Source organism: Bradyrhizobium sp. JR3.5, from assembly GCF_054057015.1.
Window position 1 is genome coordinate 2,111,379 of record NZ_JBSRYV010000002.1, and the last position, 113,508, is coordinate 2,224,886.

Genomic DNA, 113,508 nt, shown 5'->3' on the forward strand with positions numbered 1-113,508 from the left:
GCCGGTTCAGTTCCTGATCCTCGCTCGAATTCCTGCCGCGACGGGCGCGAACGACAAATACGCATCCGATCAGAACAATCGCGAACAGCGCGTAGAGCCACCATTCCATACATCGATCTCAAATGAACGCTCGCGGATACGAGCGGAAAAGGTCATCGTTCAGGCTTGCCGGGACGCACCGGCCTTGGCGCATAAAAGGGGTTAACCAGGCAGGTTGCCGGATTGCCCGCAGCGCCGGCCTGGCACTCCTTCATCGACATGAAGATACAATCCATTCGGTCGCCGACCAGTTCCCCGTAGACACGCATGCAGACGGGATAGCGAGGATCATACATTTGTGCCGATGCCGGCTTCGTCATGCAAAGCGCGCCCAGCGCGAACAGCAGCGCTCCAAGCAACCTCACGTCGAGTCTCCTGCTATTGCCGTGAAACACATTGTCTTGCCGACAGGACTATCCCGCGCAATTTAGCCTTGGGGCTGGAGCGGGCGAAGGGAATCGAACCCTCGTATGCAGCTTGGGAAGCTGCCGTTCTACCATTGAACTACGCCCGCGATCTCAATTGCTTGAGGTCGCCCCTGCGGGTACGACCGGCGGACCATAGCCCGGGCCGAGGCAGAGGATCAAGCGTGCATTGACACCGATCGCCGCGCCGCCACCTGCTACCAGCCCATCCTCACAAGCACGTCATTGATCACAAAGGGCGTCGCGGCGGATGCGTCGCAGCTTCCGCCGCGTGTATAGATGCAGGCATCGCTGAAGCCGACGCGGGCACAGCTTTGCCGTGAAAAATCCGCCGGTAGATCGCCTGCGGCCTCGGGCCGCGCAAGGATGCGGTTGAAGGCCGGCTTGGTCGCCCGCAGCAGCAGCGGCGGCAGGATCAGCTCGGCGAGCGGATCGGCGGGCTGCAGCGCATAGAGCGGCACCGGGCCGACCAATCGTTCCCGCCCCGGCAACTGCTGGAAGCGAACGTCGTAAAGCGCAAGGCCGCACATCTGCGGATCGCTGCGCAGCTCAGCCGCGAGCCGCGCAGCACCGACGCCGCGCGTCCAGTACTCGCGCATATCTTCGCTGGCGCCGGCCAGCGCTACTGACAACAGCGCCCAGCCGCCGAGGACGATCGGGAGTGCGCAGCGGCGCCACTTGGCTTTCGCACGCAGCCATTGTATCCAATCGGCCGATCCCAGCGCCGCAACAATGGTGAACAGCACCACAGACAGGAAGATGAAGCGGTATTCCTTGTGCGCAATCAGGCTGTGGAAGGCGAGGTTGACCAGCGCCACGGTCGCGAGCAACGGTGCGTGCCGCCAGCCGCGCCAGATCGCAGCAAGCGGGAGCAGGATCGCCACAGACCAGACGGTCATGAAGTCGATCAGATAGGCCGACGGCGGCGACACGCCGAATTCGATGGCGCGATCGTGGACAAGGTTTTCCCTGATGTTGGCGATCAGCCAGGCGAACGGCACGCTGCCATGCGCCAGGTCGATCGCGGCGGCGAGCAGCAGCGCAACGAGCCCGCCGGCGACCAGCGGAACCAGATTTCGCCAGCGTGCCCAGCACGCCCCGAGGGCCAGCACGGCGATGGCCGGCGCAAATTGGAAGCGGCAGACAAAGGCGAAGGCGAGCAAGGCACCGCCAATCGCGAGACGCCGCTGTGACGGATCATCGGTGACCAGCAGCGCCGCCGGAACGAGGAGCGCTGTCGCCAGCGGCTCGCCCAATGTGTGTGGCGCGAGCATGATCAATTCGAACCAGACCGTGGCCGCGAAGGCCGTGACGACGGCATGGGTTCGCGAGACCCGCGCGCCAAGGAACCAGGCGCTGACCACGATCGACAGCGACGCGCATGCGGCGATCAGACGCGGCACCAGGAACGCACCCGCGCCACCAGGCACAATCGCATCGCCGAGGGCAACCGGCCCGGCCATCAATGTCGGCAGGAACCAGCCGCGAATGCCGTCGCGCCATTCCCATGTCAAGATGCCGTCATGGCCGAGCATCCGCCACGCCGGCTCGAGATACTGAAAGGTCTCGTCGGGATAGATCACGTTGGGCCAGACGGCGGCCGCAAGGCGCAACACCAACGCCAGCAGCAGCAACGCGAAGAGCGGGTGAACACGCCCGCTCGCGCGCCCGGCCATGCCTGCGCTGCCGGGCGCGGCTTCGGCGCTCGTGCTCGTCATCGTTCCGCCGATCGTTTTTTCGAGCAGCATGCCGGCGACCAGATAGCGGGCAAAGCCTTTAAGATGCGTGACCGGAGGCTCGTCGGGCCGCACAGTCCAGCTGTGACATGCTTAACCGAACGTCAAGATTCCAGATGCGGGCGAGATGCGGCCCCCCGGGAGATCGAGGCGATCGTGGGGTACCGCCGCGATCATGCGTGGCGGCAATGGTGATCTTGCCGGCGTTGCGCCGCCGCGGCCGCACGCCTAAATCTGGGGTATGACCCGGACCACACTGTTGCAGCGCGATCGCATCACGGTGAACGAGTTTCGCTGCACGGCGGAGCCCGGCGACAAACCGTTCGTCGAGCAGTTCGCCTGCCACTCAGTGTCCTATGTGCGCAGCGGCAGCTTCGGCTGCCATTGCCGCGGCCGCTTCCATGAGCTGGTGGCAGGCTCGATCCTGGTCGGCCATCCCGGCGATGAATACACCTGCACGCACGACCATGTGGTCGGCGACGAATGCCTGTCGTTCTTCCTGGACCCGGAGCTGGTCGAGACGATCGGCGACCGCACCTCGGTCTGGCAGGTCGGCTCGGTGCCGCCGCTGCCCGAATTGATGGTGATCGGAGAACTCGCCCAAACGGCGGCAGCTGGCAACAGCGACGTCGGGATCGACGAGATCGGCCACCTCCTCGCCAGCCGTCTTGTCGAGCTGGTGTCGGACCGCAAGGCAAAGCCCCTCACCGCCGGCCTGCGCGACCGCCGCCGCGCCGTTGAAGCGGCGCTGTGGATCGACGCCAATTCACACGATCAGATCGACCTCGACGATGCCGCGGAGCAGGCCGGCCTGAGCACCTTCCATTTCCTGCGGCTGTTTTCCGCGGTGCTCGGCGTGACCCCGCATCAATATCTCGTGCGCTCGCGGCTACGCCATGCGGCGCGACGGCTGGTGGATGACGACAGCCCGGTCACCGACATCGCCTATGACGTCGGCTTCGGCGATCTCTCCAATTTCGTGCGCAGCTTCCACCGCGCCGCCGGTGCCTCGCCGCTGAAGTTCCGCCAGGCCTCCCGCGGCGACCGCAAGATTCTCCAAGAACGCCTTGCGCTGCAATAGCTAGGTTCTTCCGGTCCGCGCGTCCATCGACGCGCCCAGCGACTGGAGACCCCATGATGTACGACCACATCGGATTGCGCGTCGCCGACCTCGACGCCAGCGTGCGCTTCTACACCGCGGTGCTGGCGCCGCTCGGCTTCGTGCTCTGCTCACGCGACGACAGCGGCGCGGGCTTCGGCCCCAAGGGCGAACCGGCGCTCTGGCTGCATCTGCACAAGGGCAAGACCCAGGGCGGCGCGCACATCGCGTTCCCGCGCCCCGAGCCACGACGCGATCAAGAAATTCCACACCGAGGGCCTGAACGCCGGCGGCAAGGACAACGGCGCGGCGGGCCATCGCAAGGACTACAGCCCGACCTACTACGCGGCATTCCTGCTCGACCCCGACGGCAACAATGTCGAGGCGGTGTCGACCTAAGTCTCAATCGTCATCCTGATCAAAGGACCACATTCCATGGCTTCAATTCACAAGGACATCCCGATCGACGCGCCGGCCGATCATGTCTGGGACGCACTGCGCGATTTCGGCGCGCTGCATACCCGGCTGGTGCCGGGCTTCGTCACCGACACGCAACTCGCCGGCGACGTCCGCACCGTCACCTTCGCCAACGGCACTGTGGCGCATGAGACGCTGGTCGATTGCGACGACAAGCGACAACGGCTGGTCTATGCGATCACCAGCGAGCGGGTGAAACAGCACTCCGCCTCGGTGCAGGTGTTTGCCGAAGGCGACGCGCGCTGCCGGGTGGTGTGGATCGCCGATGTGCTGCCGCACGAGATCGCGCCCTACATGGACGCCCAGATGGATCTTGGCGCGGCAGCGATGCAGGCCGCACAGGCCCGGTCGGCCCGGGACAAGAACGCGGCGTGACCCGCTAGGTCATGCGACTGGCCGCGCATTTCGAACTATGACCGTCACCCTGAGGAGGCCGCGAAGCGGCCGTCTCGAAGGGCGACAGCCTCGCTGTTGCTACGAGCGCACGCCGAAACACCGGGCCGTCGATCCTTCGAGACGCGCTGCGCGCTCCTCAGGATGACGGGTCTAATAGCCTATGACAGCACCGGTTGCGCCTCGGCGACCGGTGCAGATCGGCCCCAGCGCGTCAGGATCACGCTGAGACAGGAGAGCACGCCGAGCACGCCCATCGAAGCGGCGGCGAGTGCGAAGAAATCTTGCGCACTCGCCTCATGGGTCGACAGCCACCAGCCGCCCGTGCCGATGAAGATCAGCCGCGCGGTCTGCGCCAGCACCGGACCCAGCACTTTCGCAGCACCCTGCGAGGAGAAATACATCGACATTGCGAGGCCGATGAAAGCGTACATCGGCGCGGCGGTCGAGAGGTACTGATGGCTGGTCGCCCGGACATGCGGATCATTGGTGAACAGGTTGACCCAGAGGTCGGGGAAGACGGCGATGAAGCTGCCGACCACGCCGACCGAGAGGAACGACAGCGTGCCCGCGGTCCAGGCAATGCGCCGCGCCCGCGCGACGCGTTCGGCGCCAACGGCCATGCCGATCATCGGCACCGAGGCGATACCGACCGCGAACGCGACCGAGGTCAGCATGAATTCGAGCCGCGCGCCGATGCCGTAGCCGGCGAGCACCGCGGTGCCGAACTGCGCCAGCATGTGGGTGAAGATCGAGATCGTCAAAACCGATTGCAACGGCGAGAAGCAGGAGACCGCGCCGACCCTGAGGATGTCGATGAACATCGCCCATTGCACGCGCAACCCCTTAAGTTTCGGCTTCACGCGGGGCGCGGCCCGAGAACAGGTACCAGCCCATCACGCTGATGCTGATCGAATAGGCGATCAGCGAACCCGCCGCGACGCCGCGCATGCCGAATTGCGGCACCGGCCCGAGGCCGAGGCCGAGCGTGCCGCCGAGAATGATCTGCCAGACCGCCGAGGACAGGATCATGGTCGACGGCAGCTTCATGTTGCCGGTGCCGCGCAGGATGCCGGCCATCGTGTTCATCAGCCAGGGCAGGATCGCGCCGCCGAAGAAGATCTGCGAATAGGCGATCGCCTGCGCCAGCACATTGCCGCGGCCGCCGAGCAATTCGAGCAGGCGCGGACCGAAGGTCAGCATGCCCAGCATGAAGGTGGCACCGAACGTCAATCCGATCAGCAGCGCATGCATTGCAAGCGTCGAAGCGCGCTCGATCTCGCCGGCACCGAGCGCGCGCGCGATCGCGGATGCGACGCCGCCGCCCATCGCACCACCGGACATCGTCATGGTCAGGATCACGCAGGGAAACACCAGGGCCATCGCCGCGAGCGATTCGACGCCGAGCCGGCCGATATAGGAGGTCTCCGCGATCACCACGCAGGTGCCGGCGGAGAGCGCGATCACGTTCGGCCACGCCAGCCACAACAGCGTGCGCAAAATCGGCCCGTCGAGCAGCGCGTTGCGCGCCGGCCTGGTCACCGGCGGCGGCAGCGGCCGTTCTTGTTCGTCGACAGGTATTTCGGCGAGGCCGAGGTCGGACATTTCTACTCCCGCGCGCAGTCTGGGAGCCGCGCCATGGTGTTTCCCTACCATGGCGAACGCGGATTCCACGTGCGCGGGACGCAAGGGGGGCCTGCGTGATTGCAGGTGAACCTCTGACCTAGCCGACCGACCAGACGAACGGCGCGCCGGCGGCGCCATTCGGCCTCAGATGCACCGGAATATGCCGTCCGCAGCCGGCTGCCAGCCCTTCGAACAAGCCTGTCAGAACGCTGGCGCAGGCCGGGTGATAATCGGCCACATCGGCCATCAGCTTCCAGCCCTGCTGGCGGATCTCGAACTGACCCTCGGACTCGCTGATGTCAGCGACATCATCCTGCGACTCGAAGAGCACGCGCAGGAATGCGGCAAATTCCGCGGCGCGGCCACGACGGCCACCGAGCGCCTGCGCGACCTCGTCGTAATACTGCATGCCAATCAGCTTGCCGGTGAGACGCAGCAGATAGCTTGCATCCTCGGGGCCGAACACCTGCACGATGACAGGCGCGGCCGTCTTCACATATTCCATCGCGTAGTTGCGATAGGCCTTTTCCAGCCGCGGTTTCGGCCAGCTGTCGACCGGCAATGCCGGCGCGGTTCTGGAATCGAACAGCGGCGCCTCGAGGTGGCGCGCGAACACCAGGCGCTGGTCGAGTTCGAGCGGATGATCGTATTCAAAGTAATAGCCCTCGAGTCCGTCCTGGCCGTCGACGCTCTGCTTGGTGCAGACGAAGCCGAGCCTGAGATCGCCAAGCGCGACACCGTTGTTGGCGTGCCAGCCGCGCAGCATCGCGCGCGAGACCTCGCCGGGCACGCCGCAGATCGCCGTGCCCTTCCAGATCCAGCGCGGCGGCGGATAGCGGATCCAGGCCTTGCGGTCGGACTCGTACATGTATTCGACATGCACGCCGCCGATCCAGTTGGAGAGATAGTGATATTGCGCGGCCGCGACCGCCGGCGGCAGGCCGTCGAGGCCGAGCTTCTTCAAGCCGGGCAGGAAGCGCTCCTGCTGCTGGCGGCGAAATACGCGGAAGACGAATTCGGCGGCGTCGGCGGTGCCGCGGCGCGTGACCACGGTGAGGATCAGCCCGGTGAAGAAGGCGTGATAGAGATCGGCGACGCTGCGCCACTTCCGCCACTGCGCTTCCTGCTGCGCTGAATCTGTTGCGGCGCTCATGTTCACTCCCGGTTTGTTGTTTGCTGGACTGTGTCATCGCCGAAGAGACAGCGCAACCAACACACACACTGTCATCGCCCGACTCGATCGGGCGATCCAGTATTCCAGAGACGGGCGTTGTCTATTGAGAGGCCGCGGCGCACTGGATTCCCCGCTTTCGCGGGGAATGACGGCGGAGAAATTCCGCTACACGCGAAAATGCTTGGAGAGCTTCAGGCCCTGCGCCTGGTAGTTCGAGCCGATGCGCTGGCCATAGAGCGCGTCGGGGCGTTCGAGCATGCGTTCATAGACGAGGCGGCCGACGATCTGGCCATGCTCGAGAATGAACGGCACCTCGCGCGAGCGCACTTCCAGCACGGCGCGCGCGCCCTTGCCGCCGGCGCCGGCATAGCCGAAGCCGGGATCGAAGAAGCCGGCATAGTGGACGCGGAATTCGCCGACCAGCGGATCGAACGGCACCATCTCTGCGGCGTAGTCCGGCGGCACCTGCACGGCCTCTTTCGACGCCAGGATGTAGAACTCGCCGGGATCGAGGATGAGGCTGCCATCGGGCCGCGCCTTGATCGGCTCCCAGAATTCTTCGACCGAATAGCCGCCGCGGCGATCGACATCGACCACGCCGGTGTGGCGCTTGGCGCGATAACCGACGAAGCCGCCCGAGTTCTCGCCGGAGAGATCGACCGAGAGCGCAACGCCATGGGTGAGATCGGCATTGTCGGCATCGACCAGCCGCTCGGCGGCATGCAGCGCATCGAGCTCGTCGGCGGTCAAGGTCGCCTCGCCGATCCGGAAGCGGACCTGGCTGAGCCGCGAGCCCTCGCGCAGCAACACGGGAAACGTCTTCGGGCTGATCTCGGCGTAGAGCGGGCCGTGATAGCCGGCGCCAATCATGTCGAAGCGGCGGGTGCCGTCGGCGATCACGCGGGTGAAGACGTCGAGCCGTCCGGTCGAGCTCTTCGGGTTGGCCGCGGCGACGATCTCCGGCGGCAGCGCCAGGCTTTCCAGCAGCGGGACGATGTAGACGCAATTGGTCTCCAGAACCGCACCGTCGGAGAGATCGATCTCGTGCAGCTTCAGCTGGTCGATCCGCTCCGCGACGGTGGCATCGGGTCCCGGCAGGAAGCTGGCGCGAACCCGGTAGGCGATGTCGCCGAGGCGAAGATCGAGGCTTGCCGGCTGGATCTGACTCTCGACGAAGTCGTAGGCGGGCAGAATGAGGCCGGCCTCCGCCATCTCCGCGATCATGCGGTCGGGCAGGATTCCGTTGGATTCATCTTCCAGCGTGAACGACACGTCGCGGTCCCTCGGCGATCCCTCGAGATGGCCCAAAATCATACTCTGAGCGGCCACCAAGCCCCAAATTATGGGCTTTTACGGGTTATCCGATGACCGTCTTGACGGAAAGGGCGCGAGGGAATATCAGCTGCACTTATCCCGTGGTGATTTGAGCCGGCCGGCTTGCAGCCACGTTAAATAAGTCGCTAAACAGGCCGGGGACAGTGTGATCCCGGCTTGGGGAGGTAGCTCCAGGCCGGTTTTTTTGTGGCCATTTTCCAGGGGAAAGGGCCACTTCGGAGGTCACATGTCTGAATCCAAGTCTTCTGAGCCCAAGTCTACTGCCCACCTTCGTTCCGAAACCCGCCTCGTCCATGGCGGCACGCTCCGCTCGCAATTCGGGGAGACGTCGGAGGGGCTGTTTCTCACCCAGGGCTACGTCTACGACACCGCCGAGCAATGCGAGGCGCGCTTCAAGGGCCAGGATCCCGGCTTCATCTATTCGCGCTATTCCAATCCGACCATTGCGGTGTTCGAGCGCCGCATGATCGAGCTCGAGGGCGCGGAAGCCGCGCGCTCGACCGCGACCGGCATGGCCGCGGTAACGACCGCGATCCTCGCACCGCTGAAGGCCGGCGATCACGTGGTGGCGTCGAAGGCCCTGTTCGGCTCCTGCCTCTACGTGGTGCAGGACCTGTTGCCGCGCTACGGCATCGAGACGACGCTGGTCGACGGCCTCGATCTCGACCAGTGGCAGCGCGCATTGCGGCCCAACACCAAGACCTTCTTCCTGGAGAGCCCGACCAATCCGACGCTCGACGTGCTCGACATCGGCGCGATCGCAGAGATCGCGCATAGCGGCGGCGCCCGGCTGATCGTCGACAATGTGTTCGCGACGCCGATCTGGCAGAGCCCGCTGTCGCTCGGCGCCGACGTCGTGGTCTATTCCGCGACCAAGCATATCGACGGCCAGGGCCGCTGCCTCGGCGGCGTCATCCTGTCGTCGGAGGCCTTCATCGCCGAGCACATCCATAATTTCATGCGCCAGACCGGCCCGTCGCTGTCGCCGTTCAACGCCTGGGTGCTGCTGAAGGGGCTCGAGACGCTCGGCATCCGCGTCCGCGCGCAGACCGAAAACGCGGCGAAGATCGCCGAGGCGCTGGCGAAGCATCCGAAGATCACGCGGCTGGTCTATCCCGGCCGCCCCGATCATCCGCAGGCCGAAACGGTGAAGAAGCAGATGGGCGCCGGTTCGACGCTGGTCGGCTTCGAGGTCAAGGACGGCAAGGCCGGCGCCTTCCGTTGCCTCAACGCGCTGAAGATCTCGCGCATCTCCAACAATCTCGGCGATGCCAAGAGTCTGGTGACGCATCCCGCGACCACGACGCATCAGCGCCTGGCGCCGGAGGCCCGCGCCGAGCTCGGCATCAGCGAAGGTTTTATTCGCTTCTCGGCCGGGCTCGAGCATCCTGACGACCTGATCGAGGATCTTGAGCGCGCGCTGGAGCAGGTTTGAGGCAGAGTTAGAACGCATCATGGCCGGGCTTGAACCCGGCCATGATGGCTTCTCGCAAGTGAGACCTAACGCGGGATGAGTTTTGGTTGAATCGGCTTGGCGCGGTCTCGGTTCACCTCTCCCCGTTGGGGAGAGGCCGGATTGCGAAGCAATCCGGGTGAGGGCTCTTGCTCTCTCGATAGACCGTAACCCCTCACCCGATTTGCTGCGCAAATCGACCTCTCCCAAGGGAGAGGTGAACTTTCGACGCTGTTCCAGCCTAACCTAATCTCATCATGCTCTAGGTCGCCGCCGTCGTGACGCCACCGTCGACCACGATGGTCTGGCCGGTCATGAAGGTCGAGGCATCGGAGGCGAGATAGGCCACCGCGCCCGCGATCTCGTCGGGCTCGCCGATACGGCGGAGCGGCGTCGATGCGGTGCGGCGCTTCAGATTGTCCGGATCCTCCCACAGCGCGCGGGCGAAATCGGTCTTCACCAGGCCCGGCGCCACGCAATTGACCCGCACGCCCTTCGGGCCCCATTCGCCGGCGAGGCTGCGGCACAGCGCAAAGTCCGCCGCCTTGGAGATGCCGTAGGCGCCGATCACGGTCGAGCCGCGCAGGCCGCCGATCGAGGAGATGATGACGACCGAGCCCTTGCCACGTTCGGCCATCTGCGGGATCGCCAGCGCGGAAAGCCAAATGTTGCTCTTGACGTTGGAGCCCATGATCTTGTCGAAGGCCTCGTCCGTGATGTCGAGCAGCGGGCCGTAATAGGGATTCACTGCGGCGTTGCAGACCAGGATGTCGATCTTGCTGTAGTGCTTGATCGTGCCGGAGATCAGTCCCTCGACTTCCGCCCGGCGCGCGATATTGCAGGGGATGACAAGCGCGTCACCGCCCGCCTTCTTGATGCCGTCGGCGACTTCCTGGCAGGCATCCGCCTTGCGCGAGGAGATCACGACCTTGGCGCCGAGTTTTGCCAGCAGCTCCGCCGAGGAGCGGCCGATGCCGCGGCTCGAGCCGGTGACGACCGCGACCTGGCCGGTGAGATCGAACGGGGTGTTCTTCATTGTTGTTGCCTCCCGGATGCGCCGTCATTCCGGGGCGCGACGCAGTCGCGAACCCGGAATGACATGTGTGGGCTCAGGCCAACAGCCCGCCGCCCTCGCTAACGCGACGGAGGTGGTAGTCGGTATCGCCGAGCGTGTTCTCGATCATGGTGAGCCGCTTGAAGTAGTGGCCGATCTTGGCCTCCATGGTCATGCCGATGCCGCCATGAAGCTGGATCGACTGCTGGCCGACGAACTTCAAGGACTTGCCGACCTGCACCTTGGCGGCCGCGACCGCGGACGAACGCTCCTTGGCATCGCTGAAGTCCGACGCCATGGTCGCGAACATCGACATGCTGCGGGCCTGCTCCAGCGCGACGAACATGTCGGCGGCGCGGTGCTGCAGGCTCTGGAACGAGCCGATCGCAACGCCGAACTGCTTGCGGGTCTTGATGTACTCGACGGTCTCCTTCAGCGACTCGTCCATCGCGCCGACGGCTTCCGCGCACAGCGCAATGCGGGCTTCGTCCGCGACGCGCTCGATCAGGGGCAGGCCATTCTCGGGATCGCCGATCGCGGCATCCGCGCCGACCTCGACATTGGTGAAGGTGATGTCGGCCGCGTGCAGGCCATCCTGCGTGGGATAGCCCTTCCTGGTGACGCCCTTGGCATCCGCCGGAACCAGGAACACGCCGATGCCAGACTTGTCGCGCTGGCCGCCCTTGGTGCGCGCGGTCACGATCAAGGTGTCGGCGTTCTCGCCGTTGAGCACGACGAACTTCTCGCCGTCGATCACCCAGCCGTCACCCTTCTTCTTGGCCGTGGTCACGACGTCGAAGAGGTCGTAGCGCGAGTTCTTCTCGAGCTGCGCGAAGCCGAAGGTCTTGCTGCCGTCGATGATGCCGGGAATGTGCTTGGCCTTCTGCTCGGCCGAGCCGCCATGACGCAGGAAGCCGCCGGCGACCACGACGGTGGCGAGGTAGGGTTCGACCACCAGCGCCTTGCCGAGCGCTTCCATCACGATCATGGTCTCGACCGCGCCGGCGCCGAAGCCGCCGTCGGTCTCCGCGAAAGGCAGACCAAGCAGGCCCTGCTCGGCGAGCTTGCCCCAGAGCGCTTTGCTCCAGCCGCCCTTCTCCTTCATGTACTTCTTGCGTGCATCGAAGTCGTAGGCATCCGCCAGCAACCCGTCGACGCTTTCCTTGAGAAGCCGCTGCTCCTCGGACAGATCAAAATCCATCTTACCATCTCTCCAAAATCACGCGGGCGCCTGCCCTGATCTCCACTCGTCATCCCCGCGAATGCGGGGATCCAGCAATCGCCGGCAGTCGTCGTCTGCCATGACCGCCGCGGCGTACTGGGTCCCCCGCACGAGGCGGGGGACGACAGCTCAATGTGCGGCTTAAAGCCCCAGCACCGCCTTGCTGATGATGTTGCGCTGGATCTCGTTGGAGCCGCCGTAGATCGAAACCTTGCGGTTGTTGAAGTAGCTCGGCGCGATCTGGGCGGTCCAATCCATGCTCTCGTTCGAGCCGGCATCGCCGTGCTCGTCGTAGGGCGCGGCGAACGGACCGATGATCTCCATCAGGAGCTCGGTGGTGGTCTGCTGGATTTCCGAGCCCTTGATCTTGAGCACCGAGGACGCCGGATTGGGCTTGCCCTTGCCGTGCTTGCCTTCGTCGGCAACGACGCGAAGCTGGGTGAGCTCGAGCGCCTTCAACTCGATCTCGCAGGCCGTGAGCTTCTCGCGGAACGCCGGATCCTCGATGACAGGACGGCCGCCGGACTCGACCTTGGAGGCCAGCGCGCGGATGCGGCGCAGCCGCTCCTTCGAGACGCCAACCCGGGCGATGCCGGTGCGCTCATTGCCGAGCAGGAATTTTGCGTAATCCCAGCCCTTGTTCTCCTCGCCGATCAGGTTCTCGTAGGGAACCTCGACGTCGTCGAAGAACACTTCGTTGACCTCGTGGCCGCCGTCGATGGTCTGGATCGGGCGCACGGTGACGCCCTTCGACTTCATGCTGAACACGATGAAGGAGATGCCCATCTGCTTCTTCGCGTTGTTGTCGGTGCGGCAGAGACAGAAGATCATGTCGGCGTGCTGGGCGAGCGTGGTCCAGGTCTTCTGGCCATTGATGATCCACTTGTCGCCACGGCGCTCGGCCTTGGTCTTCAGCGACGCAAGGTCCGAACCCGAGCCCGGCTCCGAGAAGCCCTGGCACCACCAGTCGTCGACATTGGCGATGCGCGGCAGATATTCCTTCTTCTGCTTCTCGTTGCCGAAGGTGTAGATGACCGGGCCGACCATGCTGACGCCGAAGGCGAGCGGCTGCGGCGCCGGATAGGACTGCAGCTCTTCGTTGAAGATGTAGTGCTGCACGGTGCTCCAGCCGGTGCCGCCATATTCCTTCGGCCAGTGGGTGACGCCCCAGCCCTTCTTGTTGAGGATGCGCCACCAGGTGACCATCTCGTCCTTCGACAGATGGCGGCCTTCCTGCAGCTTGCGCCGGGTCTCCGGCGGCACGTTGTTCTTGAAGAACTCCCGTACCTCCTCGCGAAACGCTATCTCTTCCTTGGTGAAAGCGAGATCCATCGGATCCTCCTTTTGAAGTTCAACTGCTTCTTTCCTGGTCGTCCCGGCGAAGGCCGGGACCATAACCACCGGCCATCGGAATTGGCAAAGCCGGCTGCCGCTTGTGCCTCTTGCATAGGCCGCAGCGTATCGGTCCCGGCTTTCGCCGGGACGACGGATTCATTGCACCATATCGTCCATCATGAGCGCGATCCTGATGCGGTTTGTTGTGGTTTGGATGGAGATGTCTTGGGCTGCTGCTGGCGCAATTCGTGACGCGACAGCTTGCCGACCGGGGTGCGCGGCAGCTCGTCGACGAACTCGACCGCCGCCGGCAATTCATGCTTGCCGACCTTGCCGGCGAGGAATGCGCGCAGCTCGTCCACCGAGAACACTTTCTCGCCGTCGCGCAGCTTGATGAAGGCCTTTGCCGCCTCGCCGCGGTAGTCGTCGGGAATGCCGATCACGATCACTTCCTGCACGGCGGGATGCGTGTAGATCGCCTGCTCGATCATCTGCGGATAGACGTTGAAGCCGCCGGAGATGATCATGTCCTTCTTGCGGTCGACCAGATAGAAATAGCCGTCGGCATCCATGTAGCCGATGTCGCCGGTCAGGAAGCGGTCGCCGGCAAAGGCCTCCGCGGTCTCCGCCGGCCTGTTCCAGTAACCTTTGGTGACGTTCGGGCCGCGGATGCGGATTTCGCCGACCTCGCCGACCGGCATCACCTTGGTGGAATCCTCCAGCGACACCACGTCCATCTCGATGCCGGGCAGCATCAGCCCGATCGAGCCCGGCTTCTCCGGCCCCTCCTTGGGGTGGCCGGTGCCGGGCGAGCAGGTCTCGGTCATGCCCCAGCCGCTCTTCAGCTTCATGCCGACGCGGCGCTCGAAGATCTTTGCGACCTCGACCGGCAGCGGCGCGCCGCCGGAGCCGGCGACCACCAGCGAGGACAGATCGCGCTTGTCGAGGTCGGGCAGCGAGGCGATCGCGATCCACATCGTCGGCACGCCGGGAAACACCGTCGCGCGCTTGACCTCGATGTCGCGCATCACGGCCTCGACGTCGAAGCGCTGATGCAACGAGATCAGATGGCCGCGCCGGATCGCCGACAGCAGCACGACGGTCAGCGCATAGATATGAAACAGCGGCAGCACGCAGATCACGCGCTCGACCGCGTTGCGTTCGAGCCCGCCCCGGCTTGCCCCAGACATCGTAGATCGACACCGCCGCGGTGAGATTGCCGTGGCTGAGCATCGCCCCCTTGGGCAGGCCGGTGGTGCCGCCGGTATATTGCAGCAGCGCGACGTCCTCGACGTCGACCGCAGGCCATTGCGACGGCTTGACTGCACCGTCGATGAACTGGCGGTGCGTGATAACAGCTGGATTGTCCGGCAACGCGGTCTGCGGCGTGCCGACCTTGCCCCAATGATCATCCTCGCAAACGATCAGGCGGTCGAGCAGCCCCTTGGCGAGGAATTTCAGCGCCGTCGGCAACAGCGCCGACAGGTTGCTGGTGACCAGCACCCGCGCGCCTGAATCGGAGAGCTTGTGCGACAACGCGATCTCGCCGTCGAGCGGCGACAGATGCACGACGCGGGCTCCGGCCTTCAGCGCACCGAAGAAGTTGATCGGATGGTCCGGCGAGTTGCCGAGAAACAGCGCGACCGAGGTGCCCTTGCCGTAACCGGCCCGCATGAAGGCGGCAGCCGCGGTCTCGACCAGCGCCTCAAGCTCGCTGTAGCTGATCTGCCGGTCGCGGAATTCAAGCACCGGGCGCGCGCCGAACTCAGCGGCGGCATTCGAGAGCAGGTCCGGCAGCGTGCCGCGCGTGATCTCGTCGCTCCACTGCACGCCCTTGGGATAATATTGTTCGCCGGGATAGGTCATGGAAACGTTCAACACCTGTTAGGTGGGCATCGGCGTGTGGGCTCCCCTCCCCCTTGTGGGGAGGGGTTGGGGAAGGGGGTTCACGCGGGCAATGCCGATGCGGCCACCCCTCTCCCTAACCCTCTCCCACAAGGGGAGAGGGAACCCGAACACCGAGCCAGTAGCGCCAAGAAAGATCACGCCGCCTTCGACGCGGCGGCGAGCGAGGCGAAGGTCTTGCCTTCGTCCGCGAGCTTCTTCAGCAGCGGCGCCGGCTCGAGCGAAGGATCGTTGGTCTCCTTGGCGTAGAAGGCCAGACGATCGGCGATGTGCTTGAGGCCCACGGTGTCGGCCCAGAACATCGGGCCGCCGCGATAGATCGGCCAGCCATAGCCATAGAGCCAGACCACGTCGATGTCCGACGGCCGCGCCGCGATACCCTCGGCGAGGATCTTCGCGCCTTCGTTGATCATCGGGTACATCATGCGCTCGAGGATCTCGTCGTCGCTGACGACGCGCTTCTTGCGGCCGAGGCGCGCCAGCGTCTCGTCGATCAGCTTCTCGACCTCCGGATCGGGCAGCGCCGCGCGCGAGCCCTGCTCATACTTGTAGTAGCCCTTGCCGGTCTTCTGGCCGAAACGGCCGGCTTCGCACAGCGCGTCCGCGATCTCCGACTTGATGCCGCGATCCTTGCGCGAGCGCCAGCCGATATCGAGACCGGCGAGATCGCCCATCGCGAACGGGCCCATCGGCATGCCGAACTTGGTGACAACAGCGTCAACCTGCTGCGGCAGCGCGCCTTCGAACAGCAGCTTCTCGGACTGCTTGCCGCGCTGCGCCAGCATGCGGTTGCCGACGAAGCCGTCGCAGACACCGACCACCGCCGGCACCTTGGCGATCTTGCGCGCGATCGAGACGGCGGTGACCAGCGCATCCGGCGCGGTCTTGTCGGCGCGCACGATCTCGCACAGCTTCATGACGTTGGCCGGCGAGAAGAAGTGCATGCCGAGCACGTCCTGCGGACGCTTGGTCGATTGCGCGATCTCGTCGATGTTGAGGTAGGAGGTGTTGGAGGCCAGCACCGCGCCCGGCTTGGCGTACTGATCGAGCTTGCCGAACACTTCCTTCTTGACCGCCATGGTCTCGAACACCGCCTCGATCACCAGATCGGCGTCACCGATGTTCTCGATGCCGACGACGCCGTTGATCAGCGCCATGCGCTTGGCGGGCGCGTCCGCCGGGATGCCACCGCGCGCGGCGGTCGCCTCGTAGTTCTTCTGCATGATGCCCATGCCGCGCTTGAGTTGCTCCTCGCCGGTCTCGATCAGGGTGACCGGGATGCCGGCATTGGCGAACGACATCGCGATGCCGCCGCCCATGGTGCCGGCGCCGAGGATGGCGACGCGCGCCACGTTGCGGCCCTTGGTGCCCTCGGGAACACCGGAGATCTTGGCGGCTTCGCGCTCGGCGAAGAACGCGTAGCGCTGCGCCTTGGACTGGTCGCCGTTCATCAGCTTGAGGAAGCCCTCGCGCTCCTTCTTCAGGCCCTCATCGAACGGCAGGTCGATCGCGGCACCGACGGCGTCGGCAGCAGCGAACGGCGCCTCGAGGCCGCGCGACTTCTTGGTCAGCGCAGCGACCGCATTGGTGAAGATCGAACGGTCGGCCTTGGCCGCGGCGAGCTTGCTGTCGTCATCGCGCAGCTTGCGCAGCGGACGCTTCTCGGCGACCACCTTGCGCGCAAATGCCTCACCGCCCGACGCCGGCCCCTCGACGATCTCGTCGATCAGGCCGGCCTTCAGCGCGGCATCCGCGCCGATCGGATCACCGCCGACGATCATCTTGACCGCGAGCTCGGGACCGACCGCGCGCGGCAGGCGCTGGGTGCCGCCGGCGCCCGGCAGCAGGCCGAGCTTCACCTCGGGCAGACCGAGCTTGGCGTCCTTGGTGGCGACGCGATAGTGGCAGGCCAGCGCAACCTCGAGGCCACCGCCGAGCGCGGTGCCGTGGATCGCGGCAACGATCGGCTTCGGCGAGCTCTCCATCAGGCTCAGCACTTCGGCGAGGCCGGGCGGCTTCGGCGGCTTGCCGAATTCGGTGATGTCGGCGCCGGCGATGAAGGTGCGGCCGGCGCAGGTCAGCACGATACCCTGGACCTGCGCGTCATCGATGGCGCTCTTGACGCAATCGAAGATGCCGCCGCGCACGGCAGCGCTCAGCGCGTTCACGGGCGGACTGTTAACCGTGACGACGGCAATGTTGTCATGACGTTCGAGCTTGACGACTTCACTCACCGGGACTCTCCCTGGATGCTTGTTCTTGAACTTGTGTTGAGTAGCTGCACGACTTGCGTCGAGCCGCTACGATTAGACCAATTTCGCACTGCGAAATTTAATTCCACATCTTGACACGGAGGGTTATTTTGAAGCACGAGCCTTGTCAACGAGCATGACAAGGGCAGGGAATGAAGCGCGCCAGCAAGAAAGCAGCGACCGATCGCAATTTCGTCGTCGCGCTTTCCCGCGGACTGGATGTCCTGCGTGCATTTCAACCCAATGACGGGCTGCTCGGCAATCAGGAGATTGCGGCCCGCACCAAGTTACCGAAACCAACCATTTCCCGGCTGACCTACACGCTGACCAAGCTGGGATACCTTACACCTGTACCAAAATTCGAAAAGTATCAGCTCGCGCCGTCGGCGATGGCGCTCGGCTACGCCGCGCTCGCCAATCTCGGCGTTCGGCATTTGTCCGAGCCGTATCGAGAAGAAGTGATGCGCGCGACCGGCGGCGCAGTTGCTGTCGGCGGCCGCGACCGTCACAGCATGATCTATTTCGGCCAGAGCCGGAACGGCCTGGCGCTCGGCGTGCAGCTCGACGTCGGCTCGCGGGTACCGATCGCGACCACCGCGATGGGCCGTGCCTATATTTGGGCATTGCCACCCGAAGAACGTGCGGCTCTACTACGCGAGCTGCGGGATCACTATGGCAGCCGCTGGGCCAAGATCCGCGACGGCATCGAGCGCTCCGGCGAGACGGTGGCGAAGCACGGCTTCACCCTGTCCACCGGCGACTGGCAGAACGACGTCGCCGCAGCCGGCGTTGCATTGAAATTGAACGACGGAACCGGTCCTTACGCCTTCAATTGCGGCGCGCCGGCATTCCGCTTCACGGAAGATAGATTACTCAACGACATTGGACCTCGCCTTGTCGCGATGGTAAGGAACATCGAGCAGGCGCTCGGTGGAATGGCGCCGCAATCCAAAAAAGAACAAAGCAAAAAGTCTAGAGCAGGAGGGAAAGTTGCACGTTTGGCCGAGGGGAATCAGATAGCCTCCATCGCGTCCGGCGAAATCCATCGCAGGGCCGCTCGCACCGCTCAGAGATGGCGGGCGAGACGAGATGACGCAGGCACAGCTCGCGCAGGGGAATGATCCCCTGCTCGCGGTTCGCGACGTCAGCGTCGTGTTCGGCGGCATCATTGCACTGAATGGCGTGTCGTTCGACATGCGCCATGGGCAGATCCTCGGCCTGATCGGACCGAACGGCGCCGGCAAGACGACGCTGTTCAATTGCCTGTCGCGGCTCTACCAGCCCTCGTCCGGCGATATCCTGATGGAAGGCAAGAGCATCCTGTCGCGGCCGCCGCACCGGATCGCCGAGATCGGCATCGGCCGCACGTTCCAGAACGTCGCGCTGTTTCCCAATCTGTCCGTGATCGACAATGTGCGCGTCGGCGCGCATGCGCGCACCTCGAGCGACATCGTCAGCGACTCGCTGCGCCTCGCCTGGGTCCGCCGCGGCGAGAGCGACATGAACAAGAAGGTGCACGACATCCTCGGCTATCTCGATCTCGAGGACGTCGCCCACACCGTGGTCTCGGGACTTCCGTTCGGCACCCAGAAGCGCGTCGAACTGGCACGCGCCCTGGCGGCGGATCCGAAGATCCTGCTGCTCGACGAGCCGGCCGGCGGCCTCAATCACGAGGAAGTCTATGTGCTCGGCGATTTGATCCGCAAAATCCGCGATGACCGTAAAATTACGGTGTTGCTGGTCGAGCATCACATGGGTCTCGTGATGTCGATCGCCGACCACGTCGTCGCGCTCAATTTCGGCCGCAAGCTGGCCGAAGGCACGCCGGCCCAGGTCCAGGCCGACCCCGACGTCATCAAGGCCTATCTGGGGAGCAAGGACCAATGACAGCGATGCTCAACGTCAAGGACCTGCGCGCCTATTACGGTCAGGTCCAGGCCCTGCACGGCCTCAGTTTCTCGCTCAACGAGGGTTCGTTGACCACCCTGCTCGGAGCCAACGGCGCCGGCAAGACCACCACGCTGCGGGCGATCTGCAACATGGTGCGTTCGACCGGCGCGATCGAGTTCGAGGGCAAGCCGATCGGCACACGTTCGACCGAGAATGTGGTCCGCCTCGGCATCGCCCATGTGCCACAGGGCCGCGGCACCTTCACCAACATGACGGTGGAGGAAAATCTGCAGCTCGGCGCCATCAGCCGTTCCGACAAGAACGCCATCGGCTCCGACATCGAGCGGATGTACGAGCATTTCCCGGTGCTGAAGCAGCGCTATACCCAGCAGGCCGGCACGCTGTCGGGCGGCGAGCAGCAGATGCTCGCGGTGGCGCGCGCGCTGATGCTGCGGCCGCGCCTGATGCTGCTCGACGAGCCGTCATTCGGCCTTGCGCCGCTGATCGTGCGCGACCTGTTCCGCATCCTCGGCAAGATCAATCGCGAGGAAAAAGTGACTATCCTAGTGGTCGAGCAGAACGCGCAGCTCGCGCTCGAGCTCGCCGACCAGGCCTATGTGATCGAAACCGGACGGATCGTGATGTCGGGCAATGCCAAGGACATCGCGAACAACGAAGACGTCCGCAAATCCTATCTCGGCTACTGAGGAGCTGGCACAATGGAGCTTTTTGCCAACCAGGTCCTGGCCGGCATCGCCACGGGCGCGATCTATGCCTGCATGGCGCTCGCGGTCGTGATGATCTACCAGGCCATCGACCATCTGAATTTCGCCCAGGGCGAAATGGCGATGTTCTCGACCTTCGTGTCCTGGCAGCTGATGCAATGGGGTGTGCCATATTGGGGCGCCTTCGTGCTCACCGTCGCGTTTTCATTTGCCGCCGGCATCGTCATCGAGCGGTTGCTGTTCAAGCCGCTGGCCAAGGCCCCGATCCTGACCAATGTCGCCGGCTTCATCGCGCTGTATGCGATCATCAACTCGGTCGCCGGCCTGATCTGGGACTTCACCATCAAGCAGTATCCGACGCCGTTCGGCTCCTCGCCGTTCCTCGGCAGCCAGCTGATCTCGACCCACCAGGCCGGCATGATCGGCATCACGCTGCTGATGCTGCTGCTGCTGTTCTTCTTCTTCCGCTTCACCCGGGTCGGCCTTGCGATGCGGGCGGCCGCCTCGCTGCCTGAATCGGCCCGCCTGGTCGGCATCAACACCTCCTGGATGATCGCGCTGGGCTGGGGCATGGCGTCCGCGATCGGCTCGATCGCCGGCATGATGATCGCGCCGGTGGTGTTCCTCGAGCCGAACATGATGCTCGGCGTGCTGATCTACGGATTTGCCGCAGCCGTGCTCGGCGGCCTGACCTCGCCGTTCGGCGCCGTGATGGGCGGCTTCCTGGTCGGCATCTTCGAGAACCTCGTCGGCACCTACATCCCCGGCGTCGGCAATGAGCTGAAACTTCCGATCGCGCTCGCGCTGATCATCGTCGTCCTGGTCGTTAAACCGGCAGGCCTGTTCGGCCGCGCCATCGTCAAGCGAGTTTGATCATGAGCGCCGCTGAAGACATCGTCACAGAAGCCCCCGCCGTCGAGGCTGTGCCCAAGCGTGCCATGACGCTGGGCTACGGCACCTCGCTCGTCGTGCTTGCCGCGCTGATCCTGATCCCGCTGTTCGTGAAGAACTTCATCATCTTCCAGATGACGATGCTTCTGATCTACGCGCTTGCGGTGATGGCGCTCAACATCCTGACCGGCGGAAGCGGCCAGTTCTCGCTCGGGCAGAGCGCGTTCTACGCCGTCGGCGCCTATACGTCGGCGATCCTGATGGAGCATGCGGGCATGAACTATGCCCTGACGCTGCCGGTCGCCGGCATCGTCTGCTTCGGCTTCGGCTTCCTGTTCGGCCAGCCGGCGCTGCGGCTATCCGGCGTCTATCTGGCGCTCGCGACCTTCGCGCTCGCCACCGCAATGCCGCAGTTGCTCAAGCTCGGCTATTTCGAGCACTGGACCGGCGGCGTGCAGGGCCTCGTCGTCACCAAGCCGGATGCCCCGTTCGGGCTGCCGATGTCGCAGGATATGTGGCTTTATTACTTCACCCTGGCGGTCGGGATCGCGATCTACATCGCCTCGGTAAACCTTTTGCGCTCGCGCTCCGGCCGCGCCTTCATGGCGATCCGCGACAACGAGATCGCGGCCTCCGCGATGGGCGTCGACGTCGCGCTGTACAAGACGCTGGCGTTCGGCGTCTCGGCCGGCATCACCGGCGTTGCCGGCGGTCTCGGCGCCATCGCGGTGCAGTTCGTGGCGCCCGACGGCTACACCATCCAGCTCGCGATCTCGCTGTTCCTCGGCATGGTGGTCGGTGGCGTCGGCTGGCTGCCCGGCTCGATCGTAGGCTCCGCCTTCATCATCTTCGTGCCGAACATCGCCGAAGGCATCTCGAAGGGCCTTTCGGGTGCGGTGTTCGGCGTGCTGCTATTCCTCGTCATCTTCCTCGTGCCGCACGGCGCCAGGCAGGTTGCGATCGTTGCCCAGCAACTGGCCGCAAAGCTCAAGAAGAACTAAGAATCTTTAGAACCAAACCAGGAGACATTATGCTTTCTACCGTTCGGATCGCCGCGATTTCCGCGGCGATCGTCGCTGTTGCCGCGACGTCCACTGCCGCATTCGCCCAAAAGAAATACGACACCGGCGCAAGCGATACCGAGATCAAGGTCGGCAACATCATCCCCTATTCGGGACCGGCCTCTGCCTACGGCGTGATCGGCAAGACCGAAGAAGCCTACTTCAAGATGATCAACGACCGCGGCGGCATCAACGGCCGCAAGGTCAATTTCGTCAGCTATGACGACGCCTACTCGCCGCCGAAAGCGGTCGAGCAGGTGCGCAAGCTGGTCGAGAGCGACGAAGTGCTGCTGGTCTTCAACCCGCTCGGCACGCCGTCCAACACCGCGATCCAGAAATACCTGAATTCCAAGAAAATCCCGCAGCTGTTCGTCGCCACCGGCGCCACCAAGTGGAACGATCCGAAGAACTTCCCGTGGACCATGGGCTGGCAGCCGAGCTACCAGAGCGAAGCGCAGATCTATGCCAAGTGGCTGATGAAGGAGAAGCCCGACGCCAAGGTCGCGATCCTCTATCAGAACGACGACTTCGGCAAAGACTACCTCAAGGGCACCAAGGACGGTTTCGGCGCCAAGGCGGCCTCCAGCATCATCATGGAGGAGAGCTATGAGGTGTCCGAGCCGTCGATCGACGGCCACATCGTCAAGATCAAGGCCGCCAATCCGGACGTGCTGCTGATCTACACCACGCCGAAGTTCGGCGCGCAGACCATCAAGAAGACCGCCGAGCTCGGCTGGAAGCCGCTGCAGATCATCACCAACGTGTCGGCCTCGGTCGGCAGCGTGATGCAGCCGGCCGGCTTCGACAACGCCCAGGGCGTGCTGTCGGCGGCCTATGCCAAGGACGGCGCCGACTCGCAGTGGAACAACGACCCCGGCATGAAGAAGTGGTCCGAATTTCTCGACAAGTACATGCCGGGCGCCGACAAGACCGACGGCGGCTAATGTCTACGGCTATGGCGCCGCGCAGACGCTCGCCAAGGTGCTGGAAATGTGCGGCGACGACCTCACCCGCGCCAACGTCATGAAGCAGGCGGCGAGCCTGAAGGACTTTACGCCGGACACCCTGCTGCCCGGCGTCAAGATCAACACCTCGGCCACCGACTTCGCCCCGATCGCCCAGCTGCAGATGCAGCGCTTCAAGGGTCAGAAGTGGGAACTGTTCGGTGACATCATTTCCGGCGACGTCCCCTCTGAGTGACGTTGCACTGCGGGAATAAAACAACAGCCTCCGCGATAACAGTCGCGGGGGCTTTTTGTTGACGCCCCGCGCCGATCGTATTGAATACTCGAAACTAAAGAACCCGAGGTGGGGAAACCATGACTGCCGCACGTCCGTCCCTGACGGCGCTCTTGTCCGCATTGGCTCTGCTCCTGACGAGCTGCAATGTCGCGCTGGCGCAGAAGAAGTACGACACCGGGGCCAGCGACACCGAGATCAAGATCGGCAACATCATGCCCTACAGCGGTCCCGCCTCGGCCTATGGGGTGATCGGCAGGACCGAGGCGGCCTACTTCAAGATGATCAACCAGGCCGGCGGCATCCACCGCCGCAAGATCACCTTCATCTCCTACGACGACGGCTACTCGCCGCCCAAGACGGTGGAGCAGGCGCGCAAGCTGGTCGAGGACGACGAGGTGCTGCTGCTGTTCGGCTCGGTCGGCACCGCAGGCAACGCTGCGATCCGGAAATACATGAACGAGAAGCAGGTGCCGCAGCTGTTCATCGCCTCCGGCGCCTCCAAGTGGAACGACCCCAAGAACTATCCCTGGACCATGGGCTGGCAGCCGTCCTACCAGGACGAGGCGCGGGTCTACGCAAAATACATCATGAAGCACAAGGCAGACGCCAAGGTTGCCGTGCTTTACCAGAACGACGATTTCGGCAAGGACTACCTCAAGGGCCTGAAGGACGCCTTCGGCGACAAGGCCTCGATGATCGTCGCCGAAGAGGCTTACGAGACGTCGGAGCCTGCGATCGACAATCACATCGTCAAGCTGAAAGCCGCCGGCGCCGACACCTTCATCAGCATCACGTCACCGAAATTCGCGGCGCAGGCGATCAAGAAGGCCGCCGAAATCGCCTGGACGCCCTTGCAGTTCGTCGCGAATGTCTCAGCCTCGGTCGGCGGCGTCATGCAGCCGGCCGGCTTCGAGAACTCGCAGGGCATCCTGTCGGCGTCCTATCTCAAGGACGGCGCCGATCCGCAATGGGACAAGGATCCCGGCATGGAGAAATTCCTTGCCTTCCTCAAGAAGGATTATCCCGACGCCAACAAGCTCGACGGCGCCACCTCCTTCGGCTACGCCGCCGCACAGACCATGGTGCAGGTGCTGGAGAGGTGCGGTGACGACCTCACCCGCGCCAACATCATGAAGCAGGCCGCGAGCCTGAAGGATTATGTCCCCGGCACGCTGCTGCCGGGCATCAGCATCAACACCTCGGCCACCGACTTCGCGCCGATCAAGCAGTTGCAGCTGATGCGCTTCAAGGGCGAGAAGTGGGAGCTGTTCGGCGACATCATCTCGAGCGGACTCAGCAACTAGGACGACGCACGATCACCATGCAAACGCTTCGCGTGTGTTGCGGAGCGTTTGTGCGGCACCGGCTTTCCTCGCAACGCGTTCGACTAAATGACGCCCTCCGCGGCAGCGCCGCGGGGGGCTTTCTGTTGCTGGCACCTGACGAAAGGTATTCAATGCCGCGAGGAGCCGCAAAGTGCTTCCACTCCAAAAATCGTGACACATTCACCGTGATCCAAGGGAGATCAAAATGCCTGCTATCCGTTTGCGGTTGGGGGCCTTTTCGGCTGCCGTCGCATTGCTCGCAGCGACCACGAGTCCCTCCGTCGCGCAGAAGAAATACGACATCGGTGCCTCCGACAGCGAAATCAAGATCGGCAACATCATGCCCTACAGCGGAGCGGCTTCCGCCTATGGCGTGATCGGCAAGACCGAGGAGGCCTATTTCCGCAAGATCAATGCCGAGGGTGGCATCAACGGCCGCAAGATCACCTTCATCAGCTATGACGACGCCTACACACCACCGAAGACCGTCGAGCAGGCGCGCAAGCTCGTCGAGAGCGACGAGGTGCTGCTGATCTTCAATTCGCTCGGCACGCCGCCGAACTCGGCGATCCAGAAGTACATGAACCAGAAGAAGGTGCCGCAACTGTTCGTCGCCACCGGCGCCACCAAGTGGAACGACCCGAGGGAATTTCCCTGGACGATGGGCTGGCAGCCCAACTACCAGAGCGAGTCCATCATCTACGCAAAGTACATCCTGAAGAACAAGCCGGACGCCAAGATCGCGGTGCTCTACCAGAACGACGATTACGGCAAGGACTATCTGAAGGGCTTCAAGGACGGGCTCGGCGCCAAGGCCGCATCGATGATCGTCGCCGAGGACAGCTACGAGGTGACGGAGCCGACCATCGACTCCCACATCGTCAGGCTCAAGGCCTCCGGCGCCGACGTGTTCTTCAACATCACGACTCCGAAATTCGCGGCGCAGGCGATCAAGAAGAACGCCGAACTCAACTGGCATCCGCTGCATTTCCTCAACAACGTCTCCGGATCGATCGGCAGCGTGATCAAGCCCGCCGGCTTCGAGAACGCCCAGGACATCATCTCGTCGCAATATTTCAAGGACCCGACCGACCCGCAGTGGAAGACCGACAAGGCAATGATCGCCTGGAACGAGTTCCTCGATAAATACTATCCGGAAGCGAACCGCGCCGATGCCTCGGTGATGTACGCCTACATCGTCTCGCAGGGCCTGGTGCATGTGCTCAAGGCGTGCGGCGACGACCTGACCCGCGAGAACGTCATGAAGCAGGCGGCCAGCATTCGCGATTACGAACCCGGCGGCCTGTTGCCGGGAGTCAAGGTCAACACCTCGGCGACCGATTTCGCGCCGCTTTCGCAACTGCAATTGATCCGCTTCAAGGGCCAGACCTGGGAGCGCTTTGGCGACATTTTGAGCGGCGACGTCGGCGGTTAACCCGGAATTGTCGACTAAAGACGAGGCCCCTGCGGCGTTGTCGCAGGGGCTTTTCATTGAGACGGGCCGCCTGAAATGCTAATCATTGCAGTCAAATAACAGAGCCCTCGAAACAGGGGGCCGCGACACGTTCGTCTGACAACAGGGAGAGAGACATAGATGTCCGCTACCACAAGACTTGCGGTCCTCGGGGCCGCGCTCGCGCTCGTCGCGATATCCAGCAGCGCTGCGCTTGCCCAGAAGAAATACGACACCGGCGCCAGCGACACCGAGATCAAGATCGGCAACATCATGCCCTACAGCGGCCCCGCATCGGCCTATGGCATCATCGGCCGCACCGAGGCCGCCTATTTCAAGAAGATCAACGATGCCGGCGGCATCAACGGCCGCAAGATCAACTTCATCTCCTACGATGACGCCTACTCGCCGCCGAAGGCCGTGGAGCAGGCCCGCAAGCTGGTCGAAAGCGACGAGGTGCTGCTGATCTTCAACTCGCTCGGCACGCCGTCGAACTCGGCGATCCAGAAATACATGAACTCGAAGAAGGTGCCGCAGCTGTTCGTCGCCACCGGCGCCACCAAGTGGAACGATCCGAAGGACTTTCCCTGGACCATGGGCTGGCAGCCCAACTACCAGAGCGAGACCCAGATCTACGCAAAGTACATCCTGAAGAACATGCCGAACGCCAAGATCGCGGTGCTCTACCAGAACGACGATTACGGCAAGGACTATCTGAAGGGCCTGAAGGACGGTCTCGGCCAGAAGGCCGCCAGCATGATCGTCGCCGAAGAGAGCTTCGAGACTTCCCAGCCGACCATCGATAGCAACATCGTCAAGCTGAAAGCCAGCAACGCCGACGTCTTCATCGACATCGCGACGCCGAAATTCGCGGCGCAGGCGATCAAGAAGGTCGCCGAGATCGGCTGGAAGCCGACCCACTTCCTCAACAACGTGTCGGCCTCGGTCGGCAGCGTGATCAAACCGGCCGGCTTCGAGAATGCGCAGGACATCATCTCCGCCGCCTACCTGAAGGACGCTTCCGACAAGCAATGGGACAATGATCCCGGCATGAAGGAATTCTACGCTTTCATGGCCAAGGACTTCCCCGAGGGCGACAAGCTCGACGGCGGCACCGTGGTCGGCTTCGGCGTGGCCCAGACCCTGGTTCAGGTGCTGAAGCAGTGCGGCGACAACCTCACCCGTGAGAACATCATGAAGCAGGCGGCGAATCTGAAGGACTTCCGCACCGAAGTGCTGCTGCCCGGCATCAAGATCAACACCGCCGCGAACGATTTCGCCCCGATCAGCCAGTTGCAGCTGATGAAGTTCAAGGGCGAGAAATGGGAACTGTTCGGCGACGTCATCAGCGCCGACGTCGGCGGCTGATTTCCTGCCGACAATCGACCGACAATGGCCCCCTGCGATACCGTCGCAGGGGGCTTTTCATCGGCCATGGGGCCGGCTCAACGACCGGCCGAGGGCGGTGCCTGCTTACACTTTGCCCGGCAATGCGCTAGGAAAACCGGCAACAACCGCAGCGAACCCGGCGCCCTTGCGCGCCGGCAACAACAAGGAGTTTTCGGGAAATGCCGAAGCCGATCCGTCACCGTGTCGCAACCGCCCTGCTCGGCCTCGCCGTCGCCGCCGTGACCGGCAATGCCGCGTGGGCGCAGAAGAAATACGACACCGGTGCGACCGATACCGAGATCAAGATCGGCAACATCGTGCCCTATAGCGGCCCGGCGTCGGCCTATGGCGTGGTCGGCAAGGCGATGGCCGCGGTGTTCAAGAAGGTCAACGACGATAGCGGCATCAACGGCCGCAAGATCAATTTCATCTCCTATGACGACGCCTATTCGCCGCCGAAGGCCGTCGAGCAGGCCCGCAAGCTGGTCGAGAGCGACGAGGTGCTGTTCCTGTTCGGCACGCTCGGCACCGCCTCCAACACCGCGATCCAGAAATACCTCAACGCCAAGAAAGTGCCGCAGCTGTTCGTCGCCACCGGCGCGACCAAGTGGAACGATCCGAAGACGTTCCCGTGGACCATGGGCTGGCTGCCGAGCTACCAGAGCGAGTCGCGGATCTACGCGAAATATCTGCTCAAGGAGAAGCCCGCCGCCAAGGTCGCGGTGCTCTATCAGAACGACGACATGGGCAAGGACTACCTCAAGGGCCTGGAAGACGGCTTCGCCGGCGATCCGGCGCGGATCGCCGCCAAGGAGAGCTACGAGGTCGCCGAACCCACCATCGATTCCCATGTCGTACGGCTGAAATCCGCCAATCCCGACGTCATCATCTTCTTCACCACGCCGAAATTCGGCGCCCAGGCGATCAAGAAGCTCGGCGAGATGAACTGGAAGCCGGTGACGATCGTCTCCAACGTCTCGGCCTCCACTGCGACGGTGATGCGTCCGGCCGGGCTCGACAATGCGCAGGGCGTGATCTCGGCGGCCTACGCCAAGGACGCCAGCGATCCGCAGTGGAGGGACGACGCCGGCATGAAGGCGTTCGACGAACTGCTCGCCAAGTACATGCCCGACACCAACCGCGTCGATGCCTCGGCGATGACCGGCTACAACATGGCGACGACCATGGTCGAGGTGCTGCGCCGCTGCGGCGACGACCTCACCCGCGCCAACGTGATGAAGCAGGCGGCGAGCCTGAAGCAGTTTGCGCAGGGCGGCCTGCTGCCCGGCGTGACGCTATCGACCGGGCCGTCCGACTTCCAACCGATCGAGCAATTGCAGCTGATGCAGTTCAAGGGCGAGCGCTGGCAATTGTTCGGCGACGTCATCAGCGGCGAAGTCGCCGGAAACTAAGAGGCAGGATTCGTTTTTTGATTCGATCCACGTCCCGGACTCTCACCTCACCTCTCCCGCTTGCGGGGGAGGTCGGATCGCATCGAAGATGCGATCCGGGTGGGGGTTCTCTCCACCACGCGACTCGCGGTGACACCCCCACCCTAGCCCTCCCCCGCAAGCGGGAGAGGGAAAAGCAATCCCATCGTGATGCCTCCCCTCTCACGAAAGCACAGCCATGACCGACCGTCGTCCTTTCCTGCGTTCGATCTTCGATGCCGCGGTGGCGGCTGCGCATCCCGATGTCGTGCTAGCATCGCGGCTGCGGCCGGCGCCGAAGGGACGCGTGATCTGCCTCGCCGCCGGCAAGGGCGCCGGCGCCATGGCCGCGGCGGCGGAGCGGCACTATCTCGACACGCTCGGTCTCGAGCCGTCGCGACTGGTCGGCATCGCCACCACCCGGCACGGCCATGGCGTGCCGACCCGCCGCATCCAGGTGGTCGAGGCCGGCCACCCGGTGCCCGATGAAGCCGGCCAGCGCGCCGCCGACGATACGCTGCGGCTGGCGGCGGAAGCCAGCGCCGACGATCTCCTGCTGGTGCTGCTGACCGGCGGCGGCTCGGCGAACTGGATCGCGCCCGTCGAGGGCGTGAGCTTTGCCCAGAAGCAGCAGGTCAACCGCGCGCTGCTGCGCTCCGGCGCGCCGATCGGCGAGATGAACATCGTCCGCAAGCATCTGTCGCGGATCAAGGGCGGACGGTTGGCGCGCGCCGGCCAGCACGCTGCCGAGATCGTCACGCTGGCGATTTCCGACGTGCCGCATGACGATCCCTCCGCGATCGCCTCGGGGCCGACGGTGCCGGACCCGACTACGCTCGCGGATGCCCGCGCGCTGGTCGCGAAGTACAACCTCTCCGTCGATGACGCGGTCCGCCGCGCGCTCGACGATTCCCGGAACGAGAGCTGCAAGCCGGGCGATCCGGCCTTTGCGCGGGCGACGTTCGAGCTGCTGGCGAAGCCCAAGGCCTCGATCGACGCCGCGGTGAAGGTCGCGCAGGACGCCGGCTACGAGACCATCGCGCTCGGCGCCGATCTCGAAGGTGAGGCCCGCGATGTCGCGGCCGGGCACGCCAGGCTCGCGCTGAAGGCCCGCAGCGAGCGCAAGCGCGTCGCGATCATCTCCGGCGGCGAACTTACGGTGACAGTGCGCGGCAACGGCCGCGGCGGCCCCAACCAGGAATACGCGCTGGCGCTGGCCGACTTGCTCAAGGACACGCCCGACATCTCGGCCCTCGCCGCCGACACCGACGGCGCCGATGGCGGCGCCGGCAGCGCCACCGACCCCGCCGGGGCCGTGATCGATCAGGCGACATTCGCGAAGATGAAATCGATCGGCCTCGATCCCAGGGCCTATCTCGAGAACAACGACGCCACGGGCTTCTTCGCGCAGACCGGCGATTTGTTGCTGACCGGGCCGACGCTGACCAATGTCAACGATGTCAGGGTGATTTTGGTCGACTGACGCGCACCGCTCTCTCCCGTCATTGCGAGCGCAGCGAAGCAATCCACCGCGTCACGTGCGGAGAGATGGATTGCTTCGTCGCTGTCGCTCCTCGCGATGACGGCCGACGGGCCGAAACCCGCCCCTTAAAACTCCTGCGCGAGCTTCGCCAGCATCTCCAGCAGCGCGGAGTGGTTGGCCGGGCCGAGCACCTCGATCAGCCGGGCCTCGTGCTTGTTGGCAACCAGCTTCTTGGCGCGCGCCAGCACGGCGCGGCCCTTGTCGGTCAGGACCAGGATGTGGGAGCGCCGGTCGTTGGTCGAGCGCATCCGCGCGCAAAGGTCGCGGCTCTCCAGCGCGTCGAGCATGGCGACGAAATTCGGCCTGAGGATGCCGAGCGTGTTGGCGATCTCGGTCTGGTTGCGGCCCGGATTCTTGTCGAGCAGCAGCAGCACCGAGAACTGCGCCGGCGTCAGCTGCAGCGGCGCGACGCAGCGCAGGAAGTCCTCGAACACCTTGAGCTGCGCGCGCTTCAGCGAATAGCCGAGCAGTCCGGACAGTTCGCCCAATTGCAACATGCTGTCGTCCCCGGCAGGATCGACCGGTTCCCTGCGCGGGGCACGCGACGAACGGACGGCATCGGAGGCGGTTTTCGAAACAGTCATCGCTCCAGGCTCGCAATCCCGGTACAAAAACCCCGCGGGACGCTCGGGGACCTTGAGATTATATCTAATAATCGTTATACACCATATCAAATATCGACGGCTATCAACAGCCGGTATCGGCCGACCCGACCGGCACAGCCGGCCGCGGCGGTCCGACGCTTGAGGGGGAGCGCTCGGCCTTGAACACAACGATCATGCTGTTCCTGCTGCAGGACGGCATCACCAATGGCGCGATCTACGCACTGCTCGGGCTGGCCCTGGTGCTGGTGTTCGCGGTGACGCGGGTGATCCTGATCCCGCAGGGCGAATTCGTGACCTACGGCGCGTTGAGCTACGCCATGCTGGCGACCGGCCAGGTGCCCGGCACGGTGCGCCTTGCCGTCGCGATGGGCCTTGTCGCGTTCGCACTCGACCTGTTCTTCGCCCGCAAGGCGCTGCATGCCCGGCTGGTGCTGCGCTCGGTCGCGCTCAATATCGTCTTTCCTACAGCGCTGCTCGGCCTCGTCTATGCCCTGGTTGGTCCCCATACGCCGATCGCCGTCAACATTGCGCTGGCGCTGCTGATCGTGGCGGCGATCGGGCTGTTTCTCTACCGCATCGCCTTCCAGCCGATCGCGCATACCTCCGTGCTGGTGCTCCTGATCGCCTCGGTCGGCTGCCATCTGGCGCTGCAAGGCCTCGGCCTGGTGTTCTTCGGCGCCGAAGGCCTGCGCGGCCCGGCGCTGTCGAGCGCCGCGGTGACCGCGGGTCCGCTGCGCTTCACCGGCCAGAGCCTTGCTGTGTATACCCTGACGGTCGGCTTCATCGTCGGGCTATGGCTGTTCTTCGGCTACACCAAAACCGGCAAGGCGCTGCGGGCCACCGCGGTCAATCGCCTCGGCGCCCGCCTGGTCGGCATCCGCACCACGCTGTCGGGCCAGATCGCATTCCTGCTCGCCTCCGTGATCGGCGCGATTTCCGGCATCCTGATCGTGCCGATCACGACGCTCTATTACGACACCGGCTTCCTGATCGGCCTGAAGGGCTTTATCGCCGCCATCATCGGCGGCCTGGTCAGCTATCCCCTGACCGCGGTCGCGGCCATCGTGGTCGGCATCGTCGAGGCCTTCTCGTCGTTCTACGCCAGTAATTTCAAGGAAGTCATCGTGTTCACGCTGATCCTTCCCGTCCTGGTGCTGCGCTCGCTCGCAGCGCCCCAGGTCGAGGAAGAGAAGGACTGAGCGCGATGACACAGCGGCTCCCTCTCATCATCTTCGCGCTCGTGATGGCGGTGATCCCGCTTCTCCCGGGCGTCCCGCCGTTCTGGATCGTGCTGCTCGACAATATCGGCCTCGCCGCGCTGGTCGCGATGGGGCTTGTGCTGCTCACCGGCGTCGGCGGCCTCACCTCGTTCGGACAGGCCGCGTTCTGCGGCTTCGGCGCCTACACCACGGCGGTGCTGACCACCGCCTACGGCGTCTCGCCGTGGCTGACGCTGCCGGCTTCGCTCGTGGTCAGCGGCATTGCAGCGGTGCTGCTCGGCATCGTCACGGTGCGGCTGTCAGGCCACTATCTGCCGCTCGGCACCATCGCCTGGGGCATCGGCCTGTTCTACCTGTTCAGCAAGCTCGAATTCCTCGGCCGCAACGACGGCATTTCGGGTATCCCGCCGCTCTCGATCGGCTCGTTCAAGATGCTGAGCCCGGACACGATCTATTACGCGATCTGGGTTGCGGTGCTGCTCGCGGCGCTATTGACCATGAACCTGCTGGATTCCCGCACCGGGCGCGCCATCCGCGCGTTGCGGCGCGGCCATATCGCGGCCGAAGCGTTCGGCGTGCAGACGCCGCGCGCCAAGCTCCTGGTGTTCATCTATGCGGCGGTGCTGGCCGGCCTGTCCGGCTGGCTCTACGCGCATTTCCAGCGCGCCGCCAACCCGACGCCGTTCGGCGCGCAGGCCGGCATCGAGTATCTGTTCATCGCTGTCGTCGGCGGCGCCGGTTACGTCTGGGGCGGCGTGCTCGGCGCCGGCATCGTCGTGATCCTGAAAGAGGTGCTGCAGAGCTACCTGCCCTATATCTTCGGCGGCCAGAGCCAGCTCGAGACCATCGTGTTCGGCATCATGCTGGTGCTGCTGTTGCAGCTCGCACCGCAGGGCGTCTGGCCCTGGCTGATGTCGCGGCTGCCGTTCAAGCCGGCCCGCAAGACGCCGGACACATCGGTGAAGCTGGAACACCGTGAGCGGGCGGCGGGAACGTCTCCGGTCCTGCTGCACATCGACAAGGCGCGCAAGCAGTTCGGCGGCGTGCTCGCCGTGAACGACGTTTCGTTCGACGTCAACACCCGCGAGATCGTCGCACTGATCGGCCCGAACGGCGCCGGCAAGAGCACGACCTTCAACCTGATCACCGGCGTCCTGGCCGCAACCAGCGGCAAGATCGCCGTGCTCGGCAGGGAGGTCGCAAACGCTCCGCCGCAAGAGGTGGTCAAGCTCGGCGTTGCCCGCACGTTCCAGCACGTCAAGCTGGTGCCCGACATGACCGTGCTGGAGAACGTCGCGATCGGCGCGCATCTGCGCGGCAATTCCGGGGCGATCTCCAGCATGCTGCGGCTCGACCGCGCGGATGAGGCGAAACTGCTGGCGGAAGCCGCGCGGCAGATCGCGCGCGTCGGCCTGTTCGACCAGATCGACCAGCTCGCGGGCTCGCTGTCGCTCGGGCAGCAGCGCATCGTCGAGATCGCCCGCGCACTGTGCGTCGATCCGATGCTGCTGCTGCTGGACGAACCGGCGGCCGGGCTGCGCCACATGGAGAAGCAGCGGCTGGCCGCGCTGCTCCGGCAGTTGCGCGACGGCGGCATGTCGGTGCTGCTGGTCGAGCACGACATGGGGTTCGTGATGGATCTCGCCGACCGCATCGTGGTGCTGGATTTCGGCACCAAGATCGCCGAGGGCACGCCGGCTGCGATCAAGCGCAACCCCGACGTGATCAAGGCCTATCTCGGAGCCGCCGCATGAGTGCGCTGCTATCGGTGACCGACGTCCACATTGCCTACGGCAAGGTCGAGGCCGTACGCGGCGTCTCGCTCGACGTTGGAGAGAACGAGATCGTTACCATCATCGGCGCCAACGGCGCCGGCAAGACCACACTGCTCAACGCCATCATGGGCGTGCTGCCGCTGCGGGGCCGCACCACCTTTGCCGGCGTCGACATGGCGCCGCTCGATATCGAGGACCGCGTCGCGACGGGCCTGAGCCTGGTGCCCGAGCATCGCGAATTGTTCGGCACCATGAATGTCGAGGACAATCTCGAGCTCGGCGCCTTCCGGATCGCGAAGGCAACCGCGGCCCGCTCGCTGGAGCGGGTCTACGCGCTGTTTCCGCGGCTCAAGGAGCGGCGCAAGCAGCTCGCCGGCACGCTGTCCGGCGGCGAGCAGCAGATGCTGGCGATGGGCCGCGCGCTGATGGGCGCGCCGAAATTGCTGATGCTGGACGAGCCGAGCCTCGGCCTCGCCCCGATCATCGTCGCCGACATCTTCCGCATCGTCGGCGAACTCCGCGCAGCCGGCGTCTCGGTGCTGCTGGTCGAGCAGAACGCCCAGGCCGCGCTGCAGATCGCCGACCGCGCCTATGTGATGGAGCTCGGCGAGTTCGTGCTGTCGGGCCCGGCCAGGGACATCGCCGCCAACAAGGGCGTCGCCGCGAGCTATCTCGGCTTCCAGCTCGAAGGCGAGAGCGCGATCTAGAACGCGCCGCGCCAGCGCGGAGAGAGCGTCACCCCACCTCGCCCGCCAGGGGAGGATGAAGGCGGGTGCGTCTTCTGATGAACCACGTCTGACCACGCTTGCATTCGCGCAATGCTTGCGCTCCACTTCACCCTCCCCTGGAGGGGGAGGGTCGAGCGCGCACGGCGATGCGTAGCATCGTCGGGTGCGATCGGGGTGGGGTGAAGCCGCACGAATGGTCTCAGCATCGATCCGAAGAGCAGCTGGGAAGAAGCTGCGCGCAAATGCCACGCCGCACGAGCGGATATTATGGCGTGCGCTGAAGGAACTGCCGACGGAAGGCACGCATTTCCGAAAGCAAGCTCCGATCGGCCCCTATGTCGTCGACTTCTTCTGTCCGGCCAAGCGGCTGATCATCGAACTCGACGGCGGGCATCACAACGACGATGAAACGGCAATGCGCGATCGCGAGCGACAACAATGGCTCGAAAAAGAGGGCTTCCGCGTCATCCGGTTCTGGAACTCGGAAATCACGGCTGACCTCGGCGCTGTGCTGGAGCGGATTTATGTCGAGCTCTACGACGCTCGCGAAGCGCAAGCCGTGCCGCTGAAGCACCACCGACGACGATAGAGTATCACCCCACCCCGCTTCACATCGCTCACGCGATGCGAAGCGACCCTCCCCCTCCAGGGGAGGGTAGAGAAAAAGCCGGCCCTTTAGCGAGGCCGGCTTCTTCGTTTCGCAGATCAAGATCGGCTCACATCGCCGGGACGTATTTGCCGTCCTTGACCGTCAGCAGGATGCGCGAGCGGTCGTCGAGGCCGTAGCGATCCTTTTCGGTCCAGTTGTAGACGCCCTGGCTCGCGACGATCTCCTTCTCGGAGATGAACGCCTGGCGGATCGCCTCGCGGAATTCCGGCGTGCCGGGCTTGGCGGTCTTCAGCGCCGTCGGGATGATGCGCTTCAGCACCTCGAAGGCGTCGAAGGAATGGCCGGCGAACTGGCTGCGGCTGTTGGCGCCGTACTTGGCTTCATAGGCCGCGTTCAGCGTCAGGCCCGGCTTCTTGGTCAGCGCGCTGTCGGCTTGGGTTTCCGGCGACATGATCGGGCCGGCCGACATGATGACGCCTTCCGCGGACGCGCCTGCGATGCGGATAAAGTCCATCGTGGCCGCACCGTGGGTCTGGTAGATCAGGCCCTTGTAGCCGCGCTCGCGCAGCGCGGTCTGCGGCAGCGCCGCGGCGGTGCCGGAGGCGCCGACCAGGATGGCGTCGGGATTGGCGGCGACGAGCTTCAGCACCTGGCCCGCGACCGACGTATCCGGACGCGCGAAGCGCTCCTCATCGGTCATGGTCAGGCCCATCGGCACGGCCTGGGCCTTGAAGTCGTTGACCCAGAGATCGCCGTAGGAATCCGAATAGCCGATGTAGCCGACGGTCTTGATGTTGTGCGCCTTCATGTGCGCGTAGAGCACCTTGCCCATGATCGGAATCGACTGCGGCAGGTCGACCGACCATTTTGCGCGGGCGTCATTGATCGGGAACGGCGCGAGACCGAGATGCGGAATGCCGGCCTCGTTGGCGACCGTCGATACCGCGATCGTCGTCGGCGTGATGCAGGAGCCCATGATGATGTCGGCCTTGGACTCGGTGACGAAGCGCCGCGTATTGGTGGTCGCAGCCGTCGGATCGCCGGCGTCGTCGAGCACGATCAGCTTCAGCGGCACGCCGCCGATCTCCTTCGGCACAAAATCGAGCGCGTTGCGTTCGGGAATGCCGAGCGCGGCGGCGGGGCCGGTGGTCGAGATCGAGATGCCGATGGTGATTTCATTGGTCTGCGCCAGTGCGGACGCGCCCGGCAGCGCGATGACTGCTGTGAGCACTGCTGCGGCGAGAGTGGCCTTCCTCATTCGTTCCTCCCTGCGGATATGTTTTTTGGGTTTAAACCAGTTTTGCGGGCCAATTCAGCCCCTTCTTTGGGTCATGAGGGGCCGCAAGTCAGCCCTGAACAAGTCAGCCCTTCAGGAAGCGGTCGATGATCTCCTGCGGAAATGGCGCAGATTTCAGCCTGGCGGGATCGTCCGGGTGGCGGCCGACGAGCACCCTTGTCTCGAACGCCTCGATCGCCAACGCCTCGCCCTTGAACACGCGGTGCACCACCTCGAAGCTCGAGCGCTTGATGCTCTCGATCCGGCTCTCGATGGTGATCCAGTCGCCATGGGTCGACGGGATGTGGAATTTCGCCCGCGTGTCGACCATGGGAATGCCGACAAGTCCGTATTTGTGGATGAGATCCTGCTTCGAGCAACCAGCCGCCTCGAACATGATCGAGGTCGAGTCGTCGAACATCGCGAAGTAGCGCGGGTAGTAGACGATGTTGGCGGGGTCGCAATCGCCCCACTGGATCTGCACGTCGCGCCGATGGACGAACATGGTTTAGCCAACCCCGATAGCGCGGCAACCGCGGTGAACTCCCTCTCCGACGGGGAGAGGGCTGGGGTGAGGGGGTACGGTCTTCGTTGTTGATCGTAACCCCTCACCCGGATCGCTGCGCGATCCGACCTCTCCCAATGGGAGAGGTGGAAGCAAGCTCGTCGGATGCTCCTGATTCATACTCATGACCATAGTCAGCGTGGCGCCATCCGGAGCGCGGCATCGAGCCGCACCACTTCGCCGTTCAGATAGGGATTGTCGATCATGTGCAGCGCCAACGAGGCAAACTCGTCGGCCTGCCCCAGCCGGCGCGGGAACGGGATCGCGGCGGCGAGCGAGTCCTGCGCCTCCTGCGGCAGGCCGGCCAGCAAGGGGGTCATGAACAGGCCCGGCGCGATGGTCAGCACGCGGATGCCGAATTGCGCGAGCTCGCGCGCGATCGGCAGCGTCATCGCAACGATGCCGCCCTTGGAAGCCGAATAGGCCGCCTGCCCGATCTGGCCGTCATAGGCCGCGACCGAAGCCGTCGAGATCACGACACCGCGTTCGCCAGTCGCGAGCGGCTCGAGCTTCGACATCTCGGCGGTCGCAACCCGCAGCATGTTGAACGAGCCGATCAGGTTGACCTTGATCACCTTGTCGAAGTCGGCGAGCGCCATCGGCCCTTCACGGCCGATCACGCGTTTTGCCACCCCGATGCCGGCACAGTTGACCAGCACCCGCGCCGGGCCGTGCGCCTTGGCGGCGGCAGCCACCGCGGCTTCGGCAGCGGCCGCATCGGCGACGTCGCACACGACCGAAATGCCGCCGATCTCGGCTGCGACGCTCTCGGCGAGCTTGGCGTTGAGGTCGCAGACCGCGACCTTGGCGCCCTGCGCAGCCAGACGGCGCGCGGTCGCCGCGCCCAATCCCGATGCGCCGCCGGTGACGATGGCGGCCTGGTCCTTCAACTGCATGGCATTCTCTCCTTGAATGGTCAGACGAGTTTGATCACCGATGCCGGCGGCACCGGCGCATAGAGCGCTTCGATGATGTCAGTGCGATGCTCCAGCACCGCACGCTGGTTGATCGAGCCCTTGTCGGTGACCTCGCCGCGATCGATCGACAGCGGCGTGTCGAGCAGGAGCGCCCGCGCGATCCGGTTCGACGAGCCGGTGGCACTCGCAAGCACGCGCGCGAGACGTTCCCGGAAGGCTTCACGCACCAGCGGGTCGTTGGCCGCAGCCGCGATGTCACCAGAGGCAAGCTGTGGATTGATCAGGCGGCAGCCATCGAGATCGAGGATCACGATCGCCGCCAGCTCGTCGCGGTTGAGCCCCGCGATCACGACGTCGCGCACCAGCGGCGCGCAGGCGCCGACGAAGCGCGCCCGCAACGGCCCGACGCTGACCCAGGTGCCGCTCGCCAGCTTGAAATCCTCGGCGATGCGGCCGTCGAAATCGAACCCGGCATTGAGATCATCGGCGTTGGCGGGCTTCAGCGCGTCGCCGAATTTATAGAAACCCTCCTCGTCGAATGCCTTGGCGGTCAGTTCGGGCTGCCGCCAGTAGCCCGGCGTCACGTTCGGACCCTTGGCGCGCAACTCGAGCTTGCCGTTGTTCGGCACCAGCTTCGCATCATTGCCCGACACTGGAAGCCCGACATGGCCGGAGCGGCTGGTATCGGGCCGCACCGACATGAAGAACGGCGAGGTCTCGGTGGCGCCGAGCCCGGTCAGCATCGGCACGCGATAGCCCTTCTCCTGCACCGCGAGCGCATCGAGGCTGTTCCAGATGAACGGCGACAGGGCGGCGCCCGAGAAGAACATCGCATGCAGCCGCTCGAAGAATTTCGCCCGCAGGCCTGCATCGTCGCGCAGATAGGGCAGCAGCGATTCGTAGCCCTTGGGCACGTTGAAATAGACCGTCGGCGAGATCTCGCGCAGGTTTCGCACGGTCTCCTCGATGCCGCCGGGCATCGGCTTGCCCTCGTCGAGATACATCGAGCCACCGTTGAAGAGCGTCAGCCCGACATTGTGGTTGCCGCCAAAAGTGTGATTCCACGGCAGCCAGTCGACGATCACAGGCGGCTCGTCCTTCAGGAACGCCAATGTCTCGCGCAGCATCACCTGGTTGGCGCAGATCATGCGCTGGGTGTTGATGACGGCCTTGGGATTGCCGGTCGAGCCCGACGTCAGCAGGAATTTTGCAATGGTGTCCGGACCGATCGCGGCATGGGTCGCGTCAAGGCGCGGATCTTCCGGCGTTGCCATGAGATCGGCGAGCCGCGTCACCTCGCGGCTGGGCACGGTCCCGCGGCTTGCCGCGATCTCGACAACGGGGCCGACATTGGCGCGCAGGGCGTCGGCAAATTTGTCGGCGTCGTCGACGAAGACGAGACCGGGCGTCAGCAGCTTGATGACGAAGCTGAGCTTGCCGTAGTCGCGCGACACCAGCGAATAGGCCGGAGAGACCGGACAGAACGGAATGCCGGCATAGAGCGCGCCGAGCGCGATCAGCGCGTGATCGATCGAATTGCCCGACAGGATCATGATCGGCCGCTCAGCCGACAGCCCGCGCGCGATCAGCGCGGAAGCGATGCGCCGTGTCGCCTCGAGCAATTGCGCGTAGGTGATCTGGCGCCAGCCGCCGCCGGCTGCACGTTCGGCCATGAACACACGGCTCGGCTCGGCCGCTGCCCAATGATGCAGGCGATCGGTGAGGCGATCGGGATAGTCGGCGAGATTGAGCTTGGGGCGCAGATAGATCGTGCCGTCGTCGCGGCGCTCGACGGTGACGTCAGGATTGCCGAACGAGATCGGGCGCAGCGGATGCGCACTCGCAGTGGACGCAGACGCAGATATATCAGCCTTGGCGCTCATGTCGGCTTCACCTTGGCGGTCTTGCGATCCAGAAACGCGCGGATCCGCTTCTTGGCCTCCTTATCGCTCTGCGCCACCGTCGCCATCAGCGATTCCATCAAGAGGCCGGTCTGCGGATTGGCCTCGGCGATCATCGGCAGCGCCTGCAACACTGCGAAGTTGGTCAGCGGCGCATTGGCTGCGACGCGCTCGGCAAGCTCCAGCGCCTTGGGCAACGCGCCGTCGGCCTCGGTGAGATATTGCGAGAAGCCGTAGGCTGCGCCCTCGGTCGCCGAATAGACCCGGCCGGTCAGCATCATGTCGGCCATCCTGGGCACACCGATCAGGCGCGGCAGCCGCACCGATCCGCCGCCGCCGACGAAGATGCCGCGCTGGCCTTCGGGCAGCGCGAAATAGGCCGACGGCTCGGCGACCCGGATATGCGCCGCGCAGGCAAGCTCCAGCCCGCCACCGATCACTGCGCCCTTCAGCGCGGCGATCACCGGCACGCGGCAATACTGGATGCGGTCGAACACGCGGTGCCACATCTGGGAATGCACCAGCCCCTCGGTGGCGTCGCGCTCGGTCAGTTCGGAGAGATCAAGGCCGGACGAGAAATGATCGCCGACGCCATGGATGACGACGGCGCCGATCGTGTCGGGAATCGCGGAAAAGCAGTCGCACAGCGCCAGGATGATGCCGTCATTGAGCGCATTGCGCTTGGCCGGCCGGTTGAGCCCGACGGTCAGCACCGCCCCTCGCGTCTCGATCCTGAGCAGCGAGGCATCACCCGCGTCGGCAGCGTTTCCCATGGCGTTATTGTTTCCTGGTTAGAATAGTTATGTTTTATAACTATCATCGCAGGAGTCAATACGGGACGTTGGCTGGCGGAACGCTCGCCATTGCACGCAAGGCTGCATTCCGTTCGCGGTGTCATCACCCGCGAAAGCGGGTGATCCAGTATTCCAGAGACGTTCGTGCTTGAGCCGAGAGGCCTCGGCGTACTGGATCGCCCGGTCAAGCCGGGCGATGACAGCAGATCATCGTCGTCATGGCGAAAGCCAGGAAGTGGCCGTTGCCTTCCTCACAACACCTGATGCACGTCGATCACGACGCGGTCGGCGTGGCGGGCGGCGGAGGCAACGAAGATGTGCTCCATCAGCCAGCGGTACTTTTCGGCGCCGGTTTCGAATTTCGGCACGGTGCGGAAGTAGATCAGCTTCGGGTCGACCGGTTCGCCGCGCTTGAGCTTCTCGAGCAGATCGACCGGCCCGAAGCGGATGCCCTTGTTCTCGACATAGACGACGGCGCCGTCGTCGGTCTCGAAGGCATATTTTGCCTCCAGCTCGATCAGCTCGCTGGGCCGGATGATCTGGAAGTCGGCGCCGAACGGCAGCACCTTGCCGTTGACAGTCTCGCCCCTCACCTCGCCGCCGATGATCGGAATGATGCGGCGGACGCCGGTGCCGATGTCGCCGGCGGAGGTCACCTCCGCGATCCGGGGCGGTGATGGTGAAGACGTATCTGGTCTGAAGCTCAGGCACCATGGATTTACCCTATCATACGCTGCGGCAGCCAGGTCGCGAGCAGCGGGAACAGGATCAGGATCACCAGCCGGATCAGATCGGTGATCACGAACGGCAGCACGCCGACAAAGATCGTCGACATGTTGACGTCCTTGATCACGCTCTTGATCACGAACACGTTCATGCCGACCGGCGGATGGATCAGGCCGAGTTCCACCGTCATGACGATGATGATGCCGAACCAGATCGGGTCGAAACCGAGCGCGGTCACCACCGGGAACACGATCGGCACGGTGAGGATCACCATCGCCATCGCGTCCATCAGGCAGCCGAGCACCAGATACATCAGGAGGATCAGCGCCAGCACGCCGTAAGGGCCGATACCGAGCCCGGTGAGGAATTCAGTGACGTTCTGCGGCGTCTGGGTGATGGTGAGGAAATAGCCGAAGCAGAGTGCGCCGATCAGCACCGTGAACACCGCCGCCGCGGTGCGCGTCGCCTGCAGCAGCGATTGCAGGATGCCGTCCCTGGTCAGCTTGCCCCTGAGGATGCCGATGATGAAGGCACCGACCGCGCCGACCGCGCCCGCCTCGGTCGGGACGAAGAAGCCGCCATAAAGGCCGCCGATCACGAACAGGAACAGCAGCAGCGGCGACCAGACGTCGCGCATAGCCATGGCGCGCTCGTGCCACGACGCCTTCTTGCCTGCCGGCAGGAAGCGCGGCCGCGTCACGCCGATGATGCCGATCGTGATCATGTGCATCAGGATCGCGAGCAGGCCCGGCACCACGCCGGCGATGAACAGCTTGCCGATATCCTGCTGGGTGATGATGCCATACACCGCGAGCACCGTGGATGGCGGCAGCATTGCCCCGAGCGTGCCGCCGACCGCGATCACGCCGGTCGAGAACGATTGCGGATAGCCGAAGCGGCGCATCTCGGGATAGGCCACCGCCGAGAACGTCGCGGCGGTCGCGACCGACGAGCCCGAGATCGCGGCAAAGCCGCCGCAGGCTGCGATGGTCGCGATGCCGAGCCCGCCCTTCCAGTGGCCGACAAAGGTGTTGGCGGCGCGGAACAGCTCGCGGCTGATGCCGGAGACGGACACGAAGGCGCCCATCAACAGGAACATCGGGATCACGCCGAAGGAATAATCCGTCACCGTGCGCATCGTGGTCTGGCCGACAAGCTTCAGCGCCGGAGCGAAGCCGGTGAGATAGCCGAAGCCGGTGATGCCGACGAGGCCCATCGCCATGCCGACGGGTACACGCAACAGCATCAGCGCGAACAGGCAGACGAAGCCGATGACGGCGACGGCCTCGGGACTCAAATCGAGACTCATGGCCGTCTACTCCGCAGTCTTGATCTTGGCATCATGGATATCTTCCGGATGGAAGATCAGGCGGTAGGTCCGGATCGCGATCAGCAAAACCGCGGAGACGTCGCCGAGCCACGACACCAGGAAGAACGGCCAGACCGGCACGCCGAGATCCATGGTGACGATATGGCTGTTCCTGGTGTCGATCACCTTGTCGACCAGCGTGTAGGTCTGCACCGTCACCACGAACAGCAGCACCAGCGTCGCGAAGATGTCGATCCAGCGCTGATAGCGCGGCGAGGCATTGGCCCAGACCAGATCGACCGTGATGTGAGTGCCGCGATAGCTCGTCGCCGCGATGCCCCAGAAGATCAGGATGCCGAGCAGGAACTGGCCGAAATTGTAGTAGTCGGGGATCGTCACCGAGAAGAATTTGCGCATGAACACCGCGGTGAAGGTGTTGAGCGCGACGACGCCGACGAAGAAGGCCGCCACCCATTCGATCGAATCGATGAAGCGGTCCATGAAATTCTTGCGCACCGGCTCGGGTGGACCGGTGATCGCGCCGTCCTGGGAAACTTCGGCAGATTGCGTCATGCGTTGCTTCGATGAGCTCCCTCGCCGCGCTCTTGCGGGGAGAGGGTTGGGGTGAGGGGCTGCTTTCCACGAGTTGTGAAGGCGGTGAGACCTGTACCCCCTCACCCGGATCGCATCTGACGATGCGATCCGACCTCTCCCCGCAAGCGGGGCGAGGTGAAGGGGCAACGGGATCAGATCCCCGCCTCGTACTTCTTCAGCGTGGCCTGCAGATCGGCCTCGATCTTCTCCGCATCGCCGCCGGCCTTCTTCACCGCCTCGGCCCAGCTGTCGCGCAGCGGCTTGACCGCCTTCTTCCACTCGGCGAGCTGATCCGCCGTCAGCGGATAGACCTCGTGGCCTTGCAGCGCCTTCATCTTGGTGCGGCCATTGGCTTCGAAATCGGTCCAGGGATCGGTGACTTTGGAGGCCCATTCCGGCGTGCAATGATCGTCGATCACCTTCTTCTGGGCGTCCGACATCGCATTATATTTGGCGAGGTTGATGTTGTAGGTGAACACCGTCGTGTAGAGCGGCACGTCCATGTGGTACTTCACCACCTTGTCGATGCCGAACAGGAAGATCGATCCCCAGGGGAAGGTGATCTCGTCGGCCACGCCGCGCTCGATCGCGTCGCGCGATTCCGGGGCGGAGGCCTGCACATTGGTGCCGCCGAACATCTTCACCATCTCGCCGATGGTGCTCTGCGCCGGTCGCACCTTCACGCCGCTAAGGTCGCTCGGCAGCAGGATCTTCTTCTTGCCGTGCAGCGCGCCCGGATCGTGGATGAAGGCGAAGCAGAGCTTGGTGTCCTTCATCTCGGTCGGCGCGTATTTGTGGTACCACTCGTTCAGCGCCAGCGTGCCCTTCTTGCCGTCCGAGAACACGAACGGGAGCTGGCCCGCGGCCGCGATCGGGAACCGGCCGGGCTGATAGCCGGGATTGACATAGGTGACGTCGGCGATGCCGTCGCGCGCCATGTCGTAATGGTCGAATGCCTTGCCGAGCTGCTCGGACGGAAACACGGTGACCTTGATGGTGCCGCCCGATGCCTTCTCGATGTCGGCGGCCCAGGCCTGCGTCGCCGGCACCAGCGGATGCGCCGGCGGCACCCAGAGCGACACTTTCAGATTGACGGTCTTGTCCTGCGCCTGCGAAGGACCTGCGGCCGGCACGATGGCGGCGGCTGCCATCAGCAGCGCCAACAAACTCTTCCTCATCACCTCTCCTCCTCTCCAGGACGGGCTTCGTGCCCGGTCTCATTACTTAACATGTTATCTAATTCGCTCGGATATTCAAGACGAAATCCGCAGCGAGGACGCCTCGTCGCACCCGGCCTCTCCCGCATCTTGCGCTGCGGCGAACGCCGGTCCCGCGCAAATCCACCTTGCCAAAACTGTTATATGATATAGTTGCCTTGGCAAGTTGATGGCGACCGCCCCGGCGCGGGCGCCTGCTGAAAGCCTATCCGATCGGGAGGAGCAGGTGTTGCGGACAAAAGTAGCAATCATTGGCGCAGGTCCGGCCGGACTGTTGCTTGGGCAACTACTTCATACTTTCGGCGTAGAAAACGTCATTCTCGAGCGGCAGACCCCGGATTACGTGCTGGGGCGGATCCGCGCCGGCCTGCTCGAGGAAGGCACCGTGTCGCTGCTCGACAGCGTCGGTGCGGGCGCCCGGCTGCACCAGGAAGGCCTGGTTCATCACGGCGTCGAGCTGGCGTTCGGCGGGGCGCGGCACCGCATCGACATGCACGCGGCGACCGGCAAGACCGTGACCATCTACGGCCAGACCGAGGTCACGCTCGACCTGATGAACGCCCGCAAGGCGGCCGGCCTGACCTCGGTCTACTCCGCCGCCGACGTCACGCCGCATGATTTCGGCACCGATCATCCGCGCGTCAGCTACGTCAAGGACGGCGTCACCCACGAACTCGCCTGCGATTTCATCGCCGGCTGCGACGGCTTCCACGGCGTCAGCCGCGCCAGCGTGCCGGCGTCGGCGATCACCAGCTACGAGCGGGTGTATCCGTTCGGCTGGCTCGGCATCCTCTCGGAAACGCCGCCGGTCTCGCCGGAGCTGATCTACAACAACCACGCGCGCGGCTTTGCGCTCTGCACGATGCGCTCGACCCATCGCAGCCGCTATTACGTGCAGTGCCCGCTCGACGATCATGTCGATCAATGGTCCGACGAGCGGTTCTGGGATGAATTGAAGCGGCGCCTCGACCAGAAGGCGGCCGACGAGATCATCACCGGCCCCTCGATCGAAAAGAGCATCGCGCCGCTGCGCAGTTTCGTCGCCGAACCGATGCGGTTCGGCCGCATGTTCCTGGCCGGCGACGCCTCGCACATCGTGCCGCCGACCGGCGCCAAGGGGTTGAACCTTGCGGCCAGCGACGTGCATTATCTGTCGCAGGCGCTACGCGAATATTACGACGAGAAATCCTCGGCCGGTCTCGACTTCTATTCGGCCAAAGCGCTGGCGCGGGTCTGGAAGGCAGTGCGCTTCTCCTGGTGGATGACCTCGATGCTGCACAAATTCCCTGACGAGGGCGAATTCGCCGCGCGCATCCAGATCGCCGAGCTCGACTATCTCGTCAGCTCGAAGGCGGCGTCGACCTCGCTGTCGGAGAATTATGTGGGGCTGCCGTTCTAGATCGGTTGCTGTTTTTTCGTCGAGCAACCTCGCCGTTGTGCCGTCAGCTGTCATACCCCGCGCATGCGGGGTATCCAGTACGCCGTGGCCTCTCCGGACGATGACGGCGAGGGATATGGCGACAGGCCGGAGCCACTTTCAAACGCCCCCGCAAATCCCGTTTAAAACTTTGTAGGCGGTGAAACCGCGATCGACATCGCGTTCAATGGCGGCAACGCAACGCCATACGCGAGCCAGAGATGACCACCGACACGCAAGTCGCCCCCGACATTCCCCAAGATGTCCCCGAGGGCTTCGAGCCGCTGTTCCGCAAGAGCCCGCTCACCGAGCCCTGGGAGCCGCTGTACCAAAGGAAGACCGAGCGGGCCGTCATCATCGGCCTGCGGCTGGCGAGGCCGCACACCAACGGCCGCGGCCTGATCCATGGCGGGCTGATCGCGGCCCTTGCCGACAACGCGATGGGTTATAGCTGCGGCCAGGCGACCGGCTGGACGACCTCGTATGTGACGATCTCGCTCACGGTCGATTTCGTCGGCTCCGCAAATGTCGGGCAGTGGCTCGCGATCGAGAGCGATGTGATCAAGACCGGCAGCACGATCTGCTTTGCACAAAGCCTGATCAAGGCCGACGGCGTGACGATCGCGCGCGCCAGCGGCACGTTCCGTGTGGTGCCGAAGAAGGCGCCGGCGAGCTAAGCGTCTCGCGCTAGCCGAAATGCCAGTCGGTGATCTCGGTGACGAGATCGATGAAGGTCCGCACCTTGGCCGACAACAGCCGGGATGTCGGGTAGACGACATGGATCGGCACCGGCGGCTGCTCGAATTCGGCGAGCACGATCCTGAGCCGCAGCGCCTTCAGCGATTCGGCGGCCTGGTAGGCCATCACCCGGGTCAGCCCGCCGTCCTGCTCGGCGTATTGGATGGCAGCGTCCGAGCTGTTGCTGGTGAAGCGCGGCGTCGGCGTGATGCGGATCTCCTGGCCGTCCTCCATGAAGCGCCAATCCGGCGTCGCGGTCATCGCGCCGAACTGGATCGTGTCGTGGGCGGTGAGGTCCGCCGGCCGCTTCGGCTCGCCGCGAAGCTTGAGATAACCGGCTGAAGCCACCACGATGCGGCGCATCTGGCCGACATGCCGCGCCACCAGCGTCGAATCCGGCAGGTGCCCGAGCCTGACCGCGAGGTCGACGCCGTCCTCGACGAGGTTGATCCGGCGATCCGACAGCCGCAGGTCGACGCCAACATCGGGATAGCGTTTGAGGTAGGCGGTCACGACCGGGCTGACATGGAGCCGCCCGAAGCCGAACGGCGCCGAGATCACCAAGCGGCCTTCGGGGCGGGTGCGCTCGCTCTCTACCGCGTCCTCGGCCTCCTCGACGTCGGCAAGGATCCGCCGCGCCCGCTCCAGGTAGCGCGAGCCGGCGTCGGTCAGCGTCACCTGCCGCGTGGTCCGCTGCAGCAGCCGCGCACCGAGCCGCTCCTCCAGCGCCGCGATCAGCCGCGTGATGGCGGACGGAGACAGGCCGAGCTTGCGGGCGGCGGGGGCAAACCCCTCGAGGTCCGCCACCGCGACGAACGCCTGCATGGCATCGATCCGGTCCATGGCACTATTGCATAATCGGCAACAGTGAAGTGTCAATTCCCAAGATTGCCTACGATCCGGAAATGCCCATGTTAGGGTCCGAGGACGGCCGCTTTGTCGCCCGTGGCGGGAGGCTCAGATGTCAGACGTTCGCAGCTATTCGAGCGATGTCGGGTTCACCCCGGGGGTGAAGGAAATCCAGACCCGCAAAGGCTCGCGCGCAACCTATGCCGAGGTCGAGGCCCATGGCGGCTGGCAAACCGAGGTCGACGAGAACCTCGCGGCCTTCCTCACCAACACCAACAGCTTCTATCTCGCCACCGCCTCGGCCGGCGGCCAGCCCTACATCCAGCATCGCGGCGGGCCGAAGGGTTTCATCAAGGTGCTCGACAAGCACACCATCGCGTTCGCCGACTACAGCGGCAACCGGCAATTCATCACCCAGGGCAACCTCTCGGAGAACCCGAAGGCCCACATCTTCGTGATGAACTACGCCTACCGGCAGCGCGTGAAGATCTGGGGCGAGGCGCGGGTGGTTGAAGATGATCCGGCGCTGACGCGTTCGCTGATGCCGCAGGGCTATCGCGCGCGGCCCGAGCAGGTGATTCTGTTCAAGGTCGCGGCGTGGGACACCAACTGCCCGCAGCACATCCCGCAGAAGTTCGACGCGGCCGATGTGGCCAGCGCGCTTGCCTCACGCGACCAGCGCATCGCCGAACTCGAGGCGGAGCTCGCCGCATTGAAGGGCGAGCCCGCTCCTGCCCCAGCCGGTTAGGCCGCCTGCTGCTGCAACGGCGCCCAGGCGAATTCCGGATAATATTGCTGCATCATCCGGCCGACATAGGCGGTGAGGTTGTCGAATTTCTCGGTGCGCTCGCGCAGCGGCGAATCGAAGAACGGCGTCAGGATTCCCGCGAGCGCGCCGAACGCGGTGGCGTCGGTGCCGCACGGGGCGTTGCCCATCAGATAGGGCTTGTCGCCGAGCTGCACCGACAGCGCAAACAACGAGCGGAGCGCGAGATCGACGTCCTCGTCGGGTCCGTGGCGGCCAAGCCCGCTCAACAGATAGTTCTCGGCGACGCGGAACTGGGCGTCCTCGCGCATCTTGTCGCGTAGATGATCGGGCGCGCCGTCGAAGAAATGCGCGGGCCCCTTGGCGAAATTGGTGTCGTCGACCCAGCGCGCGCCGACCAGCGCCCAGTAGACGTGATGCTCGATCATGCGCTCGAAGGCCCAGGCCTGCGCGCGCGCCTGCAGGCTCAGCGGCGCGTCGAAATCGAAGCCGTATTTGCCCTCGAGATGGGCGCGGATGAAGGTCGAATCGGCGATCGTCTCGCCGTCATCGGCGATGAACGGCAGCTGGCCCTTGGGAGAGGCCGGCGGCATGGCCTTCTCCTTGCGATAGTCGAGCCCGGCCATCTTGAGCTGGACCTCGGTCTTGGTCACGAAGGGGCTGATTTCCGGCAAGCCGAAGCCCGTGCCAAAGCCAAAAAGCGTAATCATATGAAGCTCCCGATCGCCTGTGGTCGTGAATTGAAGCTAGCCGCCCCCTGCTGCCAGCATGGTGTCAGCAGTAGTGGCATTCACTGTCGAGCGGGCCGACCGGCGCGAGGCGGCGAACCGCCTCGCGAACGCGCTTGACCAGCCGTGCCCGCCCGTAGGACCAGGCTGCGCCGATCGACTGAGCGACCAGCGCGACCAGGGCCCAGCGCAGATCGCCGGAGGTGGAGTAGACCGCGACCAATTGTTCCAGCGCGAAGCTCTGCGCCTGCCGGAAACCGAGTTCATCAAGATTCGTCATGGACAAATTCCCTTCACTTGAGGTGTTGTCCTGATATAGCCCCCACCTGCTGCCAACATGCTGTCAGCAGCAGTGACAGGGGGCGCGAAAAGCCGACCCGCCGAGACACTGCGAGACCCGTCAAGACACTCGTCAAGACAGCTGCCAAAACACTGCTAAGACACCCGCCAAGAGAGCGACCAAGAGAATTGCCATGAGACGCGCCGACCGGCTGTTTCAGATCATCCAGGTGCTCCGCCGTACCCGTAAGCCTTTGACCGCGGACGCGATCGCAGCCGAACTCGAGACATCGAAGCGGACCATCTATCGCGACATCGCCAGCCTGATCGAGCAGCGAGTGCCGATCCGCGGCGAGGCCGGCATGGGCTACATCCTGGAGAAGGGCTTTGACCTGCCGCCCTTGATGCTGACACCCGACGAGATCGAGGCCTGCGTGCTCGGCGCGCAATGGGTGGTCGGTCACGCCGATCCGGCATTGGCGCGCGCGGCCGAGGACCTGATGGCCAAGATCGCCGAGACCGTGCCCGACCGGCTGCGGCCGTTCGTGCTGGAGCCGGCGAGCCGCGCCCGCTCCGCCTGGAACCGGGAGCCCGACCGTATCGACATGGTCAGGACCCGCAGCCAGATCCACGAAGGCAAGAAGATCACGCTCAACTATCGCGACGAGCATGGCCGCGATAGCGAGCGCACGATCTGGCCGATCGCGGTCGGCTATCACGAGGCGGTGCGGCTGCTCGCCGCCTGGTGCGAGCTGCGCAAGGATTTCCGCAGCTTCCGCACCGACCGCGTGGTCACCGCGATCTATCACGACGAGAAATATCCGGAGCGGCGCGACCTGCTCAGGGCGCGCTGGCGGCGCAGCCTGGTGTGGGAAGCACCGAGGGACACCTGATGACCGGCAACGCGATCGACGCGACGGACGCGAGCCCCTGTCAGTCCTGCGGCGCCTGCTGCAGCTATTCGGTGAACTGGCCGCGCTTCACGGTGGAAGACGACGCGCAGCTCGATCTGATCCCGGCGCAATTCGTCAACGCGCGGCAATCAGGGATGCGCTGCGAGGGTGACCGCTGCTCGGCGCTGTCAGGCCGGGTCGGCGAAGCAACGCGCTGCGAGGTCTATGCGGTGCGGCCGGAGGTGTGCCGAACCTGCCTGCCGGGCGACGCAGAATGCGCAATGGCGCGGCGCCGGCACGGGCTGCCGCTCATCCCGAGCGCGCAGCCGGATTGAGCACGGCTCTTTTATTTGCGCATGATCTCCGCGCAAACGCGTTCCGCGTTTGTCGCGAGAGAAAACCGGATTCCACTTTTCCGGATCATGCTTAAGCCGTCACAGTCACCGTCTCGCTGACGTCCTCGTCGTCGAGCTCGTCATCGACAACAGGCGCGAAGCTCGACAGCGGCTTGGTCGACAGCGTGATCGGCTTGCGGCCGCCATGCGACACGGTCGCAGCACGGGCCGGCTCACGCGACAGAGCGTACAGCGTCGACCCGACGCGGCCACCGGAATTGACCAGCTCCCACTCGCTGCAGCTCGACGCAATCGCCAGTGCGAGTGCGTGCAGATGGCTGCGGCGATAGCAGAACAGCGCGAGCATCGCCCTGACGTCGGGCGCGACATTGGCAACCAGCAGCGAAAGCCCGTTCGGATTGGCGCGGTACATCTGGCCGAGCAGGTCGTCCGCAACTGGGCAGGCATCGTTCTCGAACGCGTCGCGGCTTGAAAACATTTGCAAATCCCCCTCGATCGGGAAGATGCCGCGCAATCCTCTAACGAAAGGTTAACCACGGCCTCCGGTCGCCTCCGGGGCCCCTTGCCCGTTGCACGCGAATCACATCCGCCCGCAGCAAGCAGGGTCATGGTCAGGGACAGGATGTGGAAGGAGGCGTCCGCGCGCCGCTCAGTTCGCGGCCATGTAGATCGACAGCGCGAATCCGGTGAGGTGGTGCAGCGCCTGGTCGACCCCGATCAGGGTCCAGAACCAGGGATGGCCGGACTCCAGCGTCACGCCGAGATGCGAGGCGCAGATGCCCTTGCAACGATCGACGGATGATGATGTGGATCACGAAGTCGACGAAGGCGACGTACCAGAATCGCGGCGCCACCACCAGGATCAGCGCCAGCGCGACCGCGAGATGGACCAGGCAATGCGCGAGCAGCGGCATGGCCCAGCCGGTCTTCTGGTCCTTGCCGATCGCCATCCAGGCGTTCTGCAGCATGAAGTCAGCGATGATGTGCTTTGCGGTGAGAAGCAACATCCATCCCACCAGGGCACCAACCGACACCGACGATGACATGGAAGGAAACAACAAGCTGACGCCCTTTTACTTCGATGAATGTGATTGCAAGAAATCCGGGTCAGGCCGTCAGCACAATTCCGCAAAGCGGAGCTTGTGTCATTTATGACATCTCCGGCGGCGGAATGCACCTGCGGCCCCTCGAAAATCACATCTGGGTTCGGACGTCGATAGTGGCGATGGTCATGTGGCATCGCGGCGCAGGCGAACCGGGATTAAGGTTACGGTGGGTGGCCGGTTTGCATTCCCGCCAGGGAGGTATATCGTCGGCGGCACAGGAAATTTTCTTTCTTTTATAGTCATTTACGGATTCACCGGGCAGCGCCGCGCCGTCGCGGCAACGGGCCGTCCCGGACGGGTGATGAGCCAGGTGATCAGCCATGAGTGCCGAAGCCCCCGCGCCTTCGCCAGTGTTGCCGCGGCCACGCCCTCCGGTCGCCAAGAGCAACCGCGCGCAGATCATCATCTTCACCATGCTGACGCTGTTCCTGAGCGCGATCACCGTGGTCGGTGGCCGGGTCTGGCTGCGTAATTCGGAAACGCTGGTGTTTGCGGTCGGCGATGCCAAGGGCCCGGAGGCCAAGTTCGCCGCCCGCCTCGCCACCGTGCTGAAGAACAATTCGTCGCGGCTGCGGCTGAAGATCGCGCCGAACCCCGACAACGCCAAGGCACTGGCGCAGTTCGATCGCCGCGCAGCAACGCTTGCGATCCTGCGCACCGACGGAAAGGTGCCGCCGCGCGCCCGCGCCATGGCGATCCTCGAGCATGACGTGGTGCTGGTGCTGAGCCCCGGCGGCAGGAAGATCAAGTCGCTGACCGAACTGAAGAGAAAGAAGATCGCGGTCGTCGGCGACGGCGAGAACAGCGTCAATTTCGTCCGCAGCGCGCTGGAGATTTCCGACAGCCCGGATGTGGCGCAGCGGGTGCAGCAGGCGCCGCCGAACACGCCGTTCGACAAGCTGTTCGCTTCGGGCTTCGCCGCCGTGGTCGTGATCGAGCATGCCTCCAAGATCATCAAGGACAAGACCTACGAGCAATATGCCAAACGTGCCGGCGGCTTCACCTTGAACGCGATCGACGAGGCCAAGGCGCTGGCGCGCAAATATCCGGCGATCTCGGAGGAGACGGTCTCGACCGGCATGCTGTCGTCCTCGCCGGCGATCCCCGACGACGACGTCGACACCATCGGACTGGAATGGCTGCTGGTGGCGCAATCCTGGATGCCCACGACGACGGCGGCCGAACTCGCGCGCATCGAGTCTATGAGAACAAGTCCGAGCTCGCGCTCGACGACGGCTTCGCCTCCAAGATCGAGCCGGCGGCGACCGACAAGGACGCCTTCATCGTCGCCCATCAGGGCGCGGCCGAATACATCAACGACGATACCAAATCGTTCATGGATCGCTACAGCGACGTGATGTATCTCGGCGCCGCCGCGCTCAGTATCATCGGCTCGATCTTCGCTGCGATCTACACCAAGATCACCCGCGTCGCGCCGGAGAAGGCCAGCGAACTGGCGGGCCGGATCCTCGACATCGGCGAGCGCGTCGAGCACACCACCTGCGCCGAACATCTCGACGAATTGCAGGACGAGCTCGAGGCGATCCTGCGCGGCGCGGTGATCGGGTTGCGCGACGGCACCGTTTCCGGCGACGGCCTCGACACCTTCAAGCTCGGCTATGAACTGGTCCGCGACGAGATCGCGCTGCGCCGCGACCACCTCAAACGCCACCCGCCGGCAGTCGATGACAATCTCGTGGTGGTGAAGGCCGCGAACGGGTGAAGGCGGTTGCGCCACATACACGCCCGTCCCTGCGGTCGCGCCAGATCCACCGCTGTCGTCCTGGCGAAGGCCAGGACCCAGTACCCAGTACCACCGCTTTCGGTGCTGAACGGGATCGCGGCCCCAGCGCCGCGCAACAATTGAGATTTGGGGTACTGGGTCCTGGCTTTCGCCAGGACGACACTGCGTCTCTTGAACAACCTGTGATTCACTCTCTGCAAACTCGCGACGTGAATCATGCGAGGCGTGGCTCTCATTCTCTTTCGAACAGAGGGCGCACGACGTCACTGGAAAAGCATCTCGCTCGAATGCAGCTTGGCTGCTGCAACTACTGCTGCCGACCGCTTTCGGCCTTGTTGGCGGCCTTCAATTTTTCCCGGATGTAGTCGGCGATATCGCCAACCTCGTCCCGCATGGCCTCCTCCGTGATGCCCTGCCCTCCGGCGCCGGCAATGAGCCGTCGCACCAATTCCTCGACGTCCTGCGTCGCGCCCGGCGTTCTAAACTGCTCGGCTGCGTGGACGCTATTCTCCACCCAAAAGTCGATATATTCGCGCGCTGTTTCGGTCATCTGCCCTTACCTGATCCCCAGCCTTACGCCGGGTGAAGATGACGCTTCCCTGGCGCGTTTTGCCAGTGGGAATTTTGGCACAGCCTCCGGTGGCGGGCCCGATCACCCCGCCGCGGCATCAGTCATCCCGACCGCATCGAGCTGCCGCCCCTCATGATCCATATGCAGATAGTTCGGGTTGAACAGCCCTGCCCGCATCAGCCGGTCGAGATTGGGGAGAGCGAGGGTCTTTCCCTTGAGCACGATCAGGCCGTCGGCGCGCAGCTCCTGCAAAGTTCTGTTGACGTGGACCTTGGAGAGCCCGGTGGCGTCGGCGAGGTCGCCCTGGGTCAGTGGGAAGTCGCAACTGTCGCCTTGAGTAAGACCGGCCAGCCGCAAACGAAGCCAGATCTCGCAGAGCAGATGGGGCTATCCGCTCGAGCGCCGTGCGCTGGCCGAGGCTCATGGTCCATTCGCGCTGGATCGCGGCATTGACCAGGGTTTCCCACCAGAACGCGGTGACGATGCGCGGATGTTCGGCTGCAACCTTGTCGAAGAATTCGCGGGAGAGGTCGGCGATCGACACCGCGGTAATGGTGCCGATCGAATGATCCATCTCACGCAGGATGAAGACGTTCACGTCGCAGATATCACCGGGCAGGAAGAACGACACCACCTGGCGCCGGCCATCCTCCAGCTGCTTGTAGCGGTAGGCCCAGCCGGACAGGATCAGGTGGACGTCTTTCGGCTTCTCGCCTTCACGAACGATATCGACGCGCGGCCCGAAGTGGCGGACGCGCTCGCTCGACGCGCGATTAAGAATGGCATGATCAACCGGCGAAAGCCGTACGAACTGCTCCAATTTCCGAACTAACGACGCCAACGACATTGGTCTCCCCGGATATCTAATCGAGTAACCGCGGGGCCGATTTCAATAACGTATGTTACATAGCGCAACTATTCCGTCTGTTCACAAGTGTACAGACGCCAGAAGCCGTAACGGGTTACGTCCTCAAGCGCCGTACAACTCAGCCCGAAGGCCCTCGCCCCTTCAAGGGCGGGACCTCCAGGATTCGTCGCCGCTCAGACGAGCGGCACGCCGTAATAATCATCCACCGCGCGTGTGCGGCCGATATCTGCCCAATTCCAGTCTCGCTCGCTGCCGTATTTGGGCGCGCCGCGCAGCTGACTCTCGGTCACGCCGGTGACATAACCGCCCAGCCTGGTGTCGTACTTGAGCGACTGCCAAGGCAGCGGATAGTGGTCGTTGCCAAGCCCGAGGATACCGCCGAAGCCGAGCACGGCGTAGGACACCCTTCCGCTCTGCTTGTCGATCATCACGCGTTCGATCGAGCCGATCTTGCGCTCGTCCGATCCATAGACCGCGGTGCCCTCGACCTTGTCGCTGCCGATCAGGTTTCCGACCTTCTTTCTCGTCCATCGCCATGTCAGTTCTCCATTGATGTCCCAAGGCTGTCTCGCGAGGCCAACGGCGGAGCCGTACCGTCGTTCCTGCCACATTGCCCCACTTGCTGCACAGCAAAATGCTTGTTTCAGCCCGTTGGAGGATCGCCGCGATCGTCTGATGTCATGCCGGAGCCCGGCGTCTTGTCGGGGTCGTTCAGTTTCGGATCACGCGTCGCTTCGCGCGTCGGCGGCTTTCGGGGCTCGGTCTTGTGAGCGCTCTGCGCCCGCTGCTTGTCGGCCGGCTGCTCCTGACCCTTGTTATCCTTGACGATACCGTGATTGGAATGTGGCATTGCTAAACTCCTTGGCTGATATCCCTTGAAGCTATGCGGGCCCCGACGATGAATTTCGCCGAGGCCCGTCACCGGAGTGGTTCACCGCTTTCCGGGGAGCAAAGCAGCGAACGCATGGTGTTACGCAGTGCGCCGAAGATCGTTCCTGCGATCGCATGATCGCTCTTGCGATCTCTAAGTCGCACTTGCGATCTCAAGATCGCACTTGCGATCTTTCGGTGTAATTTTTCAATTCGCCCGATGTCATGGGTTAACGACGGCCTCCGGGCAACATGCCAAAAATTGCTGGTTCCAGTTCGGAGGCGGCATGATCAAGAAGAAACGCAACAGAGCGCGTCCCCCCGGATCGTTCGAGGACCGCCTGCAAAAATTTGCCGAAGATGCACGCCTTGCGGCACGCAAGCTGCCGCCGGGACGGGAACGCGAAATGCTGATGAAGAAAGCCAGACAAACCGAGACAGTGATGGAAGTCAGCGATTGGCTGACGCTCCGCAAATAGCCGCGCCGGACTCCGGTCCATAGGGAGGGCCGCGATGATCGAGGAGAGATTCGACTCACATACGCTCGCCGTCATGAATTTTGCGCTGGATCGCGTATGCGCCGATGCGCTGCACGGCGAGGAACACGACACCCGCAAGCGCGTTGCCAGATACATCATCAGGTGCGCCAGGAGCGGCAGGACGACGCTCCCCGAGCTTCTCGAGGCCGGGCAGCCGGCGCTGGCCAAAGTCGCCGCCGCGGCGGAATAGCCGCCGCAACCTGCCCTGCTCTCGGCCTTTGGCAGAGGCGGCTACGATGCGCATTGCAATCAGCATCGGCCTGCTGGTCCTCCTGGCCGCCGTCGGCGCCTGCGCGTTTGAAGGCTTGATGGTGCTTGATGCGCCAGTGCCGACCTACGGCATCGTCATGCTCACGATCGGGATCACCCTGCTGGTCGCGGTCGGCGTCGGCCTGATGGGCCTGCTGTTCTATTCCAGCCGCCGCGGCTACGACGCGCCGCCGCACATCAAGCGGTAGATTACGAGCGCCTCCCCGTCATTGCGAGGAGCAAAGCGACGAAGCAATCCATCCCTCCCCATACGCGGATCGATGGAGTGCTTCGCTTCGCTCGCAATGACGTGGATAGCCTGGCGCTAGGACGTTACGGGCACCCGCGCGCGAATCTCGGCGACCTTGCGCTTCAGCGACGTCTGCCGCGGATCGGGCATGATGGCGGCGCGGGCCTCGGTGATGGCGGCGGCAAGATCGGGAAGCGCGAGCACGCCGTCGAAGGTCGGCCTGACGAGCCCGTCGATGATCACGTGCCAGTCCGCGATGCCCTGACGATAGGGATCACCGTAGCCCTGGATCATGGTCGCGGTCTGCACAATCGCTGAAGCCGCGCCTGGCTGCTTGGTCAGGCTGCGGTCGATCATGTGCAGCCAGCGCTCGACCCAGATCCGCTCCTTGGCGTAACGCCCCGAGAACAGCCGCCAGCGCTTGAGGCCCGCCTCGATCCTGAGCCGGCGAATGCTGAAGCGGGTGTTGGCCCTAAAGCTGATCGAGACCCGGCGGCGGCGCCAGCCGAGCTGATCCAGCACGGCGAGGATCGGATCGGCGACCATCGCAGGCAGGGCGTCGATCAACTCGTCGAAGCGGAGCTTCTTGACGTCGTCGGCCGAGCGCGCCGCAAGGCCACCCGCCGCGTTGACTTCGCCGAGCTTGAGCTGCGCGATGCGGATCGCGTCTTCATAGGCCATGCGCTCGGCCATCAGCCGCGCGATCTCGGCAAGCAGCGCGTCGTCAACGCCGCGGCGGCCGACGAAGCGCTTGAGCCGGTCGATATAGAGCTGGGCGTAGCTCGTGCTCTGATAGGCGATCAACAGATCGATGGCCTCGGTGACCGCGGGCCCGAGGTGGTCCGGGCAGGCGTCGGGCAGCACCGGCGGCCCCTCGTCCTCATCGCCGATGATATCGGCAAACAGGTAACGAAGCGAAGCCAGCAGACTGTCGTCATCCGGCACTGCGGCGCCTCCAGAACTCGTCGCGGGGCTCATGCAGGTTTTGGCTCCGCGACCTGTGGGGTGGCGTGCTGTGCGAGCCGCTGCTCGAGTGTCGAGATATTCTCGAACAGGCGGGCACTGAACAGACGCAGGAGGTAGAAGCCGAACGCCGGGTTCTGAACGTAAAGCTGCTCGACCTGGTCATAGGTCACCGACAGCACCATGCCGGTTTCGACGCACTCCAGCGTCTGGGTTCGCGTGTTCGACGGCGACAGCATGCCGAACTCGCCGACCAGGGCGCCGACCGGCAGCTCGATGCCGGATTCGACCAGGCGAAAGCGGCCGCTGACAATGTAGAACATGCTGTCGGCCTTCTCGTCCTTGTAGAACAGGACTTCGCCCGCGGTGCATTTGCGCTCGGTCGTGAACGGCCTCAGCCAGTCCATCGACAGATCGCTGTTGACCGATTTCTTCACATTGCGGACCAGTTGCAGCATCTGGTGCAGACGATAGGTGTTCACCGGCAGCAGCACGGCATGCAGGATCAGCGTCGCGTAATTGTGGGTCGGGACGGCGGTCGCGATCAGGATGATGTTGGTCAGGATGGCGAAGACGCGCAACGGGATCATGGTCCGCATCGACAGCGTGGCGACCACGAAGATCGATGCAAAGAAACTGCCGGCGGCGCCGGCGTGCTCCGCGAGATGTGAGGTATCCATCGGAAACCAACCAATTTCTCAAGAAGTGAACAAGATCGCCTTATTAGTCGCTTCATTCCGGCCAAGGTCGCATCGGTGACCAGCATCCCTGATATACGGTGAAAAAGCGACGATTTGTCTGATTTCTCACATTCGCGGGCGCAAGAACGGGCCAACATGGTTAGGCCATTCGTCCAACATTTGGGACTTTCGCCGCGACCATCCCGCCACCGCCTGCGCGTTGACGGCCTCAACCGGGAGAGGCACGTTGTGACACAGGCTCCGCCATTCGCAGGGGCCTCAATTCCAGCAGTTCAGCGACAGGCAAGCTCCGTTCCGATGTCCAAGCCGCTCGTCCTTCCGGCCTTGACGCGCTTCATATCCGCCACCGCCGGCCGCAACATGACCAAGGCGGCCTATGTCGCGGTCACGGTCGGTGTCGCCACGATGACGCTGCTGACGGTCGCGCCGGCTTATGACACGGTCCCCGCACTGGGTCGATGCGCTGCTGTGGGCCTGCCTTGCCTATTTCGTGTTCGAATGGCTGGTGCGGCTGCGGCACATGCGGCGGCAGGACAAGCTCTGGTTCTACGCGCTGTCCAGCGCAGGCGTCGTCGATGCGGTCGGCGCGCTGGCGGTGCCGCTGGCCCTGATCTGCGGCATCGAGCCGAAAACCGCATGGCTGCTCGGCGTGCTCTGGGTGCTCAAGGTGGTGCCGGGCATTCCCGGCCTGCGCCAGCTCCGGCGCGTGCTCGTGGTGGAATCCGGCCCGCTGCTCAGCGTGCTCGTGATCTTCCTGATGGTGGTGTTCCTGGCCTCGGTCGCCGAATATTTCCTGGAGCGGGACGTCCAGCCCCAGACCTTCGGCAGCGTGCCGGCGGCGCTGTGGTGGGCGGTGGTGACGCTGACCACGACAGGCTATGGCGACGTGGTGCCGATCACCCCGCTCGGCCGCATGGTCGCTGCCATGGTGATGATCTCGGGCCTCGGTGTGTTCGGGCTGTGGACCGGTATTCTGGCGACCGGCTTTGCCGCGGAAACCCGTCGCGACAATTTTCTGAGAACCTGGGAGACCGTGAGCAAGGTGCCGTTCTTCGCGCATCTCGGCCCGGCCGCGATCGCGGACGTCACCCAGGTGCTGCGGACCATGGACCTGCCGCCGCGCACCATGATCATCCGCAAGGACACCAATGGCGACTGCATGTATTTCGTCGCCGCCGGCGAGGTGGAGGTCGACCTGCCCGGACGCAAGGTGAAGCTCGGCGAAGGCGCGTTCTTCGGCGAGATGGCGCTGCTCGGTAACGCCAAGCGGGGCGCCAGTGTCTCGACCAGCAAGGTGACCCGGCTGTTGGTGCTTGACCTCGTCGATTTCCGCCTGTTGATGGCAAGGCATCCCGATCTCGCCGAGACCATCGACGCCGAGGCGAAGCGGCGCGAACGTGAGAACCAATGATGGAGACCAAGATGGCCGACGCGGCCGACACCGCCAGCGGACCCGTGCTCGAAATTGCGGGCGCCCGCGCCACGATCCGCCTCAACCGGCCGAAGCATCTCAACCGCCTGCAGGCCGAGGATCTCGGCGAGCTGGTCAGGCTGTTCGACCGGATCGAGACCGATCCCGCAATCCGCGTGCTGGTGCTGACCGGAACCGGCCGCGCGTTCTCCGCCGGCTACGATCTCAACTCAGTGGCCGAGCGCGCGGTGAGCGAGAGCGAGCAGCAGAGTGCGGGCTCGGCGTTCGAGGTGGTGGTGAACCGGCTCGAGGATCTGAACGTGCCGACGATCTGCAGACTCAATGGCGGCGTCTATGGCGGCTCGACCGACCTCGCGCTGGCCTGCGACTTCCGCATCGGCGTCGACACCGCAGAGATGTTCATGCCCGCGGCGCGGCTCGGGCTGCACTATTACAAGAGCGGCATCCAGCGCTACGTCACACGGCTTGGCGTCGACAACGCCAAGATGCTGTTCCTGACCGCGCAGAAGATCACGGCGCCGGAGATGCTGCGGATCGGCTACCTCACCGCGATGGTGTCGCTCGACCTGCTCGACGAGGAGGTCGACAAGCTCGCCACGATCCTGGCCGGCAATGCGCCCAAGGCGATGGCCGGCATGAAGCGCGCAATCAACGAATTCGCCCGTGGCGCGCTGGATGAGGCCGCCGCCGACCAGCGCCACCGCGACAGCATGCGCGGCGACGAGATCAAGGAAGGCATCAAGGCGTTCGCCGAGAAGCGGGCACCGAGGTTTTAGTTGGGCTCGCCCACTCTCAATACCGTCACCCTGAGGAGCGCGTAGCGCTTCTCGAAGGGTCGACGGCCCCACTGTGGCCGTACATCCTTCGCGGCTCGCTCCGCTCGCACCTCCAGCGACAAAGGCTTCGCCTTTGCGCGGGGATGACGGGCCTGGCTGGAATTTGCCGATGCTTCACTCTTCCTTGGAGGGGGAGGGTCGGCTCACATGGAGCGCAGCGGAATGTGAGACGGGGTGGGTGATCCCTCAACGCGGGCAGTGCCCGAGCGGGAAGATTTTCACCCCACCTCGCCGCTCATTTCATTCGCGTCGATCCTCCCCCTCCAGGGGAGGATGAGAGCAGCGTCCCCTCACGCTCGCTTCGACCGCATCGCGCGCGTCTGCGCGATCTCCGGGTCGCGGGCCAGCGCCTGGTAGCGCTTGCTGTCGACGGCGTAGATCGCTATGCGGCCCTCGGCGTCGGCGTGAACGCCCCAGCCAAACCGTTTGCCGAGCGGCGAGGCGCGCATGCAGGCTTGGCCGCGCGAGAAGAACGTCTCGCGGGCGAGGCTGCGCGCCTTCTTCGCCGCCTTTGCGTCGAGCGCGCGGCCGGCCGACGAGGTCGCGAACACGACGTCGTCGGAGGTGTATTTGTACGGCGCGCCTGCGATCATCCGGAATTGCAGCACGGCGACCGTGGGCTGGCCGCCACGCGGCTGCGGCTCCTCGCCGCACTGCGCCGGGCAATCCTCGGCGACGGCGGATCAGGGTGTTGAAGCAGTTGGTGCTGTACAGCGGTTTCGCCATCGACACGATCCGTATCACACGCCCGCGGCGGCTGCATGCTGCGCCGCCATCTCGTCGTCGGCCTTCGATATCCGGATGAAAGCCGGGCGCGCGGAGATGCGTTCGGAATAGCGGACGAAGGCGTCCCTTTTCGGCACGATGCCGAACATCATGGTCCAGCTGAGCGCGATGCCCCAGAGGATGTCGGCCGCCGTGATCTCCTCGCCGAAGAGATAGGGCCCCTTTGCGAGCTGCGCCTCAAGCGCGCCCAGCATGGTGTCGTAATCGGCGTAGGGCGACTGCGTGATCGGCGCCGGCTCGCGCTTCATGAAATGGTCGATCACCGCCGGCTCGAACGAGGCGCCGTAATAGGCGATCCAGCGCAGATACGGGCCGCGGCGCGGGTCGTTCAGCGCGGGCGTCAGGCCCGCCTGCGGAAACAGATCGGCGAGATAGATGAAGATCGCGACCTGCTCGGTCACCAGCGCGTCGTGATGGCGGATCGCCGGTACCTTGCCAAGCGGATTGATCGCGAGATAGGCGTCCTTGCGCTGCTCGGCCGCCTTCATGTTGAGGATGTGCAAATCATAGGGCGCGCCGAGCTCCTCCAGCAGCACGCGCGTGCCGGTGGCGCGGCTCTGTGGCGAGTAATACAGCGTGACGCGGTCGGTGGTGGCAGCGGTGGTCATCAGCGGGTCTCCTTGCGCCGTCAGGGGCATGGCCTCCTTATGTCCGCCTATACCTGACATCTTGTGTCAGGTATGATCTTCCCATGCGCGCGAGCCGGCTGTTTTCCATCCTCACCACCCTGCAGGCGCGGGGACAGGTCACCGCGCCCGAGCTGGCCGAGGCCTGCGAGGTCTCGGTGCGCACGATCTATCGCGACATCGATGCGCTCGCGGCCGCCGGCGTCCCCGTCTATGCCGACCGCGGTGCCGAGGGCGGCTACCGGCTGCTCGACGGCTATCGGGTGCGGCTGAACGGGCTATCGCAGGGCGAGGCCGAGGCGCTGTTCATGGCTGGGCTGCCCGGCCCCGCCGCCGCGCTCGGCCTCGATGCCGCGATGGCGGCGGCGCAGACCAAGCTGATGGCGGCGCTGCCGGAGAATCTTCGCCCCAACGCGAGAGGGATGCAGCAGCGCTTCCATCTCGACGCACCCGGCTGGTTCGGCGAGACCGAGGAGCCGAAGCATCTGCGCGCCATTGCGGCCTCGGTGCTGCGCGAGACCCTGATCGAGATCCGCTACCAGAGCTGGAAAGCCGAGAAGCGGCGGCGCGTGGCGCCGCTCGGCCTCGTGCTGAAGGGCGGCAGCTGGTATCTCGCCGGCCTCGTCGACGGCAATGTGCGCACCTATCGGGTCGCGCGAGTGCTGGATTGCACGGTGCTGGAGACGCCGTTCGCGCGGCCGGCGGAGTTCGATCTCGCGACCTACTGGCGCGCCTCGATCACGCGGCTCGAGGCCGAGCTGCATCCGAACGAGGCCACGGTGCGGCTGTCGCCGTTGGGGCTGCAGCTGTTCGATGCGCTGGGCCATCCTTACGTGAAGGCGCGGATGCGGCTTGCCGAGAGCGTCGAGCCCGACGGCTGGCGCGTCGCCACCATGCCGGTCGGCAAGACGGTGTGGCACGCCGCCTCGGAGCTGCTGCGGCTTGGCGCCGAGGCCGAGGTGATCGCGCCCGCGGAGCTGCGCGAGAAGATGGCTGAGCTGGCGGGCGCGATGGCCGCGCGCTACGCCGACGCGCCGCCGCGCCGCGCTGCCCGCCGTTAATACCGGCTGTCGGAGCTGATGACGAAGCGGTCGAGAAAGTTGACCGGCAGGATCTCGAACCGGTCGAGCGTGAGCGTAATCCCGGTCACGAAGTCGACGCCCTTGATTGTGCCCTCGAGGTCGATCCGACGGCCGCGGCGCAGGCCGCGTGTTTCCGGATGTTGCTCGATGTCGATATAGGCATAGATCGGGTTGTCGAGCCGGGAATGGCGATGCCAGCCGCGTTGCAGAAAGCTGAATTGCAGCACGGAGCCCGCGCCCCAATCGATCGCGTCGAAGAAGCGGGTCTTCCAGGCAACGGGCTGTCCCAAATAATGCGCGGCGATGAACGCGTCGCGCTCAAGCGCAGGCAGATGGTGCAGTTGCCAGCTGATCTCCGCCGGCGTCAGGGAGGCGTTATTCGCCATTGTTGTTCTAGTCGTCGTTTCTTCTTGTCCTCGGCGGGAAGGTGAGCCGACCTTCCCGCCTTGAGGAAACTATACATCCATAAATGTGACAGTATCCGCCATAGTTGCGCGCGACGTGCGGTAGCTGTTCACCTTGTGCGCATGATCCGCATAGCCGAACGAGATACCGCAGACAACCCGGCGATCCCCAGCCAGGTTGAAATGGCGGCGGATCAGGCCGGAATGGCGTGCGATCGCGGCCTGCGGGATGGTGCCGAGCCCGAGCGCCTGCGCGGCCAGCATGAAGTTCGAGACATAACCGCCGCAGTCGATCGCACCATAGATGCCAAGCGGCTCGTTGGTGTGGATCACGGCAATGTGCGGGGCGCCGAAGAAATTGTAGTTCTCCAGCGCCTGTTTTGCGTAGGCCGCCCTGTCGCCGCGCGCGATACCGAGCGTGTTGTAGAGCTGGAAGCCGCTCTCGCGGCGGCGCTCCAGATAGACCCCGACATATTCGCGCGGCGGCGTGAAGTCGTAGTCCTCGCCGAGGCCGCGCGAGGCCTCGGCATAGATCGCCTTGCGAAAGCGCTCCTTGGCCTCACCGGAGACGATCAGGACTTCCCAGGGCTGGCTGTTGCACCACGACGCGGTGCGCTGCGCGGTCGTCAGGATATGCTCGATGACGTCGCGCGGCACCTCGCGCGGCTCGAACGCGCGCACCGAGTAGCGCTCGTTGAGCAATTCCTCGAGCGCGCCGATGCGGTCTTCGGTCGCGAAACGCGGCTTGGTGGTGGCATCCATGCTCAACGCCCCTTGGTCGGGATCTTGTTGTAGGGCACATCCTTGTCGACCCGGATGTCGCCCGGCAACCCGAGCACGCGCTCGGCGATGATGTTGCGCAGGATCTCGTCGGTGCCGCCGGCGATACGCATCGAGGGCGACGACAGCAGCATCTGCTGGAACTGGCCGTTGGCCTGCTCCTCGTCGGTCCCGGTGAGGCTGCCCGCCGCTCCCTCGAGGTCCATCGCATAGGTCGCGATGTCCTGCAGCATCAGGCCGGAGACGAGCTTGCCGATAGAATTCTCCGGACCGGGCCGCTCGCCCTTCGACAGCGCCGAGATCGCGCGATAGCTGGTGTATTTCAGCCCGCTTGCCTTCACCGCCCAGCTCGCAAGTTTGGAGCGCACCGCCGGATCATCGATCGCAAGGCCATCCTCCAGCATCAGATTGGAGCAGAACTCGAACATTTCAGGGACACCGGTCGCTAGCCGCGATCCGATCGACATGCGCTCGTTCATCAGCGTGGTCAGCGACACGCTCCAACCCTCGCCGACGGCGCCTAAGCGCTGGCTGTCCGGGATCACGACGTCGGTGAAATAGACCTCGTTGAACTCCTGCATGCCGTTGGCCTGCTTGATCGGCCTGACCTCGACGCCCGGGCTCTTCATGTCGAGGAAGAACATGGTGAGGCCCTTGTGCTTGGGCACATTCGGATCGGTGCGCGCGATCAGAAGGCCGTAGTCGGAGTAATGCGCGCCGGAGGTCCAGATCTTCTGGCCGTTGACGACCCAGTTGTCGCCCTTCTTCTCGGCGCGGGTGCGCAGGCCGGCGACGTCGGAGCCGGCCGACGGCTCGGAGAACAGCTGGCACCAGATCTCCTCGCCCGACGCGAGCTTCGGCAGATAGCGGCGCTTGGCTTCTTCGCTGCCCCAGGCCATCACGGTCGGGCCGCACATGCCCTCGCCGATCTGGAACGGCTGGGTCAGCTTGCCGTAGACGCCCTCTTCCTGCTGCCAGATCACGCGCTCGATCGGGGTGGCGCCACGGCCGCCATATTCCTTCGGCCAGTGCAGGCAGGCCCAGCCGCCCTCGGCCTTCTTCTTCTGCCAGGCCTTGCCGACCTCGACCATGTCGTGCTTGGCAAGCCTGATGCGGCCGAGCGAGGACTTCGAGAGCTCGTCCTCGAACTCCTTCGGCGCATTGGCCGCGATCCAGTTACGGGCGATGGCGCGGAAATCGGCTTCCTGCGGCGTGTCATCGAAATTCATGGCGAACCTCTTTTGATTTTCCACGCGCTCAGGCGCGGCCCTTGGTCGGGATCTTGTTGAAGGGAACGTCCTTGTCGACCCTGATGTCGCCGGGCAGGCCCAGCACGCGCTCGGCGATGATGTTGCGCATGATCTCGTCGGTGCCGCCCTCGACACGGGTGCCCGGCGCGCGCAGCAGCATCGCCTGGAACTTGCCGGCGACCTCGGCATCCTCGGGTCCGGTCAAGGCGCCGGTGGCGCCTTGCAAATCGAGCGCGTAGGTTGCGACGTCCTGGATCATCGAGCCGGCAACCAGCTTGCCGATCGAGTTCTCAGGCCCCGGACGTTCACCACGGGAGAGCGCGGAGATCGCGCGCATGCTGGTGTATTTCAGCCCGCTCGCCTTCACCGCCCAGTTCGCGAGCTTCGCGCGCACCGCGCGGTTCTCGATCGCGGGGCCATCCTCCAGCATCAGGCTGTTACAGAAGTCGAACAGTTCGGGGAAGCCGGTCGCGACGCCGGCGCCGATCGACATCCGCTCGTTCATCAGCGTCGTCAGCGACACGTTCCAGCCGTCATTGACATTGCCGAGCCGCTGCGAGTCCGGAATCCGCACGTCGGTGAAATAGACCTCGTTGAAGTCGGAGGCCCCGCTCGCCTGCTTGATCGGCCTGACCTCAACGCCCGGGCTCTTCATGTCCAGGAAGAACATGGTGAGGCCCTTGTGCTTTGCGACATTGGGATCGGTGCGGGTCAAGAGGATCCCGTAATCGGAGTAATGCGCGCCCGAGGTCCAGATCTTCTGGCCGTTGATCACCCATTCGTCACCCTGCTTCTCGGCGCGGGTGCGCAGGCCTGCGACGTCGGAGCCGCCGGCCGGCTCGGAGAACAGCTGGCACCAGACCTTCTCACCGGAGGCGAGCGGCGGCAGATATTTGCGCTTCTGCTCCTCGCCGGCGAACGCCATCATGGTCGGGCCGCACATGCCGTGGCCAATGATGAACATCGAGCTGAGGCGGCCGAACGGGCCCTCCTCCTGCTGCCAGATCACGCGCTCGATCGGCGACGAGCCGCGGCCGCCATACTCCTTCGGCCAGTGCAGACAGGCCCAGCCGGCGTCGGCCTTCTTCTTCTGCCAGGCCTTCGCGACCTCGAGAATGTTGGCGCCCTTGAGCTGAACGCGGCCGAGCGAGGCCTTGCGCAGCTCCTCCTCATATTGCTTCGGCGCATTGGCCGCGATCCAGGCTTTCGCCTCGGCGCGGAATGCGGCCTCCCGCGGGGTGTCGTCGAAATTCATGGTCTATCATCCTTCGCCGGTGTCGTCGGATGGGTAGAGCGAAGCGAAACCCATCCGTCGGACCACCCGCGTCATGATGGGTTTCGCTGCGCTCTACCCATCCTACAAGTTGCGAATCCTTACGCCGCGTTCTTCTTGCGCATGCGGTCGATCAGCGCATCTTCCCAATAGGACAGGCTGCCGAGACCGAGCGCCACCGCATTGGCGCGACGGTAGTACATGTGGCAGTCGAACTCCCAGGTGAAACCCATGCCGCCATGGACCTGGATGTTGTTCTTGGCGCAGTGCTGGAACGCCTGCGTTGCGCTGATGCGCGCGGCGGCGGCCGCTTCCGGCAATTCGCCGGCATTGGTCGAGAGCGCCCAGGCGCCGTAGTAGCAGTTCGAGCGCGCCAGGGTCGCCGAGACATACATGTCGGCCAGCATGTGCTTGACCGCCTGGAACGAGCCGATCGGACGGCCGAACGCGATACGGTCGAGCGCATAGTCGCGGCCCATCTCCAGCGCGCGGTCGGCGCCGCCAACCTGCTCGAACGCCGTCAACACGGCGGCGCGATCCAGCACCTGGGTGATCACACCCCAGCCCTCGCCTGAGGCGCCGAGCGGCTCGGCCTTGGCATCCTTGAAGGTGATCTCGGCCTGGCCGCGGGTCAAATCGATGTTGGTGAGCGACTTGACCTCGACGCCGCCGGCCTTGAGGTCGACGATGAACAACGAAATGTCCGACTCGCGACCGCTTGAGCCGGTGCGGGCGGCGACAACGGCGAAATCGGCGATTGCGCCGTCGGCGACCGGCTTCTTGACGCCGTTGAGCACGCCGCCATTGGCCGTGACCTTGATCGCCTTCGGCGACGGATTGCCCTTGCCCTCGAACAGCGCCAGCGTGCCGATGGCATCGCCGGAGGCAATCTTCGGCAGCCACTTCTGCTTCTGCGCGTCACTGCCTGCGATCAGGAGCGCTTCGGCGGCGAGATAGACCGTGGAGGAGAACGGCACCGGCGCCAGCGCGCGGCCCATTTCCTCCGCGATCACGCAGAGCTCGAGATGGCCGGCGCCCGCGCCGCCGAACTTCTCCGGGATCGCGACGCCGAGGAAGCCCATCTCGGCGAGACCCTTCCACAGTGCCTTGTCGTAAGGCGCCTTGCCGTCGAGCACCTCGCGCACGGCCTTCGGCGGGCACTGCTCGCTGAGGAACTTCCGCGCCTCGTCGCGCATCTGCTTCTGTTCGTCGGAGAAATCGAAATTCATGGCGCTTACCCGCGTTGCTGTTGTTCGTTGGCATCGTCAGATGGGTGGAGCGAAGCGATACCCATCGATGGCTTGGTCAGAGATGATGGGTTTCGCTACGCTCTACCCATCCTACGATCAGTTCAAAATGATCACCTCATCACCGGGCTTGTCGGCATATAGCCTCTCCACCAGTGCGGCGCGGCGTTCGAGGCCGGCGCGCTGGTTGATGTAGCCCTTGTCGGTGAGCTCGTTGCCGTCGATCGACGGCGGCTCGACCATCAGCATCGCACGCGCGATCCGCATGCTGCTGCCGGTGCAAGATGCATTGTGCGCCTGCAAGCCTTTCCTGAGACAGGCGACCACCTCGGGATGCCGGATCACGTCTTCATAGCTCGCATCCGCATTGCCGACGAGCTGGCGGCAGGCATGCAGGTTGGGCCAGCACAGCAGGCCGATGAACTCGCGATCCTGCCCCGCCACCAGTGCGTCATGCACGACCGGCGTCGCGGCTGATATCGCATCGGTGCGCAGCGAGCCGACATGGACGAAGGTGCCGGTGGTCAGCTTGAAGTCCTCGACCACGCGGCCGGCAAAGATGATGCCCTGCAGCGGATCCTCGGGGTGCACGAACACGCCGGCATCGCCGATGCAGTAGAAGCCCTCCTCGTCGAACATCTTTGCCGTGAGGTCGGGCTGGCCGAAATAGCCCGGCGTGACGTTGACGCCGCGCAGCCGCAATTCGTATTTCGAGCCGCATGGCACCATCTTCAGCTCGACACCGGGGAACGGCAGGCCGATCAAGCCGACGCGCTCGGTGTCCCAATAGGTGCCGGTCGAGGTCGGCGCGGTCTCGGTCGAGCCCCAGCCGGTGTAGAACACGATGCGCTCGCCCGTGGTCTTCACCGCCAGCGCCTGCATCCGGTCATAGAGATCGTCGGGCAGCCTGGCACCGCCATAGGCCATAATTGAGAGGTTCTTGAAGAAACTCGCGCAAAGCGCCGCGTCCTTCTCCATTGCCGCCGCGAGCGCCGCATAGCCGGCCGGCACGTTAGCGTAATAGGTCGGCGACACCTCGCGCAGATTCCTGATGGTCTCCTCGAGCTGCCCCGGCATCGGCCGGCCGTCATCGATATAGAGCGTGCCGCCGTCGACCAGCACCGGATTGAACGCGGCGTTGCCGCCCATGGTGTGATTCCACGGCATCCAGTCGAGCACGGTCGGGATCGGCCCCGCCGTTTCCCGCGGACGCACCTGCATCATCATCGCCGCATTGGCGCACATCATCTGCTGGGTGTTGATGACGGCCTTGGGCATGCCGGTCGAGCCCGAGGTGAACAGCAGCTTGCCGACGGTGTCGGGCGCGATCTTCGCGATCGACGCGCCGACATCGACCGTCACCGGCGTTGTCGCGAGCTCGGCGAAGGACACGCTCTTGATCCCCTCGCAGGGACGCTGCACGTGAACAACCGTGATGCCGGTAAGATCGATCGCCTTCAGCGCCCTTTCGAAGGTCGGACCGTCCTGCACCATCACGACGGCGGGCTTGATCAGGTTGAAGAGGTATTTGAGCTTGAGATGATCCTGGCTCATCAGCGAATAGGCCGGCGACACCGGCGCGGCCGGCAGCCGCGCCTGCATCGCAGCCTGCGTCATCAGCGCGTGCTCGATCGAATTGCCGGACAGGATCGCGACCGGCCGGCCGTCGGCGATGCCGAGATCGAGCAGGCCCTGCGTCAACGCATCGACGGTGCGCTTGGCTTCACCATAGGAGAGCTTGCGCCACTGCCGGTCGGGACCACCGCGCTGCGCCAGCCAGATCCGCTCCGGCGCCTGTGCCGCCCATTTGGCGAGATAGGCCGGAATGTGCGTCTCGTAGGCCTGCAACGGGATCCGCGACTTCAGGACGACGGTCCCGTCGGCGCGCCGCTCGACCGCGATGTCACGCGCGAGCCAATCCACCTTGCGGAAGACAGGCTTCGTCAGCATCGCCGCGTCTCCATCCATTTTGCGTCTCCCGGAATTCTCGTCCTTTTGAGGATCTGTTCTCAGCGCCTGATATAGACAGGCTTTCGTTTCTCGAGAAAGGCCTTCATGCCTTCCTGGAAATCTTCCGAGCGGCTGCACAGCACCTGATTGCGATCCTCCATCGCGATCACGGCCTCGATCGAGCCGGCATCGACGCTCATGTTGATGCATTCCTTCGAGAGGCGGAGGCCGACCGGCGAGGCCGTCATCATCGCGTCGACATAAGGATTGGCCGCAGTGTCGAGATCGGACGCCTCAACCACTTCAGACACAAGACCGACGGCAAGCGCGCGGTCCGCGTTGATGAAGCGCCCGGTAAGGATCAGTTCGGAGGCGACCGACACGCCGACGAGGCGCGGCAGGAAGTAGCTGGTGCCGATATCGCAGCCGCCGAGGCCGAGCTTGATGAAGGCGCAGTTCATTCGCGCGTTTTTCGCGGCGATGCGGATGTCGGCCGCGAGCGCCAGCGCGAAGCCGCCGCCGGCCGCAGCACCCTGCACCAGCGCGATGATCGGCTGCGGACAGCGCCGCATCAGCATCACGATGTCGGCAATGCGGCGCTGCGAGTCCAGCGACTCGGTGACGCCGGGCGGCTCGGTCTGGCCGCCGCGGCGCGCCATCGCGTGCTTGAGATCGAGCCCGGCGCAGAAATTCGCGCCGGCGCCCTTCAGCACCACGACACGGGTGTCGCGATTGCGCTGCAGGCCCTGGAAGTAGACATTGAGCGCATCGATCAGCGAGGGATCGAGCGCGTTCAGGCTTTCCGGGCGATTGAGCGTGACCCAATCTGTTCCGTCGTGATGTTCGATCAGCAGCGGCTGAGACACGCGCATGGTCCTCCCGACCGTCGTCCCGGCCAAGCGAAGCGCGAGCCGGGATCCATAACCACAGGCTTTTGGTGTTTTTGCGCGGCGTCTGCCAGGTTTGCCTGTTACAGACGCCGCGGAGTATGGGTCCCGGCTTTCGCCGGGACGACAGTCGAGTTTGTGGCTTAGCGCGGCGCCATGCGGATGGCACCGTCGAGGCGGATGGTTTCGCCGTTGAGCATCGGGTTCTCGACGATGTGAACGGCGAGGTTGCCGTACTCGGAAGCATCGCCGAGGCGGGCCGGATGCGGCACCTGGGCGCCGAGGCTCTTGCGGGCTTCCTCGTTGAGACCCATCAGCAGCGGCGTCAGGAACAGGCCGGGTGCGATGGTGTTGACGCGGATCTTCAGGCTGGCGAGGTCGCGCGCAGCCGGCAGCGTGAGGCCGACGACGCCGCCCTTCGAGGCCGAATAGGCGATCTGGCCGATCTGGCCTTCATAGGCGGCAACCGACGCGGTGTTGATCGCGACGCCGCGTTCCTCGCCGATCGGGGCTTCGGTCGCCAGCCGCTCGGCGAACAGCCGCAGCACGTTGAAGGTGCCGATCAGATTGACGTTGATGATGCGGACGAACTTCGCCAGCGGATAGACGCCGTCCTTGCCGACGATGCGCTGCGAGCCGCCGATGCCGGCGCAGTTCATCAGCACGCGCGCGATGCCGTGCGCGGCCTCGGCCTTGGCGATCGCGGCCTTGATCGCATCCTCGTCGGTGACGTCGGCGTGCAGGGCAACGCCCTTCACTTCGGCGGCGACCTTCTCGGCGTTTTCCTTGTTCTGGTCGATCACGCCGATCTTGGCGCCCTTGGCGGCCATGGCGCGCGCGGTGGCGGCACCGAGGCCGGAGCCACCGCCGGTGATGAGAACGGCAACGTCTTTCTCTTTCAACTGCATGGGAGCAACCTTTCCTTGAGCGTTTCTTCCCTAGACTTCGAACTTGTTATCCGGCGGCAACCGCTGCCGTTTCCTTATCGGGATTGAGCACGCCGCCGAAGATCAGGGCTTCCATGTGCTTGATGTATTCGCGGCAGACCTCGTCCGTGACCGGACCGACGCCGACAGCGCGCGACATCGCGTGGCGGCCGAAGAACAGGTGATCGCAGGCACCGATCAGGCTGGTGTAGAACAGCACCGGATCGATCTTGCGAAACTCGCCGGCCTTGATGCCTTCGGCGAGCAGCCGGCGGTGAAAATCCAAAAGCGGCGCGACGAAGAATTTCGACACCTCGTTCGCGGCGGCAGTCGAGCTCTCGTGCAAGAGATAATGAATCAGCCGGTTCATATAGGGGAACTGGTGATAGGCGCGGATGATGCCGCCGATATGCAGGCGCAGTTTCGCGGACGGCGTGATCGGCTGCGCCAGGAGATATTCGAGCTGCGAGATCTCGGTGGCGGCGTCGCGCGCGAGCAGCGCCAGCAACAGCCCGTCCTTGTTGCCGAAATGATATTTCACGAGCGCAGCGTTGACGCCCGACTTCTGGGCGATGTCGGACAGCGAAACCTCGATCGAGGCGCGCTCGATCATCAGCTCGCTGGCTGCGACCAATAGCTTGTCGGCGGTGGCGTTTTTGCCGACCGGAAGTTTCGTCGGTACGCTGGTATTCAACTGCGCTCTGGTCCCGCTCTGTGTCCCCGGCTGTTCCTAGCTGTTTCCTGGCTCGCCGGTAAATCGAGGCCGCACATAAGCCCATGGCGGGGCTGCACTCAAGAGTTAATTGATTGATTGACTAAATGCTGAGCCGCCCCTTAAATCCGGCCCAACTTTCAAAACCGCCCAATCCAGAAACATCAGGGAGAACAGACATGGCCGAGGCATATATCGTCGCCGCCGCCCGCACCGCCGGCGGCCGCAAGGGAGGGCGTCTCGCCGGCTGGCATCCGGGCCGATCTGGCCGCCACCGTGCTCGATGCGCTGGTCGAACGATCAGGCGCCGACCCGGCGCAGGTCGAGGACGTGATCATGGGCTGCGTGATGCAGACCGGCGAGCAGTCCACCAACGTCGCGCGCAACGCGGTGATGGCCTCGAAGCTGCCGGAGAGCGTGCCCGCGACCTCGATCGACCGCCAGTGCGGCTCTTCGCAGCAGGCGCTGCACTTCGCGGCGCAGGCCGTGATGAGCGGCACCATGGACTGTGTGATCGCGGCCGGCGTGGAATCGATGACCCGCGTGCCGATGGGCCTCGCCTCCTCGCTGCCCGCCAAGAACGGCTTCGGCCACTACAAGAGCCCGGGCATCGAGGCGAAATATCCCAACATCGTCTTCAGCCAGTTCACCGGCGCGGAGATGATGGCCGAGAAGTACGGCCTGTCGAAGGACGAGCTCGACGAATATTCCTACAACAGCCATCAGCGCGCGATCGCGGCCACGCAAGCCGGCCACTTCAAGGACGAGATCGTGCCGGTGACAATCACCCGCGCCGACGGCTCGACCGACACCCACCACATCGACGAGGGCATCCGCTTCGACGCCAGCCTCGACGGCATCAAGGGCGTCAAGCTGATCGCCGAGAACGGCAAGCTGACCGCGGCCAGCGCCAGCCAGATCTGCGACGGCGCCTCCGGCGTCATGGTCGTCAACGAGAAGGGCCTCAAGGCGCTCGGCGTCAAGCCGATGGCCCGCATCCATCACCTCACCATGATGGGCGGCGACCCCGTGATCATGCTGGAAGCGCCGCTGCCGGCGACCCAGCGCGCGTTGCAGAAGGCCGGCATGACAATCAACGACATCGACCTGTTCGAGGTCAACGAGGCCTTCGCCTCGGTGCCGACCGCGTGGCTGAAGACCACCGGCGCCGATCCGGCCCGGCTCAACGTCAATGGCGGCGCGATCGCGCTCGGCCATCCGCTCGGCGGCAGCGGCACCAAGCTGATGACGACGCTGCTGCACGCCCTGAAGCAGCGCAACAAGCGCTACGGCCTGCAGACCATGTGCGAAGGCGGCGGCATGGCGAACGTGACGATCGTCGAGCGGTTGTAAGCAACATCCGGTGAGGCCGTAGCGGCCTCCACACAAAAGGTGTCGTCCCGGCCTTGAGCCGGGACCCGTAACCACAGGTGCTTGTGGTTATGCCGGGCTGCGGCCCCAACTCAGTCAACAACATAAATCGGTGGTTATGGGTCCCTGCTCCCGTGCGCAATTGCGCACTAGGCAGGGACGACCACCTTATTTGAGGAAACATCTTTGACCCACCCGTCCATCCACGCGCGCAACCATCCGAACAAGATCGCCTACCAGATGGCGGGCAGCGGCAAGGCGATTACCTATCGCGAGCTCGACGAGCTCTCGAACCAGGGCGCGCATCTGTTCCGCTCGCTCGGCCTGAAGGCCGGCGACCACATCGCGCTCCTGATGGAAAACCGCCTCGCCTTCATGGAGATCTGCTGGGCGGCGCAGCGCTCGGGGCTCTATTACACGGCGATCAGCCGCTATTTGACCGAAGAGGAGATCGCCTACATCATCAAGGACTGCGGAGCGAAGGTGTTCATCACCACGCCGCAATGCGCCGACAAGGTGAAGGGCCTGATCAAGGGCGAGCCGGACGAACCGCTGTTCTACATGATGGACGAGCCGGCACCGGGCTTCCGCTCCTACGACAAGGAGGCCGGCGCGCAGCCGACCACGCCGGTTGCCGACGAGGTCGCCGGCTACGACATGCTGTATTCCTCCGGCACCACCGGCCGGCCCAAGGGCATCAAGAAGGAGTTCGAGGGCAACCGGATCGACGTGCCGAACCCGTTCCTGCGGATCCTCACCGCCGATATGTGCGGCATGAACGCCGACAGCATCTATCTGTCGCCGGCGCCGCTCTATCACGCGGCTCCGCTACGCTTCAACATGATGGCGACGGTGCTCGGCGGCACCTCCGTCATCATGGAGCATTTCGACGCCGAGGAATTCCTGAAGCAGGTCGAGAAGCACAAGGTGACGCAATCGCAGCTGGTGCCGACCATGTTCGTGCGCATGCTGAAGCTGCCCGACGAGGTCCGCGCCCGCTACAAGGTCTCATCGCTGAAAGGAGCGATCCACGCCGCCGCGCCCTGCCCGGTCGACGTGAAAGCCAAGATGATCGAATGGTGGGGACCGATCCTGATCGAGTATTACGCCGGCTCCGAAGGCAACGGCGTCACCGTCTCGACCTCGCAGCAATGGCTGACCCATCGCGGCACGGTCGGCCGCGCCGTGGTCGGCAAGGTCAAGATTCTCGACGAGAGCGACGAGGAGGCGCCGACCGGCCAGATCGGCCAGGTCTATTTCGCCGACGCGCCCGTTTTCAGCTATCACAACGATCCCGAGAAGACGAAGAAGGCCTACAACGCCAAGGGCTGGTCGACGCTCGGCGACGTCGGCTACCTCGATGAAGAGGGCTTCCTCTACCTCACCGACCGCAAGAGCTACATGATCATCTCCGGCGGCGTGAACATCTATCCGCAGGAGACCGAGGACGTGCTGATCACGCATCCCGCGGTCTCCGACGTCGCGGTGTTCGGCGTGCCGAACGAGGAGATGGGCGAAGAGGTCAAGGCCGTGGTGCAGCCGCACGACATCGCCAGGGCCGGCAAGGAGCTCGAGGCCGAGCTGATCGCGTTCTGCCGCCAGCATCTGTCGCCGATCAAATGCCCGAAGAGCATCGATTTCGAGCAAGAGTTGCCGCGGACCCCGACCGGGAAACTGGTGAAGCGGCATCTGCGCGACAGATACTGGCCGAAGGCGCCTGCCAGGGCGTGACCGCGGTTTACCTCCCCTGGATGGCCACCGCCGCGCGCGGCCAAAATATCGAAAACAACCCCATGCAAAGGAGCTGGCGGCTGCCGGCGTTCGACAAGGCAACTTGACACGTCAGGCAACTCAGGGATATATTTCCAATATTCCGAAATCGTGCAGGCGATCCGCACCCGCCCTCCAGGAGGATGAAGAGCGCATGCGGGACGCCGCTCGCGCCCAACCCGCCGACCTACAAATCCTCTGCCGGTCCGCACGCCACCGACGCCGCGGCGCGCAAATGCAGTTGGCCGTGCTTGCCCGATGCCGTGGTGGTCCACTGCGCATCGATCTGCTGAAAATCCTCCGACAGCTTGCCGCGATGGCTGCCGTCGGTCTCGAACGCCCCGTTGCCATCCGGCGACCGCTCGAAGATCTCGACCTCGAGATCGGACAGCCGGATGAACATCTGCACGCCGATGCTGGTCACGTGACGGCCGACCTCATATGAACCGCAGCCACGCGCTTCCGCGTTTTGCTCGTTCAGGGCTTGGACCTTGTCGAAGGTGATGACGACGTTCTGCACCGTGTTGTCGCCATCCCACAGGAATTCGCCGATATAGGCGCGCGGCAATTTTTCGGTGAGCTCCTTGATGTCGGCCGCACGGACCGCGGGCATCAGCACCAGGCCGGCGGCCACGATCATCAGGCCGAGACGCGACATCCAGCCGGGCAGCTCAGCAATCCTCGCGTGGCGCATGCGGTATGCATCCCGTGGCCAAAGTTGCTATCGTGAATCAATGGCCGCCAGCATACAGCCAAATGCGCTGGTTGTGCGGCGATGCCCAACAGGTGATCTCAGATGGAAGCCCTCCCCGACGTCCCGCTCCCCTCCACCATCCGCTCGCGTTATGTTGACGGGATCAACGGCCTGCGCATGCATGTGCTGGAGGCGGGCTTCGAAACAGCTGGCCGGCGTTGCCTGTTGCTGCTGCACGGCTTTCCGGAGCTGGCGTTTTCCTGGCGCAAGGTGATGCCTAAGCTTGCCGCGGCGGGCTATCACGTGATCGCGCCCGACCAGCGCGGCTATGGCCGCACCACAGGCTGGAGCGCGGATTATGACGGCGACCTCACGGCGTTTCGTCTGCCCAATCTGGTGCGCGATGCGCTCGGGCTGGTCGCAGCGTTCGGCTACAAGCACGTCGATGCGGTGATCGGGCACGATTTCGGCTCGTCGGTCGCGGCATGGTGCGCGCTGATCCGCCCCGACGTGTTCCGCGCGGTGGTGATGATGAGCGCGCCGTTCGCAGGACCGCCATCGCTGCCGTTCAGCACGGCCAATGAGCCGGCAAGGCCTGCGGCCGAAGACCCCGTGCATCGCGAGCTCGCCGCGCTGCCGAGGCCGCGCAAGCATTACCAGTGGTACTATTCGACGTATCAGGCCAACGACGACATGCATCGCGCGCCGCAGGGCGTGCACGACTTCCTGCGCGCCTATTATCATCACAAGAGCGCCGACTGGACCGGCAACAAGCCCTATCCGCTGCAATCCTGGTCGGCGGGGGAACTGGCCAAACTGCCGACCTACTATGTGATGGACCTCGCCAAGGACATGGCCGCGACGGTCGCCGAGGAGATGCCGTCACGCGAGGCGATCGCCGCCAACGCATGGCTACCGGACCGCGAACTGGCCTATTACAGCGCGGAGTATCAGCGCACGGGATTCCAGGGCGGGCTGCAATGGTATCGCTGCGGCACGTCAGGCGCGTTCACGGCGGAATTGCAGACCTGGAGCGGTCGTAGCATCGACCAGCCGTCCGCCTTTATTTCTGGCAAGCAGGATTGGGGCACCTATCAGCGGCCCGGCATGTTCGAGACGATGCAGACCAGGGCCTGTACCAAAATGATCGGCTGCCATCTGGTCGACGGCGCCGGCCACTGGGTGCAGCAGGAGCAGCCGGACGAAGTAAGCCGGTTGCTGCTTCAGTTCCTCGATCGCGCAAGCTAGAGCCACTTCGGTTCTGATCGAATCAGTCGCTCTAGATTCTTGTTTTGGCAGGTTTTCTTCGCGCGAACCGGCATCCGTCCCGCGTCAGATGCGGATGCCTGCCGCCACCATCCCGTCACAGGGCGTTAATGCGCGGTTCACGAAACATTGGGCAATGATTGACGTTGCTAGAAACCGGCGCTCGGTCCGGCGACTTTTTGAGGAGAGCAAAGATGGATAGGAAAATCGCTGGACTTCTGGGAGCGGTGGCCGCGTTCGGCGCGGTCGGTGCCGCCGAAGCTGCGCCTGGGCCGAACCCGGCCGACGTTCTGCAGGCGAACTCATACGCGGACCTGCTGGAGCCGATCTCGAACGCCTCCGCAAAGCTGCAGGCGCTCGACGAGGCTGCGCCCGCTCCGGTCCGCGAGAACGTGCAGCTTGCACAGTACTACCACCACCACCATCACCACCACCATCATCACGGCTACTATCGCCGCGGCTACTACGAGCGCCCGGTCATCGTGGTGCCGCGTTATCGGCGATACCACCATCACCATCATCACCACCATCATCATCACAGCTTCTACCGTCGCGATTACTGAGCGATGGCGACCGATCGGCGATACCACAACGGGGCCCGCGGGCCCCGTTGTTTTGTCAACTATGATGCGGCATCTCGCTCAATCGTGGCGCGCCTTCTCCTTTGCGGCGCGGTGCAGATGGCGATATGTGCCGTCGAACACCGTGTCCGATGACGACGTCCATTCCGTTCCGGCGGCCAGTTTGGGCCGATTGTTGTAGATGCGGCGCGCCTGCAATTCGCGTTCGGCGGCCTCCTCCTCGTTCATCTGCTCGAGCTGAAAGTTCGCTTCCTCGGGAATCACGATGATCTGGGCGAACGGCTCGTTCGGCCTGAAAATGTGAGTGCGTCCTTCCGCCGGCGCCTTGAACACCGTGAAGAACATCATCGGCCACCAATTGCGCACGAGCGCCGGAACGGCGATCGGCACGGTGTCGGAGCGATCGGTGTAGAAGCGCGGATGCGGTTCGGTACGGATCGCCATGCCCTTCTCGACCTTGAGATCGAGCAATATCTGATAGGTGTAGAACGCGTCGCCGAAATTCCGGAACGGCGGCCACTGCACGCCGCTGTCCGGCGGCTCCCCCCAATCGGCGTCGAGTTGTAGCCTTCCGTCCTTCGTGGTGACGTGCAGCTCGAAATCATAGGGATAGAACAGCTCGATCCCGTATTGCGCGCCTTCCGAGAACGGCACGCAATGCCAGACCTGCTCGCGCGAACCATCGCTGCGCGGCTCCCGGTTGCCGGCCCAGCCCGGAATCTCGAGTTTCGTCCGCCGCGGCGCCAGTCGCGCATCGTTCAGGCGGAATTTGACGGTGTCCATGGCATCCTCTCGTGCACAGCAGGAACTCGAACGGACGTAGCACAGCCTAGTTCCCCTGATCTTGATCACGAACCGGCAGAGACGCACCTGTCCGGGATTGACCTCGGCCTGACGAACAAATATTAGAATTATTCTAATTCTAAACTCTGTAAACAAGGCGTTGCCGTGAAGAATTTCGCCGATCTGACCGAGCGCGAGGTGCTGGCGGTCGCGATTGCCTCCGAGGAGGAGGACAGCCGCATCTACATGTCCTTCGCCGAGGACCTCGCCGGCCGCTATCCCGATACCGCAAAGATCTTCGAGGAGATGGCGGAGGAAGAGCGGGGCCATCGCCATCGGCTGCTGGAGACCTACGAGCAGCGCTTCGGCTCGCATCTGCCGCCGATCCGGCGCGAGGACGTCAAAGGCTTTCTGCGCCGACGTCCGATCTGGCTGACCAAGAACCTGCCGCTCGACACCATCCGCAAGGAAGTCGAGACCATGGAGCTCGAGGCCGAGCGCTTCTATGCCAAGGCGGCAGAAAAGGCTGAGGATACCGGCGTACGCCGGCTGCTCGGCGATCTCGCCGAAGAGGAGAAGGGCCACGAGAAACTCGCGGTCAAGCTGACCGGCGACATCCTCAAGCCCGATGTGCGCGCGGAGGAAGACCGCACGCGGCGGCGGATGTTCGTGCTGCAATATGTGCAGCCGGGCCTCGCCGGACTGATGGACGGCTCGGTCTCGACCTTGGCGCCGCTGTTCGCCGCCGCCTTCGCAACGCATCACAACTGGCAGACCTTTCTGGTCGGCCTTGCCGCCTCGATCGGCGCCGGCATCAGCATGGGCTTTGCCGAAGCGCTGTCCGACGACGGCTCGCTGACCGGGCGCGGCTCGCCCTGGCTGCGCGGCATCACCTGCGGATTGATGACGACACTCGGCGGCCTCGGCCACACCATTCCCTATCTGGTGCCCGATGCCTGGCCGAACGCATTCTGGATCGCGACCGCGATCGCCGGGATCGTCGTGTTCTTCGAATTGTGGGCGATCGCCTTCATCCGCTCGCGCTACATGGACACGCCGTTCCTGCAGGCGGTGTTCCAGATCGTGCTCGGCGGCGCGATCGTGCTCGCGGTCGGCATCCTGATCGGCGCGGCGTAGGACGGCGAGGCTCCCGATGCGATCCCGGCAACAATGCAGAGATATAGCCGGCGCGGTGCTGATTGCGCTCGGCGCGGTCGGATACAGCAGCCATGCGCAGGCGACCGATGAGATCCAGGTCTACAATGCCGGCATTGCGGCAGTCGGCCAGTTCACCGTCCAACAGCATCTCAACTATGTCGGCATCGGCCAGAAGGACCCGCCCTTCCCCGGCGGCTTTCCCTCCAACCACAGCCTCAACGGCACGCCGGAGTTTGCCTATGGCATGACGGATTGGTGGGAGCTCGGCCTTTATCTGCCGTTCGCCGTGCAGGACCGGCAATTCCTGTCCGACGCATTCAAGCTGCGCACGCTGTTCGTCTCGCCGAACGCCGACAAGCGCAACCTGTTCTACGGCATCAATTTCGAGCTGAGCTACGAGATGCCGAAATTCGCGCAGACCCGCTGGGGCCTGGAAATCCGGCCAATCATCGGCGTGCGCAACGCGGACTATGAATTCATCGTCAACCCGATCGTCGATGTCGGCTTCGGCAAATATGGCGAGGCGGATTTCGCGCCGGCCGCGCGCGTCGCGCGCAAGCTGAAGGACGATGTGTATGTCGGCCTCGAATACTACGCCGATTTCGGCAGGATCGGCGCCTTCAGCCCGCTCGCCGAGCAGCAACACACATTGTTCGCGGTGACCGACTTCAAGGTGGGTGATGTCGACATCGACTTCGGCGTCGGCTACGGCCTCACGCCGGCGTCGGACCGGCTCGTCGTCAAGACCATCATCGGATACGCTTTCCCGGTGCCGGGCGCCAAGGGAACCACGGCGGAGCGGGCCAGCGCGAATGGCGCCATCAATCCAATGGCGCATCTGTCGGCGCGCAGCACGCCGTACTAGATTAGCTCGACAATCTCAGAAACGGCTCGAAAGTCCATGACCGGTCGTCTGCATTACGGCACCACCGCGAAGCTGCTGCATTGGGTGATCGTCGCCCTGCTGGCGGTGCAATACCCGATCGGCTGGCTGATGCCGGACATTCATCGCGGTCAGGCTCCCGGCGCCGCCATGACGTTCCATATTTCCCTCGGCATCGTCATCCTTGCGCTCATCATGCTGCGGTTCATCTGGCGGCTGACGCACCCGGTCGCGCCGGAAAGCTTGCTGCCTGCCTGGCAACGGCTGAGCTCGGAAGCCGTGCACTGGATACTCTATGTTCTCGTGCTGGCAACGACCATCAGTGGCTGGCTGTTTGCATCGTTTCGCGGCTGGACCGTCTCGTTCTTCTACGTGATGCCACTGCCGATGCTGGCCTCGGACAATGCAGCGGCCGGCAAGGCGATCGACGGCCTGCATCAGGCTGCAGAATGGTCTCTGCTGGTGCTGATCTGCCTCCACGTCGCGACCGCGCTGGTGCACTTGCTGATCTACCGCGACCGCGTCATGCAGCGCATGCTTCCGGGCTAGGCGGCCGGCGCAATTGCGATCAAGTCGGTCTTGCCCGCCCGTTCCATTCTGCGCATGATCGCCGCCAGAACAAGGGAGCACGCCGTGGCCAAATCGCAATGGAGTTTCAAGACCGCCGTCGAACTGTCGGAGGCGCTGCGCAACAAGCAGGTCTCGGCAGTCGAACTCGCGGAAGACGCGATCGGCCGCATCGAGCGCCATGACGGCAAGGTCAACGCAGTTTGCGTGCGCAATTTCGAGCGCGGCCTCGCTGCTGCCCGCGCTGCCGATGCCGCGATCGCGCGCGGCGAGCACAGACCGATGCTTGGCATTCCCATGACGGTGAAGGAATCCTTCAACGTCGCGGGATTGCCGACGACCTGGGGCTTCCCGCCGCACAAGGACTTCACGCCGACCGAGGACGCGCTCGCGATCCAGCGCGTGAAAGACGCCGGCGGCGTGATTCTTGGCAAGACCAACGTGCCGGTCGGGCTCGCCGACTGGCAGAGCTACAACGAGATCTACGGCACCACCAACAACCCCTACGATCTCGGCCGCACGCCGGGCGGCTCCTCCGGCGGATCGTCGGCGGCGCTTGCCGCAGGCTACGGTGCGCTGTCGCTCGGCTCCGACATCGGCGGCTCGCTGCGCGTGCCGGGATTCCATTGCGGCGTCTATGCGCACAAGCCGACCTTCAACCTGCTGGCGTCACGCGGCCACACTGCGCGCCGCCGGCGCCGCCGATCATCTACGAACGCGACCTCGCGGTGATCGGCCCGATGGCGCGCGGCGCGGCCGACCTCGCGCTGCTGCTCGACGTGATGGCCGGCCCCGACCCGCTCGATGCCGGCAAGGCCTATCGGCTCGAGCTCCCCGCGGCGCGCCACACGAGCTTGAAGGATTTCCGGATCCTCGTGATCGACACCGATCCGGTGCTGCCGACCGACAGAGCGGTCCGCGGCAGCATCGACAAGCTCGCCAGCAATCTCGACAAGGCCGGCGCCAAGATATCGCGTTCGAGCCCGCTGCTGCCGGATTTCGCGGCGTCCTCGCGGCTCTATATGCGGATGCTGCTGTCGTTCCTTGCTGCGAGTTTCCCGCCGGACGTTTATGCCGGCGCCTGCGCAGCGGCGGCGGCGCTACCGGTCGGCGACAACAGCCTGCAAGCCGAGCGGCTGCGTGGCATCGCGCTCAGCCATCGCGACTGGGTGCAGGCGACGGTCGCCCGCTCGCGGCTGCGCGCGCAATGGCGCGAGCTGTTCAAATCGTTCGACGCCGTGATCTGCCCGATCATGCCGACGCCGGCCTATCCGCATGACCATGCGCCCGACCAGGAGCAACGGCGGATCCTGATCGACGGCGAACCGCATGTGTACACCGACCAGCTCGCCTGGCCCGGCATCGCCACCCTGCCCGGCCTGCCCGCAACCGCGATCCCGACCGGCTTTGCGCCCGACGGATTGCCGGTCGGCGTGCAGATCGTCGGCCCCTGGCTCGAGGACCGCACGCCGCTGAAGCTCGCCGAGCTGATCGAGCGCGAATTCGGCGGTTTCGTTCCGCCGAAGATGTTCGATGACTAGGTGAGTTGCTGCCGTCATTGCGAGGAGCGAAGCGACGAAGCAATCCATATATCAGCGAGCACAGCGATGGATTGCTTCGCTGCGCTCGCAATGACGAACAACGGGGAGAACACCAATGAGCAAGGACCTCGAAGAGCTGACAAAGCTCAACAAGGACTACGTCGATTCAGTTCAGAACTGCGACGTCAAGCGCTTCGATGAAATCCTGGCGCAGGACTTCTACTGCACCAATCCAGACAAGAGCCTGGTCGACCGCGCCGCTTTCCTGAAGCAGACGGCGATCCCGGTGAAGATCAAGGGACTGAAGGCCGAGGACGTCAAGATCCGCATCCTCGGCGATTTCGCCATCATCCACGCCCAGACCAGCTACACCGGCGCGGACGGTGAGCCCGCGCACGGCCGCTACACCGATTGCTGGGCGCGGCAGAACGGTAAATGGCTTGCGGTCTCCGCGCACGTCGCGCGGTGAGAGCGACGTTCGCAGCCTCACCCTCCGCTGTCATGCCCCGGCATCCAGTACTCCGCGGCCGCAGTTGATTCACACAACTTCCGCCGCGGCGTACTGGGTCGCCCGGTCAAGCCGGGCGACGACGGCCGAGGCTTCAGCTGTCGAACATGATGACGCTGCGCAGCGTCTTGCCGGCTTTCATGTTGGCGAAGCCTTCGTTGATCTCGCTGAGCTTCAGCTTGGCCGAGATCCAGTCCTCCAGATGCAGCTTGCCGCGCATGTAGAAGTCGACGAGGCGCGGCATGTCGACGCGGAAGTGGTTGGAGCCCATCGACGAACCCTGGATGCGGCGCTCGCGCAGGAAGTCGAAGCCGTGCAGCTCGATCTTCTGGCCGAACGGGATCATGCCGACGATGGTCGCGGTGCCGCCCGCCGCCAGCATGGCGAAGGCCTGCTCGGCGGTCTCCTTGCGGCCGAGCACCTCGAAGGAGTGCTGCACGCCGCCGCCGGTGAGTTCGCGCACCTGCTGGACCACGTCGCCGCGCGCGGGATCGACGATGTCGGTGGCGCCGAGCTTGGTCGCCAGCTGCAGTTTCGCCGGATTGGTGTCGATCGCGATGATGCGGCCGGCACCGGCGATCTGCGCGCCGTTGATCGCGGCCATGCCGACGCCGCCGCAGCCGATCACAGCCACGGTCTCGCCGGCGGTCACCTTCGCGGTGTTGACCACAGCGCCATAGCCGGTGATGACGCCGCACCCGATCAGCGCGGCGAGATCGAGCGGCATCTCCTTCTTGATCTTCACGATCGCGTTCTCGTGCACCAGCATCTGCTCGGCGAAGGACGACAGATTGAGGAACTGGTTGAGCTTCTCCTTCCGGCCCCACGACAGGCGGTTGGAGGCGCCGGGCAGCATCTTCACCGTGGTGTCGGTGCACAGCACGGTGCGGCCGGTGGTGCAATTGTCGCAGGTGCCGCAGAACACCGAGAGGCAGGTCACGACGTGATCGCCGGGCTTCACGTAATTGACGTCTGAGCCGACCTTCTCGACCACGCCGGCCGATTCATGGCCGAGCACCGCCGGCAGCGGATGCGGATAAAGCCCTTCCATGAAGTGCAGGTCGGAATGGCAGAGGCCCGCGACCGCGGTGCGGATCAGGACCTCGCGCGGCCCCGGATTGGGCACACTGACATCCTCGATCACCAGCGGCTGATTGACTTCATGCAGGACGGCGGCCTTCATCGGAATTTCCTCTCATGTTTTTGTTGCGCACGCTCTCCACCTCTCCCAACGGGAGAGGTCGGAGCGCATCGAAGATGCGGTCCGGGTGAGGGGTTCAGGTCTATCGATAGAGCACAACCCCTCACCCGGATCGCTGGCGCGATCCGACCTCTCCCGATGGGAGAGGTGAGACTGCGCGAGCGGCCACGGCGAGCCTACGCTGCTGACAGCAATTCGCCAACCTCGGCCATGCCGACTGCGCGATCGCCGAGCAGGTGCTCGGTCATCCTGCGCTGAACGGTATTTTCCGTAAGCCGGAACGGATCGCCCGGCATCACGCGGTGATCGATCACCATCCGCGAAAGCAGCAGTCGGCGCGCGTCGCCGCGCGTCTCATGAATGCGTCCGCCCTCCCATGCCAGCGCCACGGCACTTGCGACGTGATAGAGCAGGCTGGTGGCGCGCCGCGCATCGCCCTCATTGTCGATGCGGCCCGCGACTTCGCGCGCAAACCCGATCGCGCGATCGCCGAGATCGCGCAGCCGGTTGCGCCACCCCTCGGGCACGTTCGAGCTGTCATCGAGCCGCGCATGCAGATCGGCGGCGAGCGCATTGTCGGCGCCATGGCGTCCGACCGCTCGCTTCAGCGCATCGATCGCGACGATGTTGCCGGTGCCCTCCCAGATCGAGCCGAGGTGCGCATCGCGCAGCAGCCGCGGCGTGATGAATTCCTCGATGTAGCCGATGCCGCCGCGCATCTCCATCGCATCGCCGCAGACCTTGCGGGCGTCGCGGGTGGCGCGGAATTTCAGGGTCGGCGTCAGGATGCGGAGCAGTGCCGCGGCGTCCTGGCTACCGGCCTCGGCGCGGTCGAGCGCGTCGGCGGTCAAAAAGCTCATCGACAGCGCCTGCTCGGTCGGCAGCATGATCTTCATCAGCTGGCGCCGCGCCAGCGGCAGATCGATGATCCGTTGACCGAACACTACACGCCCCTTCGCGACCGTGATCGCGTCGTGCCAGGCACGGCGCATCAGCGCGGTCGACTTCACGCCGTTGGAGAGCCGCGACGAGTTCACCATCTCGGCCATCTGCACGAAGCCGCGGTCGAGCTTGCCGACGGCATACGCGATCGCACCGTCGAGCTTGATCTCGCCCGAGGCCATCGAGCGGGTGCCGAGCTTGTCCTTGAGGCGCACGATCCGGTAGTGGTTCTGCGAGCCGTCGTCGAGGAAACGCGGCATCAGGAACAGGCCGACGCCGCGTGTTCCCGGCCCCGCGCCCTCGGGGCGCGCCAGCAGCATCACCACCTTGGCATCGGCGTTCGAGCAGAACCACTTCTCGCCATAGAGCCGCCAGTGGTCGCCCTCCTGCACCGCGCGCGTGGTCAGCGTGCCGACGTCGGAGCCGCCCTCCTTCTCGGTCATGAACTGGCCGCCCTGCGTCAGTCTGCTCATGTCGGTTTGCGTCAGGCCGTCGAGATATTTCGCCTTCAACGCCTCGCTGCCGAAATTCGCCAGCAGCTTTGCACAACCGTCGGTGACGTTGATCGGGCAACCCATGCCGAATTCGGTCTGGTTGAACAGGAAGGTGAAGGCATGCTTGGCCACCACGGGATATTTGTCGGGCCAGCCCATGATGCCCTTGCGGATCGACAGCGCGTGAATGCCGAACTCGCCGAACGCGGCCTTCTCGATCTCGCGATAGGCCGGATGATATTCGATGTGCTGCACGTCGCGGCCGAACTTGTCGCGCTGGTGCAGCACCGGCGCATGCCGGTCGGCAAGCCGCGCGCATTCGTCGAGAGTGCCGCCGGCCAATCCGCCGAGCCGGTCGAGATGCGGCTCGATGTGGCGGAACAGCGCCTCGGGCAGATGCAGCTTCAGAAGATCGGTCAGCGCCGGATCGGCCCGGTAGAAGTTCATTCCCGTCGTATCGGGCGCGAGCAGGCCCGGCTGGCTGGCGGATGGCGTTTTCGGATCCTGCTTGTGCGGCTGCATTGAATTCCCGGTTGCGGTGCTCATTTGTTTGGGCACGACTATCCTCCTCCGGCCGAGCAAAGGAAAGCCCAATGGATATTCCGAAGTACAAGATCGCCCTGATCGTCGGCGCCGGCGAGGGCCTCAGCGCCTCGCTGACGCGGCTATTTTCGCGGGAGGGAATTCGCGTCGCGCTGGGCGCGCGCAGCATCGAGAAGCTCGGCGCGCTCTGCACGGAGACCGGCGCGCGCGCCTATGCTTGCGACGCCACCAAGGCGGAAGACGTCGAGCGTCTGTTCGGCCTGGTCGAGCGCGAGATCGGAACACCCGACCTCGTAGTCTATAACGCCTCCGGGCGCTCGCGCGGACCGTTCGTTGAACTCGTTCCCTCCGAGGTCCAGCAGGCGATCGCGGTCTCCGCGTTCGGCGGCTTTCTGGTGGCGCAGGAGGCGGCGAAGCGCATGCTGCCCAACAAGAAGGGCGCGATCCTGTTCACCGGCGCCTCCGCCAGCGTCAAGGGCTATGCGCAATCGGCGCCGTTCGCGATGGGCAAGTTCGCATTGCGCGGGCTGGCGCAGAGCATGGCGCGCGAATTGTCGCCGCAGGGCATCCATGTTGCGCATTTCGTGATCGACGGCGGCATCCGCAGCGCCGCGCGCGCCGAGCCCGCCGACCGCCCGGATTCGATGCTCGATCCCGACGCGATCGCGTTGAGCTACTGGAACGTGCTGCAGCAGCCGCGCAGCGCCTGGACCTGGGAGCTGGAATTGCGGCCCTGGGTTGAGAAGTTTTGAGATGACGGAGATCATGCAAGCGGCGTAATGTCGGCGACGGCCATCCGCCGCATCCGTCATTGCGAGCGGAGCGAAGCAATCCATGCCACCTCGAGCGGCGAATTGGATTGCTCCGGCGCTTCACGCCTCGCAATGACGGCAACGATTGGCCTCTGGGACGAACCATGACCCACGAAATCAAGATCGAGACCGGCACCGACGAATTGCTCTGCGTGATCCGCGACCGCGTCGCCGTCATCACGCTGAACCGTCCGGACGCCCGCAATTCGCTGTCGGACACGCTCACGCCGGCGCTGCGCACGATGATCCGGACCTGCGGCGAGAACCCCGAGGTCGGCGTGCTGCTCGTCACCGGCGCCGGCAAGGCGTTCTGCGCCGGCGGCAACGTCAAGGGCATGGGCGCCAATCGCGATCCAAAGAAGCTCGAAATGTCCTATGAGGACAAGGTCGCCGACTTGCAGGAGCGCCAGCGCCTGCTCACCGGCGCGCTGGCCTCGGTACGCAAGCCGACGATTGCCGCGCTGCCCGGCCCGGCGGTGGGCGCCGGCCTTGCGATTGCGATGGCCTGCGACATTCGGATCGCCGCGCAATCCGCCTTCATCTCGACCGGCTATCTGCGCGTGGCGCTGAGCGGCGACTACGGCATGGCCTGGCTCTTGACGCGCCTGGTCGGCACCTCGCGCGCCCGCGAGCTGATGTTCACATCGGAAAAGGTCGATGCCGCAAGATGCGAGCAGATCGGTCTCGTCAACCGCGTGGTGCCGGACGAGACGCTGCAGGACGAGGCGTTCGCGCTGGCGAAGTCGATGGCCGAAGGCCCGACGCTCGCGCTGCGCTACATGAAGGACAATCTCGACGAGGCACTGCAGTTCGACTTCGCCACCGCGCGCGACCACGAAGCCGAGCGGCTGATCCGCCTGACTACGACCGCCGATCACAAGGAGGCGGTGCAGGCCTTCATCGAGAAGCGCAAGCCGGTGTTCAGGGGTAATTGAGCGCGTAGCGCCCTTCAAGTCACCCCTCCCTTTGTGGGAGAGGCGAAGCAAGCGCGTAGCCCCGAGTAAGTTCCAAAGAAAAGGGCCCGGTTCTGGAGGGGCCAGAACCGGGCCTAGTCAGTCAAACCGCAAGCGAGGACATCGTGGCCGAGCGGGAAGTGGCGGCAAGCCGCCAGCTGGCACAGGGAATGTCTTGTGGTTCGACGTAGATCTCTTTCGCAAAGCGCACCAGCTTCCAATCGCCGGGACTCGCAGTGAAGGCATAGCCGGACTTGCGGGCGAGACCGATCATCGTGGCGTTGGACCGCAGCGTGTCGCCGAAGATGCGCTCGGCTCCGAAAGACGCCGCGCGGCATTCGAGATTCTTCAGCAGCGCCTTGCCAATGCCGTGGCCCTGCCACCGGTCATCGATCGACAGGCCGAACTCGACGCTCGACGTATCGGCATGGAAGGCGTAGCGGGCTTCGCCGACGATGGTCTCAAAACCATCGACCAGCATCGTCGCGACCACCGTGAACCGGTCAGCCTCGCCGACGTGAATAAAACGCTCGAGCTCCATCTTCGGCAGCTCGCTTAGTGCACCCAGGAAGCGGTTGTAACGGGACCCGGCGGAGAGCGAGCGGATGTAAGCCTGCAGCTCTTCACGGTCGCGCGGCTCGACGAAGCGCACCTTGATCTCGCTGCCGTTCTTGGCGCGCAGCACGTCAGAATATTGCTTGAGATCGTCGAGATGCAGCGCAGTCATGACACGCTCCTCGGGTGAAGGAATTGGCCGGCGTCCCTCGATCGAGGCGGCGCCGGGCGGCGCATGACCCGCCAAAATGTGAGCGGTTTGGCGGCCGGGTCATGCGCCTTCTCTAAGTCTTGAGCGCGACCGGACGCAAAACCGGCGTCCACTTTTGCTGGTCGCGCTCCGGCGGCCCATTAGGCCCGCCAGAACGGCTTGTCGGTCTCGAAAACGATGTCGCTGCGCGACATGCCGATGTCGTGCAGGTCGCGCTCGGTCCACTGCGACAGCTCGCGGCGGCGCTCATAGCGATCCCACCAGACGTGCAGCGTGTCGCTGACCTGGTTCAATAGCCCAGGCGTATGATGATTTGTCATCGATTCATGGGTGAAAATGGACATCTGCGGCTCCTATCGGTAACCTGTTGGGAGCAATATCGGAGCTGTTCGGCCTGTTCACAAACGACACTTTGTACCGCTTCGCATGAATTAAAGTCATGTATTGGAGACCATCTGACATGACCAGCCGCCTGCCTTCGTTGAACGGCCTCAGGGCGTTCGAGGCCGCCGCGCGGCACATGAGCTTCACGGTCGCGGCGTCCGAATTGAACGTGACGCAGACCGCGATCAGCCATCAAATCCGGCGCCTCGAGGAAGAGCTCGGCGTTCGCCTGTTCGTCCGCCAGAACCGCTCGTTGAGCCTGACGCCGGAGGCCGCCGAATACCTTCCCGGCGTTCGCGCCGCCTTCAACGACCTCAGGCTCGCGACCGACCGCCTGCTGCGCCGGGACGACGGTCACGTGCTGACCGTCTCGACGCTGGCATCGCTCGCCGCCAAATGGCTGCTGCCGCGACTGTCGGCGTTCCAGGAGGCGCATTCCGGCATCGATGTCCGCATCACCACCTCGACCAGTCTGGTCGACTTCCAGCGCGACAAGGTCGACGCGGCGATCCGCTATGGCCGCGGACAATGGGCGGGCCTGCGCGCGGACTGGCTGATGGCGGACGAGCTGTTTCCGGTGTGCAGCCCGTCGCTGCTGGATGGAACCAGGCCGCTCAAATGCCCCGAAGATCTCAGGGACCATGTGCTGCTGCACACCAGCAACGCCAACAGCGACGACTGGCGGCTGTGGCTGACCGCGGCCGGACTGCCGACCGACATTTCCAAGCAGCCGGGCGTGACCTTCGACCTGCTGTTCGTGACGATCCAGGCCGCGATCGACGGCATCGGCATTGCGATGGGCCGCACCTCCTATGTGCAGGACGACATCGCCAAGGGCCGTCTCGTGGTTCCCTTCAAGATCACGCTGCCCGCCGACGCCGGCTTCTATCTGGTCACGCCGCAGGGACGCGCCGATTCACCAAAGCTTTCTGCATTCCGATCGTGGCTCGGCGCTGCGGCACACACAGCGCCTTGATGCGGCGCACGCCGCATTAGCAAATTCCCACCTACGGCTTTTTTCCCATAGCGGCGGCGCGATTTCGGGTTGGTCGCGCCGGACAGCCGTGCCAAATTGCCGCATATGGCAGTTAACTGCCTTGGCCGGCGACACAATTTGCGCCGGCCGTTTTGTCACGGGGAGGAAAGGGCGTTATGTCGCAGTCGAGTTCATCACAAGTCCCGCAGATCAAGTCGCGTCTCGGCGCCATCCTGCGCGCGACCAGCGGCAATTTCCTCGAGCAATTCGACTTCTTCCTGTTCGGCTTCTATGCGCAGGACATCGCGAAGGCGTTCTTCCCCGCCCAGAATGAGACCGCGGCGCTGCTCAATGCGTATGGCGTGTTCTGGCTTGGCGCGCTGATGCGTCCCGTGGGTGCGGTCGTGCTCGGCTCCTACATCGATCGCATCGGCCGCCGCCAGGGCCTGATCGTGACGCTCGCGCTGATGGCGCTTGGCACGGTGGTGATTGCGTTCTGTCCGTCCTACGCATCGATCGGCATTGCCGCAACGATCATCGTGCTGATTGGCCGGCTGATCCAGGGCTTCTCCGCCGGCGTCGAACTGGGCGGCGTCTCCGTTTATCTCTCCGAAATCGCGACGCCCGGCAACCGCGGATTCTACACCTCGTTTCAATCCTCCAGTCAGCAGGTCGCCATCTTTGTTGCAGCCGTGATCGGCTTCGTCCTGAGGGAGGTGATCCCAGGCGACACTTTCCTGGATGCGATCGGCGGCGTCGCCAAATGGCGCATCCCGTTCTTCATTGGATGCCTCATCATTCCCGTGATCTTCATGTTGCGGCGTTCGCTTGAGGAAACGCCGGCCTTCCTGGCCATGAAGAAGCATCCGACGCCGAGCGAAGTGTTCGCCTCGGCGCTGGAGAACTGGCGCATCGTCATTCTCGGCATGATGATCGCGGTTCTGACCACCACGACGTTCTATTTCATCACCGTGTATGCGCCCGGCTTCGGCAAGGAGCTGCACCTTTCGGCCTCCGGGACGCTGCTGGTGACCCTGCTCGTTGCGGTGACGAATTTCATCTGGAATCCGGTCGGCGGCGCGCTGTCCGACCGGATCGGCCGCAAGCCGGTGCTGATCGCGATCGCGAGCCTGTCGTTCGTGACGGCCTACCCGGCACTGTCGTGGCTCTCGCATGAGCCCACGCTCGGAAAGCTGCTGGCCGTGCAGATGATGTTCTCGTTCTACTTCGGCGTCTACAGCGGCACGATGCTGGGATGCCTGGTCGAGATCGTGCCGGCGCATGTCCGCACCACCTGCTTCTCGATCGCGTTCGCGTTGGCGGCGGGCATCTTCGGCACGTCGACCCCGTTTGTCGCGACCAAGCTGATCGCCATGACCGGGCAGGACAAGGCCTCGCCGGCCTACTGGCTCATGTTCGGCGCTGTTCTCGGCATCATCGCCGCGCTGATCGTCTATCGTGGCGGCCAGACCATCGAGCAGCGCGAGACGGTTGCGGCCTGATATTCCGCATCGCGGCCGGGGGATCAGGTATCCGTCCGGCCGTGTTGCTTTCCATGCCAACAACGATAACAAGAGCGCATGGTTGATCTGACGCGCAGGTTCGACGTGCTGGTGATCGGCGGCGGCAACGCTGCCCTCTGCGCTGCGATCAGCGCCCGGCGCGCCGGCGCCTCCGTGCTGGTGTTGGAGGGCGCCCCGAAATTCTACCGCGGCGGCAACACCCGCCACACCCGCAACATGCGCTGCGCCCATGACGCGGCGACCGAGATCCTCACCGGTCCCTACACCGAGGAGGAATTCTGGAAGGATTTGCTGCTGGTGACCGGGGGCCAGACCGACGAGGAACTGGCGCGCTTCATGATCCACGAGTCCAAGGACATCCTGAACTGGATCGTCGAACAGGGCGTGCGCTGGCAGCCTTCGCTCGGCGGCACGCTGAGCCTTGGCCGCACCAACTCGTTCTTCCTCGGCGGCGGCCGCGCGATGCTGAACGCGCTCTATCGCACCGCGGAGGAGCTCGGCGTCGACGTCCTCTACAATGCCGAGGTGATCGATCTCAAGATCGAGGACGGCATGTTCCTGTCGGCGCAGCTGAAGCAGCCGGTCGGCGGCAAGACCGAGGTGCGCGCCTCGACGCTGGTCGCGGCCGCCGGAGGCTTCGAGGCCAATATCGAGTGGCTGAAAGAATATTGGGGCGAGGCCGCCGACAATTTCCTGATTCGCGGTACGCCCTATAACCGCGGCGCGATCCTGAAGATGCTGCTCGCGAAGGGCGTGCAGGAGATCGGCGATCCCACGCAATGCCATGCGGTGGCGATCGATGCCCGTGCGCCGAAATTCGACGGCGGCATCATCACCCGCCACGACTCCGTCGTGTTCGGCATCGTCGTCAACAAGCACGCCGAGCGGTTCTACGACGAAGGCGAGGACATCTGGCCGAAGCGCTACGCGATCTGGGGCCGCCTGGTCGCAGCGCAGCCGGACCAGATCGCCTACATCATCTTCGACTCGACCGTTGTGACGAGCTTCATGCCGACGCTGTTTCCGCCGATCGCGGGCGCGACGATTGCCGAACTCGCCGGCAAGCTGGAGCTCGACGCGTCAGCGCTGGAAAAGACCATCACCGATTTCAACGCCGCGGTGCAGCCCGGCACGTTCGACTACACCATCCTCGACGACTGCGCTACCCAAGGCATCACGCCGGCGAAGACGCATTGGGCGCGCAGGATCGAGACGGCGCCCTATCTCGCCTATCCGGTGCGGCCCGGCATCACTTTCACCTATCTCGGCACCCGCGTGAACAAGCAGTCGCGGATGCTGATGAAGGACGGCAAGCCGTCGGCCAACATGTTCGCCGCCGGCGAGATCATGGCCGGCAACGTGCTCGGCAAGGGCTACGCCGCCGGCATCGGCATGACCATCGGCAGCGTGTTCGGCCGCGTCGCCGGGCGGGAAGCGGCGAAGAATGCGCGGAACTGAGGACGGGACTGGCGCGATGCACGGGACGAGGATCTTGCAGGAAGCCGACCGTCTGATGACGGTGTGCAATTCCTGCCGCTATTGCGAAGGCCTGTGCGCGGTGTTTCCCGCGATGGAGATGCGCCGCGCCTTCTCCGACGGCGACCTCAACTATCTCGCCAATCTGTGCCATGCCTGCGGCGCCTGCTACACCGACTGCCAGTTCTCGCCACCGCACGAGTTCAACGTCAATGTGCCGAAGACGCTGGCGGGGGTGCGCGCGGAATCCTATGCTGCCTATGCCTGGCCGCGCGCATTTTCCGGCGCGTTCGCGCGCAACGGCCTCGTCATCAGCCTGATCGCCGCGCTCAGCGTCGCCGCGTTCATCTTCGGCTTCGCCGCGATCAACGACCGCGGTGTGCTTTATGGCATCCACACCGGGCCCGGCGCATTCTACAAACTGATGCCGCACAATGCGATGGCGCTGCTGTTCGGCGCCGCTTTGCTCTATGCGATCGTCGCGCTGGTGATGGGCGTGCGCGCGTTCTGGCGCGCGATCGGCGAACCCGTCGGCATGAAAACGGACGCGAAGTCGCTGTTGCAGGCGGTCCGCGACGCCGGCGAGCTGCGCTATCTCGACGGCGGCGGTGTCGGCTGCTTCAACGAGAACGACCACCCGACCGACCGACGCAAGCTGTATCACCACTTCACCTTCTACGGCTTCATGCTGTGCTTCGCCGCGACCTGCGTCGGCACGCTGTACCACTATCTGCTGGCGCGCGAAGCGCCCTATGCGTGGTGGGACCTGCCGGTCGTGCTCGGCACGCTCGGCGGCATCGGCCTCGTGGTCGGCCCGATCGGGCTCTTGTCGGAGAAATGGAAACGCGACCGCGTGCTGGTCGACGAGCAGCAGATGGGCATGGACACCGCGTTCATCCTGTTGCTGTTCCTGACCAGCGTCACCGGCCTTGCCTTGCTGCTGTGGCGCGAGAGCGCCGCGATGGGGCCGCTGCTGGCGCTGCATCTCGGCATAGTGTTCGCGCTGTTCATCACCATGCCCTACGGCAAATTCGTGCACGGCATCTACCGCTTCGTCGCGCTGGTGCGCTACGCGCGGGAACGGCAGATGATGGCGGAATGAGCGTAGGGTGGGTTACCTGCCCTGTTACGTTTTTGTCGCCAGGACACAGAAGCACTCGTCTGTCTCCACGAGGCGAGCGTTCGTGAAGCCAGCGTCGACCAACTTCTCTACCACCCCTTCCTTGGGTTGTCCGGAATAGGGCGTAAAGCCAAGTGCGATCCTGCCGCTCGGTTTGATCACGCGCCGCATCTCCCGTAGTCCGGCGACGGCGTCCGGCCATACCTGCATCGAGTTGATCGCGAGCGCCTTGTCGAAGCTGTCATCATCGAACGGCAGATGCTCCACCGAGCCGAGCCTCAGGTCGACACGATCATCCTGGATCGCGGCCTTGTTCCGGGCACGAGCTTGCTCGACCATCTCCTGTGACGCATCAATGCCGGCGACGCGCCCCGCTGGCACCGATTTCGACAGGCGTTGAATGACGACACCCGGGCCGAACCCCACTTCCAGCACATTGTCGTCGGGTTCGGCCTCAAGAAGACCCGTCACCCACGTGCCACAGTCGGCATTGGTGCGCACCATGATCACGCCACCCAGCCTCCCCAAGAGGCCCCGAGGGCGGCCAAACGCGCGCAGGAAGATGGTTCGCATGACGCTCACGGAGTGCCATCTCCGGTGAACCGGATTCCGGGACGATCGCGGCTACAGATCCACCACCACGTAGTCGCTCTCCACCGCGACCTTGATGGTCTCGGCGACATATGGCCCCTTCACGACATTGGTGCCCGCCTCGACGCTGACGGGATAGGCGCGCACGCGAAAGCGGCGCGGGTCGCAATAGGACTGGCCGGTGCGGATATCGAACTCCCAGCCGTGCCAGGGACAGCGCAGGATCTCACCGAGCTTGGTGTATTCGATCTCGCCGGGGTCTGACGACGAGGCGAGCCCGATCAGCGGTCCCTCGCACAGCGCCGCGCCCTGATGCGGGCAGCGGTTCAGCAGGCCGAAGAACTCGCCCTTGACGTTGAAGACGGCGATCGGCCGTCCGTCGATCTCGAGGAATTTTCGCGACCCCGGCGGCAGCTCGTCCACCGGGGCGATCACATGACGCGCCATCTAGTTGTTCTCACGCATGATCTGATTCGGAAAACCGGTTCCCACTTTGCGCTCACGCGGCCCTTCGGGTCCGGATCATGCGATACCGTAAAGCTGCTTCGCATTGTCGAGGTAGAATGCCTTGCGATTGGCGTCGCTGACGCCGGCCGGCAGCACGCGCGACGGCTCGTCATAGTCCCAATGCGGGTAATCGGTCGCGAACAACAACTTGTCCCAACCGATCCACTCGATGATCTGGAACAGATGGTCGCGGCTCTCCGGATCCTCCATCGGCTGCGTCGTCCACCAGATGTGATCGCGGATATACTCCGACGGCTTGCGCTTCAGATGCGGCACCTCGGCGTGCAGCCGCGCAAACACCTTGTCGAGCCGCCAGGCCAGCGACGGCGCCCAGCCGAACCCGGCCTCGACCATCACCATCTTCAGTTTCGGGAAACGCTCGAACACGCCCTCGAGCACGAGGCTCGCCAGCGCGGTCTGCTGGCATTGCGAATGCCCGACCATCTCCTCGATGTAATAGCTCGGCCAGCCCGACGCGGTGATCGGGTTGCCGCCGAAGCCGAAGGCGTGCACACCGATCGGAAGACCGGCCTCCTGCGCCGCCTCATAGATCGGCCAGTAACGGCGCTGGCCGAGCGGCTCGACATTGCGGCTCAGCAGCAGCACCTGGACGAAATTCGTATCGCCTGCGCGCCTGCGGATTTCGGCCGCGGCCGCCACACCGTCCTCGTTGGCGACGACGACCGACCCTTTCAGGCGAGAATCCTTGCTGGTCCATTTCTCGATCTGCCAGTCGTTGATCGCCGAGCAGATCGCGGCGGCGAGATCCTGGTTGCGGATGCCCTGCCCGGTGTTGAGCGGGTTGAGCACGCCGAGCGCGACATTGTTGGGATCGAGATGCTGCTTCTGCATGAACGACAGCGACGAGCCCTGCGGGCCGCCTTCCGGCGGATAGGCATCGCGGCGCGAGGCATTGGGCTGCGCCTTTGGATAGGGCGGCCCTTCCGTCATGCCCTGATAGGGATGGACGCCGAAGGTCTCGAGATGGCTGTGCCAGCGCTTGGCCAGATAAGGATGCAGCTCGTCCTTGGTCGCGCGTGCCGGATGGATATCGCAATCGGCGATCGCGGTCTTGATGCCAGCTGACGCAGCCGCGTCGGGACGTTCCCGAATCTGGATGTTCATCGCACCGTCTCCTTCACCTGCAAGCGCGCATATGTCGCATGCGGATTGTCGATCATGATCTTGCGGACCAGATCCTGCGACAACCCCTTTGGCAGCACCTCGTCACCGTCGAACTGCCAATGCGGATAGTCGGTCGAGAATAGGATCAATTCGTCCGACTGCATATGGTCGAACAGCCGGTTCAGCGTGTCGCCGTCCGGCGGCGCGTCGACTGGCTGCAGCGAGAAACGGATGTTGCTGCGCACAATCTCCAGCGGCGCGCGATCGACCCACGGCGTCTCCATGCGCACGCCGCGCCAGAACTTGTGCAGCCGCCACAGGAACGGCGGCAGCCAGGTGAAGCCGGACTCCAGCATCACCATTTTCAGGTTCGGATGGCGCGCGAACACGCCCTCGACGATCAGGCTGGTGAGCTGGGTCTGGAACGCCTGCGCCTGCGCGACATAATCCTCGATGTGATAGGAGCCCCAGCCGACCGAGGTCGGCGGGTTGTGATAGGCGCTGCCGGCATGGATGCCAATCGGCAGGCCGAGCCGTTCGGCCGCGGCGTAGATCGGCCAATAGTGACGCTTGCCGAGCGGCATGTCGCCCATCACGAGCATCAGCACCTGCACGAAGCGCTTGTCCTGCGCACAGCGCTCGATTTCGGCGACCGCCTTGTCGATGCTCTGCACGGGAATCACGATCGAGCCGCGCAGACGATCGTCCTTGTCGAGCCATTCCTTGACCAGCCAGTCGTTCAGCGCGCGGCAGAAGGCATCGGCCATGTCCTCGGAGAACACCATCTGCACGCCATAGAGCGGATTGCAGATGCCGGTGGCGGTGCCGAACCGGTCGAGCGCCTGGCGCTGCATGTCGGCAAGGCTCGAACCCGGCTTGCCCTGGGCGGGACGCCAGTCCGGCCGCGAGGCGATCGGCGAATTGGTCGGATAGGATTGCGAGATCAGGTCGGTCATGCCGCGCGTCGTCACCTGGTCGCGCCAGTAGTCGTTCATATACGGCAGCAGGCTGGTGAGGTGAGGCACGGCGGGATGCAGATCGCAATCCACGCCACCCGCGATCGGCAACGTCATGGTGTTTCCTCCGGCGCACGCTCTCACAACAACTTGTCGGGCGCCGCTTGGTTATTGTCCGATATTCAATCAGGCCCGGCTGCGGTCCGCAACTCGGCAGAGGCCGGTGTGGTGTGCTAGGAAGGCAGAACGCCCTACAGGATTTTCATGGCAAGCAACGAGAAAGAGCGCCGATGAACACACTCATATCCATCGCCGAGCAGGTCGCCGCGAAGCTGATCGCGAACAAGCAGACGATTGCGGTCGCGGAATCGTCCACCGGCGGACTGATCTCGGCATCGCTGCTCGCAGTGCCCGGCGCATCGGCCTATTTCCTCGGCGGCGGCGTGATCTACACCCGCGATGCACGGCGCGCGCTGATGGACATCTCCGACGATGCCATGCGCGGCCTCCGCTCGTCGTCGGAACCCTACGCGCAATTGCTGGCGCGCCAGATCCGCGAACGCCTCTCGACCGATTGGGGATTGTCGGAAACCGGCGCCGCCGGCCCGACCGGCAACCGCTACGGCGATGCCGCCGGCCATAGCTGCATGGCGGTCGCAGGTCCCCAGCAACAGGTGATCACGCTGGAAACCGCCAGCGGCGACCGGCAGGCCAATATGCAGGCATTTGCCAAGGCGGCGCTGGAGCTGTTGTTGAAGAATCTGGCGCGGTAATCTCCCCACACGCGCCGCATTCGGCGATGTCGGATCATCGATCTATCCCCGTCATCCTGAGGAGCGCGAAGCGCGGCTCGAGGGATCGACGGCCACCAGCGGGGCCGTGCATCTTTCGAGACGCGCTTCGTGCTCCTATGACGGGGCGAAGACGGGTCGTCTGTAAGGAAACTATTTCTCGCGGAACGAGCGCATGAACTGGTCGCTCATCGGCTTCATCAGATACGACAGCATGGTGCGGTCGCCGGTCTGGACGAAGGCCTCCACCGGCATGCCGGGGATGATCTTCACCTCGCTGCCGAGGCGCGCGACCTCTTGCGGCGGCATCGAGACGCGGATCGTGTAGTAGCTCTGCCCGGTGCGCTGGTCGGTGTTGACGTCGGCGGAGACGCGGGTGACGACGCCGTTCAGCTCCGGCGTGGTGCGCTGATTGAAGGCGGAGAGCCGCAGCACGGTCTTTTGCCCGACCTGGAGCTTGTCGATGTCCTGCGGATTGACCTTGGCCTCGACCGACAGGTCATCGGCCCGGGGCACGATCATCATAATGGCATCGCCGGCGGTGACGACGCCGCCGACCGTGTGGACGGTGGATTGCAGCACCACACCGTCCTGCGGGGCGCGGATGTCGATGCGGCGGAGCTGGTCTTCGGCGGTGACCTTGCGCTCGACGAACTCGCCGATCTTGTCGTTGGCCTCGCGCAGGTCCTTCGAGACCTCCGAGAGCATGTCCTTGTCGACCTGGATGATCTGCAGTTCGGTCTCGGTGATCTTGCCCTTTGCCTGGGCGCGCGACGCAATGTACTGGGCGCGCTCGCCGGAGAGCCGCGCCGCGTCGCGCTCCAGCGTGGTGAGGCGGGTGAGCTGCACCAGATGCTGCTCATACAGCTGGCGGACGCCGACCAGCTCCTGCTGCACCAGCGCGATCTCCTTGTCCTTTGAGGTTTCCTGCGCCTGCAGGCCGGCGATTTCCTCGTTGAGCTGGGTGACGCGTTCGCGCAACTGCGCCTTCTGGCCGGCGCGGCCGTTAACCCGGACCTCGAACAGCTTGGTTTCGTTCGCCATGATATCGCGGACGTCGGGATCCCGCGCCTGCTCGGTGAGTTGCGGCGGATAGGCGATCTTGTCGAGGCCCTGCTGCTCGGCCTGGAGCCGGGCCGCACGCGCATAGAGACCGTTCAGCGTCTTGACCACGATCGCAAGGCTCGCCTTCACGACGGTCTCGTCGAGACGCACGACGACGTCACCCGCCTTGACCGTGTCGCCGTCGCGCGCCAGGATTTCGCCGACGACGCCGCCGGTCGGATGCTGCACCTTCTTGACGTTGGTATCGACCACCACCGAGCCCGGCGCGATCAGCGCGCCCGAGATCGGCACCGTCGCGGCCCAGCCGCCGACGCCGCCGCCCAGCACCAGGACCACGACGAGGCCGACCACGAGGTGCTTCCTGATCGAAGCATGTGCGTTGCGCGGCTGATCGGTCATGCGGTCGCTCATGACTTGGTCGCCCCCGCATCGGCGACGATCTTGATCGGTGTGGGCACCGGCGGCGCGACGCGCTGCAGCACCTGCGCGAGCACGGTCTCCTTCGGCCCGAAGGTCTGCATGCGGCCGTCCTTGAGCACCAGCAGCTGGTCGACGCCCTCGATGCCGATCGGCCGGTGTGCGACCACGATGACGACGGCGCCGCGCTCGCGGGCGCCACGCACCGCGCGGGTCAGCGCCTCGTCGCCTTCGCTGTCGAGATTGGAGTTCGGCTCGTCCAGCACGATCAGGAACGGATTGCCGTAGAGCGCGCGCGCCAGCGCGACGCGCTGCGCCTGGCCTGCGGAAAGCGCCGTGCCCTGCTCGCCGACCTGGGTGTCGTAGCCCTCGCGCATCTTGATGATCATCTCATGCACGCCGGCCTCCTTGGCCGCCGCGATGATGCCGTCGGACTTGGCGTCGGGATCGAACCGGCAGATGTTCTGCGCGACCGTGCCGGCGAACAGTTCGACGTCCTGCGGCAAATAGCCGACATGGCGGCCGAGCTGGTCCGACGACCACTGATCGAGCGCTGCGCCGTCGAGCCGTACCTTGCCGCGCGCCGGCACCCAGACGCCGACCAGCGCCCGGATCAGCGACGACTTGCCGGACCCGCTCGGGCCGATCACGCCGACGCCGCTGCCGGCTTCGACGGCGAAGGTGACATCCTGCACGATCGGGCGCTGGTCGCCCGGCGCAACCATGGTCACCGCCTCGACCGACAGCTTCTTCTCCGGCGCCTGCAGCAGCGTCTGCTCCGGCCGCGCCGGAATCTGCTGCAGCAGGCGGTTGAGACGCTGCCAGCTCTGCCGCGCGGCGACGAAGCTCTTCCAATGCGCGATCGCGAGATCGACCGGCGCCAGCGCCCGCGCGCTCAGGATCGAGCCGGCGATGATGATGCCGCCGGTGGCCTCCTGGTGGATCACGAGATAGGCACCGACCGCGAGCACGGCCGACTGCAGCATCATGCGCAGCACCTTGGCGACCGCACCGAGCCCGCCGCTCACGTCGCTCGCACGCTGGTTGCCGGACAGATATTCCTCGTTGGCTTCGTTCCAGCGCTTGTTCATCCGCCCGGCCATGCCCATCGCCACGAGCACTTCGGCGTTGCGGCGGCTGGAGGCGGCGAGATCGTTGCGCCGCGCCGCGAGCGACATCGCTTCCCTGGCCGGCGTGCGCGACATGTATTCGGTGATCAGCGTCAGCGTCACCAGGATGACGGCGCCGATCAGCGCCGTGACGCCGAGTAGCCAATGGAACGCGAAGCAGATCAGCATGTAGAACGGCAGCCAGGGCAGGTCGAAGAACGCGCCGGGCCCCATGCTGCCGAGGAAGGAACGCACATTGTCGAGGTCGCGCAGCGGCTGCAGGCCCTCGCTGCGATTGCCGGCCATCAGCGGCAGCCGCACGATGGTGTCGAACACCCGCGCATTGAGCGCTTCGTCGAGCGAGGTGCCGACGCGGCCGAGGATCCGTCCGCGCAACAGATCGAGCACGCCCTGGGCCATGTAGAGGACCGCAGCGATGACGACGAGGCCGACCAGGGTCGGAACACTGCGGCTCGGCAGCACGCGGTCGTAGACCTGCAGCATGAACATCGAACCTGTCAGATACAACAGGTTGATCATGCAACTGATGAGGCCGACGCCGATGAAGGCACTGCGGCATGCGCGCAGCGCCTCAGCCAGTTCGGAACGCCGGACAGCGGGCGCGGCTGCCATAAAAACCGATCTCTGCAAAACAAAAGAGTTACGTGATCGCCATGTTGTACAGACGTTTGCGACCACCGTCCATTTCAAGTCGCGCCAACCAAAGCATGGTTCGCGGCCTATTTTTGTGATCCCACAGACAGTTGACGGAATAATTAGGGTTAACCTGCCGCGAAACCCGGACCCGCAGCGGGTGCGCTTCTCGGAAAGGGCACGAGAATGACCGACATCGAGACCCGGCCGATTTCGCCTTCCACGTCGAGCAATACCCCGCTGCCGACGCCGAGCCCGGCCTCCGGGCGCCAGCGGGCCTCGGCGCGAACGCCGACCCACTCGCCACGCGGTGGCCGGAACAGTTGCACCGCAAGGTTCGGATTGGGGTCGGCCACCACATCCTGCACCGGGCGCGCGATGCCGTGGGTCCAGTCGGCCGGACCGAGCACGCGCGCCAGCGGGCCGGCATCCGCAGTCACGCTATGATGCATGCGAAACCAGGCGGCATCGCCACCGGCACGGGCTTCCATTGCGTCCATGAACCAGCTGCGGCCATGGACCGCGTGCGGGCTGTGCAACGGAAAGCGCGTGGGATCCACCGGGTCGGCTGCGCTGCCGTGAAAACCGGGGACCTCGACCGCACGTTCGCGCGACAGCGTCACGCGCACCGTCGCACAGGGCTGCTCCTCGCCGGCCGGCCACAGGGTGTTGTCGACGACGCTGACCCGGCCGCCCTCGGTCAAGACGGTCACTTGCGTGCGCAATTCCGCCATCGGCGTCGGCCGCAGGAACCAGGCAGAAGCCGATATCGCGGTGCCCCAGTTGCGCGGACCTGCCATCGCCTCGACCTCGGCGGTCAAGAGACTTGCGACCGCTCCGCCCTGGAGGCCTGCGAACGGCCCCGCCGCCAGCGCGGCCGGCTTCCAGTGATGCGGCGTGACGAGCGGTTCGAAGATAGCCAAGGCGGATGAGATCTCCTGAGGTGAGCAGGATTGAGCGCGGGAGCAATCTGATCCAGAAATAGCGACCATGACAAAAGGCCATTCATCACTTCAGGTGAACAGGATTCACCCATTGGATGCCCCGGATCCACGGGCCATCCCACCGCTGCCGGCGCTGCTCGCCTTCGAGCGCGCGGCAACCCAGCTCAGCTTCCGTCGCGCCGCGCGCGACCTGTCGCTGAGCCCGTCGGCGATCAGCCATCAGATCCGCGGACTGGAGCAGCAGTTCGGCACGAAGCTGTTCGTCCGCGGCGCGCGCTCGGTGCGGCTGACCGCGGACGGCGAACGTTACCTTGCAAAGGTGTCGGCCGCGCTGGCGACGCTGCAGGAGGCGAGCCGCGAGATGCTGCGGCAACGCGGCGAGGCCAGTGGCGAGCTGTGGATCAGCTCATTGCCGTTCTTCACCAGCGCCGTGCTGCTGCCGGCGCTGCCGGAGTTCAAGCGGAGTCATCCGCAACTGACGCTGCGGATCGAGGCCACGCACCAATATGCCGACTTCAACGGCTCGCGCGTCGATGTCGCGATCCGCTACGGGCGGGAACATGCCGCCGGGCTGAAGGTCGAGCCGCTGGTCCAGGTCAGGGGATTGCCGGTGTGCACGCCGGCGATGGTCAAGGCGGGGCTTCGGAGCCCCGCGGACCTGTCCCGCGAGGTGCTGATCCATGTCACGACGCAACCGCGGGCGTGGCCGGCCTGGCTGAAGGAGGCCGGGCTGCCGCATCTCGCCCCGCGCGGGCATCTGTGGCTCGACAGCGTGCCGGCGATGCTGGACGCCGCCGAACACGGGCTCGGCGTGGCGCTCGCAATGGTGCCCCTGATCAAGGCGCGGCCGGGCTTCGGCAAGCGGCTGGTGGCGCCGTTTGCGTTCGAGGCCGCGCATCACGAGACGATCTACCTGGTCTCCCGCACCGAGCAGGCACGAGACCGGCGGATCGCGGCTGTGCGGCGCTGGATCGCCGACGCGGTGGCGCGGGCATCCTAAACCACGGCGACCGCCGGCTCTGCGAGAACGCAGCGCGCCAGATGCCCGGGCGCGGTTTGCACGCTGGGCGGCAATTGTTCACTGCAGCGCGGCTCGGCGAACTTGCAGCGTGGTGCAAACGAGCAGCTGGCCGGTGCGTGATCGAGCGAGGGCGGCGTGCCCGGAATGGTCTCGAGCCGCTGACCGCGCGTCGCGCCGTGAATGGTCGAGGCCAGCAGGCCCTTCGCATAGGGATGAACCGGCGTGCGCACGATATCGCGCAAGGCGCCCTGCTCCACGATCTGGCCGGCATACATCACCGCGACCCGATCACAGATCTCGATGGCAACGCCGATGTCGTGGGTGACGAAGATGACGGACATCCCGAACTCGCGCTGCAGCTCGCGCAGCAGCAGCAGGATCTGGATCTGCACAGTGGCATCGAGCGCGGTGGTCGGCTCATCCGCGAGCAGGATCTTCGGCTTGCAGGCCAGCGCCAGCGCGATCATCGCACGCTGGCGCATGCCGCCCGACATCTCATGCGGATAGGACTCGAGCCTTCGCTTCGCGGACGGGATCCGCACCACTTCGAGCATCTCGAGCGCGCGCGCGGTGGCGTCGCGCTCGCTCTTGCCCTCGTGGCGCATCACCGTCTCCGCAATCTGGCGACCGATGGTGTAGACCGGATCGAGCGCCAGCGCCGGCTCCTGGAAGATCATCGAGACGGTCTGGCCGCGGAATGCGGACAGCGCCTCATCATCCATCGCCAGCACGTCCCGACCGAGCACATTGACGCTGCCGGTGATCTGCGTGCGCTTCTTCGGCAACAGCCGCATCAGTGCGCGCAGCGTCACGCTCTTGCCCGAGCCGGACTCGCCGAGCAGCCCCAACACCTCGCCCTCGCCGAGCTGTAGGCTGAGATCGTTCACGGCATGGACCGTACGATCTCCGGTGAAGCGGATGTTGAGGTTGTTGATCTCGACGAGACTGGTCATGCGAGCTTGGGTACCCTGGCGTGGAAATCGGTCGCCCGCTGGAAGGCGGCGCCGATCCGGAGCAACACCGCTTCCTCGAAGGAGCGGCCGATCAGCTGCATGCCGACCGGCAGACCCGCCTTGGTGAAACCCGAGGGGATCGAGAGCGACGGCAGGCCGAGATAGTTGACCGGGCGGGTGAACCGCGTCAGGCGCTGGATCACCGCCTCCGCGCCCGGGCCATTGCCGACGTCGCTCTCGGCGATCGTCGGCGCCGGCACCGGGGCCGACGGCGCGATCACCGCATCGACACCGCTGACCGCCGCGTTGTGCGCAGCGAGCGCGGGTCCGCGCCAGCGCATCGCCTCGAGGTAGGTCACCGCGGGAATGGTGAGGCCATTCTGCAGCCGCATCAGGACCTGTGCGCCGTAGTCCTGCGGCCGCTCGATCATCCAGCGCTTGTGGTAGGCTGCGGCCTCGGCCGCGAGCACCAGTTGCGACGCGGCGCTGAGCTGGCGCTGATCGGGCAGCTCGACCTTGACGATCTCGGCGCCCTCCTTCTTCAGGGTGGCCACGGTCTCGTCGAGGATGCGTGCCACCTCACCATCGAGGTCGTCGACATAGAACGCCGTCGGCACGCCGATCTTGAGACCCTTCAGCGATTGTCTCGTCGCAGCCAGATAGTCGGGCACCGGCTGCGTCGACGCCGTCAGATCCTCGGGGTCGGCGCCGGCCATCAGGCCGAGCAGCAGCGCGCAGTCCTCAGCGGTCTGCGCCAGCGGACCGACGGTATCGAGCGACTGCGACAGCGGCATCGCGCCGGCCCGGCTGACGCGGCCGACCGTCGTCTTGAGGCCGGTGACGCCGCAGAAATGCGCGGGCATGCGCACCGAGCCGCCGGTGTCGGAACCGAGCGCAGCAAAGGTGAGCCGCGCGGCGACCGCCGAGCCCGAACCCGACGACGAGCCGCCGGTGATGTGCGCGACGTTCCAGGGATTGCGCACCGCGCCGTAATGCACGTTGTGGCCGGTCGGCCCATAGGCGAACTCGACCATCTGCAGCGAGCCGAGCCGGACCTGCCCGGCATCCTTCAGCCGCTGCAACGCCGTCGCGGTCGTCTTCGGCACGAAGTCGCGGCGGATCAGCGAGCCGCAGGTCACGACCTTGCCGGCCTCGTAATACATGTCCTTGTGCGCTAGCGGCACGCCGTGCAGCGGCCCCCGGCTGTTGCCCTTGGCGAGCGCGGCATCGGCTTCGGTCGCGGCCGCAAGCGCCTGTTCGGACTCGATCGCCATATAGGCGTTGAGGCGCGGCTGCCATTCCGCAATGCGATGCAGCACGGCGCGCGTCACCTCATGCGAGGAGACCTTCTTGTCGGCAATCGCCTTGGCGACCGCGGTCAGCGTCATCAGGGCCGGATCAGAGCTCATTTCGACACCTTCTGCGCCAGCAGGAAGCTCGCGGGTTCGAGATCGAACGGCAGCGTGCCGGCGATCGGCGCGAAGCCGTCGAATGCTGGTCCGATCGAATTGGCGATGCGGGTGGCGACATCGTCATCGGCGGGCACGTCGGCGACGTGCGCGATCACCTTGACGTCCTTGGGAGTTGGTCTGGTCATGCCGCGTTTTCTCCTTTTGCTTTTGCCGGCGCGCGGCTGTGCCCCGAGCCAGCAATGGCCATGTAGCACGCCGCTTGATGGCCCATTGTATCGAGATCGCTGAGTTTTGGTGTGTCGTTTGCGCAGAGCGGCTCCGCAAACGGGCAACGGGTATGAAACCGGCAGCCGGCCGGTGGATCGATCGGATTGGGCGGATCGCCCGAGATCGGCGGCACCTCGGTGCGCCGGTCGGGATCGGATGACGGCATCGCCGCCAGCAGCGCGCGGGTATAGGGATGTGCCGGCGCGTCCCAGACCGCGTCGACCGGGCCGAGCTCGACGACTTCGCCGAGATACATCACCAGCACGCGATCGGAGATGTAGCGGACCACGTTGAGATCGTGGCTGATGAACAGGTAGGTCAGGCCGAATTCGCGCTTCAAATCGGCGAGCAGATTGAGCACCTGTGCCTCGACCGATTTGTCGAGCGCGGAAACCGCCTCGTCGAGGATCACGAGCCGCGGCGACAGCGCGAGCGCGCGGGCGATATTGACGCGCTGGCGCTGGCCGCCGGACACTTCGTGCGGATAGCGGTTGGCGAAGATCTCCGGCCGCAAGCCTACCTTGCCGAGCAGCTCGCGCGCCAGCGTCCGCGCGGTGTCATCGGCCATGCCGTGGACTTTGGGTCCGAAGGCGATCGATTCCTCGATGGTGAGGCGCGGGTTGAGCGAGGCGTAGCTGTCCTGGAACACCATCTGCACGCCGCGCCGCAAATCGCGCAGCGAGAGCGCCGGGCCGACCTGCCGGCCGTCAAAGATGATGTCGCCGGCATCGCGCGCCATCAGATGCATCAACAGCCGCGCGGTGGTCGACTTGCCGCAGCCGGATTCGCCGACAATGCCGACGGTCTCGCCCTTCATGACCGCGAAGCTGACGTCGTCGACGGCACGCACGGTCTTGCGCGGGCTGAACAGCCCGCCGCGCACCGGGAAGTGCTTGGTCAGTCCCTTGACCTGCAGCAGCGGCTGCGCGGCGCCGCCGATATCGGCGACGGGCTCGAGCATATCGACGGAGAGATTTGCCTCGATCATGTCTTAGTTCCTGATGTCCATGGCGCTGCGCATGCCGTCGCTGAGCAGATTGAAGCAGATCGAGACCGCGAAGATCATCGCGCCCGGCAACGCCGCGACCCATGGATTGACATAGATCGCGGTGCGCAGCGTGTTCAGCATCAAGCCCCATTCCGGCTCCGGCGGCTTGGTGCCGAGCCCGAGGAAGGAGAGACCGGCCGCGAGGATCATCGACACCGAAATCAGGCCGGTGGCGTAGACGAAGATCGGGCCGAGCACATTGCCGAGCATGTGGACGCGCATGATGGTGAACGGACCGGCGCCGGACGCGCGCGCCGCCTCGACGAAGTCCATATTGCGGACACCGGTGGTGACGCTTTCGGCGACGCGGGTGATCTGCGGCACGAACACGATGGTCAGCGACACGATCGAATTGGTGATGCCGGCGCCGAGCGCGCCCGAGATCGCGATCGCGAGCAGCACCGAAGGAAATGCGTAGAACACATCGACGGTGCGCATGATCGCGGTGTTGAGCTTGCCGCCGACGTAACCGGCGACGAGGCCGAGCGAGGTTCCTATCATAAAGGCGAGGATCACCGGCAGGATGCCGATGACCAGCGACAGCCGTCCGCCGTAGATCAGCCGCGCCAGCATGTCGCGGCCGAGTTCGTCGGTGCCGAGCGGATAGCCCGGCGTGCCTATGTGGCGGAGACGACGGATCATCGAGCCCTGATAGGGATCGGCGAGATGCAGCCATGGCGCCAGCAGCGCGGAGGCAAAGATCAGCACCAGGATGACGGCACAGGCCATGCTGACCTTGTCGCGCCTGATGCGGCGCCCAACTGTCGCCCAGTAGCCGCGCGCCTTGGTCGCGGGGGCGGCCTGCAATGCAGTATCTGACATCGCACTCATGCGCTGGCTCTTTGTTGGAGCATGATCTTGCCGAAAAACCGGTCCCCACTTTTCCGGATCATGCTCAGCTCCGCTTGATGCGCGGATCGATCGCGGCCTGCGCGATATCGACCAGGAGATTGAGCAGCACGAAGAACAGCGCCAGCACCAGGATCGTGCCCTGCAGCAGCGGCAGATCGCGCTGGAAGATCGCGGAGTTCAGCAACAAGCCCGAGCCCGGCCAGGAGAACACGGTCTCGATCAGGATCGAGCCGCCGAGCATGTAGCCGAGTTGCAGACCCATCACCGCAAGCGCGGTCGGCGCCGCGTTCTTGATGACGTGACGAAACACCCCGGTCTCGCGCAGGCCCTTGGCGCGCAGCGCCTCGACAAAATCCTGGCTCAGGATGTCGCCGGTCAGCGCGCGCACCGTGCGCGTGACGATGCCCATCGGGATCACCGAAGTGGTGATCGCGGGCAGCACCAGATAGCGCAGATGCTCCCAGTCCCACGCCCAGGCGCCGGAGCCGCCGGGACCTGCGCCGACCGCGGGCAGCCAGTTGAGCTGCACCGAGAAGATGATGACCAGCACCATGCCGAGCCAGTAATGCGGCAGCGAGACGCCGGCGATGGCAACCGACGTCGCGACCTTGTCGACCCAGGTGTCGCGAAAATAGCCGGCGATCAGCCCGAACAGCAGGCCGAGCGTGAAACCGATCATCGCAGCCGCAATCGCCAGCATCACGGTGTTGCCGACCGCGCGCATCACTTCCGACAGCACCGGCCGCCCGGTGGCGATCGAATTGCCGAGATCGCCATGGATCGCGCGCCATAGCCACAGACCGAATTGCACCGGCAACGGGCGATCGAAGCCGTAGGCGCTGCGCAACTGCGCGGCGAGCTCCTGCGAGGCATCGGCCGGCAGCACCGCGACCAGCGGATCGCCAGGCGTGATGTGCACCAAGAGGAAGCACACCAGCGCAACGCTGAGCACGATCGGAATGACGTAGACGATCCGTCTGGACGTATAGGCGAGCACGTTGGGTTCTTTCTTCCTTCTCCCCTTGTGGGAGAAGGTGGCGCGCAGAGCGCGCCGGATGAGGGGTTCTATCCGCGGATACAGTCATTTCGGCGAGGAGCGTCCGCGGAGACAACCCCTCACCCGGCTTCGCTCTCGCGAAGCCACCCTCTCCCACAAGGGGAGAGGGCACCTAAGAGCGCCGCGCGTTATCTCACGGCACGACCGAGACCGGCGAGAAGTCGACGAACCAGCTCTTCGGCTGCACAAAGCCCTTGACCTTCGGGCTCATCGCGCGCGGCGCAACGTCGTGAGCGACGTACAGGAACGCCGCATCATCGACCGAGGCGGCGTGCAGTTCGGCAAGCGCGGCGTCGCGCGCTGCCGGTTCGAAGGTCTGGCGGGCCTTCTTCACCAGCTCATCGAACTTCGGATTGTTGATGAAGCCCCAATTGTTCGAGACCGGCGGCGCCATGCCGGATTGCAGGAAGCGCACCAGCGCGAAGAACGGATCCATCGCCGCATAGGTGACGTTGGTCGCGTTCGATCCGTTGGCCGACGGATCCTTGGCGCCGCGCCGCCAGTTGGTGAACAGGGTATTCCACTCGATGACGTCGAGCTGCACATCGAAGTAGCACTCGGCCAAGGCCTGTTGCAGATACTCGTTCATCGGCAGCGGCAGCATCTGGCCCGAACCCGACGCCGAGGTCTGGATCTTGACCGTCAGCTTCTTGTTCGGACCGAAGCCGGCCTCCTGCATCAGCTTCTGTGCGGCCGGCTTGTCGTATTTGATCTGGAAGGTCGGGTTGCCGCGCCAGGGATGGCCGGGCTCGAACGTGCCCGTGGCCGGTACCATCAGCCCCGCGAGCAGGCCGTCACGCAGCCCTTCGCGATCAACACAGAGATTGGCGGCCTTGCGGACGCGGATGTCATTCCACGGCGATCCTTCGACGCGGGAGAACTGCCACGGCCAGACATGCGGCTCCTCATTGGAATAGAGGTTGAAGCCACGCTGCTTGATTTCGGGCAGCGCGTCAGGCGCGGGCGCCTCGATCCAGTTCACCTGCCCCGACAGCAGCGCCGCAGTGCGCGCGTTGGCCTCGGGCATCGGCAACAGCACCATCTTGTCGGTCTTCGGCACGCGGGCCTTGTCCCAGTAATTCTCGTTCTTCACCAGCTCGAGCCGCTCGCGCGGCGTGAAGCTCGACATTTTCCAGGGGCCGGTGCCCGAAGCGTCCTTGGCGAACGCCGCCCCATGCGGCCTGCGACTTCGCCTTGGCATCGGCACCTTCGGCCTTGTCGTAGAATTGCTGCCACTTGGCCGGGCTCGCCATGAACAAATTGGTGAGGTTGATCGGCAGGAAGCTGTCCGGCTCCTTGGTGGTCAGCTCCACCGTCATGTCGTCGATCTTGCGCGCCGAAACCAAGGTCGGCATGCGCGAGGCGGTGACGCCGACCTGGCTCGCATCGTATTGCGGCGCGTCCTGCTTCAGCACCTTGTCGACGTTCCAGACCACGGCGTCGGCATTGAACGGCGAGCCATCGTGAAAGCTGACGCCGGGACGCAGCTTGAAGACCCACTTGGTCTTGTCGGCATCGTCGACCTTCCACTCGGTGGCGAGGCCCGGGATCATCGCGCTCGCCTTGTCCGACGAGGACAGGTCCCACATCGTCAGCGCGTCGTACATCGTGAGCCCAGTGAAGCGATTGCCCTCAAAACCCTGGTCGGGCTGCCCGAGCGTGCGCGGAATATTCGGCAGCCGTCATGCCAATGCGCAGCACAGTCTCGGCGCTGGCGATCGCCGGCACACAATTGGCGATCGCAAGCGCCAGCATGATCGCCGTCGCATTGGTCTTCCTGTTACGCATCTGAGCAACCCCTTCGAAGTCTGGTGACGTTTTAGTGATTATTTCTTGGGCAAGCGTATGCAATGCCTGTGCCAAGGGGAATAGTTCTTCAGCAAATAACCGCTAGGCGCGTCATTTCTTCCCACCTCGCGCCCCAACCGTGCGAAGATGCCTATTCTGGCATCATGCTTGCAGGATTTGGCCCCGACTTCCCACCAACGGAGCCTTCATATGCGCGCGCGCAATTCGATCCTGACGGCGGCAATGGCGCTCGCCCTGACCGCGGGCTGGCCGGCCATGTCAGCGCGAGCAGAGTCCATTGTGCGCTACGGCATTTCGATGGCCGACATTCCGCTGACGACCGGGCAGCCCGATCGCGGCGCCGGCGCCTATCAGTTCACGGCCTACACGATCTACGATCCGCTGGTGGCCTGGGAGATGGATGTCGCCGACCGGCCGGGCAAACTGGTGCCCGGGCTCGCGACCGAATGGAAGGTCGACGATAGCGACAAGACCAAGTGGCGTTTCACCCTGCGCAAGGGCGTCAAATTCCACGACGGCAGCGACTTCAACGCCGACGCGGTGATCTGGAATCTCGACAAGGTGCTGAACGACAAGGCACCGCAATTCGACAAGCGGCAGAGCGCGCAGGTCAAGACCCGGCTGCCCTCGGTCGCAAGCTATGCCAAGATCGACGACCAGACCATCGAGATCACCACCAAGACGGTCGACTCCTTCTTCCCCTACCAGATGCTCTGGTTCCTGGTCTCGAGCCCCGCGCAATATGAGAAGCTCGGCAGGGACTGGGACAAGTTCGCCAGCCAGCCCTCCGGCACTGGCCCGTTCAAGCTGACCAAGCTGGTGCCGCGCGAACTCGCCGAGCTGACCAAGAACCCGGACTATTGGGACAAGAAGCGGCTTGCGAAGGTCGACAAGATGATCCTGATCCCGATGCCGGAGGCGCTGACCCGCACCAACGCGCTGCTGGCCGGTCAGGTCGACCTGATCGAAACGCCGGCGCCCGACGCCGTGCCGCAGCTCAAGGCCGCCGGCATGAGGATCGTCGACAACGTGACGCCGCATGTCTGGAATTATCATTTGAGCGTGCTGCCGGGCTCGCCCTGGACCGATATCCGCCTGCGCAAGGCGCTCAACCTCGCGATCGACCGCGATGCGGTGGTTGGCCTGATGAACGGCCTGGCCAAGCCGGCCAAGGGCCAGGTCGACCCGTCGAGCCCATGGTTCGGCAAGCCGAGCTTCGAACTGAAATACGACCTCGCGGCCGCCAAAAAGCTGGTGGAGGAAGCCGGCTATTCAAAGGACAAGCCGCTGAAGACGACCTTCATCATCGCCCAGGGCGGCACCGGGCAGATGCTGTCGCTGCCGATGAACGAATTCCTGCAGCAGAGCTTCAAGGAGATCGGCATCGACATCGACTTCAAGGTCGTCGAGCTCGAGACACTCTATTCGCACTGGCGCAAGGGCGCGGCCGACGAGATGAACGCCGGCATCACCGCCAACAACATCGCCTATGTCACCTCGGATCCGCTCTACGCCATCGTGCGGTTCTTCCATTCCGGCCAGGTGGCGCCGACAGGCGTCAACTGGGGCGGCTACAAGAATCCGAAGGTCGACGCGCTGATCGACGAGGCGAAACAGACGTTCGACAGCGCGAAACAGGATGCGCTGCTGGCGCAGGCGCACGCGCTGATCGTCGACGATGCCGCGCTGGTGTGGGTGGTGCACGACACCAATCCGCACGCGCTGTCGCCGAAGGTGAAGACCTTCGTGCAGGCGCAGCACTGGTTCCAGGATCTGACGCAGATCGGTCTGGAGTAGATCTCTCGTCGTCCCGGCCTGATGCGCAATTG

97 protein-coding genes, 1 tRNA gene, 14 pseudogenes and 1 riboswitch are annotated in these 113,508 nt (G+C 64.6%); of the genes and pseudogenes, 49 read left to right on the forward strand and 63 right to left on the reverse strand.

Features of this window, described 5'->3' with window-relative positions; translation table 11 throughout:
* Positions 1-152: 152 nt before the first annotated feature.
* The 3 genes from ACVWW1_RS27000 to ACVWW1_RS27010 all read right to left on the reverse strand — a co-directional run bounded on the left by ACVWW1_RS27000 (position 153) and on the right by ACVWW1_RS27010 (position 2,182).
* Positions 153-404, reverse strand: coding sequence for a DUF3551 domain-containing protein (locus ACVWW1_RS27000; protein ID WP_176528784.1), 252 nt, complete (start codon positions 402-404; stop codon positions 153-155).
* A 75-nt stretch (positions 405-479) separates the two neighbouring features.
* Positions 480-553, reverse strand: a tRNA-Gly gene (locus tag ACVWW1_RS27005).
* A gap of 108 nt (positions 554-661) precedes the next feature.
* Positions 662-2,182: a 4-amino-4-deoxy-L-arabinose transferase gene (locus ACVWW1_RS27010; RefSeq protein ID WP_456658013.1), complete on the reverse strand. Its 1,521-nt coding sequence runs from the start codon at positions 2,180-2,182 to the stop codon at positions 662-664.
* Positions 2,183-2,441: 259 nt separating this feature from the next.
* On the opposite strand from ACVWW1_RS27010, the gene ACVWW1_RS27015 reads away from it, so the two are divergent.
* From ACVWW1_RS27015 to ACVWW1_RS27025, 3 genes and pseudogenes are all read left to right on the forward strand, one after another.
* Positions 2,442-3,281 carry a helix-turn-helix domain-containing protein gene (locus ACVWW1_RS27015; protein WP_456658014.1) on the forward strand — a complete coding sequence of 280 codons (840 nt, stop codon included), beginning with the start codon at positions 2,442-2,444 and terminating at the stop codon, positions 3,279-3,281.
* 56 nt (positions 3,282-3,337) lie between these two features.
* A pseudogene (locus tag ACVWW1_RS27020) lies at positions 3,338-3,698 on the forward strand (VOC family protein).
* Positions 3,699-3,734: 36 nt separating this feature from the next.
* A complete protein-coding gene (locus tag ACVWW1_RS27025; protein ID WP_456658015.1) occupies positions 3,735-4,151 on the forward strand; it encodes an SRPBCC family protein in 417 nt (138 codons plus the stop codon).
* Between the two features lie 179 nt (positions 4,152-4,330).
* Here ACVWW1_RS27025 and ACVWW1_RS27030 read toward each other — a convergent pair.
* The 3 genes and pseudogenes from ACVWW1_RS27030 to ACVWW1_RS27040 all read right to left on the reverse strand — a co-directional run bounded on the left by ACVWW1_RS27030 (position 4,331) and on the right by ACVWW1_RS27040 (position 8,241).
* Positions 4,331-5,774 (reverse strand): annotated as a pseudogene (locus ACVWW1_RS27030) (MATE family efflux transporter).
* Between the two features lie 118 nt (positions 5,775-5,892).
* A complete protein-coding gene (locus ACVWW1_RS27035) occupies positions 5,893-6,948 on the reverse strand; it encodes a hypothetical protein (protein ID WP_456658016.1) in 1,056 nt (351 codons plus the stop codon).
* 186 nt (positions 6,949-7,134) lie between these two features.
* Positions 7,135-8,241 carry a 2'-deoxycytidine 5'-triphosphate deaminase gene (locus ACVWW1_RS27040; protein WP_171947862.1) on the reverse strand — a complete coding sequence of 369 codons (1,107 nt, stop codon included), beginning with the start codon at positions 8,239-8,241 and terminating at the stop codon, positions 7,135-7,137.
* Between the two features lie 133 nt (positions 8,242-8,374).
* Positions 8,375-8,454, forward strand: a riboswitch (SAM riboswitch).
* 76 nt (positions 8,455-8,530) lie between these two features.
* On the opposite strand from ACVWW1_RS27040, the gene ACVWW1_RS27045 reads away from it, so the two are divergent.
* Positions 8,531-9,739, forward strand: a complete 1,209-nt coding sequence (locus ACVWW1_RS27045) for an O-succinylhomoserine sulfhydrylase (protein ID WP_456658017.1) — start codon at positions 8,531-8,533, stop codon at positions 9,737-9,739.
* Between the two features lie 280 nt (positions 9,740-10,019).
* On the opposite strand, the gene ACVWW1_RS27050 is transcribed toward ACVWW1_RS27045, so the two are convergent.
* From ACVWW1_RS27050 to ACVWW1_RS27070, 5 genes and pseudogenes are all read right to left on the reverse strand, one after another.
* Positions 10,020-10,793, reverse strand: a complete 774-nt coding sequence (locus tag ACVWW1_RS27050; protein ID WP_456658018.1) for an SDR family NAD(P)-dependent oxidoreductase — start codon at positions 10,791-10,793, stop codon at positions 10,020-10,022.
* Positions 10,794-10,866: 73 nt separating this feature from the next.
* Positions 10,867-12,012, reverse strand: coding sequence for a pimeloyl-CoA dehydrogenase small subunit (gene pimD / locus ACVWW1_RS27055; protein WP_456658019.1), 1,146 nt, complete (start codon positions 12,010-12,012; stop codon positions 10,867-10,869).
* A gap of 162 nt (positions 12,013-12,174) precedes the next feature.
* Complete coding sequence (pimC, locus tag ACVWW1_RS27060) at positions 12,175-13,365, reverse strand: pimeloyl-CoA dehydrogenase large subunit (RefSeq protein ID WP_456658020.1); 1,191 nt, start codon at positions 13,363-13,365, stop codon at positions 12,175-12,177.
* A 179-nt stretch (positions 13,366-13,544) separates the two neighbouring features.
* Positions 13,545-15,234 (reverse strand): annotated as a pseudogene (pimA, locus tag ACVWW1_RS27065) (dicarboxylate--CoA ligase PimA).
* Positions 15,235-15,410: 176 nt separating this feature from the next.
* On the reverse strand, positions 15,411-17,507 hold the full coding sequence (locus tag ACVWW1_RS27070; RefSeq protein WP_456658021.1) for a 3-hydroxyacyl-CoA dehydrogenase NAD-binding domain-containing protein: 2,097 nt from the start codon (positions 17,505-17,507) through the stop codon (positions 15,411-15,413).
* A gap of 170 nt (positions 17,508-17,677) precedes the next feature.
* On the opposite strand from ACVWW1_RS27070, the pseudogene ACVWW1_RS27075 reads away from it, so the two are divergent.
* The 11 genes and pseudogenes from ACVWW1_RS27075 to ACVWW1_RS27125 all read left to right on the forward strand — a co-directional run.
* A pseudogene (locus ACVWW1_RS27075) lies at positions 17,678-18,535 on the forward strand (IclR family transcriptional regulator); the annotation flags it as partial.
* A gap of 79 nt (positions 18,536-18,614) precedes the next feature.
* The gene (locus ACVWW1_RS27080) at positions 18,615-19,412 is read left to right on the forward strand and encodes an ABC transporter ATP-binding protein (protein ID WP_050406254.1); all 798 of its coding nucleotides are present in this window, start codon (positions 18,615-18,617) and stop codon (positions 19,410-19,412) included.
* On the forward strand, positions 19,409-20,122 hold the full coding sequence (locus ACVWW1_RS27085; RefSeq protein ID WP_097676739.1) for an ABC transporter ATP-binding protein: 714 nt from the start codon (positions 19,409-19,411) through the stop codon (positions 20,120-20,122). Before ACVWW1_RS27080 ends, ACVWW1_RS27085 begins: the two co-directional genes overlap by 4 nt.
* Before the next feature lie 12 nt (positions 20,123-20,134).
* On the forward strand, positions 20,135-21,013 hold the full coding sequence (locus tag ACVWW1_RS27090; protein ID WP_021076976.1) for a branched-chain amino acid ABC transporter permease: 879 nt from the start codon (positions 20,135-20,137) through the stop codon (positions 21,011-21,013).
* 2 nt (positions 21,014-21,015) lie between these two features.
* Positions 21,016-22,032 (forward strand): branched-chain amino acid ABC transporter permease, encoded by a 1,017-nt coding sequence (locus ACVWW1_RS27095; RefSeq protein WP_176528750.1) that lies wholly within the window; start codon positions 21,016-21,018, stop codon positions 22,030-22,032.
* Positions 22,033-22,061: 29 nt separating this feature from the next.
* Positions 22,062-23,292, forward strand: a pseudogene (locus tag ACVWW1_RS27100) (ABC transporter substrate-binding protein).
* A gap of 119 nt (positions 23,293-23,411) precedes the next feature.
* A complete protein-coding gene (locus tag ACVWW1_RS27105) occupies positions 23,412-24,638 on the forward strand; it encodes an ABC transporter substrate-binding protein (protein ID WP_456658022.1) in 1,227 nt (408 codons plus the stop codon).
* A gap of 226 nt (positions 24,639-24,864) precedes the next feature.
* On the forward strand, positions 24,865-26,094 hold the full coding sequence (locus ACVWW1_RS27110; protein WP_176528747.1) for an ABC transporter substrate-binding protein: 1,230 nt from the start codon (positions 24,865-24,867) through the stop codon (positions 26,092-26,094).
* A gap of 159 nt (positions 26,095-26,253) precedes the next feature.
* Positions 26,254-27,480, forward strand: coding sequence for an ABC transporter substrate-binding protein (locus tag ACVWW1_RS27115; protein WP_456658023.1), 1,227 nt, complete (start codon positions 26,254-26,256; stop codon positions 27,478-27,480).
* A gap of 200 nt (positions 27,481-27,680) precedes the next feature.
* Positions 27,681-28,913 carry an ABC transporter substrate-binding protein gene (locus tag ACVWW1_RS27120; protein WP_456658024.1) on the forward strand — a complete coding sequence of 411 codons (1,233 nt, stop codon included), beginning with the start codon at positions 27,681-27,683 and terminating at the stop codon, positions 28,911-28,913.
* A 217-nt stretch (positions 28,914-29,130) separates the two neighbouring features.
* Positions 29,131-30,414, forward strand: coding sequence for a glycerate kinase type-2 family protein (locus tag ACVWW1_RS27125; RefSeq protein ID WP_456658025.1), 1,284 nt, complete (start codon positions 29,131-29,133; stop codon positions 30,412-30,414).
* Between the two features lie 125 nt (positions 30,415-30,539).
* Here ACVWW1_RS27125 and ACVWW1_RS27130 read toward each other — a convergent pair whose 3' ends face one another.
* Positions 30,540-31,058, reverse strand: a complete 519-nt coding sequence (locus tag ACVWW1_RS27130) for a MarR family winged helix-turn-helix transcriptional regulator (protein WP_456658026.1) — start codon at positions 31,056-31,058, stop codon at positions 30,540-30,542.
* Positions 31,059-31,237: 179 nt separating this feature from the next.
* On the opposite strand from ACVWW1_RS27130, the gene ACVWW1_RS27135 reads away from it, so the two are divergent.
* The 4 genes from ACVWW1_RS27135 to ACVWW1_RS27150 all read left to right on the forward strand — a co-directional run bounded on the left by ACVWW1_RS27135 (position 31,238) and on the right by ACVWW1_RS27150 (position 35,391).
* Positions 31,238-32,278 carry a branched-chain amino acid ABC transporter permease gene (locus ACVWW1_RS27135; protein ID WP_456658027.1) on the forward strand — a complete coding sequence of 347 codons (1,041 nt, stop codon included), beginning with the start codon at positions 31,238-31,240 and terminating at the stop codon, positions 32,276-32,278.
* Positions 32,279-32,283: 5 nt separating this feature from the next.
* Complete coding sequence (locus ACVWW1_RS27140) at positions 32,284-34,053, forward strand: branched-chain amino acid ABC transporter ATP-binding protein/permease (protein WP_456658028.1); 1,770 nt, start codon at positions 32,284-32,286, stop codon at positions 34,051-34,053.
* Positions 34,050-34,781, forward strand: a complete 732-nt coding sequence (locus ACVWW1_RS27145) for an ABC transporter ATP-binding protein (protein ID WP_456658029.1) — start codon at positions 34,050-34,052, stop codon at positions 34,779-34,781. Before ACVWW1_RS27140 ends, ACVWW1_RS27145 begins: the two co-directional genes overlap by 4 nt.
* Positions 34,782-34,995: 214 nt before the next feature.
* Entirely contained in the window at positions 34,996-35,391 is a 396-nt protein-coding gene (locus ACVWW1_RS27150; protein WP_456658030.1) for an endonuclease domain-containing protein, read from the forward strand.
* Positions 35,392-35,518: 127 nt separating this feature from the next.
* Here the strand turns inward: ACVWW1_RS27150 and ACVWW1_RS27155 are convergent, their stop codons facing one another.
* The 9 genes and pseudogenes from ACVWW1_RS27155 to ACVWW1_RS27195 all read right to left on the reverse strand — a co-directional run bounded on the left by ACVWW1_RS27155 (position 35,519) and on the right by ACVWW1_RS27195 (position 44,672).
* Positions 35,519-36,670: an ABC transporter substrate-binding protein gene (locus ACVWW1_RS27155; protein ID WP_456658031.1), complete on the reverse strand. Its 1,152-nt coding sequence runs from the start codon at positions 36,668-36,670 to the stop codon at positions 35,519-35,521.
* 103 nt (positions 36,671-36,773) lie between these two features.
* Positions 36,774-37,193: an acyl-CoA thioesterase gene (locus tag ACVWW1_RS27160; protein ID WP_456658032.1), complete on the reverse strand. Its 420-nt coding sequence runs from the start codon at positions 37,191-37,193 to the stop codon at positions 36,774-36,776.
* Positions 37,194-37,387: 194 nt separating this feature from the next.
* Entirely contained in the window at positions 37,388-38,149 is a 762-nt protein-coding gene (locus ACVWW1_RS27165) for an SDR family NAD(P)-dependent oxidoreductase (protein WP_456658033.1), read from the reverse strand.
* A gap of 20 nt (positions 38,150-38,169) precedes the next feature.
* Positions 38,170-40,053 carry a feruloyl-CoA synthase gene (locus tag ACVWW1_RS27170; protein ID WP_456658034.1) on the reverse strand — a complete coding sequence of 628 codons (1,884 nt, stop codon included), beginning with the start codon at positions 40,051-40,053 and terminating at the stop codon, positions 38,170-38,172.
* Positions 40,050-40,844, reverse strand: coding sequence for a crotonase/enoyl-CoA hydratase family protein (locus ACVWW1_RS27175; RefSeq protein ID WP_456658035.1), 795 nt, complete (start codon positions 40,842-40,844; stop codon positions 40,050-40,052). The genes ACVWW1_RS27170 and ACVWW1_RS27175 overlap by 4 nt, the downstream gene beginning before the upstream one ends.
* A 272-nt stretch (positions 40,845-41,116) precedes the next feature.
* Positions 41,117-41,579 (reverse strand): annotated as a pseudogene (locus ACVWW1_RS27180) (DUF3237 domain-containing protein).
* Between the two features lie 4 nt (positions 41,580-41,583).
* Positions 41,584-42,888 carry a TRAP transporter large permease gene (locus tag ACVWW1_RS27185; protein ID WP_456660685.1) on the reverse strand — a complete coding sequence of 435 codons (1,305 nt, stop codon included), beginning with the start codon at positions 42,886-42,888 and terminating at the stop codon, positions 41,584-41,586.
* 18 nt (positions 42,889-42,906) lie between these two features.
* A complete protein-coding gene (locus ACVWW1_RS27190; protein ID WP_092126276.1) occupies positions 42,907-43,416 on the reverse strand; it encodes a TRAP transporter small permease in 510 nt (169 codons plus the stop codon).
* Between the two features lie 230 nt (positions 43,417-43,646).
* The gene (locus ACVWW1_RS27195; protein WP_176528734.1) at positions 43,647-44,672 is read right to left on the reverse strand and encodes a TRAP transporter substrate-binding protein; all 1,026 of its coding nucleotides are present in this window, start codon (positions 44,670-44,672) and stop codon (positions 43,647-43,649) included.
* Between the two features lie 268 nt (positions 44,673-44,940).
* Between ACVWW1_RS27195 and pobA the strand changes: the two genes are divergently transcribed.
* Positions 44,941-46,110: a 4-hydroxybenzoate 3-monooxygenase gene (pobA, locus tag ACVWW1_RS27200; protein ID WP_456658036.1), complete on the forward strand. Its 1,170-nt coding sequence runs from the start codon at positions 44,941-44,943 to the stop codon at positions 46,108-46,110.
* A 239-nt stretch (positions 46,111-46,349) separates the two neighbouring features.
* Positions 46,350-46,805 (forward strand): PaaI family thioesterase, encoded by a 456-nt coding sequence (locus ACVWW1_RS27205; RefSeq protein WP_207834773.1) that lies wholly within the window; start codon positions 46,350-46,352, stop codon positions 46,803-46,805.
* Between the two features lie 10 nt (positions 46,806-46,815).
* On the opposite strand, the gene ACVWW1_RS27210 is transcribed toward ACVWW1_RS27205, so the two are convergent.
* Positions 46,816-47,709 (reverse strand): LysR family transcriptional regulator, encoded by an 894-nt coding sequence (locus tag ACVWW1_RS27210; RefSeq protein WP_456658037.1) that lies wholly within the window; start codon positions 47,707-47,709, stop codon positions 46,816-46,818.
* A 118-nt stretch (positions 47,710-47,827) separates the two neighbouring features.
* Between ACVWW1_RS27210 and ACVWW1_RS27215 the strand changes: the two genes are divergently transcribed.
* Positions 47,828-48,463 carry a pyridoxamine 5'-phosphate oxidase family protein gene (locus ACVWW1_RS27215; RefSeq protein WP_456658038.1) on the forward strand — a complete coding sequence of 212 codons (636 nt, stop codon included), beginning with the start codon at positions 47,828-47,830 and terminating at the stop codon, positions 48,461-48,463.
* Here ACVWW1_RS27215 and ACVWW1_RS27220 read toward each other — a convergent pair.
* Both ACVWW1_RS27220 and ACVWW1_RS27225 read right to left on the reverse strand, forming a co-directional pair.
* Complete coding sequence (locus ACVWW1_RS27220; RefSeq protein WP_456658039.1) at positions 48,460-49,191, reverse strand: glutathione S-transferase family protein; 732 nt, start codon at positions 49,189-49,191, stop codon at positions 48,460-48,462. The two genes, ACVWW1_RS27215 and ACVWW1_RS27220, sit on opposite strands and share 4 nt — an antisense overlap.
* A gap of 64 nt (positions 49,192-49,255) precedes the next feature.
* Positions 49,256-49,489: a hypothetical protein gene (locus tag ACVWW1_RS27225; RefSeq protein WP_456658040.1), complete on the reverse strand. Its 234-nt coding sequence runs from the start codon at positions 49,487-49,489 to the stop codon at positions 49,256-49,258.
* A gap of 193 nt (positions 49,490-49,682) precedes the next feature.
* Between ACVWW1_RS27225 and ACVWW1_RS27230 the strand changes: the two genes are divergently transcribed.
* Together ACVWW1_RS27230 and ACVWW1_RS27235 are read left to right on the forward strand one after the other, a co-directional pair.
* A complete protein-coding gene (locus ACVWW1_RS27230) occupies positions 49,683-50,381 on the forward strand; it encodes a helix-turn-helix transcriptional regulator (protein ID WP_092119525.1) in 699 nt (232 codons plus the stop codon).
* A complete protein-coding gene (locus ACVWW1_RS27235) occupies positions 50,381-50,716 on the forward strand; it encodes a YkgJ family cysteine cluster protein (RefSeq protein ID WP_207834769.1) in 336 nt (111 codons plus the stop codon). Before ACVWW1_RS27230 ends, ACVWW1_RS27235 begins: the two co-directional genes overlap by 1 nt.
* Positions 50,717-50,807: 91 nt before the next feature.
* On the opposite strand, the gene ACVWW1_RS27240 is transcribed toward ACVWW1_RS27235, so the two are convergent.
* Positions 50,808-51,215 (reverse strand): hypothetical protein, encoded by a 408-nt coding sequence (locus ACVWW1_RS27240; RefSeq protein WP_176528727.1) that lies wholly within the window; start codon positions 51,213-51,215, stop codon positions 50,808-50,810.
* A 171-nt stretch (positions 51,216-51,386) separates the two neighbouring features.
* Positions 51,387-51,744 (reverse strand): annotated as a pseudogene (locus ACVWW1_RS27245) (DUF3307 domain-containing protein).
* A 419-nt stretch (positions 51,745-52,163) separates the two neighbouring features.
* Here ACVWW1_RS27245 and ACVWW1_RS27250 point away from each other — a divergent pair.
* Positions 52,164-53,566 (forward strand): annotated as a pseudogene (locus tag ACVWW1_RS27250) (TAXI family TRAP transporter solute-binding subunit).
* Between the two features lie 328 nt (positions 53,567-53,894).
* On the opposite strand, the gene ACVWW1_RS27255 reads toward ACVWW1_RS27250, so the two are convergent.
* The 4 genes and pseudogenes from ACVWW1_RS27255 to ACVWW1_RS27270 form a co-directional block, all read right to left on the reverse strand.
* The gene (locus ACVWW1_RS27255; RefSeq protein ID WP_176528724.1) at positions 53,895-54,137 is read right to left on the reverse strand and encodes a hypothetical protein; all 243 of its coding nucleotides are present in this window, start codon (positions 54,135-54,137) and stop codon (positions 53,895-53,897) included.
* A gap of 102 nt (positions 54,138-54,239) precedes the next feature.
* Positions 54,240-54,999, reverse strand: a pseudogene (locus ACVWW1_RS27260) (Crp/Fnr family transcriptional regulator).
* A 200-nt stretch (positions 55,000-55,199) separates the two neighbouring features.
* Positions 55,200-55,637 carry a PRC-barrel domain-containing protein gene (locus ACVWW1_RS27265; protein WP_456658041.1) on the reverse strand — a complete coding sequence of 146 codons (438 nt, stop codon included), beginning with the start codon at positions 55,635-55,637 and terminating at the stop codon, positions 55,200-55,202.
* Between the two features lie 32 nt (positions 55,638-55,669).
* Positions 55,670-55,876, reverse strand: coding sequence for a hypothetical protein (locus ACVWW1_RS27270; RefSeq protein WP_456658042.1), 207 nt, complete (start codon positions 55,874-55,876; stop codon positions 55,670-55,672).
* Between the two features lie 307 nt (positions 55,877-56,183).
* Here ACVWW1_RS27270 and ACVWW1_RS27275 point away from each other — a divergent pair, with 307 nt between their 5' ends.
* From ACVWW1_RS27275 to ACVWW1_RS27285, 3 genes are read left to right on the forward strand one after another with little or no spacing between them, the layout of a single operon-like run.
* A complete protein-coding gene (locus ACVWW1_RS27275; RefSeq protein ID WP_176528720.1) occupies positions 56,184-56,375 on the forward strand; it encodes a hypothetical protein in 192 nt (63 codons plus the stop codon).
* Positions 56,376-56,409: 34 nt separating this feature from the next.
* On the forward strand, positions 56,410-56,625 hold the full coding sequence (locus tag ACVWW1_RS27280; protein ID WP_456658043.1) for a hypothetical protein: 216 nt from the start codon (positions 56,410-56,412) through the stop codon (positions 56,623-56,625).
* A gap of 46 nt (positions 56,626-56,671) precedes the next feature.
* Positions 56,672-56,893, forward strand: coding sequence for a hypothetical protein (locus ACVWW1_RS27285; protein WP_207834763.1), 222 nt, complete (start codon positions 56,672-56,674; stop codon positions 56,891-56,893).
* Positions 56,894-57,009: 116 nt separating this feature from the next.
* On the opposite strand, the gene ACVWW1_RS27290 is transcribed toward ACVWW1_RS27285, so the two are convergent.
* Entirely contained in the window at positions 57,010-57,879 is an 870-nt protein-coding gene (locus tag ACVWW1_RS27290; RefSeq protein WP_456658044.1) for a DUF6537 domain-containing protein, read from the reverse strand.
* A 29-nt stretch (positions 57,880-57,908) separates the two neighbouring features.
* A complete protein-coding gene (locus tag ACVWW1_RS27295) occupies positions 57,909-58,577 on the reverse strand; it encodes a Crp/Fnr family transcriptional regulator (protein WP_176528717.1) in 669 nt (222 codons plus the stop codon).
* 318 nt (positions 58,578-58,895) lie between these two features.
* On the opposite strand from ACVWW1_RS27295, the pseudogene ACVWW1_RS27300 reads away from it, so the two are divergent.
* Together ACVWW1_RS27300 and ACVWW1_RS27305 are read left to right on the forward strand one after the other, a co-directional pair.
* Positions 58,896-60,009, forward strand: a pseudogene (locus ACVWW1_RS27300) (cyclic nucleotide-gated ion channel).
* 11 nt (positions 60,010-60,020) lie between these two features.
* Complete coding sequence (locus ACVWW1_RS27305) at positions 60,021-60,806, forward strand: enoyl-CoA hydratase/isomerase family protein (protein WP_456658045.1); 786 nt, start codon at positions 60,021-60,023, stop codon at positions 60,804-60,806.
* 350 nt (positions 60,807-61,156) lie between these two features.
* Here ACVWW1_RS27305 and ACVWW1_RS27310 read toward each other — a convergent pair.
* Together ACVWW1_RS27310 and ACVWW1_RS27315 are read right to left on the reverse strand one after the other, a co-directional pair.
* Positions 61,157-61,483 (reverse strand): annotated as a pseudogene (locus ACVWW1_RS27310) (DUF6157 family protein); the annotation flags it as partial.
* 123 nt (positions 61,484-61,606) lie between these two features.
* Positions 61,607-62,260 (reverse strand): glutathione S-transferase family protein, encoded by a 654-nt coding sequence (locus ACVWW1_RS27315; RefSeq protein ID WP_456658046.1) that lies wholly within the window; start codon positions 62,258-62,260, stop codon positions 61,607-61,609.
* A gap of 83 nt (positions 62,261-62,343) precedes the next feature.
* Between ACVWW1_RS27315 and ACVWW1_RS27320 the strand changes: the two genes are divergently transcribed.
* Entirely contained in the window at positions 62,344-63,339 is a 996-nt protein-coding gene (locus ACVWW1_RS27320) for a helix-turn-helix transcriptional regulator (RefSeq protein ID WP_456658047.1), read from the forward strand.
* Here the strand turns inward: ACVWW1_RS27320 and ACVWW1_RS27325 are convergent.
* The 9 genes from ACVWW1_RS27325 to ACVWW1_RS27365 all read right to left on the reverse strand — a co-directional run bounded on the left by ACVWW1_RS27325 (position 63,336) and on the right by ACVWW1_RS27365 (position 72,771).
* A complete protein-coding gene (locus ACVWW1_RS27325; RefSeq protein WP_456658048.1) occupies positions 63,336-63,746 on the reverse strand; it encodes a hypothetical protein in 411 nt (136 codons plus the stop codon). The genes ACVWW1_RS27320 and ACVWW1_RS27325 overlap by 4 nt on opposite strands.
* Before the next feature lie 69 nt (positions 63,747-63,815).
* Positions 63,816-64,526: a nitroreductase gene (locus ACVWW1_RS27330; RefSeq protein WP_207834753.1), complete on the reverse strand. Its 711-nt coding sequence runs from the start codon at positions 64,524-64,526 to the stop codon at positions 63,816-63,818.
* Positions 64,527-64,528: 2 nt separating this feature from the next.
* Positions 64,529-65,773 (reverse strand): acyl-CoA dehydrogenase, encoded by a 1,245-nt coding sequence (locus tag ACVWW1_RS27335; protein ID WP_456658049.1) that lies wholly within the window; start codon positions 65,771-65,773, stop codon positions 64,529-64,531.
* A gap of 28 nt (positions 65,774-65,801) precedes the next feature.
* Positions 65,802-67,049 (reverse strand): acyl-CoA dehydrogenase, encoded by a 1,248-nt coding sequence (locus ACVWW1_RS27340; protein ID WP_456658050.1) that lies wholly within the window; start codon positions 67,047-67,049, stop codon positions 65,802-65,804.
* A 119-nt stretch (positions 67,050-67,168) separates the two neighbouring features.
* Positions 67,169-68,296 (reverse strand): acyl-CoA dehydrogenase family protein, encoded by a 1,128-nt coding sequence (locus ACVWW1_RS27345; protein WP_456658051.1) that lies wholly within the window; start codon positions 68,294-68,296, stop codon positions 67,169-67,171.
* Positions 68,297-68,413: 117 nt separating this feature from the next.
* The gene (locus ACVWW1_RS27350) at positions 68,414-70,282 is read right to left on the reverse strand and encodes an AMP-binding protein (protein WP_456658052.1); all 1,869 of its coding nucleotides are present in this window, start codon (positions 70,280-70,282) and stop codon (positions 68,414-68,416) included.
* Between the two features lie 41 nt (positions 70,283-70,323).
* A complete protein-coding gene (locus ACVWW1_RS27355) occupies positions 70,324-71,130 on the reverse strand; it encodes an enoyl-CoA hydratase/isomerase family protein (RefSeq protein ID WP_456660686.1) in 807 nt (268 codons plus the stop codon).
* Between the two features lie 164 nt (positions 71,131-71,294).
* A complete protein-coding gene (locus ACVWW1_RS27360) occupies positions 71,295-72,053 on the reverse strand; it encodes an SDR family NAD(P)-dependent oxidoreductase (protein WP_456660687.1) in 759 nt (252 codons plus the stop codon).
* Positions 72,054-72,105: 52 nt separating this feature from the next.
* Complete coding sequence (locus ACVWW1_RS27365) at positions 72,106-72,771, reverse strand: TetR family transcriptional regulator (RefSeq protein ID WP_456658053.1); 666 nt, start codon at positions 72,769-72,771, stop codon at positions 72,106-72,108.
* A gap of 197 nt (positions 72,772-72,968) precedes the next feature.
* Here ACVWW1_RS27365 and ACVWW1_RS27370 point away from each other — a divergent pair.
* Positions 72,969-74,142 (forward strand): annotated as a pseudogene (locus ACVWW1_RS27370) (acetyl-CoA C-acetyltransferase).
* A 204-nt stretch (positions 74,143-74,346) separates the two neighbouring features.
* Positions 74,347-75,891: an acyl-CoA synthetase gene (locus tag ACVWW1_RS27375; RefSeq protein WP_456658054.1), complete on the forward strand. Its 1,545-nt coding sequence runs from the start codon at positions 74,347-74,349 to the stop codon at positions 75,889-75,891.
* Between the two features lie 226 nt (positions 75,892-76,117).
* Here the strand turns inward: ACVWW1_RS27375 and ACVWW1_RS27380 are convergent, their stop codons facing one another.
* On the reverse strand, positions 76,118-76,624 hold the full coding sequence (locus ACVWW1_RS27380) for a hypothetical protein (RefSeq protein WP_456658055.1): 507 nt from the start codon (positions 76,622-76,624) through the stop codon (positions 76,118-76,120).
* Between the two features lie 102 nt (positions 76,625-76,726).
* Here ACVWW1_RS27380 and ACVWW1_RS27385 point away from each other — a divergent pair, with 102 nt between their 5' ends.
* Both ACVWW1_RS27385 and ACVWW1_RS27390 read left to right on the forward strand, forming a co-directional pair.
* Entirely contained in the window at positions 76,727-77,872 is a 1,146-nt protein-coding gene (locus ACVWW1_RS27385; RefSeq protein ID WP_456658056.1) for an alpha/beta fold hydrolase, read from the forward strand.
* A 212-nt stretch (positions 77,873-78,084) separates the two neighbouring features.
* On the forward strand, positions 78,085-78,453 hold the full coding sequence (locus ACVWW1_RS27390) for a hypothetical protein (RefSeq protein ID WP_456658057.1): 369 nt from the start codon (positions 78,085-78,087) through the stop codon (positions 78,451-78,453).
* A 78-nt stretch (positions 78,454-78,531) separates the two neighbouring features.
* Here ACVWW1_RS27390 and ACVWW1_RS27395 read toward each other — a convergent pair whose 3' ends face one another.
* A complete protein-coding gene (locus ACVWW1_RS27395) occupies positions 78,532-79,254 on the reverse strand; it encodes a hypothetical protein (RefSeq protein WP_456658058.1) in 723 nt (240 codons plus the stop codon).
* Between the two features lie 165 nt (positions 79,255-79,419).
* Here ACVWW1_RS27395 and mbfA point away from each other — a divergent pair, with 165 nt between their 5' ends.
* From mbfA to ACVWW1_RS27420, 5 genes and pseudogenes are all read left to right on the forward strand, one after another.
* On the forward strand, positions 79,420-80,391 hold the full coding sequence (mbfA, locus tag ACVWW1_RS27400) for an iron exporter MbfA (protein ID WP_456658059.1): 972 nt from the start codon (positions 79,420-79,422) through the stop codon (positions 80,389-80,391).
* Between the two features lie 16 nt (positions 80,392-80,407).
* Positions 80,408-81,277, forward strand: a complete 870-nt coding sequence (locus ACVWW1_RS27405) for a hypothetical protein (RefSeq protein ID WP_456658060.1) — start codon at positions 80,408-80,410, stop codon at positions 81,275-81,277.
* Positions 81,278-81,313: 36 nt separating this feature from the next.
* Positions 81,314-81,844: a cytochrome b gene (locus ACVWW1_RS27410; RefSeq protein WP_456658061.1), complete on the forward strand. Its 531-nt coding sequence runs from the start codon at positions 81,314-81,316 to the stop codon at positions 81,842-81,844.
* 84 nt (positions 81,845-81,928) lie between these two features.
* Positions 81,929-83,403: pseudogene (locus ACVWW1_RS27415) on the forward strand (amidase).
* Positions 83,404-83,518: 115 nt separating this feature from the next.
* On the forward strand, positions 83,519-83,872 hold the full coding sequence (locus tag ACVWW1_RS27420) for a nuclear transport factor 2 family protein (protein WP_212311766.1): 354 nt from the start codon (positions 83,519-83,521) through the stop codon (positions 83,870-83,872).
* Between the two features lie 133 nt (positions 83,873-84,005).
* Here the strand turns inward: ACVWW1_RS27420 and ACVWW1_RS27425 are convergent, their stop codons facing one another.
* Both ACVWW1_RS27425 and ACVWW1_RS27430 read right to left on the reverse strand, forming a co-directional pair.
* The gene (locus ACVWW1_RS27425) at positions 84,006-85,094 is read right to left on the reverse strand and encodes a Zn-dependent alcohol dehydrogenase (protein WP_176528693.1); all 1,089 of its coding nucleotides are present in this window, start codon (positions 85,092-85,094) and stop codon (positions 84,006-84,008) included.
* A gap of 194 nt (positions 85,095-85,288) precedes the next feature.
* A complete protein-coding gene (locus tag ACVWW1_RS27430) occupies positions 85,289-87,070 on the reverse strand; it encodes an acyl-CoA dehydrogenase family protein (RefSeq protein WP_456660688.1) in 1,782 nt (593 codons plus the stop codon).
* 71 nt (positions 87,071-87,141) lie between these two features.
* Here ACVWW1_RS27430 and ACVWW1_RS27435 point away from each other — a divergent pair, with 71 nt between their 5' ends.
* Entirely contained in the window at positions 87,142-87,843 is a 702-nt protein-coding gene (locus ACVWW1_RS27435; RefSeq protein WP_456658062.1) for an SDR family NAD(P)-dependent oxidoreductase, read from the forward strand.
* A gap of 164 nt (positions 87,844-88,007) precedes the next feature.
* Positions 88,008-88,838, forward strand: a complete 831-nt coding sequence (locus ACVWW1_RS27440; protein ID WP_176528691.1) for an enoyl-CoA hydratase — start codon at positions 88,008-88,010, stop codon at positions 88,836-88,838.
* A gap of 121 nt (positions 88,839-88,959) precedes the next feature.
* Here the strand turns inward: ACVWW1_RS27440 and ACVWW1_RS27445 are convergent, their stop codons facing one another.
* Both ACVWW1_RS27445 and ACVWW1_RS27450 read right to left on the reverse strand, forming a co-directional pair.
* Positions 88,960-89,583, reverse strand: coding sequence for an N-acetyltransferase family protein (locus ACVWW1_RS27445; RefSeq protein WP_456658063.1), 624 nt, complete (start codon positions 89,581-89,583; stop codon positions 88,960-88,962).
* Positions 89,584-89,762: 179 nt separating this feature from the next.
* Entirely contained in the window at positions 89,763-89,966 is a 204-nt protein-coding gene (locus tag ACVWW1_RS27450) for a DUF1127 domain-containing protein (RefSeq protein ID WP_298373485.1), read from the reverse strand.
* A gap of 116 nt (positions 89,967-90,082) precedes the next feature.
* Between ACVWW1_RS27450 and ACVWW1_RS27455 the strand changes: the two genes are divergently transcribed.
* From ACVWW1_RS27455 to tcuB, 4 genes are all read left to right on the forward strand, one after another.
* The gene (locus ACVWW1_RS27455; RefSeq protein ID WP_456658064.1) at positions 90,083-90,982 is read left to right on the forward strand and encodes a transcriptional regulator GcvA; all 900 of its coding nucleotides are present in this window, start codon (positions 90,083-90,085) and stop codon (positions 90,980-90,982) included.
* A gap of 176 nt (positions 90,983-91,158) precedes the next feature.
* Positions 91,159-92,484 (forward strand): MFS transporter, encoded by a 1,326-nt coding sequence (gene tcuC / locus ACVWW1_RS27460; RefSeq protein ID WP_176528687.1) that lies wholly within the window; start codon positions 91,159-91,161, stop codon positions 92,482-92,484.
* Between the two features lie 78 nt (positions 92,485-92,562).
* Positions 92,563-93,963 carry an FAD-dependent tricarballylate dehydrogenase TcuA gene (tcuA, locus tag ACVWW1_RS27465; protein ID WP_456658065.1) on the forward strand — a complete coding sequence of 467 codons (1,401 nt, stop codon included), beginning with the start codon at positions 92,563-92,565 and terminating at the stop codon, positions 93,961-93,963.
* Between the two features lie 16 nt (positions 93,964-93,979).
* Complete coding sequence (tcuB, locus tag ACVWW1_RS27470) at positions 93,980-95,083, forward strand: tricarballylate utilization 4Fe-4S protein TcuB (protein WP_456658066.1); 1,104 nt, start codon at positions 93,980-93,982, stop codon at positions 95,081-95,083.
* 24 nt (positions 95,084-95,107) lie between these two features.
* On the opposite strand, the gene ACVWW1_RS27475 is transcribed toward tcuB, so the two are convergent.
* The 4 genes from ACVWW1_RS27475 to ACVWW1_RS27490 all read right to left on the reverse strand — a co-directional run bounded on the left by ACVWW1_RS27475 (position 95,108) and on the right by ACVWW1_RS27490 (position 98,397).
* Entirely contained in the window at positions 95,108-95,674 is a 567-nt protein-coding gene (locus ACVWW1_RS27475) for a class I SAM-dependent methyltransferase (protein ID WP_456658067.1), read from the reverse strand.
* 51 nt (positions 95,675-95,725) lie between these two features.
* A complete protein-coding gene (locus ACVWW1_RS27480; RefSeq protein ID WP_207834719.1) occupies positions 95,726-96,139 on the reverse strand; it encodes a Rieske (2Fe-2S) protein in 414 nt (137 codons plus the stop codon).
* Between the two features lie 75 nt (positions 96,140-96,214).
* Complete coding sequence (locus tag ACVWW1_RS27485) at positions 96,215-97,324, reverse strand: amidohydrolase family protein (RefSeq protein WP_456658068.1); 1,110 nt, start codon at positions 97,322-97,324, stop codon at positions 96,215-96,217.
* The gene (locus ACVWW1_RS27490) at positions 97,321-98,397 is read right to left on the reverse strand and encodes an amidohydrolase family protein (RefSeq protein ID WP_456658069.1); all 1,077 of its coding nucleotides are present in this window, start codon (positions 98,395-98,397) and stop codon (positions 97,321-97,323) included. The genes ACVWW1_RS27485 and ACVWW1_RS27490 overlap by 4 nt, the downstream gene beginning before the upstream one ends.
* A 173-nt stretch (positions 98,398-98,570) precedes the next feature.
* Here ACVWW1_RS27490 and ACVWW1_RS27495 point away from each other — a divergent pair, with 173 nt between their 5' ends.
* Positions 98,571-99,053 carry a CinA family protein gene (locus ACVWW1_RS27495; RefSeq protein ID WP_456658070.1) on the forward strand — a complete coding sequence of 161 codons (483 nt, stop codon included), beginning with the start codon at positions 98,571-98,573 and terminating at the stop codon, positions 99,051-99,053.
* Positions 99,054-99,224: 171 nt separating this feature from the next.
* Here ACVWW1_RS27495 and ACVWW1_RS27500 read toward each other — a convergent pair whose 3' ends face one another.
* From ACVWW1_RS27500 to ACVWW1_RS27510, 3 genes are all read right to left on the reverse strand, one after another.
* Complete coding sequence (locus ACVWW1_RS27500) at positions 99,225-100,535, reverse strand: HlyD family type I secretion periplasmic adaptor subunit (RefSeq protein ID WP_456658071.1); 1,311 nt, start codon at positions 100,533-100,535, stop codon at positions 99,225-99,227.
* An 8-nt stretch (positions 100,536-100,543) separates the two neighbouring features.
* Positions 100,544-102,295 (reverse strand): type I secretion system permease/ATPase, encoded by a 1,752-nt coding sequence (locus tag ACVWW1_RS27505; protein ID WP_456658072.1) that lies wholly within the window; start codon positions 102,293-102,295, stop codon positions 100,544-100,546.
* 149 nt (positions 102,296-102,444) lie between these two features.
* Positions 102,445-103,239 carry an acyl-CoA thioesterase domain-containing protein gene (locus ACVWW1_RS27510; protein WP_456658073.1) on the reverse strand — a complete coding sequence of 265 codons (795 nt, stop codon included), beginning with the start codon at positions 103,237-103,239 and terminating at the stop codon, positions 102,445-102,447.
* Positions 103,240-103,351: 112 nt separating this feature from the next.
* Here ACVWW1_RS27510 and ACVWW1_RS27515 point away from each other — a divergent pair, with 112 nt between their 5' ends.
* Positions 103,352-104,260 carry a LysR substrate-binding domain-containing protein gene (locus ACVWW1_RS27515; protein WP_456658074.1) on the forward strand — a complete coding sequence of 303 codons (909 nt, stop codon included), beginning with the start codon at positions 103,352-103,354 and terminating at the stop codon, positions 104,258-104,260.
* Here ACVWW1_RS27515 and ACVWW1_RS27520 read toward each other — a convergent pair.
* The 7 genes and pseudogenes from ACVWW1_RS27520 to ACVWW1_RS27550 all read right to left on the reverse strand — a co-directional run bounded on the left by ACVWW1_RS27520 (position 104,257) and on the right by ACVWW1_RS27550 (position 111,625).
* Positions 104,257-105,234, reverse strand: a complete 978-nt coding sequence (locus ACVWW1_RS27520) for an ABC transporter ATP-binding protein (protein ID WP_456658075.1) — start codon at positions 105,232-105,234, stop codon at positions 104,257-104,259. The two genes, ACVWW1_RS27515 and ACVWW1_RS27520, sit on opposite strands and share 4 nt — an antisense overlap.
* Positions 105,231-106,643: an amidase gene (locus tag ACVWW1_RS27525; protein WP_456658076.1), complete on the reverse strand. Its 1,413-nt coding sequence runs from the start codon at positions 106,641-106,643 to the stop codon at positions 105,231-105,233. The genes ACVWW1_RS27520 and ACVWW1_RS27525 overlap by 4 nt, the downstream gene beginning before the upstream one ends.
* Positions 106,640-106,831, reverse strand: a complete 192-nt coding sequence (locus tag ACVWW1_RS27530) for a hypothetical protein (protein WP_173640277.1) — start codon at positions 106,829-106,831, stop codon at positions 106,640-106,642. The genes ACVWW1_RS27525 and ACVWW1_RS27530 overlap by 4 nt, the downstream gene beginning before the upstream one ends.
* On the reverse strand, positions 106,828-107,901 hold the full coding sequence (locus ACVWW1_RS27535; RefSeq protein ID WP_456658077.1) for an ABC transporter ATP-binding protein: 1,074 nt from the start codon (positions 107,899-107,901) through the stop codon (positions 106,828-106,830). The genes ACVWW1_RS27530 and ACVWW1_RS27535 overlap by 4 nt, the downstream gene beginning before the upstream one ends.
* Before the next feature lie 3 nt (positions 107,902-107,904).
* Complete coding sequence (locus ACVWW1_RS27540; RefSeq protein ID WP_456658078.1) at positions 107,905-108,792, reverse strand: ABC transporter permease; 888 nt, start codon at positions 108,790-108,792, stop codon at positions 107,905-107,907.
* Positions 108,793-108,856: 64 nt separating this feature from the next.
* Entirely contained in the window at positions 108,857-109,810 is a 954-nt protein-coding gene (locus tag ACVWW1_RS27545; RefSeq protein ID WP_176528672.1) for an ABC transporter permease, read from the reverse strand.
* 193 nt (positions 109,811-110,003) lie between these two features.
* A pseudogene (locus ACVWW1_RS27550) lies at positions 110,004-111,625 on the reverse strand (ABC transporter substrate-binding protein).
* A gap of 243 nt (positions 111,626-111,868) precedes the next feature.
* Between ACVWW1_RS27550 and ACVWW1_RS27555 the strand changes: the two are divergent.
* Positions 111,869-113,476, forward strand: coding sequence for an ABC transporter substrate-binding protein (locus ACVWW1_RS27555; protein ID WP_207834705.1), 1,608 nt, complete (start codon positions 111,869-111,871; stop codon positions 113,474-113,476).
* Positions 113,477-113,508: the final 32 nt, after the last annotated feature.

Excerpts from the sequence above, each read along its gene's own strand:
- ACVWW1_RS27520 (WP_456658075.1), bottom strand. The coding sequence starts at position 105,234 with ATGACCAGTCTCGTCGAGATCAACAACCTCAACATCCGCTTCACCGGA.
- ACVWW1_RS27275 (WP_176528720.1), top strand. The coding sequence starts at position 56,184 with ATGATCAAGAAGAAACGCAACAGAGCGCGTCCCCCCGGATCGTTCGAG.
- ACVWW1_RS27500 (WP_456658071.1), bottom strand. The coding sequence starts at position 100,535 with ATGACCGATCAGCCGCGCAACGCACATGCTTCGATCAGGAAGCACCTC.
- ACVWW1_RS27385 (WP_456658056.1), top strand. The coding sequence starts at position 76,727 with ATGGAAGCCCTCCCCGACGTCCCGCTCCCCTCCACCATCCGCTCGCGT.
- pimD (WP_456658019.1), bottom strand. The coding sequence starts at position 12,012 with ATGGATTTTGATCTGTCCGAGGAGCAGCGGCTTCTCAAGGAAAGCGTC.
- tcuC (WP_176528687.1), top strand. The coding sequence starts at position 91,159 with ATGTCGCAGTCGAGTTCATCACAAGTCCCGCAGATCAAGTCGCGTCTC.
- ACVWW1_RS27130 (WP_456658026.1), bottom strand. The coding sequence starts at position 31,058 with ATGACTGTTTCGAAAACCGCCTCCGATGCCGTCCGTTCGTCGCGTGCC.
- ACVWW1_RS27505 (WP_456658072.1), bottom strand. The coding sequence starts at position 102,295 with ATGGCAGCCGCGCCCGCTGTCCGGCGTTCCGAACTGGCTGAGGCGCTG.
- ACVWW1_RS27265 (WP_456658041.1), bottom strand. The coding sequence starts at position 55,637 with ATGTGGCAGGAACGACGGTACGGCTCCGCCGTTGGCCTCGCGAGACAG.
- ACVWW1_RS27430 (WP_456660688.1), bottom strand. The coding sequence starts at position 87,070 with ATGCAGCCGCACAAGCAGGATCCGAAAACGCCATCCGCCAGCCAGCCG.
- ACVWW1_RS27395 (WP_456658058.1), bottom strand. The coding sequence starts at position 79,254 with ATGGACACCGTCAAATTCCGCCTGAACGATGCGCGACTGGCGCCGCGG.
- ACVWW1_RS27045 (WP_456658017.1), top strand. The coding sequence starts at position 8,531 with ATGTCTGAATCCAAGTCTTCTGAGCCCAAGTCTACTGCCCACCTTCGT.
- ACVWW1_RS27420 (WP_212311766.1), top strand. The coding sequence starts at position 83,519 with ATGAGCAAGGACCTCGAAGAGCTGACAAAGCTCAACAAGGACTACGTC.
- ACVWW1_RS27320 (WP_456658047.1), top strand. The coding sequence starts at position 62,344 with ATGCGCGCGAGCCGGCTGTTTTCCATCCTCACCACCCTGCAGGCGCGG.
- ACVWW1_RS27350 (WP_456658052.1), bottom strand. The coding sequence starts at position 70,282 with ATGGATGGAGACGCGGCGATGCTGACGAAGCCTGTCTTCCGCAAGGTG.
- ACVWW1_RS27175 (WP_456658035.1), bottom strand. The coding sequence starts at position 40,844 with ATGGGAAACGCTGCCGACGCGGGTGATGCCTCGCTGCTCAGGATCGAG.
- ACVWW1_RS27440 (WP_176528691.1), top strand. The coding sequence starts at position 88,008 with ATGACCCACGAAATCAAGATCGAGACCGGCACCGACGAATTGCTCTGC.
- ACVWW1_RS27035 (WP_456658016.1), bottom strand. The coding sequence starts at position 6,948 with ATGAGCGCCGCAACAGATTCAGCGCAGCAGGAAGCGCAGTGGCGGAAG.
- ACVWW1_RS27160 (WP_456658032.1), bottom strand. The coding sequence starts at position 37,193 with ATGTTCGTCCATCGGCGCGACGTGCAGATCCAGTGGGGCGATTGCGAC.
- ACVWW1_RS27455 (WP_456658064.1), top strand. The coding sequence starts at position 90,083 with ATGACCAGCCGCCTGCCTTCGTTGAACGGCCTCAGGGCGTTCGAGGCC.
- ACVWW1_RS27205 (WP_207834773.1), top strand. The coding sequence starts at position 46,350 with ATGACCACCGACACGCAAGTCGCCCCCGACATTCCCCAAGATGTCCCC.
- tcuB (WP_456658066.1), top strand. The coding sequence starts at position 93,980 with ATGCACGGGACGAGGATCTTGCAGGAAGCCGACCGTCTGATGACGGTG.
- ACVWW1_RS27150 (WP_456658030.1), top strand. The coding sequence starts at position 34,996 with ATGGTCTCAGCATCGATCCGAAGAGCAGCTGGGAAGAAGCTGCGCGCA.
- ACVWW1_RS27015 (WP_456658014.1), top strand. The coding sequence starts at position 2,442 with ATGACCCGGACCACACTGTTGCAGCGCGATCGCATCACGGTGAACGAG.
- ACVWW1_RS27120 (WP_456658024.1), top strand. The coding sequence starts at position 27,681 with ATGCCGAAGCCGATCCGTCACCGTGTCGCAACCGCCCTGCTCGGCCTC.
- ACVWW1_RS27475 (WP_456658067.1), bottom strand. The coding sequence starts at position 95,674 with ATGCGAACCATCTTCCTGCGCGCGTTTGGCCGCCCTCGGGGCCTCTTG.
- ACVWW1_RS27345 (WP_456658051.1), bottom strand. The coding sequence starts at position 68,296 with ATGAATTTCGATTTCTCCGACGAACAGAAGCAGATGCGCGACGAGGCG.
- ACVWW1_RS27480 (WP_207834719.1), bottom strand. The coding sequence starts at position 96,139 with ATGGCGCGTCATGTGATCGCCCCGGTGGACGAGCTGCCGCCGGGGTCG.
- ACVWW1_RS27495 (WP_456658070.1), top strand. The coding sequence starts at position 98,571 with ATGAACACACTCATATCCATCGCCGAGCAGGTCGCCGCGAAGCTGATC.
- ACVWW1_RS27450 (WP_298373485.1), bottom strand. The coding sequence starts at position 89,966 with ATGTCCATTTTCACCCATGAATCGATGACAAATCATCATACGCCTGGG.
- ACVWW1_RS27285 (WP_207834763.1), top strand. The coding sequence starts at position 56,672 with ATGCGCATTGCAATCAGCATCGGCCTGCTGGTCCTCCTGGCCGCCGTC.
- ACVWW1_RS27255 (WP_176528724.1), bottom strand. The coding sequence starts at position 54,137 with ATGACCGAAACAGCGCGCGAATATATCGACTTTTGGGTGGAGAATAGC.
- ACVWW1_RS27305 (WP_456658045.1), top strand. The coding sequence starts at position 60,021 with ATGGCCGACGCGGCCGACACCGCCAGCGGACCCGTGCTCGAAATTGCG.
- ACVWW1_RS27195 (WP_176528734.1), bottom strand. The coding sequence starts at position 44,672 with ATGAGGAAGAGTTTGTTGGCGCTGCTGATGGCAGCCGCCGCCATCGTG.
- ACVWW1_RS27490 (WP_456658069.1), bottom strand. The coding sequence starts at position 98,397 with ATGACGTTGCCGATCGCGGGTGGCGTGGATTGCGATCTGCATCCCGCC.
- ACVWW1_RS27540 (WP_456658078.1), bottom strand. The coding sequence starts at position 108,792 with ATGAGTGCGATGTCAGATACTGCATTGCAGGCCGCCCCCGCGACCAAG.
- ACVWW1_RS27270 (WP_456658042.1), bottom strand. The coding sequence starts at position 55,876 with ATGCCACATTCCAATCACGGTATCGTCAAGGATAACAAGGGTCAGGAG.
- ACVWW1_RS27145 (WP_456658029.1), top strand. The coding sequence starts at position 34,050 with ATGAGTGCGCTGCTATCGGTGACCGACGTCCACATTGCCTACGGCAAG.
- ACVWW1_RS27330 (WP_207834753.1), bottom strand. The coding sequence starts at position 64,526 with ATGGATGCCACCACCAAGCCGCGTTTCGCGACCGAAGACCGCATCGGC.
- ACVWW1_RS27125 (WP_456658025.1), top strand. The coding sequence starts at position 29,131 with ATGACCGACCGTCGTCCTTTCCTGCGTTCGATCTTCGATGCCGCGGTG.
- ACVWW1_RS27080 (WP_050406254.1), top strand. The coding sequence starts at position 18,615 with ATGACGCAGGCACAGCTCGCGCAGGGGAATGATCCCCTGCTCGCGGTT.
- ACVWW1_RS27140 (WP_456658028.1), top strand. The coding sequence starts at position 32,284 with ATGACACAGCGGCTCCCTCTCATCATCTTCGCGCTCGTGATGGCGGTG.
- ACVWW1_RS27525 (WP_456658076.1), bottom strand. The coding sequence starts at position 106,643 with ATGAGCTCTGATCCGGCCCTGATGACGCTGACCGCGGTCGCCAAGGCG.
- ACVWW1_RS27340 (WP_456658050.1), bottom strand. The coding sequence starts at position 67,049 with ATGAATTTCGACGACACCCCGCGGGAGGCCGCATTCCGCGCCGAGGCG.
- ACVWW1_RS27155 (WP_456658031.1), bottom strand. The coding sequence starts at position 36,670 with ATGAGGAAGGCCACTCTCGCCGCAGCAGTGCTCACAGCAGTCATCGCG.
- ACVWW1_RS27230 (WP_092119525.1), top strand. The coding sequence starts at position 49,683 with ATGAGACGCGCCGACCGGCTGTTTCAGATCATCCAGGTGCTCCGCCGT.
- pimC (WP_456658020.1), bottom strand. The coding sequence starts at position 13,365 with ATGGATCTCGCTTTCACCAAGGAAGAGATAGCGTTTCGCGAGGAGGTA.
- ACVWW1_RS27335 (WP_456658049.1), bottom strand. The coding sequence starts at position 65,773 with ATGAATTTCGATGACACGCCGCAGGAAGCCGATTTCCGCGCCATCGCC.
- ACVWW1_RS27090 (WP_021076976.1), top strand. The coding sequence starts at position 20,135 with ATGGAGCTTTTTGCCAACCAGGTCCTGGCCGGCATCGCCACGGGCGCG.
- ACVWW1_RS27170 (WP_456658034.1), bottom strand. The coding sequence starts at position 40,053 with ATGAGCGCCAAGGCTGATATATCTGCGTCTGCGTCCACTGCGAGTGCG.
- ACVWW1_RS27010 (WP_456658013.1), bottom strand. The coding sequence starts at position 2,182 with ATGACGAGCACGAGCGCCGAAGCCGCGCCCGGCAGCGCAGGCATGGCC.
- ACVWW1_RS27240 (WP_176528727.1), bottom strand. The coding sequence starts at position 51,215 with ATGTTTTCAAGCCGCGACGCGTTCGAGAACGATGCCTGCCCAGTTGCG.
- ACVWW1_RS27225 (WP_456658040.1), bottom strand. The coding sequence starts at position 49,489 with ATGACGAATCTTGATGAACTCGGTTTCCGGCAGGCGCAGAGCTTCGCG.
- ACVWW1_RS27215 (WP_456658038.1), top strand. The coding sequence starts at position 47,828 with ATGTCAGACGTTCGCAGCTATTCGAGCGATGTCGGGTTCACCCCGGGG.
- ACVWW1_RS27405 (WP_456658060.1), top strand. The coding sequence starts at position 80,408 with ATGCGATCCCGGCAACAATGCAGAGATATAGCCGGCGCGGTGCTGATT.
- ACVWW1_RS27390 (WP_456658057.1), top strand. The coding sequence starts at position 78,085 with ATGGATAGGAAAATCGCTGGACTTCTGGGAGCGGTGGCCGCGTTCGGC.
- ACVWW1_RS27410 (WP_456658061.1), top strand. The coding sequence starts at position 81,314 with ATGACCGGTCGTCTGCATTACGGCACCACCGCGAAGCTGCTGCATTGG.
- ACVWW1_RS27115 (WP_456658023.1), top strand. The coding sequence starts at position 26,254 with ATGTCCGCTACCACAAGACTTGCGGTCCTCGGGGCCGCGCTCGCGCTC.
- ACVWW1_RS27380 (WP_456658055.1), bottom strand. The coding sequence starts at position 76,624 with ATGCGCCACGCGAGGATTGCTGAGCTGCCCGGCTGGATGTCGCGTCTC.
- ACVWW1_RS27105 (WP_456658022.1), top strand. The coding sequence starts at position 23,412 with ATGACTGCCGCACGTCCGTCCCTGACGGCGCTCTTGTCCGCATTGGCT.
- ACVWW1_RS27210 (WP_456658037.1), bottom strand. The coding sequence starts at position 47,709 with ATGGACCGGATCGATGCCATGCAGGCGTTCGTCGCGGTGGCGGACCTC.
- ACVWW1_RS27095 (WP_176528750.1), top strand. The coding sequence starts at position 21,016 with ATGAGCGCCGCTGAAGACATCGTCACAGAAGCCCCCGCCGTCGAGGCT.
- ACVWW1_RS27535 (WP_456658077.1), bottom strand. The coding sequence starts at position 107,901 with ATGATCGAGGCAAATCTCTCCGTCGATATGCTCGAGCCCGTCGCCGAT.
- ACVWW1_RS27085 (WP_097676739.1), top strand. The coding sequence starts at position 19,409 with ATGACAGCGATGCTCAACGTCAAGGACCTGCGCGCCTATTACGGTCAG.
- ACVWW1_RS27110 (WP_176528747.1), top strand. The coding sequence starts at position 24,865 with ATGCCTGCTATCCGTTTGCGGTTGGGGGCCTTTTCGGCTGCCGTCGCA.
- ACVWW1_RS27555 (WP_207834705.1), top strand. The coding sequence starts at position 111,869 with ATGCGCGCGCGCAATTCGATCCTGACGGCGGCAATGGCGCTCGCCCTG.
- ACVWW1_RS27435 (WP_456658062.1), top strand. The coding sequence starts at position 87,142 with ATGGATATTCCGAAGTACAAGATCGCCCTGATCGTCGGCGCCGGCGAG.
- ACVWW1_RS27235 (WP_207834769.1), top strand. The coding sequence starts at position 50,381 with ATGACCGGCAACGCGATCGACGCGACGGACGCGAGCCCCTGTCAGTCC.
- ACVWW1_RS27325 (WP_456658048.1), bottom strand. The coding sequence starts at position 63,746 with ATGGCGAATAACGCCTCCCTGACGCCGGCGGAGATCAGCTGGCAACTG.
- ACVWW1_RS27425 (WP_176528693.1), bottom strand. The coding sequence starts at position 85,094 with ATGAAGGCCGCCGTCCTGCATGAAGTCAATCAGCCGCTGGTGATCGAG.
- ACVWW1_RS27280 (WP_456658043.1), top strand. The coding sequence starts at position 56,410 with ATGATCGAGGAGAGATTCGACTCACATACGCTCGCCGTCATGAATTTT.
- ACVWW1_RS27220 (WP_456658039.1), bottom strand. The coding sequence starts at position 49,191 with ATGATTACGCTTTTTGGCTTTGGCACGGGCTTCGGCTTGCCGGAAATC.
- ACVWW1_RS27295 (WP_176528717.1), bottom strand. The coding sequence starts at position 58,577 with ATGGATACCTCACATCTCGCGGAGCACGCCGGCGCCGCCGGCAGTTTC.
- ACVWW1_RS27025 (WP_456658015.1), top strand. The coding sequence starts at position 3,735 with ATGGCTTCAATTCACAAGGACATCCCGATCGACGCGCCGGCCGATCAT.
- ACVWW1_RS27165 (WP_456658033.1), bottom strand. The coding sequence starts at position 38,149 with ATGCAGTTGAAGGACCAGGCCGCCATCGTCACCGGCGGCGCATCGGGA.
- ACVWW1_RS27050 (WP_456658018.1), bottom strand. The coding sequence starts at position 10,793 with ATGAAGAACACCCCGTTCGATCTCACCGGCCAGGTCGCGGTCGTCACC.
- ACVWW1_RS27530 (WP_173640277.1), bottom strand. The coding sequence starts at position 106,831 with ATGACCAGACCAACTCCCAAGGACGTCAAGGTGATCGCGCACGTCGCC.
- ACVWW1_RS27445 (WP_456658063.1), bottom strand. The coding sequence starts at position 89,583 with ATGACTGCGCTGCATCTCGACGATCTCAAGCAATATTCTGACGTGCTG.
- ACVWW1_RS27485 (WP_456658068.1), bottom strand. The coding sequence starts at position 97,324 with ATGAACATCCAGATTCGGGAACGTCCCGACGCGGCTGCGTCAGCTGGC.
- ACVWW1_RS27315 (WP_456658046.1), bottom strand. The coding sequence starts at position 62,260 with ATGACCACCGCTGCCACCACCGACCGCGTCACGCTGTATTACTCGCCA.
- tcuA (WP_456658065.1), top strand. The coding sequence starts at position 92,563 with ATGGTTGATCTGACGCGCAGGTTCGACGTGCTGGTGATCGGCGGCGGC.